Source organism: Pediococcus sp. AC40 (assembly GCF_030252485.1).
In the GTDB taxonomy this organism is placed as follows: Bacteria; Bacillota; Bacilli; order Lactobacillales; family Lactobacillaceae; genus Pediococcus; species Pediococcus acidilactici.
On record NZ_CP127012.1, the window covers coordinates 115,344 to 230,686 of the forward strand.

Annotated in this window: 100 protein-coding genes, 1 tRNA gene, 3 rRNA genes, 1 pseudogene and 1 other annotated feature (2 of these 106 cut by a window edge); of the genes and pseudogenes, 84 read left to right on the forward strand and 21 right to left on the reverse strand. The window is 42.5% G+C overall.

Annotated elements, in window-relative coordinates; translation table 11 throughout:
* Positions 1-788, forward strand: partial view of a collagen binding domain-containing protein gene (locus NL111_RS00510; RefSeq protein ID WP_285110305.1) — the 3' portion only. Its footprint begins 328 nt before the window's first position; the window shows 788 of its 1,116 coding nt (coding positions 329-1,116); the start codon falls outside the window, past its left edge; its stop codon occupies positions 786-788.
* A gap of 87 nt (positions 789-875) precedes the next feature.
* Here the strand turns inward: NL111_RS00510 and NL111_RS00515 are convergent, their stop codons facing one another.
* From NL111_RS00515 to NL111_RS00530, 4 genes are all read right to left on the reverse strand, one after another.
* Positions 876-1,061, reverse strand: coding sequence for a hypothetical protein (locus tag NL111_RS00515; protein ID WP_004166482.1), 186 nt, complete (start codon positions 1,059-1,061; stop codon positions 876-878).
* Positions 1,062-1,086: 25 nt separating this feature from the next.
* A complete protein-coding gene (locus NL111_RS00520) occupies positions 1,087-2,502 on the reverse strand; it encodes a PTS galactitol transporter subunit IIC (RefSeq protein ID WP_002830651.1) in 1,416 nt (471 codons plus the stop codon).
* A gap of 184 nt (positions 2,503-2,686) precedes the next feature.
* Positions 2,687-2,989 (reverse strand): PTS sugar transporter subunit IIB, encoded by a 303-nt coding sequence (locus NL111_RS00525; RefSeq protein ID WP_002830837.1) that lies wholly within the window; start codon positions 2,987-2,989, stop codon positions 2,687-2,689.
* A 28-nt stretch (positions 2,990-3,017) separates the two neighbouring features.
* Positions 3,018-3,515 carry a PTS sugar transporter subunit IIA gene (locus NL111_RS00530; protein WP_002830649.1) on the reverse strand — a complete coding sequence of 166 codons (498 nt, stop codon included), beginning with the start codon at positions 3,513-3,515 and terminating at the stop codon, positions 3,018-3,020.
* A gap of 231 nt (positions 3,516-3,746) precedes the next feature.
* On the opposite strand from NL111_RS00530, the gene NL111_RS00535 reads away from it, so the two are divergent.
* From NL111_RS00535 to NL111_RS00565, 7 genes are all read left to right on the forward strand, one after another.
* A complete protein-coding gene (locus NL111_RS00535) occupies positions 3,747-4,514 on the forward strand; it encodes a DeoR/GlpR family DNA-binding transcription regulator (RefSeq protein WP_002830839.1) in 768 nt (255 codons plus the stop codon).
* A gap of 17 nt (positions 4,515-4,531) precedes the next feature.
* On the forward strand, positions 4,532-4,960 hold the full coding sequence (gene lacA / locus NL111_RS00540; RefSeq protein ID WP_008842242.1) for a galactose-6-phosphate isomerase subunit LacA: 429 nt from the start codon (positions 4,532-4,534) through the stop codon (positions 4,958-4,960).
* Positions 4,961-4,978: 18 nt separating this feature from the next.
* Positions 4,979-5,497: a galactose-6-phosphate isomerase subunit LacB gene (gene lacB / locus NL111_RS00545; protein ID WP_285110306.1), complete on the forward strand. Its 519-nt coding sequence runs from the start codon at positions 4,979-4,981 to the stop codon at positions 5,495-5,497.
* Between the two features lie 104 nt (positions 5,498-5,601).
* Complete coding sequence (gene lacD / locus NL111_RS00550) at positions 5,602-6,597, forward strand: tagatose-bisphosphate aldolase (protein ID WP_002830645.1); 996 nt, start codon at positions 5,602-5,604, stop codon at positions 6,595-6,597.
* An 18-nt stretch (positions 6,598-6,615) separates the two neighbouring features.
* Entirely contained in the window at positions 6,616-7,287 is a 672-nt protein-coding gene (locus tag NL111_RS00555; RefSeq protein ID WP_285110307.1) for a DUF4867 family protein, read from the forward strand.
* Between the two features lie 14 nt (positions 7,288-7,301).
* Positions 7,302-7,430 (forward strand): hypothetical protein, encoded by a 129-nt coding sequence (locus NL111_RS00560; protein WP_002830842.1) that lies wholly within the window; start codon positions 7,302-7,304, stop codon positions 7,428-7,430.
* Between the two features lie 164 nt (positions 7,431-7,594).
* Complete coding sequence (locus tag NL111_RS00565) at positions 7,595-8,800, forward strand: MFS transporter (RefSeq protein WP_285110308.1); 1,206 nt, start codon at positions 7,595-7,597, stop codon at positions 8,798-8,800.
* Positions 8,801-8,866: 66 nt separating this feature from the next.
* On the opposite strand, the gene NL111_RS00570 is transcribed toward NL111_RS00565, so the two are convergent.
* Positions 8,867-9,610: a MurR/RpiR family transcriptional regulator gene (locus tag NL111_RS00570; protein WP_002830642.1), complete on the reverse strand. Its 744-nt coding sequence runs from the start codon at positions 9,608-9,610 to the stop codon at positions 8,867-8,869.
* Between the two features lie 119 nt (positions 9,611-9,729).
* Between NL111_RS00570 and pfkB the strand changes: the two genes are divergently transcribed.
* The 3 genes from pfkB to NL111_RS00585 all read left to right on the forward strand — a co-directional run bounded on the left by pfkB (position 9,730) and on the right by NL111_RS00585 (position 14,695).
* On the forward strand, positions 9,730-10,674 hold the full coding sequence (pfkB, locus tag NL111_RS00575) for a 1-phosphofructokinase (RefSeq protein ID WP_285110309.1): 945 nt from the start codon (positions 9,730-9,732) through the stop codon (positions 10,672-10,674).
* Positions 10,667-12,547, forward strand: coding sequence for a fructose-specific PTS transporter subunit EIIC (locus NL111_RS00580; protein ID WP_004166489.1), 1,881 nt, complete (start codon positions 10,667-10,669; stop codon positions 12,545-12,547). The genes pfkB and NL111_RS00580 overlap by 8 nt, the downstream gene beginning before the upstream one ends.
* Before the next feature lie 237 nt (positions 12,548-12,784).
* On the forward strand, positions 12,785-14,695 hold the full coding sequence (locus NL111_RS00585) for a fructose-1,6-bisphosphatase (RefSeq protein WP_285110310.1): 1,911 nt from the start codon (positions 12,785-12,787) through the stop codon (positions 14,693-14,695).
* Here the strand turns inward: NL111_RS00585 and NL111_RS00590 are convergent.
* Positions 14,692-15,597 carry a CorA family divalent cation transporter gene (locus tag NL111_RS00590; protein ID WP_285110311.1) on the reverse strand — a complete coding sequence of 302 codons (906 nt, stop codon included), beginning with the start codon at positions 15,595-15,597 and terminating at the stop codon, positions 14,692-14,694. The genes NL111_RS00585 and NL111_RS00590 overlap by 4 nt on opposite strands.
* A 108-nt stretch (positions 15,598-15,705) precedes the next feature.
* Here NL111_RS00590 and NL111_RS00595 point away from each other — a divergent pair, with 108 nt between their 5' ends.
* Together NL111_RS00595 and NL111_RS00600 are read left to right on the forward strand one after the other, a co-directional pair.
* A complete protein-coding gene (locus NL111_RS00595; RefSeq protein ID WP_002830636.1) occupies positions 15,706-16,599 on the forward strand; it encodes an SDR family oxidoreductase in 894 nt (297 codons plus the stop codon).
* Between the two features lie 12 nt (positions 16,600-16,611).
* A pseudogene (locus tag NL111_RS00600) lies at positions 16,612-16,773 on the forward strand (DUF2188 domain-containing protein); the annotation flags it as partial.
* Positions 16,774-17,108: 335 nt separating this feature from the next.
* Here NL111_RS00600 and NL111_RS00605 read toward each other — a convergent pair.
* The gene (locus tag NL111_RS00605; RefSeq protein ID WP_002830634.1) at positions 17,109-18,230 is read right to left on the reverse strand and encodes a hypothetical protein; all 1,122 of its coding nucleotides are present in this window, start codon (positions 18,228-18,230) and stop codon (positions 17,109-17,111) included.
* 112 nt (positions 18,231-18,342) lie between these two features.
* Positions 18,343-19,140: a hypothetical protein gene (locus tag NL111_RS00610; RefSeq protein WP_002830633.1), complete on the reverse strand. Its 798-nt coding sequence runs from the start codon at positions 19,138-19,140 to the stop codon at positions 18,343-18,345.
* A gap of 263 nt (positions 19,141-19,403) precedes the next feature.
* On the opposite strand from NL111_RS00610, the gene murQ reads away from it, so the two are divergent.
* The 10 genes from murQ (at position 19,404) to NL111_RS00660 (ending at position 29,523) form a co-directional block, all read left to right on the forward strand.
* The gene (gene murQ / locus NL111_RS00615; protein WP_285110312.1) at positions 19,404-20,297 is read left to right on the forward strand and encodes an N-acetylmuramic acid 6-phosphate etherase; all 894 of its coding nucleotides are present in this window, start codon (positions 19,404-19,406) and stop codon (positions 20,295-20,297) included.
* A 12-nt stretch (positions 20,298-20,309) separates the two neighbouring features.
* Positions 20,310-22,286, forward strand: a complete 1,977-nt coding sequence (locus NL111_RS00620) for a glucose PTS transporter subunit IIA (RefSeq protein WP_285110313.1) — start codon at positions 20,310-20,312, stop codon at positions 22,284-22,286.
* Between the two features lie 31 nt (positions 22,287-22,317).
* Positions 22,318-23,160, forward strand: a complete 843-nt coding sequence (locus NL111_RS00625) for a MurR/RpiR family transcriptional regulator (RefSeq protein WP_285110314.1) — start codon at positions 22,318-22,320, stop codon at positions 23,158-23,160.
* A 117-nt stretch (positions 23,161-23,277) separates the two neighbouring features.
* Positions 23,278-23,955 carry an MgtC/SapB family protein gene (locus NL111_RS00630; protein ID WP_004166496.1) on the forward strand — a complete coding sequence of 226 codons (678 nt, stop codon included), beginning with the start codon at positions 23,278-23,280 and terminating at the stop codon, positions 23,953-23,955.
* Between the two features lie 367 nt (positions 23,956-24,322).
* The gene (gene agaB, locus NL111_RS00635; protein WP_350355565.1) at positions 24,323-24,817 is read left to right on the forward strand and encodes a PTS galactosamine transporter subunit IIB; all 495 of its coding nucleotides are present in this window, start codon (positions 24,323-24,325) and stop codon (positions 24,815-24,817) included.
* Positions 24,818-24,975: 158 nt separating this feature from the next.
* Positions 24,976-25,782, forward strand: coding sequence for a PTS galactosamine transporter subunit IIC (gene agaC / locus NL111_RS00640; protein ID WP_004166498.1), 807 nt, complete (start codon positions 24,976-24,978; stop codon positions 25,780-25,782).
* On the forward strand, positions 25,772-26,572 hold the full coding sequence (gene agaD / locus NL111_RS00645) for a PTS galactosamine transporter subunit IID (RefSeq protein ID WP_004166500.1): 801 nt from the start codon (positions 25,772-25,774) through the stop codon (positions 26,570-26,572). Before agaC ends, agaD begins: the two co-directional genes overlap by 11 nt.
* Before the next feature lie 25 nt (positions 26,573-26,597).
* Complete coding sequence (locus NL111_RS00650) at positions 26,598-27,029, forward strand: PTS sugar transporter subunit IIA (RefSeq protein WP_285110316.1); 432 nt, start codon at positions 26,598-26,600, stop codon at positions 27,027-27,029.
* Between the two features lie 129 nt (positions 27,030-27,158).
* Positions 27,159-27,635, forward strand: coding sequence for a hypothetical protein (locus tag NL111_RS00655; RefSeq protein ID WP_002830628.1), 477 nt, complete (start codon positions 27,159-27,161; stop codon positions 27,633-27,635).
* Between the two features lie 214 nt (positions 27,636-27,849).
* A complete protein-coding gene (locus tag NL111_RS00660) occupies positions 27,850-29,523 on the forward strand; it encodes a DUF2075 domain-containing protein (protein ID WP_119178772.1) in 1,674 nt (557 codons plus the stop codon).
* Positions 29,524-29,615: 92 nt separating this feature from the next.
* Here NL111_RS00660 and NL111_RS00665 read toward each other — a convergent pair whose 3' ends face one another.
* Positions 29,616-30,638 carry a LacI family DNA-binding transcriptional regulator gene (locus NL111_RS00665; protein WP_002830626.1) on the reverse strand — a complete coding sequence of 341 codons (1,023 nt, stop codon included), beginning with the start codon at positions 30,636-30,638 and terminating at the stop codon, positions 29,616-29,618.
* A gap of 173 nt (positions 30,639-30,811) precedes the next feature.
* Between NL111_RS00665 and NL111_RS00670 the strand changes: the two genes are divergently transcribed.
* The 15 genes from NL111_RS00670 (at position 30,812) to NL111_RS00740 (ending at position 44,257) form a co-directional block, all read left to right on the forward strand.
* Positions 30,812-31,525, forward strand: a complete 714-nt coding sequence (locus NL111_RS00670; protein WP_002830625.1) for a transaldolase — start codon at positions 30,812-30,814, stop codon at positions 31,523-31,525.
* Positions 31,526-31,550: 25 nt separating this feature from the next.
* A complete protein-coding gene (locus NL111_RS00675; protein WP_285110317.1) occupies positions 31,551-33,227 on the forward strand; it encodes a PTS system mannose/fructose/sorbose family transporter subunit IID in 1,677 nt (558 codons plus the stop codon).
* A 7-nt stretch (positions 33,228-33,234) separates the two neighbouring features.
* Positions 33,235-33,678, forward strand: a complete 444-nt coding sequence (locus tag NL111_RS00680) for a PTS sugar transporter subunit IIA (protein ID WP_036672478.1) — start codon at positions 33,235-33,237, stop codon at positions 33,676-33,678.
* On the forward strand, positions 33,650-34,126 hold the full coding sequence (locus tag NL111_RS00685; protein WP_285110318.1) for a PTS sugar transporter subunit IIB: 477 nt from the start codon (positions 33,650-33,652) through the stop codon (positions 34,124-34,126). Before NL111_RS00680 ends, NL111_RS00685 begins: the two co-directional genes overlap by 29 nt.
* Positions 34,127-34,265: 139 nt before the next feature.
* Positions 34,266-35,780 (forward strand): BglG family transcription antiterminator, encoded by a 1,515-nt coding sequence (locus NL111_RS00690; protein ID WP_285110583.1) that lies wholly within the window; start codon positions 34,266-34,268, stop codon positions 35,778-35,780.
* Entirely contained in the window at positions 35,749-36,225 is a 477-nt protein-coding gene (locus NL111_RS00695; protein WP_002830621.1) for a PTS sugar transporter subunit IIA, read from the forward strand. The genes NL111_RS00690 and NL111_RS00695 overlap by 32 nt, the downstream gene beginning before the upstream one ends.
* Positions 36,226-36,228: 3 nt before the next feature.
* A complete protein-coding gene (locus NL111_RS00700) occupies positions 36,229-36,549 on the forward strand; it encodes a PTS fructose transporter subunit IIB (RefSeq protein WP_002830620.1) in 321 nt (106 codons plus the stop codon).
* Between the two features lie 4 nt (positions 36,550-36,553).
* Positions 36,554-37,642 carry a PTS fructose transporter subunit IIC gene (locus tag NL111_RS00705; RefSeq protein ID WP_002830619.1) on the forward strand — a complete coding sequence of 363 codons (1,089 nt, stop codon included), beginning with the start codon at positions 36,554-36,556 and terminating at the stop codon, positions 37,640-37,642.
* 13 nt (positions 37,643-37,655) lie between these two features.
* Positions 37,656-38,519 (forward strand): class II fructose-bisphosphate aldolase, encoded by an 864-nt coding sequence (locus NL111_RS00710; protein WP_285110319.1) that lies wholly within the window; start codon positions 37,656-37,658, stop codon positions 38,517-38,519.
* Positions 38,520-38,556: 37 nt separating this feature from the next.
* The gene (locus NL111_RS00715; RefSeq protein ID WP_285110320.1) at positions 38,557-39,450 is read left to right on the forward strand and encodes a ketose-bisphosphate aldolase; all 894 of its coding nucleotides are present in this window, start codon (positions 38,557-38,559) and stop codon (positions 39,448-39,450) included.
* Between the two features lie 263 nt (positions 39,451-39,713).
* Positions 39,714-40,616 (forward strand): endonuclease/exonuclease/phosphatase family protein, encoded by a 903-nt coding sequence (locus tag NL111_RS00720; RefSeq protein WP_285110321.1) that lies wholly within the window; start codon positions 39,714-39,716, stop codon positions 40,614-40,616.
* Between the two features lie 372 nt (positions 40,617-40,988).
* The gene (locus NL111_RS00725; RefSeq protein ID WP_229091709.1) at positions 40,989-41,156 is read left to right on the forward strand and encodes an antitoxin of toxin-antitoxin stability system; all 168 of its coding nucleotides are present in this window, start codon (positions 40,989-40,991) and stop codon (positions 41,154-41,156) included.
* The gene (locus NL111_RS00730; RefSeq protein WP_285110322.1) at positions 41,137-41,487 is read left to right on the forward strand and encodes a type II toxin-antitoxin system PemK/MazF family toxin; all 351 of its coding nucleotides are present in this window, start codon (positions 41,137-41,139) and stop codon (positions 41,485-41,487) included. The genes NL111_RS00725 and NL111_RS00730 overlap by 20 nt, the downstream gene beginning before the upstream one ends.
* 229 nt (positions 41,488-41,716) lie before the next feature.
* Positions 41,717-43,468 carry a pyruvate oxidase gene (gene spxB, locus NL111_RS00735; protein WP_285110323.1) on the forward strand — a complete coding sequence of 584 codons (1,752 nt, stop codon included), beginning with the start codon at positions 41,717-41,719 and terminating at the stop codon, positions 43,466-43,468.
* A 144-nt stretch (positions 43,469-43,612) separates the two neighbouring features.
* The gene (locus tag NL111_RS00740) at positions 43,613-44,257 is read left to right on the forward strand and encodes an NAD(P)H-binding protein (RefSeq protein WP_058121079.1); all 645 of its coding nucleotides are present in this window, start codon (positions 43,613-43,615) and stop codon (positions 44,255-44,257) included.
* A gap of 73 nt (positions 44,258-44,330) precedes the next feature.
* Here the strand turns inward: NL111_RS00740 and yicI are convergent, their stop codons facing one another.
* Positions 44,331-46,610 carry an alpha-xylosidase gene (gene yicI / locus NL111_RS00745; RefSeq protein ID WP_285110324.1) on the reverse strand — a complete coding sequence of 760 codons (2,280 nt, stop codon included), beginning with the start codon at positions 46,608-46,610 and terminating at the stop codon, positions 44,331-44,333.
* A 237-nt stretch (positions 46,611-46,847) separates the two neighbouring features.
* Between yicI and NL111_RS00750 the strand changes: the two genes are divergently transcribed.
* The 4 genes from NL111_RS00750 (at position 46,848) to xylB (ending at position 52,517) form a co-directional block, all read left to right on the forward strand.
* Positions 46,848-48,227, forward strand: a complete 1,380-nt coding sequence (locus tag NL111_RS00750) for an MFS transporter (protein ID WP_002830610.1) — start codon at positions 46,848-46,850, stop codon at positions 48,225-48,227.
* Between the two features lie 38 nt (positions 48,228-48,265).
* Entirely contained in the window at positions 48,266-49,423 is a 1,158-nt protein-coding gene (locus NL111_RS00755; protein ID WP_002830608.1) for an ROK family transcriptional regulator, read from the forward strand.
* Positions 49,424-49,428: 5 nt separating this feature from the next.
* Positions 49,429-50,772: a xylose isomerase gene (gene xylA / locus NL111_RS00760; protein ID WP_285110325.1), complete on the forward strand. Its 1,344-nt coding sequence runs from the start codon at positions 49,429-49,431 to the stop codon at positions 50,770-50,772.
* 248 nt (positions 50,773-51,020) lie between these two features.
* Positions 51,021-52,517, forward strand: a complete 1,497-nt coding sequence (gene xylB / locus NL111_RS00765; RefSeq protein ID WP_285110326.1) for a xylulokinase — start codon at positions 51,021-51,023, stop codon at positions 52,515-52,517.
* A gap of 42 nt (positions 52,518-52,559) precedes the next feature.
* On the opposite strand, the gene NL111_RS00770 is transcribed toward xylB, so the two are convergent.
* On the reverse strand, positions 52,560-53,726 hold the full coding sequence (locus NL111_RS00770; protein WP_002830894.1) for an AraC family transcriptional regulator: 1,167 nt from the start codon (positions 53,724-53,726) through the stop codon (positions 52,560-52,562).
* A 225-nt stretch (positions 53,727-53,951) separates the two neighbouring features.
* Between NL111_RS00770 and ptcA the strand changes: the two genes are divergently transcribed.
* From ptcA to NL111_RS00875, 21 genes are all read left to right on the forward strand, one after another.
* On the forward strand, positions 53,952-54,983 hold the full coding sequence (gene ptcA / locus NL111_RS00775; RefSeq protein ID WP_004166518.1) for a putrescine carbamoyltransferase: 1,032 nt from the start codon (positions 53,952-53,954) through the stop codon (positions 54,981-54,983).
* A 44-nt stretch (positions 54,984-55,027) separates the two neighbouring features.
* Positions 55,028-56,419 carry an APC family permease gene (locus NL111_RS00780; RefSeq protein ID WP_002830896.1) on the forward strand — a complete coding sequence of 464 codons (1,392 nt, stop codon included), beginning with the start codon at positions 55,028-55,030 and terminating at the stop codon, positions 56,417-56,419.
* A complete protein-coding gene (aguA, locus tag NL111_RS00785) occupies positions 56,416-57,510 on the forward strand; it encodes an agmatine deiminase (protein WP_002830601.1) in 1,095 nt (364 codons plus the stop codon). The genes NL111_RS00780 and aguA (NL111_RS00785) overlap by 4 nt, the downstream gene beginning before the upstream one ends.
* Positions 57,511-57,704: 194 nt before the next feature.
* Positions 57,705-58,796 (forward strand): agmatine deiminase, encoded by a 1,092-nt coding sequence (gene aguA, locus NL111_RS00790; protein WP_285110327.1) that lies wholly within the window; start codon positions 57,705-57,707, stop codon positions 58,794-58,796.
* A gap of 13 nt (positions 58,797-58,809) precedes the next feature.
* Entirely contained in the window at positions 58,810-59,613 is an 804-nt protein-coding gene (locus tag NL111_RS00795; protein WP_004166522.1) for a MurR/RpiR family transcriptional regulator, read from the forward strand.
* A gap of 188 nt (positions 59,614-59,801) precedes the next feature.
* Positions 59,802-60,644: an aldo/keto reductase gene (locus NL111_RS00800; protein WP_002830905.1), complete on the forward strand. Its 843-nt coding sequence runs from the start codon at positions 59,802-59,804 to the stop codon at positions 60,642-60,644.
* Positions 60,645-61,372: 728 nt separating this feature from the next.
* Positions 61,373-64,111 carry a sigma 54-interacting transcriptional regulator gene (locus tag NL111_RS00805; protein ID WP_285110328.1) on the forward strand — a complete coding sequence of 913 codons (2,739 nt, stop codon included), beginning with the start codon at positions 61,373-61,375 and terminating at the stop codon, positions 64,109-64,111.
* Between the two features lie 95 nt (positions 64,112-64,206).
* On the forward strand, positions 64,207-64,608 hold the full coding sequence (locus NL111_RS00810) for a PTS sugar transporter subunit IIA (RefSeq protein WP_002830907.1): 402 nt from the start codon (positions 64,207-64,209) through the stop codon (positions 64,606-64,608).
* A 2-nt stretch (positions 64,609-64,610) separates the two neighbouring features.
* Positions 64,611-65,081 carry a PTS sugar transporter subunit IIB gene (locus NL111_RS00815; RefSeq protein WP_002830908.1) on the forward strand — a complete coding sequence of 157 codons (471 nt, stop codon included), beginning with the start codon at positions 64,611-64,613 and terminating at the stop codon, positions 65,079-65,081.
* 12 nt (positions 65,082-65,093) lie between these two features.
* Positions 65,094-65,876 (forward strand): PTS mannose/fructose/sorbose/N-acetylgalactosamine transporter subunit IIC, encoded by a 783-nt coding sequence (locus NL111_RS00820; protein WP_002830594.1) that lies wholly within the window; start codon positions 65,094-65,096, stop codon positions 65,874-65,876.
* A gap of 11 nt (positions 65,877-65,887) precedes the next feature.
* Positions 65,888-66,721, forward strand: coding sequence for a PTS system mannose/fructose/sorbose family transporter subunit IID (locus NL111_RS00825; protein WP_002830593.1), 834 nt, complete (start codon positions 65,888-65,890; stop codon positions 66,719-66,721).
* A 59-nt stretch (positions 66,722-66,780) separates the two neighbouring features.
* Complete coding sequence (locus tag NL111_RS00830; protein WP_373192507.1) at positions 66,781-67,752, forward strand: SIS domain-containing protein; 972 nt, start codon at positions 66,781-66,783, stop codon at positions 67,750-67,752.
* A gap of 59 nt (positions 67,753-67,811) precedes the next feature.
* Entirely contained in the window at positions 67,812-68,426 is a 615-nt protein-coding gene (locus NL111_RS00835) for an HAD family hydrolase (RefSeq protein WP_119178758.1), read from the forward strand.
* A gap of 115 nt (positions 68,427-68,541) precedes the next feature.
* The gene (locus NL111_RS00840) at positions 68,542-69,129 is read left to right on the forward strand and encodes a peptidylprolyl isomerase (RefSeq protein WP_285110329.1); all 588 of its coding nucleotides are present in this window, start codon (positions 68,542-68,544) and stop codon (positions 69,127-69,129) included.
* 422 nt (positions 69,130-69,551) lie between these two features.
* Positions 69,552-70,199: a deoxyribose-phosphate aldolase gene (gene deoC, locus NL111_RS00845; RefSeq protein WP_285110330.1), complete on the forward strand. Its 648-nt coding sequence runs from the start codon at positions 69,552-69,554 to the stop codon at positions 70,197-70,199.
* Positions 70,200-70,237: 38 nt separating this feature from the next.
* The gene (locus tag NL111_RS00850; protein WP_285110331.1) at positions 70,238-71,428 is read left to right on the forward strand and encodes a phosphopentomutase; all 1,191 of its coding nucleotides are present in this window, start codon (positions 70,238-70,240) and stop codon (positions 71,426-71,428) included.
* Positions 71,429-71,440: 12 nt separating this feature from the next.
* Positions 71,441-72,145 (forward strand): purine-nucleoside phosphorylase, encoded by a 705-nt coding sequence (gene deoD / locus NL111_RS00855; RefSeq protein ID WP_204201411.1) that lies wholly within the window; start codon positions 71,441-71,443, stop codon positions 72,143-72,145.
* 13 nt (positions 72,146-72,158) lie between these two features.
* On the forward strand, positions 72,159-73,433 hold the full coding sequence (locus NL111_RS00860) for a NupC/NupG family nucleoside CNT transporter (RefSeq protein ID WP_005918766.1): 1,275 nt from the start codon (positions 72,159-72,161) through the stop codon (positions 73,431-73,433).
* A 34-nt stretch (positions 73,434-73,467) separates the two neighbouring features.
* The gene (locus NL111_RS00865) at positions 73,468-74,733 is read left to right on the forward strand and encodes an NCS2 family permease (protein ID WP_002830917.1); all 1,266 of its coding nucleotides are present in this window, start codon (positions 73,468-73,470) and stop codon (positions 74,731-74,733) included.
* A gap of 12 nt (positions 74,734-74,745) precedes the next feature.
* Entirely contained in the window at positions 74,746-75,696 is a 951-nt protein-coding gene (gene deoR, locus NL111_RS00870; protein ID WP_002830919.1) for a DNA-binding transcriptional repressor DeoR, read from the forward strand.
* A gap of 22 nt (positions 75,697-75,718) precedes the next feature.
* The gene (locus NL111_RS00875; protein ID WP_002830582.1) at positions 75,719-77,017 is read left to right on the forward strand and encodes a pyrimidine-nucleoside phosphorylase; all 1,299 of its coding nucleotides are present in this window, start codon (positions 75,719-75,721) and stop codon (positions 77,015-77,017) included.
* Between the two features lie 303 nt (positions 77,018-77,320).
* Here NL111_RS00875 and NL111_RS00880 read toward each other — a convergent pair whose 3' ends face one another.
* Together NL111_RS00880 and NL111_RS00885 are read right to left on the reverse strand one after the other, a co-directional pair.
* Positions 77,321-78,571 carry an oligosaccharide MFS transporter gene (locus tag NL111_RS00880; protein WP_036672466.1) on the reverse strand — a complete coding sequence of 417 codons (1,251 nt, stop codon included), beginning with the start codon at positions 78,569-78,571 and terminating at the stop codon, positions 77,321-77,323.
* 11 nt (positions 78,572-78,582) lie between these two features.
* On the reverse strand, positions 78,583-79,563 hold the full coding sequence (locus NL111_RS00885; protein WP_285110333.1) for a glycoside hydrolase family 43 protein: 981 nt from the start codon (positions 79,561-79,563) through the stop codon (positions 78,583-78,585).
* A gap of 259 nt (positions 79,564-79,822) precedes the next feature.
* Between NL111_RS00885 and NL111_RS00890 the strand changes: the two genes are divergently transcribed.
* The gene (locus NL111_RS00890; protein ID WP_002830578.1) at positions 79,823-80,713 is read left to right on the forward strand and encodes an ArsR/SmtB family transcription factor; all 891 of its coding nucleotides are present in this window, start codon (positions 79,823-79,825) and stop codon (positions 80,711-80,713) included.
* A gap of 48 nt (positions 80,714-80,761) precedes the next feature.
* Here the strand turns inward: NL111_RS00890 and NL111_RS00895 are convergent, their stop codons facing one another.
* The gene (locus tag NL111_RS00895) at positions 80,762-81,616 is read right to left on the reverse strand and encodes a patatin-like phospholipase family protein (RefSeq protein WP_002830577.1); all 855 of its coding nucleotides are present in this window, start codon (positions 81,614-81,616) and stop codon (positions 80,762-80,764) included.
* Positions 81,617-81,808: 192 nt separating this feature from the next.
* Here NL111_RS00895 and NL111_RS00900 point away from each other — a divergent pair, with 192 nt between their 5' ends.
* The gene (locus NL111_RS00900) at positions 81,809-81,973 is read left to right on the forward strand and encodes a hypothetical protein (RefSeq protein ID WP_002830928.1); all 165 of its coding nucleotides are present in this window, start codon (positions 81,809-81,811) and stop codon (positions 81,971-81,973) included.
* A 318-nt stretch (positions 81,974-82,291) separates the two neighbouring features.
* Here the strand turns inward: NL111_RS00900 and NL111_RS00905 are convergent, their stop codons facing one another.
* Positions 82,292-83,956, reverse strand: coding sequence for a glycosyltransferase family 8 protein (locus tag NL111_RS00905; RefSeq protein ID WP_285110334.1), 1,665 nt, complete (start codon positions 83,954-83,956; stop codon positions 82,292-82,294).
* Positions 83,957-84,130: 174 nt separating this feature from the next.
* Here NL111_RS00905 and NL111_RS00910 point away from each other — a divergent pair, with 174 nt between their 5' ends.
* The gene (locus tag NL111_RS00910; RefSeq protein ID WP_002830575.1) at positions 84,131-84,436 is read left to right on the forward strand and encodes a hypothetical protein; all 306 of its coding nucleotides are present in this window, start codon (positions 84,131-84,133) and stop codon (positions 84,434-84,436) included.
* Between the two features lie 194 nt (positions 84,437-84,630).
* Here the strand turns inward: NL111_RS00910 and NL111_RS00915 are convergent, their stop codons facing one another.
* Positions 84,631-85,551 (reverse strand): L-lactate dehydrogenase, encoded by a 921-nt coding sequence (locus tag NL111_RS00915; protein WP_002830932.1) that lies wholly within the window; start codon positions 85,549-85,551, stop codon positions 84,631-84,633.
* Between the two features lie 507 nt (positions 85,552-86,058).
* On the opposite strand from NL111_RS00915, the gene NL111_RS00920 reads away from it, so the two are divergent.
* The 5 genes from NL111_RS00920 (at position 86,059) to NL111_RS00940 (ending at position 92,584) form a co-directional block, all read left to right on the forward strand.
* The gene (locus NL111_RS00920; protein WP_285110335.1) at positions 86,059-87,216 is read left to right on the forward strand and encodes a glycerate kinase; all 1,158 of its coding nucleotides are present in this window, start codon (positions 86,059-86,061) and stop codon (positions 87,214-87,216) included.
* 166 nt (positions 87,217-87,382) lie between these two features.
* The gene (gene rpsN, locus NL111_RS00925; RefSeq protein ID WP_002830572.1) at positions 87,383-87,652 is read left to right on the forward strand and encodes a 30S ribosomal protein S14; all 270 of its coding nucleotides are present in this window, start codon (positions 87,383-87,385) and stop codon (positions 87,650-87,652) included.
* 165 nt (positions 87,653-87,817) lie between these two features.
* Positions 87,818-88,792 carry a DMT family transporter gene (locus NL111_RS00930; protein ID WP_002830936.1) on the forward strand — a complete coding sequence of 325 codons (975 nt, stop codon included), beginning with the start codon at positions 87,818-87,820 and terminating at the stop codon, positions 88,790-88,792.
* 697 nt (positions 88,793-89,489) lie between these two features.
* Positions 89,490-91,088, forward strand: coding sequence for a glycosyltransferase family 4 protein (locus NL111_RS00935; protein WP_285110336.1), 1,599 nt, complete (start codon positions 89,490-89,492; stop codon positions 91,086-91,088).
* Positions 91,088-92,584, forward strand: coding sequence for a glycosyltransferase (locus NL111_RS00940; protein WP_285110337.1), 1,497 nt, complete (start codon positions 91,088-91,090; stop codon positions 92,582-92,584). The genes NL111_RS00935 and NL111_RS00940 overlap by 1 nt, the downstream gene beginning before the upstream one ends.
* Positions 92,585-92,774: 190 nt before the next feature.
* Here the strand turns inward: NL111_RS00940 and NL111_RS00945 are convergent, their stop codons facing one another.
* A complete protein-coding gene (locus NL111_RS00945; protein WP_002830941.1) occupies positions 92,775-93,380 on the reverse strand; it encodes a nitroreductase family protein in 606 nt (201 codons plus the stop codon).
* Between the two features lie 164 nt (positions 93,381-93,544).
* On the opposite strand from NL111_RS00945, the gene NL111_RS00950 reads away from it, so the two are divergent.
* Entirely contained in the window at positions 93,545-94,366 is an 822-nt protein-coding gene (locus tag NL111_RS00950; RefSeq protein ID WP_053906446.1) for an LptM family lipoprotein, read from the forward strand.
* A 92-nt stretch (positions 94,367-94,458) separates the two neighbouring features.
* Here NL111_RS00950 and thiD read toward each other — a convergent pair whose 3' ends face one another.
* Both thiD and NL111_RS00960 read right to left on the reverse strand, forming a co-directional pair.
* Positions 94,459-95,268, reverse strand: coding sequence for a bifunctional hydroxymethylpyrimidine kinase/phosphomethylpyrimidine kinase (thiD, locus tag NL111_RS00955; protein WP_119178749.1), 810 nt, complete (start codon positions 95,266-95,268; stop codon positions 94,459-94,461).
* Between the two features lie 141 nt (positions 95,269-95,409).
* Complete coding sequence (locus tag NL111_RS00960) at positions 95,410-96,462, reverse strand: Mbeg1-like protein (RefSeq protein WP_063504610.1); 1,053 nt, start codon at positions 96,460-96,462, stop codon at positions 95,410-95,412.
* 154 nt (positions 96,463-96,616) lie between these two features.
* Between NL111_RS00960 and NL111_RS00965 the strand changes: the two genes are divergently transcribed.
* The 6 genes from NL111_RS00965 to tyrS all read left to right on the forward strand — a co-directional run bounded on the left by NL111_RS00965 (position 96,617) and on the right by tyrS (position 104,336).
* Positions 96,617-97,732, forward strand: coding sequence for a DUF871 domain-containing protein (locus NL111_RS00965; protein WP_285110338.1), 1,116 nt, complete (start codon positions 96,617-96,619; stop codon positions 97,730-97,732).
* A 512-nt stretch (positions 97,733-98,244) separates the two neighbouring features.
* On the forward strand, positions 98,245-99,552 hold the full coding sequence (gene celB, locus NL111_RS00970; protein WP_002830555.1) for a PTS cellobiose transporter subunit IIC: 1,308 nt from the start codon (positions 98,245-98,247) through the stop codon (positions 99,550-99,552).
* 234 nt (positions 99,553-99,786) lie between these two features.
* Positions 99,787-100,254, forward strand: a complete 468-nt coding sequence (locus tag NL111_RS00975) for a hypothetical protein (protein ID WP_002830554.1) — start codon at positions 99,787-99,789, stop codon at positions 100,252-100,254.
* Positions 100,255-100,363: 109 nt separating this feature from the next.
* Positions 100,364-101,002 (forward strand): SDR family oxidoreductase, encoded by a 639-nt coding sequence (locus tag NL111_RS00980; RefSeq protein ID WP_004166558.1) that lies wholly within the window; start codon positions 100,364-100,366, stop codon positions 101,000-101,002.
* 376 nt (positions 101,003-101,378) lie between these two features.
* Positions 101,379-102,779: a dipeptidase PepV gene (gene pepV, locus NL111_RS00985; protein ID WP_285110339.1), complete on the forward strand. Its 1,401-nt coding sequence runs from the start codon at positions 101,379-101,381 to the stop codon at positions 102,777-102,779.
* Between the two features lie 41 nt (positions 102,780-102,820).
* Positions 102,821-103,019: a binding site (T-box leader), on the forward strand.
* A gap of 63 nt (positions 103,020-103,082) precedes the next feature.
* On the forward strand, positions 103,083-104,336 hold the full coding sequence (gene tyrS, locus NL111_RS00995; protein ID WP_002830950.1) for a tyrosine--tRNA ligase: 1,254 nt from the start codon (positions 103,083-103,085) through the stop codon (positions 104,334-104,336).
* A 69-nt stretch (positions 104,337-104,405) separates the two neighbouring features.
* Here the strand turns inward: tyrS and NL111_RS01000 are convergent, their stop codons facing one another.
* Positions 104,406-105,740: an MFS transporter gene (locus tag NL111_RS01000; protein WP_285110340.1), complete on the reverse strand. Its 1,335-nt coding sequence runs from the start codon at positions 105,738-105,740 to the stop codon at positions 104,406-104,408.
* 466 nt (positions 105,741-106,206) lie between these two features.
* Here NL111_RS01000 and NL111_RS01005 point away from each other — a divergent pair.
* The 3 genes from NL111_RS01005 to rrf all read left to right on the forward strand — a co-directional run bounded on the left by NL111_RS01005 (position 106,207) and on the right by rrf (position 111,139).
* A 16S ribosomal RNA gene (locus NL111_RS01005) occupies positions 106,207-107,783 on the forward strand.
* Between the two features lie 221 nt (positions 107,784-108,004).
* A 23S ribosomal RNA gene (locus NL111_RS01010) occupies positions 108,005-110,927 on the forward strand.
* 95 nt (positions 110,928-111,022) lie between these two features.
* A 5S ribosomal RNA gene (rrf, locus tag NL111_RS01015) occupies positions 111,023-111,139 on the forward strand.
* The 16S, 23S and 5S rRNA genes sit together here, the layout of an rRNA operon.
* 267 nt (positions 111,140-111,406) lie before the next feature.
* Here rrf and NL111_RS01020 read toward each other — a convergent pair.
* Positions 111,407-112,678 (reverse strand): ISL3 family transposase, encoded by a 1,272-nt coding sequence (locus tag NL111_RS01020; protein ID WP_502929576.1) that lies wholly within the window; start codon positions 112,676-112,678, stop codon positions 111,407-111,409.
* A 262-nt stretch (positions 112,679-112,940) separates the two neighbouring features.
* Here NL111_RS01020 and NL111_RS01025 point away from each other — a divergent pair.
* The 3 genes from NL111_RS01025 to codA form a co-directional block, all read left to right on the forward strand.
* Positions 112,941-113,014 (forward strand) — tRNA-Thr (locus NL111_RS01025).
* A gap of 167 nt (positions 113,015-113,181) precedes the next feature.
* Positions 113,182-114,546, forward strand: a complete 1,365-nt coding sequence (locus tag NL111_RS01030; protein WP_002830224.1) for a cytosine permease — start codon at positions 113,182-113,184, stop codon at positions 114,544-114,546.
* Positions 114,536-115,343: the 5' portion of a cytosine deaminase gene (gene codA / locus NL111_RS01035; RefSeq protein ID WP_285110343.1), read on the forward strand. The gene runs 428 nt beyond the window's last position; 808 of the gene's 1,236 nt are visible here — the first part of the coding sequence; its start codon is at positions 114,536-114,538; its stop codon lies off the right edge, out of view. Before NL111_RS01030 ends, codA begins: the two co-directional genes overlap by 11 nt.

The following is a 115,343-nucleotide window of genomic DNA, read 5'->3' on the forward strand; positions in this document are numbered from 1 at the left end:
GTGGGAGCGGTAAAATCACGGTGCGGCTAGCGCGCTACGTTACGCAACATGACGGTGGCATCTACGGCAACTTTAAATTAGGGCTTTTATGGGACTACGACCGGGTCAAACCCGCTTCCACCGTGGCAGTCAGTTGGCCACGTTTACGAACCGAAAAATATAAAATTTTACCGCATCGGGGTCCTAATTCCCGAGAAACGGTGTATTCATGGGGGTGGTATGATACTAAGGACCCCCAATTAATTCATTGGCGAGTACGCCTTAATTATGCAAAGCAACCGCTCCGGCAAGTAACGTATACGGACTTGATCGGGGTAAACCAGCAGTTAGTCTCGGATTCGATCAAGGTTAAAAAGGTTAAATTTGATCGGAGCGGTCGCAAGTTTAAGGTGTTGGCAAGTCGATCGCCAAAACGAATTACTCAGTATAGCCAACTACGGTTTGCGGTGGCGCTAGGCGACTTGAATGGTGCCAACTTGATTGATTTTGAAACGCGGGCAACTAATTCAATGGCCCGGTGTTTTAAACACCAAGCGCAGTTAACCGGGGTCAACCTCAACGAAAAAAATACCGGTAAGACGCCCGTAAAGCGGGCTTCGGGGACTGGAAGCAGACTAGGAGGAATCCGTGGAGTGAGCTTGCGAGATGACGATGCCCGCCAGCCCCTTCCGCTGCGGTTAGACACGGTTTTAGCCGGGGATGATCACCAACTAGTAATTAAGTTTGGTTTAGTGACGCTGGGGTTGGTAGCTTGCGTAGGCTGGTTTGTCTACCGACGTCCACGATAATAGAAGTAGTTAGCAAAAACCCGCCAGGTTGGCCTTACCAACTTGACGGGTTTGCTAATCTAATTAAAAGGGAGGAATTCTATCCGGCTACTTTTTAGGAACAGCGGACTGTTTCTTTGAGATTTGGGTGAAGGCGACCACGCACATCAACGCTTGAAAACCAAAGGTCCAAACGTTACGACCGAAGAGGGCAGGAACCGTAGATGCGGCGACCACTACCATGGCCCAAGCAATGATTCTGGACATTTTAGTTTGATGCTCTGGTTTTATCATAATGCAGGTTCCTTTCGGTTAAAAATTATTTTGCGTTAGCAGCTTTTTCAGCAGCGTAAGCAGCGTTGCGTTTCTTCATTTGTTTTGCGTACCACCAGAAGAGGAGGACGTAAGCAGCGAGTGCTAACAACGCATAAATCATGAAGGTGATTTCACCAGTCGAAGCTTTACCAACTAAGTAAGCTAAGAATTGTTCGATTGGTCCTTCCTTGGTTGATTCAGCAATCTTAGTACCAGCGCTCAAGCCTGCTGGGAAAGCCCCAACTTGTTTAGCAACGTTAGTAATGAATGGAGCACTTAAAGTACCTGCCCAAAGGAAGATTGGCATTTCAATGGCCCCGATGACGATCATCCGAATAATCTTACCGCGGGTAACCACCAACAGTGCGGGAGTAACCCCCATTGCGATGATCCCACCGAGTGGAAGGATGTGGTTGCCAGGCAATACTAAGGCTTCAAGCAACATCACTGGCGCTAAAACGTTAGCAGCTGCCCAAATTTCAGCACGGCCTGCGATAAATGGCCAGTCCAAACCAATGTTCAACTTCCGTCCGTGAAGGTGCTTGTTAGCTAAGTCAGTAACCCCTTGGGAGAGTGGTTCAACAGCAGCGATGAACCAAGAGCCAATTTGGGAGAATAACTGCAAGCAGACCCCGCCGGTAAAGGCTAAAGTTAAAATTTCTTTTGGATCTTGCCGAGCAACTAAACCGATGAAGACCCCCAGATAGCAACCAATGGCAAAGTGGCTGCCCCAGAATCCAATCCGTTTGTTTAATTCAGCAGAGTCAAAGTCGTACTTATCTAACCATGGGAAAATTTTGTCAAAAATCTTGTCGAACAGCATGATTATCGGGTTCATCATGTAGTTTAAATGGGTGGTAGTCATTGGGTTATCATCTGGCGCGTTTAATAAATCGTTAAACGTGGGCTTCATTAAGTCGGAGTTGATAATCTTTAGAATACCGATAATTAAAATCAAAATAATTGCAATTAATAAATTGGCACCAAAGTACATCGCCATCAATGCCGTAAATGAAATGTGCCAGATGTCAAACACGTCGACGTCCAAAGTGTTGGTCCATTTCAAAGCTAACATAATCAAGTTCAAAATCACCATCAAAAGCAAGAAGAACAGGGTGTATGGCGAGCCCCAGGTGATGGTAGCCAATGGAGCCCAACCAACGTCGGTAACCGACAGATTAATCCCTGTCGACTTAACAAAAGCGGCCAAAGGAGCTTGGTAAGCGGTGGTTAAAATATTAATAATGGCACTAATCCCGGTTAAAGCAATCGCGAGCTTAATACCGCCTTCCAAGGCTTTGGAAAACTTAACGCCTAATGCCCAAGCCAACAAAGTTAAAACAATCAGCATGATTGGGGCAGCCCCCAAGTCAATGATTGGCTTGAAAATCAGGTTGGCAAAATGAATGATTCCATTCATATAATCTCACTCCTTTATTTAGTTGTAGTTATGATTTGTAAAATTGAAATCAGATTGATTAATGACCGCTTGAAATGAGCAGCCATGGGGATCGCCATCTAAATTAATGAAGGCGCTTACTTGGATGGCATGAAAGAAGGGGAATCCGAGCCAATTGGGGATTCCCCTTTGTTTAAGCAATTAATTAGCCTTGGATTTTCTTGATTTCTGCTTCGATTTGGTCGTAAACAGGTTTAGCCATTGCAGGCATCCGATAAAGAATTGCTCCAGCATCGATTTCAGGAATATCAATGTCAAAACCAAGGTCCGGATGGTTGATTGGTAAGAAAATTTGAACGCCTTCCATCTTTTCAGGAGTAACGTCTTTGATCATTTCTGCGTCAACAGAAACGTCGTAACCACGGTTTTTCATTTCTTCTTCGACCGCATCCTTAATTTGATGACTTGAATTAACACCAGCACCACAAGCAGTTAACATTTTAATCATAATAAATACCTCCACATAAGTAATTTAATTATTTTTCATCAAAGTTAGTTGACAAGAAATCAAAGATCTCTTCCGGGGAATCACTTGCAAACAGGTGTTGCAAGCTATCCCACGGGGTGTGAGTCAAAAACTCCATGATTTCAGCAAGTACGTTAGCTTGACCTTCCGGGTCGTTATTCAAAATCATGAATAAAAAGCGGACGGTCATGGTTTGCGTGGGATTGATCATGTTATGAAACTCGACGGGATGTGCAAGCTTTACGGGAACAATCCGGCGCTTATAAACAAAGTTGGCTTCCGTATGAGGAATGGCGACGTTTGGATATTGGGATCCCACCACCGATAAATCCATGCCCGTCGGATAAGCATCTTCTCTGCTATTCAGATTGTCGAGAAAGTTATCCTTAACGTACCCCTTTGCAACTAAGTCGTCGGCGACTTCCTTGAAAACGGCCTGTCTGGTTGTACCTGAACTAACATAGACAATCTTTGGATCAAATAGAGACTCGATTGCTGTTTCGCTCATATACAGATCACCTCTTTCAAACATTGGCAAGGTAAAGTTTATTTGTGTTTGCCTTTGTTTATTTTTGATTACAGCTTCATTCTAATTAAGCGCTTTCATATTGTCAACCAGTTTTTTTGGTTAGGCTTGGATTAATTAAGGCGTTGACATTCGGGAGTGCAAATATTATTCTTAGTTTGTAACACAAATGAACAAAAACAAACATTTAAAAAGCAAAAAGGAGGGGTGCGAGTGCTAAAAAATGAACGAATGATGGAAATTTTAAACGCAGTTAATAGTAAAGGAACGATCACGGTTAACGATTTGGTCGATAAGCTGTCAGTTTCGTCAATGACTATTCGGCGGGACCTCGACGAACTCGAGAAGCAGGAAAAAATTGTGCGAGTTTTTGGCGGGGCTCAAAGCGTTAACTTAGTGTCGCAAACCGAACCCTCATATATTCAAAAACGTAAAATTCATTTAGCTGAAAAAAATGAAATCGCTAAAGCAGTGGCAAGTATGATTAAACCTAACGAAACTGTTTTTCTTGGCCCGGGGTCGACGAATGAATTGGTTTCTAAGTATTTGGAAATCGATGATTTACGAATCGTGACCAACAGTTTACCAGTTTTTCAACGCTTTTCAGATGAGCACGACTTTGACCTTTGCTTAGTTGGCGGAACCTACCGACGTCGGAGCGGTGCGTTTGTGGGAAGTTTAGCGGAAGAATTTTTACGCAACATTAAAATGCATAAGGCATTTGTGGGGGTTAACGGAATCTCTAATACGAGCGTGATGAACGCAGATACTGATGAAGGCGCGTCGCAACGGGTTGCTTTGGAGCAATCGCAGAATAAGTATATCGTGGCTGACCACCATAAGTTAGATCACGACGATTTCTATAATTTCTATGATTTAAGTAATGTTAACGGTTTGATTACCGATGCGGGCGTTAAACCAGCAATCTTACGACGTTACCAGCAAATTACCACCGTCCACGTTGCTAAAAAGATTGAATAAGAAAAGGAGCAGTGAGCATGAAAGTTGTAGTAGGTGCAGATAAAGCAGGTTTTGACTTGAAGGAAAAGGTAAAAACTTACCTTAAAGAACATGATTACGAAGTGGTTGACGTTAGTGAAACTCCCCAAGCGGACTTCGTAGACTCTTCCTTAGCCGTTACGGATAAGGTTTTGAACGACAAAATTGAAAAGGCTATCATGTTTGACGAATACGGGGTTGGTTCAGCAATGGCAAGCAACAAGGTCAAGGGTATGGTCACGGCTAACGTAGTTGAAGAAAATACCGCCCACATGACCGCCATGCATAACGGTGCTAAGGCCATTGCCATCGGTGCCGGCGTCGTTGGTGAAAAATTGGCTTACAACATTGTGCAATATTACCTAGATACTGAGTATGCCGGGGGTCGTCACCAAATCCGCTTAGACATGCTTAACAAAATGATTTAATGAGGGAGGAAGCATAGAATGATTATTTCAATTGGAAACGACCATATCGTTACAGACGTAAAAATTCAATTATCAAATTTCTTGAAATCCTTAGGTCACGAAGTAATTGACGAAGGAACTTACGACACCACCCGGACCCACTACCCAATTTACGGAAAACGGGTTGCTGAAGACGTGGCGGATGACCGTGCAGACCTTGGTGTGGTCCTGTGTGGAACCGGAATCGGGATCAGCACCGCGGCAGATAAGAACGAAGGCGTCCGGGCTGCGCTAGTTTCTAACCTAGTTGCCGCACGTTACGCTAAGGAAGAACTTAACGCTAACGTAATTGGTTTTGGTGGTGCGACCGTTGGAGAACACCTCTGCGAAGACATTATTAAGGTGTTCTTGGATTCAGAATACAAGGAAACCGAAGAAAATAAGAAGTTGATCGACAAGATTGATCACATTGCTACACCAAACCCAGATCAAAAGGATAATCCACACTTCTTCGACGAAGAAAACGAAAAGTGGGCTGAAGGATTTTACCACGATTAATTAGGCCGATTATCAATTTGTGCAATTTTTTGTTAAAATTGTAAGCGGTACCTGAAAGGGCATTCAAAAATATTTTTTTAAACGAAAAGGGGAAGTTGGACACTATGAAAACATTGACAGAAGGAAAATTACGGGGATTGAAGGCTTTATCAGATGAAAACGGCGTAATCAGCGCTTTGGCAATCGACCAACGCGGTTCGTTGAAAAAGATGATTAGCGCGGCAAGCGGACACGAAGCTAGCCAAAAAGAAATTGAAGACTTTAAGGTAGCAATTTCTTCCGAATTGACTCCATACGCAAGCGGAATTTTGCTTGACCCAGAATACGGCATTCCCGCAGCACGGGTTCGTGACGAAAACGCTGGCCTATTAACGGCTTATGAAAAAACTGGTTATGACGCAACTGAACCGGGCCGTTTCCCAGACATCCTTGATCAATGGTCAGTACGTAAACTTAAGGAATTAGGTGCGGACGCCATCAAATTCTTGTTGTATTACGATGTTGACGAAGGTGAAGAAATCAATGAACGCAAGCACGCCTTCATTCAACGGCTCGGCGACGAATGTAAGGCTGAAGACATTCCGTTCTTCTTGGAACTAGTTTCGTACGATGCTAACAATGATGACGTAAAGGGTAAGGAATACGCTAAGGTTAAACCGCACAAGGTTATCGAAATGACTAAGGAATTTTCTAAACCCGAATACGGCGTCGACGTTTTGAAACTTGAAGTACCAGTTAACCAAGCTTACGTAGAAGGTTTTGCGGAAAACGACGCAGACGTAATTTACAGCAAGGAAGAAGCTGCGAAGTACTACAAGGATCAAAGCGACGCTACCGACTTACCATTCATCTTCTTGAGTGCTGGGGTTTCTGCAGAATTGTTCCAAGAAGAACTCCAATTTGCGCACGAAGCAGGTTCAAAATTCAATGGAGTACTTTGTGGCCGGGCAACTTGGCGCGGTGCAATTGAACCATTTGCTGGTGAAAGCGAAGAAGTTGGTCGCAAGTGGCTTCAAACCCAAGGTAAGAAGAACATTGAAGACTTGAACAAGGTTTTGGCAAAGAGTGCGACCCCTTGGTTTGAAAAGGTACAAAAATAATTTGAAAAGGCCCAGAAGATGACGAACTATGAAAAAATCCAAAAGGCGAACCCTCAGTTAACGATATATCAGGTGGGTGACGAACAATTTCGGGATTACGGTGTCGTATATAAACAATTTGATTTAACGGAAATTAACGATTACATGGTTAGGGTGGCAGTTACCGCTGCAAACCAATACGTACCGAAAAATCCTGCAATTGAACAAATGAGCGTGATCCATGAAATCAGCAGGGATGTATTTGGCGGAATGGCGCTTTCAGCAGGCCAGTGTGTGGGCCACTGTGATGCCTTTTCAGCCATTGAATTTCACCAAGGTAGCGAAGTGAATATCACCTTTAGCGACGTGATTATGGTGTTAGGGAAGCGACGTGATTTACGAAATTACGAATTCCACGCCGTTGACGACGCGCAAATTTTCTACATTCCGCAAGGGACCGTCTTTGAAATGTTTAGTGACACGTTGCATTATAGCCCCATTGAGGTTACGTTAGCGGGATTTAAAGCGGTGGTGGTTGTATTGAATGGTACGAATGAATCTCTCCCAAGTTCATTTAAAACCCATAACCCCATGCTAGTGAAGAAAAATAAATTCCAGTTGGCGCACGCGACGCGGACTGATAAGGTCAAAGCCGGAATCTTGCCGGGGGTTAAGGGGCCATTGGTTCAGGTTCGTCCGATTCAAGATTAGAGGAGGCCATTAAAATGGATTGCAATGTCGATGAAGAAAAATTAACTGCCGAACAAAAGGCGGAAATTGAACGTCAAGAAGAATTGCATCGGGCAATGATTAAACGTCAGTTAGAAGAATTTCCGGTTAAGGACCCCTTCTAAAATCAGCGTTAGTTAAAGCCAAAAACGAGATTCGGAAATTCCGGTCTCGTTTTTTTGTGAGCGCTTCCTCGGAGCTGATTAGATAAAACTAAAGGACTTCCGAAGAATCCCAAAATACTCTGGTACAATAAAACTATGATTATTTAAGGTGAGGAAGGATACGCATGAACTGGAGAAAAAGTAAAATAGGCATTTTTGCCATGGTTTTAGTGGTGATTTTGGTGGGATCGATGATGCGCACCCCAATTACTACGATTCCCTTGATTTTGGGCAATTTAGCGCAAAGTTTGCGGGTGGCCCAGGGAAGCCTAGGGATTTTAACCACTTTGCCATTGGTGATGTTCATGGTGTTTTCAAATTTTGCTTCACAAATTTTAAAACGGATGGGCTTTAAACGGTCACTATTGCTGGCGTTAGCCATTTTAGTGCTTGGATCAGCACTACGAATGGTTGTAACGATGCCCACGATGATTGGCGGAACGATTTTAATCGGGGTGGCAATTGCCTACCTAAACGTTTTTATGCCGTCATTTGTGGCGGCCTATTTTCCGCAACGGATTGGGTTATACACCACGCTCTACACTTTTTCAATGATGATGGGCAGCGCAATTTTTAACTTGATTACCGCGCCAATCGTTAAATTGTCCGGATGGTGGACGATGTTATTGATTCTAACGGTGGTGCCATTACTGGCCTTGCTAACGTGGGGGTTGATCGTGCCCCATTTGCCAGAAGAGATGGACGGACGGGTGCCAACGCCGACGGACAATAAAGCTCCAACTAAAACGGTGATTTGGCAAAATAAGCGGGCGTGGTGCTTTCTATTGGTGTTCGGCTGTCAATCGGTAATGATGTACACTTTCACGGCGTGGATGCCGTCGTTAATGGCCTACCATCACGTTGGCTCGGACGTCATTGGAGCAATTATGGCGTGCTTTTCGTTGATCGGCTTACCAGTCTCGGTATTTTTACCCCAAACCTTGACCCGGGTGAGTCGGCAAACTCAGGTTGGGTTGATTCTATCCGCAGGGATCGTGGGCCTCGGGGCAGCCGGAATGCTCTTCGTGCAAAATACCGCCGCCACCTGGTTTTGGTTAATTGAAGCCTTGTTAATTGGTTATTCGGTAAACCTCTTCTTTGTTTTCGTGATGACCATGTTTGCCATGAAGACGGCTTCGCCATACCAAACAGCACAACTATCCGGCATGTCTCAAGCTGGTGGTTATCTCATCGCAGCTTTGGGCCCCGTACTTTACGGGATGGCCTTTTCTGCTAACCCGGTCGGTAGTGCACAAAACGTGGTTTACCTCGCCATCGTTTTAGTTGCCACGGTAGCTGGCCTAGCAGTAGTAAAAATGGATCAGATTTAGTAAAGTTACGTAAAAATAATATAACCCCTTGCCGTCCGCAAACAATGAAGTTGCGGATGGGAGGGGTTATTTTTTAGTGCGAATTACGTATGAATCTAGCAGAACCCGGGTAATTACTTGTAAAGGCAAGCGGGAGTGCACTTCATACGCCGGAAAGTAAGTAGTTTCGGACTTAAAACCACATAAAATTAAAGAGGCGTATTTTCCAATGCTACTAGTACCGTTGGTGGTGATCAAAAGAATGGGGGCGCGGTTTTGTGATATACGGCGGGCAGCCTCTACTAATTCGGGAGTTTCTCCATTAAGTGAAATAATAATTACTAAATTGCCAGGACGAATATCGGTTGCTAGGGTTTGAATAATGTTGGGATCGTCGCTAAGCTGACAGTTTTTCTTTAATAACTGAAGTTTTACTAAAAGTTCTTCAGCGATTAGTTCAGAAAAGCCCCGGGCAAAAATGTAAATGATTTGGGCACGTCGAATTTGCTGCACCGCTTTTTCAACGTCAGCAATCTTGATCATTTTAATGGTATTAGTGACTTCGTGTTCATTTTTCATGATGGCGCTGCGAATATCAGAATCAGCGCGAGCAAGGTTGGTGTAGGAACCTTGGTTCTCTTCAACTAGATGGTGTTTAAAATCACTGTAACCCTTGAAGCCACGTTTGCGAAGGGTCCGAATGATAGTTGCTGTAGAGACGTTTGCCTGCTGACCAAGCGCAACGATGGAAAGTGCCGGGATACTTTCTAGGTGATCTTGGATAAATTGCCACGCGTATTTTTCCGAATTACTTAATTTTTGCTGTTTCAAATTAGCCGCCCCTAAATGTAAATTCTTTTTCAAGAATACCACAGAAAAAGATTTTTTTGAAAACATTTACAACGCGATGGCGCCTACAATTAAGGTAGCAGAAAGAAGAGGTGCCTTAAATGATTTACACATGTACTTTAAATCCAGCAATTGACTTATTTATTGAAACTGATGAATTAAAACCGAGCAAGGTTAACCGAACGAACAGCTATGATATTCTAGCCAACGGAAAGGGCGTAAACGTTTCTTTCATTTTAAAGATGTTGGGCATTGAAAATCAGGCGCTAGGCATTGGAGGAGGTTTTACCAACGCATTTATCGAAGAAACGTTGCGTGAGCGGGGCATTGAAAATCATTTTGTGCATACGGATCAACCAACGCGGATTAACGTCTTCACCCGGGTGTTAGCAGAAGGAACCGAGTACAAAGAAGTTAATGCGGGACCCCAAGTTACACCAACGCAGGTGACGGAATTCTTAGGATTGATTGGAAAGCTGACTGCAACAGACGCTTTGGTCATTTCAGGAAGCTTTTCCCGCGGAGTGGAACCACAAATTTTAGTAAAAATCGCGCAAAGGTCCCAAAAGCAAGGTTTTAAATTGGTAATCGATACTAATTATTCGGCAGTTTTGGAAACGCTACCATACCAACCGGAATTGCTAAAGCCAAATGATGAAGAACTAAGTAAGTGGTTTGGGTTAACTAAACGGCCAACCTTAACAGAGTTAATTGAATGTGGCCAACAATTAGTGGCACGGGGAGCCCAAAACGTATTGCTGTCGTTAGGTAGTCAAGGCGCGCTCTTAGTTAACGCAACCACCGTCCTGCTTGGAAATGCTCCTAAAGGAACGGTAGTCAATACGGCCTGTTCAGGGGACACCATGTTAGGCACTTTTTTAGCCGGAATGGAACAACAAAAACCATTAGATGAAAATTTGAAATATAGCATCGCGGCAGGAAGCTCAACGGCTTTTCGGCCAGGATTAACTGATTTTACGGACGTTGACGAATTAAGTAAACAGATTACGATTAAAGTGATTAAGGGAGGAATCGAGAATGGCTAAATACCAAATTATTGCGGCAACTGGTTGCCCAACGGGAATTGCCCATACCTACATGGCCCAGGAAGCTCTGGAGCAAGCTGCCAAAAAGCGGGGCGTTTCCATTAAGGTTGAAACTCACGGCCAAAGCGGCACTGATAACCCATTTACTGATGAAGAAATTCAAGGCGCTGATGGCGTGATTGTTGCAGCAGATAAAGACGTTCAAATTGAACGATTTGACGGCAAGCGGTTGATCAACGTGTCCGTCACCAAGGGAATGAAGGAACCTGACCAATTAATCGACAGTATTTTAAATGATGACGTCCCCGTTTACCACGCCAGTAACCCAGCTAGTGTTAAGTCCCAGGGTAGTGAGGCTAACGGGACCTTCTGGCACAATATTTACGTTGATTTGATGAACGGAGTTTCTCACATGTTGCCGCTTGTGGTAGCCGGCGGGGTATTGACTGCAATTTCCTTTTTCTGGGGAATTAACTCGGCCGACCCTAAGAGTGCGGACTTTAATAGTTTTGCGCAGTTACTGAATACCATCGGTGGTTTTGCAATGAATCTGATGGTCCCCGTACTGTGTGCTTACATTGCAGAGGCAATTGGGAAACGCTCCGGATTGGTAGTTGGTTTTGCTACGGGGATGATTGCCTATACTAACGGAACTGGATTTCTTGGCGGAATCGTCGGCGGTTTTTTAGCAGGTTACACGGTAGTCTTACTACAACGCTTATTTAAGGCATTACCTAAATCATTGGACGGTTTGAAACAAATTTTCCTTTTTCCAGTTATTGGGGTTTTTATTTCCGGCGCAATTATGTGGTATATGTCAATTCCGATGAAAGACATAAATACCGGGATGATGAGCTTCTTGAAAGGGATGGAAAATTCAAACCCGTTAATTTTGGGATTAATTATCGGGATGATGTGTGCGTTTGACATGGGCGGCCCAATTAATAAAGCAGCCTATTTGACGGGAACGGCCCTACTTGCCCAAGGAAACTACTTCTTCATGGCGGGAGTATCCGCAGCCTGCATTGCACCACCGCTGGCAACCGGTTTTGCCGTATTATTCAACCGCAATGCCTACTCCGACAATGAACGGAGTGCAGGATATGTAAACTTTCTACTAGGTTCCACGCACATTACGGAAGGGGCGATTCCATTTGCGGCGCGAAATCCGTTGGTTAACATTCCAATTTTTATGGTGGGATCGGCAGTTGCCGCAATTTTAACGTATATGACAAGAATTAGTGTTCCGGCTCCCCACGGTGGGTTTATCGTGCTGCCGTTAGTTAATAAACCATTTCTTTGGGTGGCCTTCATTGTTATTGGAGCGCTAATTTCAGGCTTTCTACTTTCGTTAGTTGCGGGCCGAACTAAGGCTACGGAACGTGATGTAACGAATCCAACAACCGCAGAGGCAACCACGGACAATCAAGAGCTAGCGCAAATTTTAACCGTTAAGAATGTTAAAACGGCCGTTGAAGTTAGCTCACGTGACGAATTGTTAAAATATTTAGCGAATTTAGCCGTAAAAAATGGGTATAGTACGGATGCCAAGGCGGTTTACCAGAAGTATTTAGCACGCGAAAAAGCCGGTTCTACTGGTATGGAACGTGGCATTGCGATCCCCCATGCACAAGATGCCAGCATCAAAAATTCGGCAATGCTAGTCGTTAAGCTACAAAAACCGATTACTTGGCAAACCTTTGATCAACAGCCCGTAGATACGATAATTTCGTTTTTAATTCCGGAGCAGGATCAAGGCAACCATTTAAAATATCTCTCAGCAACTTCTAAATTATTGATGCACGAGCAGTTTGTTACGCAGTTAAAGCAAACTAACGAACCTACGGCAATTTATCAGTTATTCAACCAATAATGAGCTTCTTTAAAAAAGGCTGGAAGACCTTCACTAACGGAATGGAGATTAAATTCTGCTATGGTTAGTAGGGGTCGCCGGCTTTTTATTTTTGAGAAGAAACCTAAGCCCCTAACTGCTGTTTACCAATTTTGCCATAACGGGGAGGGTGTTTAATAAATTGAACTTGTAAGCGCTTATTTTTGTGTTATCATCAAAGTATCAAATAAATAATTAAACGTAAAAGGGTATATACCAATGTATAAAGAAAAATACTTTGAAGAGCTGAAAAAAGAATTTAATAACGAAGATGAGATTGTAACCGAGATCGTCAACCTGGAGGCTATTTTAAATTTGCCGAAGGGGACCGAGTATTTTATCAGTGATATTCACGGCGAGTATGATGGGCTCAACCATATTTTAAAGACCGGGGCGGGGATCATTAGCGAAAAAATCAACCTCCGTTTCCCTGAAATGGCGGCGGCTGAGAAAAAGGAATTAAATTTCGTGGTGGCCTATCCTAAATTCATGATTGAAAAAGTGCAGCAGGGTAAAAGTGCCGACGAGTTGATTCAGTGGTATACCACCATCATTCCGCGGATGATTGAGGTTACCCAATATTGTGCAAGCAAATACTCGCGTTCAAAGGTCCGGAAGACGTTGCCTAAGAAGTACGCCTACATTATCGAAGAGCTATTGTACGTAGAAGGTAGCCCGAAAAACAAGCAAAAGTACTACGCACAGATTATTAATAAGGTCATTGAATTGAATCGGGCGCAAGATTTTGTTCAAAGTTTGGCTGCGACGATTCAAAAGCTGGTGATCGATCACATTCACATTGTGGGCGACGTTTTTGACCGAGGCCAAAAGTCTAACCAGGTTTTGGAATTGTTAGAAAATGCCCACTCCCTGGATTTTCAGTGGGGGAATCACGACGTCCTCTGGTTAGGCGGTTACGCCGGCTCACAGGCCTGCATCGCAACTCTTTTCCGGATTGCGACTCGGTACGGCTACATTTTTGATTTGGAACGGGAATACGGAATTAACTTACGGGCCTTGTTTACCTTTGCCGACCAACATTATGAAGCCGACCCGTTTTTCTATCCGAAAACTGGGGAATTTAACCAACCAAACGCAGATCTGTTGTCTAAAGTTCACCAGTCCCTGACCATTATCCAATTTAAATTAGAGGGCCAGATTATCGCCCGACAACCCGACTTTGAAATGGAAAACCGCCTGTTTTTGCAACAAGCGGTCACTGGCGCAGTTGAAATTGACGGTCGGACCTATCCTTTAAGCCACGGGTGTTTTCAAACGGTGGATCCGCAACACCCCTACGAACTGACTGCGGAAGAGCAGGAAGTTATCCAAAGTTTAGGGTATTCGTTCCGACATGCCCCGCAAATTAAGGCCCACATGGACTTTATTTTGCGAAAGGGGAGTATGTACCTAATTTACAATAATAACTTGTTGTATCACGGTTGCATTCCGTTAACCGAGGACGGCGACTTTGACGAGTTTGAATACCGTGGTCACCGTTATGCCGGTCGAAAATTACTTGATTTCTTTGAAGAACACATCCGGGCCGCCACCAGCAAAAATGATTTTACCGAAACCGATGATACTGACTTAATGTGGTACTGCTGGATCGGTAAAAAATCACCGCTTTTTGGGCGAACGGCCATGACCACGTTTGAACGCTACTTTATTGACGACAAAAAGACCCACCGCGAAGGCGATAACCCGTACTTCATGCTTCGCGACCGGCTTTCTACGGCGCACTATATTCTAGATAAATTCGGGTTGGACGAGCGCTCCAGCTACATTATTAACGGGCACACGCCGGTAAAGGTGGGCAACGGAGAGTCGCCAATCAAGGGCGGTGGTCAAATTTTAGTAATTGACGGCGGTTTATCAAAGGCCTATCAGAAGGCGACTGGAATTGCCGGTTATACGCTGATCAACAATTCATACGGGTTTCAAATCGTTACCCATACGCCGTTTTTGGGAGTGGCCGAGTTGTATAACTCGACAACTGGTTCAGCAACCTTGAAACGGGTGATCGATCGAGATCTTCCCCGGCGCAACATTGCCGACACGACTATCGGAATGGAGCTTAAACGTCAAATTGACGACTTGAAATTTCTGCTGCAAAACGACGACAACTAGTCGTTATACTTTTTGGAACGCAAAATTCGCCAAGTAACCAAGGCGAGCACCAAACTGACAATAATCATCATTAAAAAGCCGAATTTAGTGTGTTCACCAGGCAACCCGCCGGTGTTCATTCCCCATAGCCCGGCAATTAACGAGGGGACCGAAATGACCAAGGCGGCGGAATCTAGGTATTTCATCAAGTGGTTCAAATGGTTACTCATAATGTCGGTAAATAAACCGCTGATCGCTTCAATTAAGTCACGATAAATGACAATTAACTTCGTGATTTGGCGTTCAGCGGTTTTAATGTTGTAAATCATCGCTTCGTCTGCCAAATTATCGGTAAATTCCGCTAACTTAAAAAGCCGTTCTAACGCCTGATGTTGGGTATCAAGGGTGTGTTCTAAGATGACGGCCTCCTTTTTGATATTTTTGATTTCGATGAGATATTCATTTTTGGTAGTTTCCGTAGACTGTGCTTCAATTTCTTCGAGCTGCTCTTTAATGTGCGCGAGTTTTACGCGGTAGTTGGAGTAAATTTTTAAGAGGAAGCAGGCAATCAGACCTTCGTTGGAATTAAACAGGGTGGTTTCGTAAAGCTGTTGAATTTCAGTGGCGCTTGCCGATTCTTCATGGACCAAAAAGGTTAGTTGCTCCGGCTCTGAAACGATGATTAAAGGGTCTAACAATACCTGAGAGTCAAGAATGTTATCGGTAGGCGCGAGGTTACAGACTGCAATCAAATAGGCAATTTCATCTTCGCCATGCTTGAAACGCATGGTCCGGGGAAAGACCTCGGGAGTTTGCAGGCCTGCCGTAATGGTTGATGGCCACTGATGTTTTTGGATTAAATTGTTGAGAGAATCAACACTAGTGAAAGTTTCAATTTTGAGATGGACGTGGTGATTAGGCATGCCGGAACTCCTTTCTCGCTAAACGTTTACATAACGTGAGCCTTTTTCTTTTTAAAAATATTCTATTATATTAAAATGCTAATTACAAAAGAAAGGAGTTGTATGCACATGAATCAACCAGATTTAAAGGATCCCCGTACGCTGTACCACACGGATAAATTTCCGGCGCAACAACAGGACACCCCAGCGATCCAAGGGAAGATGACTCCCGTACCCGACTGTGGTGAAACTAGTTACGTAGGTCACGACCTGCTGTTAAACCGAAAGGTGCTTGTAACCGGCGGTGATTCCGGAATTGGTCGCGCGGTGGCCATCGCATTTGCCCGGGAAGGCGCCGACGTAGCCATCCAATTTTTACCAGGTGAAGAAGCCGATGCAAAAGAAGTGGAACACTACATCACTTCCGCAGGGCGTCAAGCGCTCTTACTCCCGGCTGATTTACGCGATTCAAATGCTCCCGAAGAAATTATCCAACGGGTGGTCGATGAATTTGGTGCACTCGACACGTTAATTTTAAACGCGTCCCAACAAATTGCGCACGAAAAAATCGACGACTTGCCGATCCAACAAATTAAGGATAGTTTTGACGTGAACGTGGTTGCCATGTTAGCCATGGTGAAGGCAGCCAAACCGCACCTTCCAGCTGGTGGCGCGATCGTTACCACTACCTCGATTCAAGCGTTTAACCCAAGCACCCAATTGTTAGATTACGCCGCAACTAAAGCAGCAATCGCGAACATGACGATTAACTTGGGGCAACAACTGATTGAACAAGGGGTGCGGGTTAACGGCGTGGCTCCAGGACCAATTTGGACTCCAATCCAATTGGATCATGGTCAACCAGAATCCTCGATCCCTGAATTTGGGCAAGATTCACCGATGGGCCGGGCTGGACAACCAGCTGAATTAGCCCCAGCATACGTTTTCCTAGCGTCCAACTTAGCTAGTTACGTAACTTCCCAAATTTACGGCGTAACTGGTGGCGAACCAATCAACCTTTAAGGAGGAATGGCGATGCCTTGGACAAAAAAAGATTATCCCAGCTCCATGAAAAATCTCAAGGAACGGGTGCGTAACAAAGCAATTGAAATTGCAAATGCTTTGTTACAAGAAGGTTATGATGAAGACCGAGCGATCCCGATTGCCATCAGCCAAGCAGAAAAATGGGATCAGGACCACCCTGAAGATTAGGTGAGCACTAAAAATTGTAAAAAACGAGTGCACTAAACAAAAAACGGTTCATGGGGTGAAAGCTTCCTCATGAACCGTTTTTATTTTGTTTTTTTGACTTCCATAGAGCCAAAACGTGTGCCAAAAGTTAGTTTGTTCTGCATAACCAAAAATTGACCATCATGCCCAATTCAGGCATCATGGTCAATTTTCAGTTAATGCTCGCAAACTACCCGATTTTTGTCACTCTCATTTTTGATTAAGCGGAATAAACTAATTTTTTCAGCTGCTTTTAATTTGCAAAAACCAGCCAGTTTTGTTTCCACTACGTGTTTTTGATATTAACTTTGGGTGGAACTACTGTTAGATCCGCTGCCCGTATAATTGTAATAAGCAGGGTTGGTATAACTATTTGATGAATAATTACCATCGTATGCAGGAGTGTAAGTCCCATCAGTATAACTACTATCATAGCTAGAACTTTCTTCTTCCGCTGAAGATGCGGCAGCTGCGCTTTCTTCGGCTGCCTTGGAACTGGACTCCGCCGCGGCCTTAGAACTAGCTTCCGCCGCCTTGGAAGCTGATTTAGAAGCTTCTTTAGAGGCAGACTCTTCGGCTGCTTTGCGTGCGGCTTCTTCTTCAGCTTCTTTTTGGGCTGCAATGGCGGCTTCTCGTGCCGCTTTTTCGGCCGCCTTATTTTCCTTATTAACGATTGAACGCAGACTAATTAACTTAGTTTGTTCGTCGACGGTCCGTTGAGACTGCTGATTCTTGCGCATGTCCTTAATTAACCCATCAATAGTGGAAACGCTAATTTTTTGGTTTTGTTGGTGAGCTTTAATAATGGTGTTGTAGCGGCGACTAAGTTTATCCGCCGTTTGAACAATTTGACGTACTTTTTGTAGATGCTCTCGATACTTTTTATCGAAAGCTTGCGGAACGCTGTTTGCCGACAAAGCCTTCATTTGGTGATTGACTTTTTTAGTAGTTACCTTCAAGTCCACCCGGTTTTGTCGGTTAAACAAATGTTGGTAATCCTGTCGAACTTGGTAAGCGTTGGCAGCTTGGTTTTGTGCCTTTTGCAACGCTGGTTTCTTCGGCCGGTCCTTTAACTGAGCGACGTCATGCTTAAGCGTGGCAATTTGTTGCTTGGTGACGTTCTTTTTTAGATCCGAATGTTGGGAATCAACGTACAACCGGTCGATCCGGGTCTGCAGCCGGTCAACTTTGCTAGCGTAGAGCGTTTTACTGATTCCCCATCCGCCACCAAAAAGCACGGCACACACTAAAATAATGCTACCAATTAAAATTGACCAACGACGCATCACTAAGCGCCGATGCCGTCGTTTAGCGGACCGCCGCCCCCGGTACAGATCGTCTTCGACAAATTCGTTTTGGTACGGATCGCGCGGATTGATCCAGTGCTTAAATTTCTTTATCCATCTATTTAGTGTTTCGTTCATAAAAACTAATCCCCCAAGGTGTCAGCCAACACGTTTAAATTTAGTTAAATTAAAGTACGAATTATAACTAATTTTATTATACTTTGTTTTAAGAAATTAGGGCAAAAAAACATTACATTAACTCTAAATTATTACTCATTTTTTTGAGTTTATGTGTGGCTTCTTCCATAGACATGAGCGATTCGTCGAAAAATGACTCACTAAGCGTAACAAATAAACGCGCGGACAATCCGATAAAGGTTTCGTCTAGGGGTTTAGCTGGTAAAACTGGCTTCGGAAGGCAATGATCCGTGCGCGCAAAAACTTCCTTTCGCGGTTTGATAACGGCCATCCCGAATGTTTCTGAAAGGCCTTTCATTATTAAGTAAGTTAATTCGGCCATCTGTTGGGCCATCAGTAATTTATTACGAATGAATGCTTCTTTAAGCGGTACTTGGAGCTGGAGACACTTGTCATGGCAATCAAAATTCAAGAACGAAGAGTTCGGGTGATGTTGATCCGTGTAAAAATCACTGAGGTGGTGGGCAAAAATCCAGTTCGCGGGCCGCCGGGTAGTTCCGTTTAGCGGCACTACCCGTTGGGTACCTAAAACCACCGGGCGAGCTTGTTTAATGCCTAAATAATCGGTTACCACGCGCAAAAAGATGTCGCAACACGGTTGGTTACGTAAAAAGTTACGGATAAGTTTTCGAGTTGATTGATTAGTAATATGGGGAGGTCGTTCGGTGTCAATAATCAAGGTAGAACCGGGGCAGCGCCAGTGGCTAATATCTTGCAAATAAAGGGTAGTATCGCTAAAAATTCGTGCATCTTTGATGAATGGTAAGTTAATATCCCGATTCTGATCCGAAAAAATTTGACTTGAGCTGAGCTGCTGAAATTCATCATAGTAGTTCAGTTTGACTTCCATATTAAAATAATCTCCTCCGAAATGATTACTAATCAATATTTTTTTGCATTTGAATATTATCAAAGCGCTATCACGCTAACAAGTATTTAAGGCGAAATAAGCCCATTTTGCCCATTAACCGGTAACTTAGCAGACACATTTGTTTTTAAATGAAATGTGGTTTCACATTTTTGAATAAATTTGCAAATTTTATTGAAATGGTATTTCAAAAGCGGTACAATTAAGCAACTCGAATGAAAGCGAATACATGGAGGTGCAGAATAATGTTAGATTTAAGTCGGTTAACGACGGAAACCCGCAATCCGCAGACGATGCGGTTGGATGAATTATCAACGGCGGAAGTCCTCGAAATTATGAACCACGAGGACCAAACTGTGGCGCAAAGCGTACAAAAAGCGCTCCCGCAGATTACTCAAGCGGTGGATCAAATTGTCAAAAACTTTAAGCAGGGTGGACGGCTCTTTTATATGGGCGCGGGAACCAGCGGCCGGTTAGGCGTGTTGGATGCTGCCGAATGCGTGCCCACGTTTGGGACTGATCCGGAAATGGTCCAGGGACTAATTGCTGGAGACGAAAAGGCGATGACCGTGGCGGTAGAAGGTGCGGAAGATTCCTTGACTTTAGGACCGGCAGATTTAAAGAAACGACACTTAACGGATAAAGACACGGTAGTGGCCATCGCCGCTAGCGGTCGGACACCGTACGTAATTGGCGGATTAGACTACGCGCGAGCAATGCACGCTGCCACGATTAGTTTGGCTTGCAACGCGGATGCAGAAATTAGTCAACATGCCGAAATTGCGATTGAAGTGCCGGTGGGTCCCGAAGTCTTGACCGGGTCCACCCGGTTAAAATCGGGGACCGCACAAAAATTAGTGTTAAACATGCTTTCAACGGTTTCGATGATCGGAATTGGAAAAGTTTATAAGAACTTGATGGTCGACGTTAAACCAACCAACGCTAAATTAGTGGAACGTTCTAAACGTATTATTATGCAAGCCACTGACGCAGATTACGAGACCGCAGCCACAGTATTTGAAAAGGCCCACCAAAACGTTAAGGTTGCCATCGTGATGATTTTGACGGGGGTTGACGAAACGGAAGCTCAAAAGCGGCTTCAAGAAGCCCATGGTTTTGTTAGAAAGACGATTGATTAGGAGGGAAAAGTAATGACGGATGCAAAAGTAAAGCAAATCGCGCAGGCAATTTACGCTAACGTGGGCGGTCCCGGCAACGTAGCCAAACTGATCCATTGTATGACGCGGGTGCGCATGACCATTAAGGATCCTAGCTTGGTTAACATGGCCGGGTTAAAACAAATTGACGGTGTGATGGGAGTCGTGGACGACGATACTTTACAAGTAATCGTGGGTCCCGGTACGGTTAACAAAGTTGCCGAAGAAATGGTCCGCGAAGTTGGAGTAAAACTAGGCGATCCTTTCCCTGAAACGGTGATGGACACAAGTAAGATGACCGACAAGGAGATTGTGGAAGCTAAGGCAGCTCAAGTAAAGGCGGCCCAAAAGGCTAAGCAAAAACAAACCCCCGTAAAGCGAATTTTGAAATCGATTTCAAATATTTTCATTCCGTTGATTCCGGCCTTTGTCGGAGCTGGTTTGATTGGGGGAATTGCCGCGGTGCTCTCCAACTTGCTCGTGGCTGGTGATATCAGCAAGAGCTGGACGGATTTAATTTTAGTACTGAACATCATTAAAAACGGGGTGTTTGCCTACCTTTCCGTTTACGTTGGTATTAATAGTGCAACCGAATTTGGCGCGACCCCTGGTTTAGGGGGTGTGATTGGGGCGGTAACCTTGTTAAACGGGATGACTCCCGAAGCTCCGTTACACAATATTTTTAACGGGCAACCCATGAGTGCCGGCCAAGGTGGAATCATTGGGGTGATTTTTGCCGTTTGGGTACTATCTTTAGTTGAAAAGCAACTTCATCGCTGGGTACCAGATTCAATTGATATTATTGTGACCCCAACGATTACGTTATTAGTTATTGGAATATTTACCATTTTCCTAGTGATGCCAGTTGCCGGCGTAATTTCAAGTTCCCTAGTTGGTGCAATTAACTGGATTCTAAACATTGGCGGCGCGTTTTCTGGATTTGCATTGGGAGCCTTATTCCTCCCAATGGTAATGTTTGGTTTGCACCAAATTTTAACCCCAATCCATATTGAAATGATTAACAAAACTGGCGCGACTCCGTTACTGCCAATCCTTGCCATGGCGGGTGCTGGACAAGTCGGTGCGGCCTTTGCTCTCTGGATTAAATGTCGGCGGAACCGCCAGTTGACTAACTTAATTAAAGGCGCCTTGCCAGTTGGAATTCTGGGAATTGGCGAACCCTTAATTTACGGGGTAACGTTACCACTAGGACGGCCGTTCATCACTGCATGTATTGGTGGTGGGATCGGTGGTGCCGTAGTTGGCGGACTTGGTCACGTGGGCGCGATTGCAATTGGTCCTTCCGGAGTGGCTTTAATTCCGTTAATCACTAACGGCCACATTTATGCCTACGTCCTCGGACTCTTAGCTGGATATGTCGGCGGATTCGTGGCAACCTACTTCTTTGGAATTCCTAAAGACGCCCTCGTTGGCGATGCTGAAGTTAACGCTGAAGTTCAAAATGAAGTTCAAGACGACGTGCCAAACAGCTCGACAGCTGTGCGCAGCGGTTCGGTGACCGTGACAACTCCCGTTAGCGGTAAAATAGTCGAGCTTGATCAAGTTCCTGATCCAATGATGGCCCAAGAAGTGATGGGAAAATCGGTAGCGGTAATGCCTGACGAAACTGATCCCCAAATTTACGCTCCGGTAGATGGAAAAGTTACTATGGTTGCAGACACTAAGCACGCGGTTGGTTTCCAAGATGAGATTGGTGAAGAAGTCCTCGTCCACATTGGGGTGGATACCGTGAAGTTAAATGGCAAAGGCTTTGAAATTAACGTTCAAGCTGGTGACCAAGTGCATCAAGGTGACGTAATTGGTAAGGTCGATTGGTCCGTAATCCGGGAAGCACAACTTGCACCAGTGACCTTGACAATTATCACCAATTCGAGTGATTATCAAGTTGATAAAAAAATTGGACAAACCGATGTCCAAGCTACATCAATTTTAATGGAAAATCAACGCTAGCCACTTATTCATTACGCCAGCGTGAGGAGGGGTGTCGTTGAAAAGTGTTGTATTTACCTTGAAAAATCAGTTGGGTGATTTTACCAAAAAGGAAAAGCAGGTTGCCCGCTTTATCATTAAATATCCGCAAGCGGTAATTGATTCCAATGCCAAACAGGTTGCTGATCAAGTGGGGACGAGCGCCGCAACGGTAATTCGCTTAGCCAAGCGGGTTTGCAAAAACGGGTTACCCGAGCTGAAAGAACGCCTGAAAAACGAAACGATGGTTAACGACAAGTTCTTTGAAGAAATTGATCCGGCAGATACGCTTGAAGTGATGAAACAAAAGATGGAGTACCGGATTAACCACACCATCGAGCAAACCAATCGAACGGTTAAGGGCGGCGCGGTCCGGAATGCAGCCAAACTGGTGGATCAAGCCGACGTGGTTTACACTTATGGAATAGGAGCTTCTCATTTAGTGGCAGATGATTTGCAACAAAAGTTTGGTCGGCTTGGTAAGCCGGTTGCTCAAACGCAAGATGTTCACCTGCTGGCGGCGGAAATGTCCAAAGGTCGTGGCGTGGTCGTGCTGATTTCTAACTCGGGAGAAACTAAGGAAACGTTACAATTACTAGGTGCCGCCCGGGCGTTAGATTTGCCGGTAGTGGCGATTACCCGGGTATTGAGTAGCCCCCTAGCCCGACAAAGCACGGTGGTCCTTGCCCATAGTGATAGCGGGGAAGGTAACCAATTGCGAAGCGCAGCGACGACCTCGCTGATGGCCCAACTGTACGTGGTTGATCTACTCTACTACTCCTTTTTAAAATTACATTTTGAAGATAACGTAGATCAATTGACGAAGTCTCGCAAGATTATTAAAAGTAATTTCTAAACGAACCAAACACGATTCTTGATGGCGAAAGGCTACTGGGAACCGTGTTTTTATTTAGAGTGGTAAAATTGAAGCGAGGAATCTGGACGATCTTAATTGCTATAAGGGGGTTAAGAAATGCAAGCCATGGATTTAGACTGGTGTTTTCGGCTCGTGGTGGCGGCAATTTGTGGTGGTTTTATTGGCTACGAGCGCTCGGCCCGGCTGAAAAATGCTGGAATTCGGACGCACATTATCGTAGCTTTAGGAGCTGCCTTAGCTATGTTAATCTCTAAATATGGTTTTTACGATTTGCTGCAACATCCCGGAATTGGGTTAGACCCTTCCCGGATAGCGGCGCAAATCATTAGTGGGATTAGTTTTATCGGTGCCGGAACCATCCTAGTGCGGGGCGCCGGTGTTAACGGCCTAACTACCGCCGCCGGGGTGTGGGCCACTGCCGCGGTCGGGATGGCAATCGGCTCGGGGTTGTACTTCATCGGAATCGCGGCCGCCCTCCTGATTGTGGCCTCGCAGTCCTTGTTCCGGGACAATTTAGTTTTAAAGTATTTATTACGACACAAACATTTTCACTGCCAGATTTTATTAAAAAATGACGCTACGACTTTATCAACGATTCACGCGATTTTTCATGACGTGGGGTTTACCCGGAACACATTTTCCATCAGCAACGTAACCACCGAGCGGATTACGGTGGAATTGGAAGGGGTTTTAACTGACAAGCAAGATATTGACGCAGTTTTAATGAAAATTGCGAAGAATCCGGCGGTCGTGGAAGTTCAGCGGGAAGATTAGGTGCAGGATTTGTACAAGTTTGCTGGCTGGTCAAGGCCGTAAAGATTAGTACTTTAAGCACTACCCGAAGGATGGAAAAAATATAAAATCATTTGGGTGTGCTGACTTTATTAGCATCAAAAGTGCTTCTTGAGAATTTTTAAGGGTTCTGAAGAAGCACTTTTTTAGTTGGCAAAACTTTCAAGTTCAAGAATTGGTATATACATCTTAAAGGTGATAAAAATTGTGTAGAGATAAGGTTGTTAGCGCAAACTATTTTTAATTAAAAAATGGCAATTTAACGATTGTCTTTGGTTAGATAAAGGTTATACTTTATTTGTAAACGTTTACACTTGTTGAAGTTAGATGGGATTTATCTGATGAGGAGATGGATGTAATGGCAGCGAATATTTTAATGACGCGAATTGATAATCGTTTGGTACATGGACAAGTCGGGGTGACCTGGACCAGGGCGGTAAAGGCCAACTTAATCGTGGTGGCTAATGACGACGCGGCCAATGACGAACTGCAACAAAAGTTGATGGCCACCACCGCGGATTCTTCCGGGGCGGACATTCGATTTTTTACGATTGAAAAGACGATTAACGTGATCAACAAGGCTGCGGATCGGCAACACATTTTTTTGGTGGTAAAAACGCCTGGTGACTTGCTTAAGTTAGTGGAGGGCGGCGTGCCCGTTAATAAAGTTAATGTGGGCAATATGCATTTCGCGCAAGGTAAACGAGAAATCACCAAAAAAGTTTACGTTGACGATCAAGACGTTCACGACCTCCTCGCAGTAGCTGACCGGGGAATTGAAATTTTTATTCAAGATTACCCGGGGGAAAAACAATATCCGATTACCGAACAATTATTGAAATAACAGCTAGTTAGTGTAAAGGAAGTGATTTTAGCCCCCAATTTTATGACAATGTCGCTAAACGTGCTCAGTAACTTGAGTATTCGGGCTTAGCCAATTAGTTTTAAACATACCTGACGATTCAGCTACTGCGCGCTGCTTATCAAGAGAGGTGAAAATAAATGTCGGTTACTCTCACACAAGGTATTTTAATTGCGATTTGGGCAATGATTTCCGGCCTTGATGCTTGGCTGCAAGCCTTATTCATTTTCCGGCCCATCATTGTCTGTACGATTACTGGTTTGATTTTAGGGGATTTACAATTGGGGGTTATTGCCGGCGGGCTGACTGAATTAGCCTTTGCTGGACTAACTCCGGCGGGAGGAACTCAACCGCCTAACACAGTTTTATGCGGGATCATGACCGTAGTAATTGCGGCCACGAATAATACTAACCCCACCACCGCGATTGGCTTATCGTTGCCATTTGCGATGCTCATGCAGTATATTTTGCTATTCTTCTATTCATCATTTTCCCTATTCATGTCTAAATTTGACCAATACGCAGCGGAAGGCAATGCCCGTGATTTCAAACGGCTTAATTTTATTCCGCTAACGATTGTCATCGTTTCGTTTGGCGTGGTAGCTTTCCTCAGTGCCTACGCTGCGCAAACTCCAATGCACGCTTTAGTAAATTCGATGCCGCATTGGTTGACTCACGGCTTTGAATTGGCTGGTGGGATCTTACCTGCGGTTGGTTTTGCAATGCTGCTTAAGGTAATGCTGAAACCTAAATATATGCCGTACTTAGTCTTGGGATTTGTAATCGCCAGCATGATTCCATTTTCAAACGTGTTACCGGTAGCGTTGATCGGGGGCGTTTTTGCCGCGATTGAATACTTCCGGACCCGGGAAAACATGGCTTTAAAGGCCCAAATCAAGGACCTTTCTGCCCGTTCGCAAGGAGGTGGCATGGACGATGGTATCTAAGAATAAAAAATCCATTTTCAGCAATCATGAAATTTCAATGCTCGGTATTCGTTCTAACCTAGTACAGGCTTCGTTTTCTTACGAACGGATGCATTCGCCAGGATGGACGTGGGCACAGCTGCCCTATTGGGAGAAAATTTATCGTGACGATCCCGAGGGGTTAAAGCGGGTAATGACCGACAACATGGAATTTATTAACAGCTCGCCACCGTTATACCCCATTCTCATGGGGCTGCTGTTAACCATGGAAGAAGAGCACGTTGATTCTACCACTATTAAGGGGTTGAAGAACGCGTTGTTCGGGCCGATGGCTGGAATCGGGGATGCAATTTTTTGGTTCACCATTATGCCGATTGTGGGCGGGATTAGCGCTTCAATTGCTAAAAACGGAAACGTCTTTGGTCCCATCCTCTTCTTCGTGGTTTACCTCTTCCTCTTCTGGTCCCGGGCGCCCCTGGCTCATCTTGGGTACAACCTAGGAACCAAAGCCATTGACGTAATCCAAGAAAATTCGACGGTCATTTCGCACGTTGCTTCTATTCTGGGATTGACCGTAATTGGTTCCCTAATTGCGTCGTACGTAAAGATGCAATTGACTATTAAAATTGGGGCCGGGAACACCGTTATTGACCTGCAAAAGCAACTTCTAGACAAGATTTTTCCCAACATTTTGCCATTTGCCTTTGTATTCTTACTGTTTTGGTTGCTGCGAAAGAACATTAGCCCGATTTGGTTGATCGTGGTGACCTTTGCCTTGTCAATTGTTATGGCGGCAATTGGTTGGATGTGATTAGCGAATAAAACGGAGATAATTGATGAACGAGATTAAAGTAATTGTTAGTGGCCACGGCGAATTTGCGTCTGGAATTCAAGCGGCCCTAAGTTTACTGATTAAGGTGCCGGAAAATTGGCGATTTATTGATTTTACGACCGGGATGAGCGACCAAGATTTACATCAAGAATTCATCCAAGCCTTAGGTGCTGCACCTTTTGAGGAAACCGTGTTCTTTACTGATTTAGCTGGTGGAACGCCGTACAACGTGGCGGCTACTTTGGCAGCAGACGCGGCGCAATTGCAAGTGGTCGCGGGATGTAATTTGGCTTCGTTGATGGAAACCATGTTCCAAACGTTTGGGAACGCGCACCAGTTGGCCAACGCCTTAATTAGCACCAGTCACGCAAGCATTAAAAGGTTTGACCCAAACGCTCCGATTAGCCGAAATGCGGACCTGGATGATGGGATTTAGCAGGGGGAACTCGGCAGATCGACGGAGCGGCATTTTCGAAATGGGTTGGTTTAAATTGCTCTGTGCACCAACGTTTAAAAACGAGACCGTGATGATTGAAAAAGTATTAAATTGGAGAGGTTGTTAAATATGGATACCATTGGAATAGCGGTGATCGTAATCGCGATGATCGCTGGAGGTATGGCAATTAAAATCTATCAAGAGCGACGATACTTTTACCTAAGCACCTTTTTTTATAAAGAACCACAAAGCAGCAACGTATTATTTTTAGGGAAAAGCGGGCGATATATTTTAAACCGGACTAAGGTTAGCGAGGCTAACCAACAACCAGCTAAATTTATTATTGATGAAGGAACTTTCACGGTCACTGCCGACCAACTGCTTTTGCAAAGTCATGACGGGCTAGTGATCACTTATGACAATGTGCGTAACCTAGTGATGAACAAGAATCCGCACGTGCGACGACAGAGTCCAGCGGTGTCAGATTTAAAAACCATTGAAATGAAAAACCATCGATTAATTGTTGCCCAACAACCGTTAAAAAGACTGGGCGACCACCGCGCTAAAAGCGTGGTTTCAGTACGAAAAATGCTGGGGCAGGCGTAGGTCGGTTAGCAGCCACGTCGGAATATTTCTGGGAATCTTCGCGGATTCTGTGAGTTTTATTATATTGGTTAGGAAGAATTGGGCTTTAGTTTAGCGTCTGCCTTGGGGTGGGCGCTTTTTTTGTGGGGAGAATTTGCGAATTTTAGATGTTAAGCCCACCTGTTTAAAAGAAAATGTATAATACAATTAGTAAAAATTAATTGCAGGTGTAAAAATGGCTAACGTAAATGATCCAGTTGTAGAAAAAATTTCATTTAATAAAAACGGGTTACGATTATTAGATGAAAGAAATGAACAGCTTTTATTAGACTACCCAACTGTTTACATTATTTATGCAGAAAACAAAGATAGTTATAGCGTTTATGTTGGAGAGACGAATAATATTAAGCAGCGAACAAGAGAACATTTTCAAGAGATGCGCTATGCTAAAAGATCCAAAATGTTTGTGGTTGGACATGAACATTTCAATAAATCATTAACACTAGATATAGAAAACAAGTTAATGCTCTACATGACTGGTAGTAAAGCCGTTAAAAATTTATCCAACAAGCGGGCTAACCCGCAGTATAAATATTTTCCTGTAGAAGAGATGAACGCTATTTTTTCAAAAATATGGCGTCAGCTACATAGAGAAAATAATCAATTATTTCCGGTTGAGAAGGTAATTGAAGAAAATGCGCTATTTAAAGCTTCCCCTTTTCACAAGTTGACAGAAGAGCAAATGAATGCTGAAATCACTATTCTAAATCATGTGAAGCAAGCGCTTAACGAAGAAAAAGAGAATCAGTTAGTTCTAGTGGAAGGGTCAGCAGGTTCAGGGAAAACAGTGTTACTAAGTTCATTATTTTACTTGCTTAGTGGGCAAGATGAAGAATTTAAAGGGAAAAGTGCCTACATGCTAGTGAATCATGATCAGCAAGTGAAGGTCTATAACAATATCGCTAAAAAATTAGGTATCCAAAAGAAGTTTGATGAAAAGGTAATGAAGCCTACAAAGTTTATCAATAATTTTACAGACAAGGCGGATATTGCTTTAATTGACGAAGCTCATCTTTTGTGGACGCAAGGAAAGCAGTCTTATCAAGGGAAAAACCAGCTTAACGATATTATGGATCGTGCTAAAATTACTATAGCAGTTTTAGATCCACATCAAATGCTTAGAACTCAACAATATATTGAAGGGCAAACGTTAAAAAAATTAGAGAACCGGGCTAAGAAGAATGGCCATTTAATTAAATTAAGAAATCAATTGAGAATGAACGCAGCAAAAGATACTGTGAAATGGATTAAAATGTTAGTCTATGGAAATAGAATAACTAATTTACCAAGGGATGATAAAGATTACGAACTGAAAATCTTTAAGAGCCCAGGTGAAATGTATAAGGCAATCAAAGAAAAAAATCGAGACCAAAGTAAGGGGCTTTCCCGAATGTTGGCTACGTTTGACTGGGAGTTTAAAGAAAAACGGGACAAAAATCACGATTTATATCAAGTAACGGTAGAAGATTTTAGCTTGCCGTGGAATCTACAAACCAAAAGCAATGATAAGAATTTATCCTGGGCTGAACGACCAGAAACAATTAATGAAGTAGGGTCTACCTACACAATCCAAGGGTTCGACTTGAATTACAGTGGTGTAATTATTGGTCCGTCAGTCAAATATCGTGATGGTAAAATCGTTTACGATCCTAATGCTAGTGCGAATAAAAATGCGGTATCAAATCGCACGTTAAGTGATGGAAGCAAAGTGAAGGTATATAATCAGCTATTACCCAACGAGCTAAATGTGTTGTTAACTAGGGGAGTTAACGGGCTTTATATTTATGCCGTTGATGATGAATTAAGAAAAGTATTGCTAGCAGCTCAAAATCAGGAAATACAAAATTAATGTAAAACATTACAAATTTATAGGTTGATAAATTACTAATTAATAAGAGGTTGAATTCTAATTTGAATTTCAACCTCTTATTTTGTTGGATTTTAATTTTTTAAAAAAGATTCACGATAAACCATCGCAATCGGGGCAATGATTTTTTGCGGCTCTGTGGGAGTACTTTGTCCTATGTTTTGTAATAGAATGTCAACAGCTTGTTCAGCTAGTAATGTTGTGTTTTGGTGGATAGTTGTTATGGTTGGCGTTGCAATATTGGCGATTGAAGCGTCATCGAAACCAATTACGCTAAGTTTTTGGGGGACTGCAATGTGTAATTTAGCAGCTGCTTTAACAACCATAAAAGCAATGTAATCATTAATTGCGAAGATTCCTAAGGGTTGTGGGTCAGAAGAATGTTCGATTAAGAATTCTTCCAACAATGTATTTTCTTCTAAATATTGATTTGAAGACACATTCAACCTAAAAACATGCTTTTCGGGATTTTTAATATTAGTTTTCTTTTTAAGGGTGTCGATAAAACCGTGAGTCCGCTCTCTAGTTGGTGAGTAATTTGTTTTTGACAAAATCAAATAGGGATCTCGGCCATCTGTGATGATTTCATTGGTGGCTTTTTGTGCTCCCGCATAGTGATCAGATTTAATGATGTTTTCGTTATCAGATTGAGGAGCTCGATCGATGTAGACAATGTTTTTATTTTGGCTGGCTAAATCAGCGTTAATGCTGTCAGTAGCTGAAATGATAATTATTCCCTCTACCATCAATTCTTTTAGAACTTTTAGATAATTTTCTTCCTGAAAATAATCCCGCTCGGTATTACAAATAATGGTTGTGTATCCTGCTTTAAATAAAAGTCCTTCACATTTTTTAACTATTTTTGAATAGAATTCATTTCTTATATCAGGTACTAAAATTCCGATTAATTTTGTGTGTCCGGTTTTTAACGTGGAAGCAAGCCGATTGGGCTGATAATCTAGCTCATCCATTATGGCATGAATTTTATTTCTGGTAGCAATGCTAATATTACCAGTATTATTAATGACCTTGGAAACGGTAGTTTTAGAAACCCCGGCTCGGTTAGCAATGTCTTGAATGGACACTTTATTTTTCATGGTTATAAAATACCTCCAAAAAAATATTGACAAACATTATAGATGGCTGTTACACTTATCCTGAAATTAAGGTTACCGGTAACCTTAATTAAACAATATTATACGTATAATAATATCACTTATTTAAAAATCTTTTTAGGGGGAACGGTATCCCCAAGTTGAGGAGTAAAATTATGGACTTATTTGATATTGATATTTACGCAGATGGTGCAGTTGTAGACGATATGGTAGAAGCTAAAGAACAATTAAACGTTAAGGGATTTACCACTAATCCTAGTTTGATGAAAAAAGCTGGAATAACTGATTACATGAAGTTTGCCAGAAAAGTTATGAGTACAGTTGGTGATCTTCCAATATCATTTGAAGTATTTTCTGATGATTTTAAAACCATGAAAATGGAAGCGCTTAAATTGGCAGAATTAGGAAAAAATGTTTTTGTGAAAATTCCGATTACCAATACCAAGGGTGAATCATCAGTTCCTCTAATTAAAGAGCTGTCAGAGCAGGGTGTTTCAATCAACGTTACCGCTATCTTAACAATAGATCAAGTTAAAGAAGTAGTTCCCGCATTTAGTGAAAATACTACAAACATTGTTTCAGTCTTCGCTGGGAGAGTCGCTGATACAGGCGTTGATCCAACAAATTTAATGAAAGAGTCTGTACAAGTGGTTAAAGAAAGCAAAGGAAACACTAAGCTATTGTGGGCTAGTTGTCGAGAAGTACTAAACATTAAACAAGCAGCTGATTTAGGAGTAGATATCATTACGGTGACAACTCCTGTATTAAAAAAATTAGGCATGGTAGGAAAAGACTTAAAGAAATTATCCTTAGAAACTGTTCAAGGTTTTAATAACGATGTAAAAGATTTGGGATTTTCAATTATTTAAGCTGGACTAAAGGAGGAAAACAAATATGATCTTGTCCGCTATTTTAGTTGCAATTCTTGCGACAATTTCGCAATGGTGGTTTTTTGCACCCATTACGCGATGCATGACGTATCCGCTAACTACTGGTATTTTAGTTGGAATATTTATGGGCCACCCTATGTTAGGGATGCTAGCAGGAGCAAATATTCAATTAGTATATCTAGGATGGATTAACGCCGGGGGTGTGATGCCTAGTAACACTATGGTAGCTGGTATATATGGGACGGCGCTAACAATTTTATCTAGTGCTAGCCCAAAGTTGGCAGTTACATTTGCGATTCCGTTTAGTTTACTAGGGTTACTAATGGTCCAAATTTATCAAACGCTAAACTCATTTTGGGTACATAGAGCAGATAAAGCACTGGCCGAAGGTAACGTAAATCAAATTCGATTTTTAAATTTTGTTCCATCATTTATTGTGTCTTTATTGGTATATGGATTGCCAGCATTTTGCTTGGTATTGTTTGGTAAAGGCTGGGCGACAGCACTAATCAATGCGATTCCTGAAAGCTTAACCACAGCTTTAGAAGTTGTTGGTGGTCTAATGCCGGCACTTGGAATCGCAATGCTATTAAGCTATTTAGGAAAGAAGAGTTTAAACGCATATTTCTTCATTGGATTTTTCCTAGCAGTTTATCTAAAACTTGATACAACGGCAGTAGCAATCTTTTCAGCAGCAATTGCCTTTTTGATTTTTGTTAGTCAAACAGCGAAAAAGAAAGAAGATAGCCCTAAAGAAAAGAAGATAAAACGCTTGACGTTGAATAATCGAAAAGGAGCTACTGAAGCAGTTCAACCAGCTGCTAACTCCACGGATAGCGCAAGTGTGATTACTACTGACGATTACAAAGTTCAATTGAATAAACGGGATTTGATCAAGACGTGGTTATGGCAACAATCAGATGAAGCTGCTTATAATTATGAACGTTTGCAAGCTTTAGGACTTACTAACATGATGTTGTATCCGATTCGGAAACTTTATAGTGATCCTCAAAAGCAAGCCGAAGAATTGAAAAAGTACATGGTGTTTTTTAATACAGAACCACACATGGTTGGCCCAATTATTCACGGAGTGGCTTTATCAATGGAAGAAGCTCGAGCAAATGGACAAAACGTTAGCGCAGAGGATATCAACGGTGTTAGAACTGGACTAATGGGACCAGCAGCAGGGATTGGTGATACAGTCCAACAAGGAATTATTTTTCCGATTTTAGCTAGTATTGGTGCAACAATGGCTTTGGATCATAACTTTATTGGCCCGGTCTTCTTTACGGTAGTTTTTGAAGCAATTATTTACACGATTGGTTACCTGATGTTTATGTTTGGCTATAAGAAAGGGAAGAGCTCTGTAATTACCATTTTGAAGAATGGAATCATCGATAAAGTTACAAATGCTTTCAGTATTGTAGGTTTAATGGTAGTGGGGACTATGGCAGCAACCCGGATAACGGTGGATACGCCGTTAGTTTGGTCAATCGGAAAAAGCACGATGAAGTTACAAGAGATTTTGAATACGCTGGCTCCGGGATTAATACCGTTAGCAATTACTTTAATCGTTTGGCGTTTGGTTGCCAAAAAGGTTAACCCAACGTGGATAATTCTTGGAATTTTTATAATTGGTATTGCTCTTTCATACCTAAATCTTTTAGGAGTAGTTAAGTGAGGAAATTATGGTAAAAATATTTTTAATTAGTCATGGACCATTTAGTAAAGGACTTTTAGAAAGCATTGAAATGATTGCTGGACCTCAAGAAGGCATTACCTCTCTATCTTTAGAGCGTGGAGAGAATCCTGAGGAGTTTCGGAATCGGTTACAAGAAAGCTTATCTGAAAATTACGATGCAATTAATGGAGTTTTAGTGCTCTGCGATTTAAAGGGTGGAACGCCATACAATTCAGCAGCATATTTAAGTCAAAAATTTAAAATGAAGTTGATTACCGGAATGAATGTACCAATGGTGATTACCTTAGTCACGACGAGAACTGCCGAAACATCATTGGATGAGTTAGCAACGTTAGCTACAAGTTCAGAGTCGACAAATATTGAAAATGTAAATTTGAATTTTAAACAAGGAGGAAGAAAACATGGAAAACTTAGTCTTAACAAGAATTGATGATCGGTTAATTCATGGGCAAGTAATGACTGCATGGATTAAGAACAAAGGTGCGGATCAAGTAGTAATTGTTGATGATGGAGTAGCCAAGGACGACTTTATGATTAATGTTTTAGAAAACACGGTACCTGATAATATTGCAATTGGAATCTTTTCTAAAGAAGACGCGGTAACTTTTTTCTCAGAACCATTAGAAGCACCCACCATTATTTTGGCTAAAACCCCCCAAACGCTAGAATATATGGTTGATAACGGCATTAGCATTGATGAAATTGATTTAGGTGGTATGGGAGCCAAGGAGGGGCGCGAACGGCTTTATCATACTATTTCAACTAATGCAGAAGAAAATGAATCCTTTAAGCGTTTAATTGAAAAAGGCGTGGACGCATTTATCCAAATTATGCCACAAAATGAAAAAGTGAACCTAAAAGATATTCTAAACAAATAATAGTGATGAACCCTTAGATTCAGAGACTTCAAGGCGGTGACGCTTTGAAGTCTTTTTTATATATCATAAATTGTCATCTACAGGTGACAGTTAGTAATAAGCACGGACATGTTCCAAATGAAATAATATGGTTGTGGCCATGAAGAAGAAGGTGAAACGGGTGGATAAAAAAGAAACACAAATAATTTATTCGCTAGCTAAAAGTGACGCATATGTGACATCAAACCAACTTGCTTCGTTACTTCATGTATCAAATCGATCGATAATTAGAATGATTAAAAGAATAAATTTAAATACGGGAGGAGAATTAGTACGTTCTAAGAAGGGACGCGGATACAAACTTAATTACGAAGCATTTTTAAGAAATGCGCATATATTGAAAAATTTTAAAGCGTATTCTCCTATAGAACGAAGAAAAGAAGTTTTATTAAAACTGCTGTTTAAATCGCCGGAAAAAATTGGAATTAACACATTATTTGAAAACTTTTATATTAGTGAATCTGTTGTTAGTACTGATATAGCGATATTAAAGCAACAGCTAAATAAAAAAGGAGTGCTGTTGATTAACAGAGACCGAACGCTAAGGGTACAGGGAAACGAATCGACAATCCGAAAATTAATAATTCGACTAGTTAATAAATGGGAGGTGGATGATTATAGTTCAATTGGAACAGAAATACCAAATTTAGCTAAACGAGATCGGGATTTCGTTGTTGGACAAATGGATTATATCGAACATAAACTGCGGTTTCCGATCTCTTTCCCGTATAACGTGAATCTTTTTTATCATTTATGTATTTTAATTAAACGATATAAAAGTAAAAATATAAAGTTTGAATTTGGAGAACCAATTAGCACCGTAGAAAAAGAAATGCTAGAAAACAACCAAAAGTTATCGGCAGTAGCTGGGCACATTGTTGATACTTTGGGAGATTATATTAGTTTAAAAATGCCTCCGATTGAAAAATATTACATTTTTCAATATTTGAATTCTGCAAGGTTAATCTCTGGATCTAAAGATAAAGAATTAAAGTTCATTAATTTAACTAGGCTACTTCTTAAAAACATTTCTGAAATTTTAAAGATAACCATTCAAGGAGATGGCATTGAGGAAGATTTATCGCTTCATGTGGAGCCAATGTTTAAGCGAATTATAAATGGTATAGAAATTAAAAATCCTATCTTAGAAGATATTAAATTGGAATATCCAAATATTTTTCAATCTACCGAAATAGCAATGAAAAAAATATTCCGAGAATACTATAGTAGCAACGTTTCTGATGATGAAATTGGTTTTGTTGCTATATACATTGCAAAATTTATTGAGCAACACGGACATAATATGAAGGCACTAATAATGTGTTCCAGCGGTATAGGCACTTCTGAGCTGTTGAAAGTAAAAATAGAAAAAGAGCTTCCTAATTTGGTTATTGAAGATGTGATTTCTTTTAGAATGTACGAGAAAAATAAAGAAAAGTGGAATCGTAAAGTGGATTTGATTTTAACTACAATTGCAACCAACGAAAAGGTTGTTGATAAACCAATCGTATTAGTGAATGCGATGTTTACGAAAATAGACAAAATAAGAGTTGAAAAGTTGATTGAAAGGTTAAGCCAGAAAAATGGAAAAGACAATTTTAAACCAAGTGATTGATGAAAAATTAATTGAAATGAATTTGAAATCAAATACGAAAGAGGGGGTAATAAGAGAATTATCGAAAAGATTATATGAACAGGGAAATATAAATGATTTAGAAGCATTTGTGGAAGACGTCTTATTACGTGAAAAGGAAGGAATTACTGGACTTGGACAAGGAGTAGCTATTCCCCATGGTAAGTCGAAGTCAGTTATTAATACTACGATTGCGATTGGTAAAAGTGAACATGATATCCCATGGGAAACGTTAGATGAAACGCCTATCCGAGTGGTAATCCTGTTTGCAGTTCGGGATACTGATGCAAGCACTGTTCATATTAAATTGCTCCAAAATGTCGCCAGATTCTTATCAGACGATAATTTTATTAATGATTTACACAATGCAAAAACTAAAGACGATCTTTTGAAATTACTAAAAAATTCAAAGGAAGGAGATGGATAGTTGATGAAAATTGTTGGTGTAGCAGCATGTACGTCGGGAATTGCCCACACTTACATTGCTAGAGAAAAAATAGTAAAGGCAGCTCAAAAATTAGGATATGAGATTCACATGGAAACTCAAGGAACAATCGGTACGGAAGATGAGCTAACAGCTACAGATATTAAGGAAGCAGACTTTGTTTTACTAGCCGTGGATATTAAGGTTAACGGAAAAGAACGGTTTACTGGTAAAAAAGTTGTTGAAGTACCTACAAATACAGCAATAAAAGCACCTACCAAATTATTGAAAACAATTGTTGAGAAGTTAGGCCTTAACGGAGGATAAAGCTATGAAAAAGTTGCAACTTAAAAAGCATGCAATGACTGCGATTTCATATATGCTTCCTCTTGTGGTGGCTTCGGGTTTATTAATCGCTATTGGAAATTTAACTGGAGGACATGAATTAACTAATTTTAATGGTAGTTATGGTATTCCATCTGCTTTAACAACGTTAGGCGTTTGGGGGATGGGATTGCTTGCACCAGTGATTTCGGCAGCAATTGCCTATTCAATTGCTGATCGTCCGGGGATTGCTCCAGGTTTATTAAGTGGAATGATTGCTTATAAAATCGGTGCAGGATTCTTAGGCGGAATGTTGGGCGGATTTATTACCGGATGGATTGTGTTGCTTCTGGTGAAATATATAAAAGTACCGAAATGGGCAGAAGGTTTAAAACCGATGATGGTGATACCACTAATTTCATCAGTAATTATGGCAATCCTAATGTTTTATATAGTAGGACAGCCCATTGTACTAGCAACGAATGCTTTAACGGAGTTCCTTAATAGTATGGAAGGTTCAGCACGCTTCATTTTTGGATTTATCTTAGGTGGAATGGCGGCCTTCGATTTTGGAGGGCCGGTTAATAAAGTTGCATCGCTATTTGCAGATGGGATGCTGTTACAAGGCGTTCAACAACCAGAAGCAGTAAAGGTAATGGCGTCAATGATTCCTCCTTTTGGAGTGACGCTATCATGGGTACTATCTAAGCTTATTCACAAAAATATTTATACAACCCAAGAAATTGACAATATCAAAATCGCTTTTCCAATGGGAATTGTCATGATTACAGAAGGAGTAATCCCCATTGCAGCAGTAGATCTTTTTCGAATGATACTAAGTTGTAGCTTTGGTGCTGCAGTTGGTGGAGGTTTATCAATGTCATGGGGTATTAAAAGTCCTGTTCCATCCGGTGGGATGTTCATTGTGCCGGCAATGAATAAACCTTTGCTATTTATACTGGCATTGTTAATCGGTTCAGTAGTTACTGCTAGCTTGCTAATTCTTCTCAAGAAGAATATAAAAACCCAGAAATCTGAGACAACTGTTGTAGAGGAAGAAGAAAATATTGACTTAGACGATATTAAAATTAATTGAATGGAGGAAAGCGATGCTCGTTTCGATGAAAGATATACTAAGTGCTGCTAATCGAGGAAAATATGCGGTACTAGCTATAAACTGCTTTAATTTGGAAAGCGCTTGTGCAACGGTCAAAGCAGCTGAAAAAAGACGATCGCCCATCATTATTGATTTACTGCAAGAACATATGGAAAAGCATATTGCGAAAGAAATATTATTACCTTCAGTGGTGAAGATGGCAAAACTGGCTACTGTAGACGTAGCGATTAATCTTGACCATGGTAAATCGGTAGATTACGTAAAAGAGTGCATAGTAGATGGATTTACAGGCGTTATGATTGACCAGTCAGAAGGAAATTTTAAAGATAATGTTCGAATTACAAAAGAGATTATGGACTGTGCCCTACCTAAAAATATTGGTGTGGAAGCTGAAGTCGGTAATATGGGAGCAGTGAAGAATGACCAATTTACAAAGCAGGAGATGTATACCGATCCAAAGGAAGCAATCAAATTTATTAGGCGAACAAATGTAACCGCTTTAGCGATATCGTTTGGCTCATCCCATGGTGTGATGCCTAAGGATTTTATTCCAAAGTTTAACTTTGATATCGTCAAAGAAATTAAGAAGGCAACGGGAATTCCGCTCGTTATGCATGGTGGATCAGGATGCGGAAAAGACAATATTGCAAAAGCCGTTACAGTGGGAATAAATAAAGTTAACGTAGGGTCAGATATTTTAAAAGCACAATCGGAAGCTGTCTATGTACAACAACAAGAGGATAGATATATGGATTATGTAGATTTACTGCAGATAACGATGACCGAAGCTGAAAAGGCTGTTGATGAATATATCGATGTTGTTGGCTCAACTAATAAGACATCAGTAACTTTATAAATTTAAAGTTTGTAATAAAAATTGGAGGGAAAATTTTATGTTAATTAATATGAATCAATTGTTATCAGTGGCTAAGAAAAACAATTTTGCTGTAGGAGCTTACAATGTGTCTAATGCGGAATTATTAAAATCTGCTGTTGAGCAGTGTGAAGAAGACAATGCTCCAGCAATTATAGCCGTACATCCAACAGAAATGGCCTATGCAAAAGATGACTTCTTTGCATACGTATTACAACGAATTAGAAATAGTAAAATACCATTTGTATTACATTTGGATCATGGTGATACTTTAGAAAATGTAGCAAGAGCGATTCACAATGGTTTTAGTTCAGTAATGATTGATGCTTCATTAGAAGAATGGCAAAATAATGTTGACATTACAAGAAAAACAGTTGATATGTGTCATTTAGTTGGAGTATCAGTAGAAGCAGAATTGGGTACAATCGGACAAACTGGAAATCATATTAAAGAACATTTGCAAAATGGAATCTATACTAAGCCAGAAGATGCAGAACGCTTCGTAGATGAAACAGGAGTAGATATCCTCGCGGTGGGTATCGGAACGGCACATGGAATTTATCCTACTGATGTTGAGCCTAAAATCAGAATTGATATTCTAAAGCAAATTACGGATGTTGTTGATATACCTTTAGTTTTGCATGGAGGATCTTCAAACCCAGATAGTCAAATTGCTGATGCCGTACACAATGGTATTTCAAAAGTTAACATTTCATCGGATTACAAATATGCATTCTTTAAAGAAGCGCGTAAAATTCTCAAAGAAGATGATGGCTGGGATCCAAATAATTTGTTCCCTAAGGCAATTGAAGCAGCTAAAGAAGTAGTACATCACAAAAATGAACTCTTTGACTCGCTTGATAAAGCTGATCTTTACCAAGGGATGGATCCTTGGAGGGGACAGTTGTTGTAAGGGAATGATACAAAATATTAAAGAGTAGCTATTAACACAAAATCGTTGCTTAATTTTAATGATTAGGCAATGATTTTTTGTGTGGCTTTAGTACTTTTAAATCACGCGAGAAACTTACTTCTGGAAAGTTTAGGGAGATAATTTTGCAATAAATAGCCAAATAAAAGCTCTGGTCATACCTTAATCGCTAATTGACTCTCCTTAACAATCTTGGTATATTCCTTTTAGATTAAAGAAAACGCTTTCTAAAAAGGAGAATCACAATGAAAAAAGCACGGTGGAAGTTGTTACTCGCGGGACTAGCATTATTAGGTGGAATTAGTTTAGATCAAAATATTATTTCAGCTAACACCACCATCCGGGTGGGAACGTATAATTTAAGGGCGCCTAAGAAAAACGACACTAATAAACAAAAAGACCTGTTGGAAAATGATCAAGTAGAAATCGCTGGAACTCAAGAGATTAATTATAAAAATCACCGTTTTTCAGGTAAAAGTAAATATAATACGTTAACTAACTTCAAGGATGATTACTTTAAGAACATTTTTTACAGCAACGCAATTGATTTCGCGGGAGGTGGGTATGGAATTGCAACGGTATCCGCTTTGCCACTGAAAGATTCAAAAACTGTAAAGCTATACAGTAGTGAGGCTGGGAAACATCCCCAAAAACTAAAAAAGGCCTATCGTGAATATAATCCAGATAAAAAATCAACGGTGAAAAATTTGGATAAGTTAACTGCCAAGTATGGTAAAAAATTAGTTGAGCCCCGGGTCTATCAGCGCTCGGTTATTGAAAAAGATGGCAAGAAAATTGCGTTTTATAACACTCACTTAAGCTACGAGTCGACGAAGATTCGGCAAAAGCAGTTTAAAGCGTTGGCAAAGGCGATGAGGAAGGATAACACTCCTTATAAGGTTTTGGTGGGAGATTTTAATGCTGATCAAAATACTACAGAGTGGAAAACTTTCAAGAAGAATTTCAACATTACCAACGGTAAAGATGGAATCTGGCGGGATACCTTTATTGGAGAAGATCCAACCATGAATGTTAATTCGATTGATAATATCATCACAAGTAAAAATATCAGTATTTCTAATATCCATACTATTAAATCGACAGCGTCAGATCACGTTCCGTTGGTTGCAGATTTGACGCTTAAATAAAAAAGTTAAAAATTCTTATTAGCATTTGCCTGATGTTGGTAAGAATTTTTTGAAATTCGGCCTTTAAAGAATAACCGCTTGCTGTGGTATAGAAAAAGCAGTTTCCCTAGGTGAGACTATTAAAAGCCGGATAAAAGTGTTCAATATAACGCTGTTTGTTAATGGCTTTGATAGGCTCACCTTTTAAGTAGAATACAGGAAAAGCTGCTGGTTTACGTATATAAAAATAGGCGATAAAGTAATTGTTTAAGGCGGCACGTATATACTGAAGATATACAAGACGAAGGGCTGAATACATTGGCAAATGATAGCGTAAAAATTATAAAATCTGGCAATTCCAGTATTTTAACCGTTCCAAAATCAATTACCCCAATGGCAACGTCATATCGAGTTTATCAAGGACGAGACGGAATGATTGTGTACGCTCCTGAAAAAGATAACCCATTTAAAAATGCAGATTTTATTGCTGAGCATGAAAATAGCATTCAAAAAGAAGCGGGTGAGGGGCAGCTTTTTAGCAATGAACTCGCAGAACGATGAGTACATTCCTGATAAGCAGGATTTAATTGAAATTGATTTTGATCCGGCAGTGGGAAAGGAAATTAAGAAACGTCGTCCAGCGCTAGTAATTAGTAATTGGGGATATAGTCAAGTTACGGGCTTAGTGATAATTGTCCCCATTACTCACGCTAATAATCATCAGCTAAAAGACTTTTTCGTACCAGTGGTGAGTGCGAAAGTTAGCGGGTACGTGAATCCGTTACAATTTTTTACGTACGATTTTAGAAAACGGCATGCACGTAAGCTTGATTTGCTTCCGACGCCCGCCTTTGTCGAAGTTCGGCAATGCATTTTAAACATCATGGATTAGTTAATTATGGTAAACAGGTTGTTATTTAAAAAGTGACAATCTGTTTTTTTGTTGCCTGAAAAACGACTCTTTTTAAAAAAGTGTCCGTTATTGGGGCTGCCAGAAAACCATGACCAATTGAAAAATAAAATATAACTATTTCTTGACAACCTGCTTTATTCGATATATCCTAATCACATGCTTACAAAAAGTAAGCGAAATTAAAGCTTACTGAACGGGGGGATTCAACATGGCAAAAATGAAGGCGGGCCAAGCATTGGCTCAAGTATTAAAAAGTTGGGACGTTGATCACATTTACGGGATTACAGCTGATTCCATTAATAATACGGTGGACGGACTTTACCAGGAACGGGATGGCTTGAAGTACATTCAAGTTCGTCACGAAGAGGTCGGATCTTTAGCAGCAACGGCGGATGCAAAATTAACTGGTAAAATCGGGGTTAGTTTTGGGTCGGCTGGTCCGGGTGCTACGCACATGTTTAATGGGCTATATGATGCAAAGATGGATCACGCTCCGGTGTTGGCACTAATCGGGCAATCTAGTACGGAAGTGATGAACACTAACTTCTTCCAAGAAATGAACCAAGATCCAATGTTTGTGGACGTGGCGGTTTTCCATAAGCAAGTGGTTAGCGCAGCGCAAATCCCATACGTGGTCGACGAAGCGATTCGGGCGGCCTACGCACAAAAGGGACCGGCTGTAGTAATTATTCCGGATAATTTATCAGGACAAGAAATCGACTACACGCCAATTAAGACGCCGAAGATTTACCAACAACCGGTTCATTCGGCAATTGATGATTCAGCGATTAATGACACCATTGCGGCGTTGAAGGCGGCTAAGCATCCGGTGCTTTGGATTGGACGTGGTGTTGCTGGAGCACGCCAACAAGTTATTCAATTCTCTGAAGACTTTCAAACACCGGTGGTTACAGCTGTTCCGGGAACGGGAATTATGCCGTCAGACCATCCTAGTTTTATGGGCTCCATGGGTCGCTTGGGAACTAAGCCAGCCTTTGAGGTTGCTCAAAAAGCAGATTTAATCTTGTTTGTGGGAACCAACTTCCCGTTTGCTCGCTTCTGGCCGGACAACGTTAAGGTTATCCAGGTTAACAACAATCCGGAAGATTTGGGTAAGCAACGTGATGCGGACATGGCTATTCTGGCTGATGCTAAGGAATTTTTGGATGCGGTATTGGCGCAAAACGTTAAGCTTCCGGCAAGTAAATGGCTCCAAGCCGCACAAAAGGATAAGGCAAACTGGGATGCATGGCTTGAAAAGTTATCCAATGATGACCACCAAGGACTGCGTGCTGAAAGCGTAATGGCAGCGATTAAGGAACACGCTGCAGATAACACAATCTTCGGGCTCGACGTTGGTAATAATACGGAATGGGCCATTCGCCAAATTCCGTTGAACCATGACCAGAAATTTACGTTGTCCGGTTGGTTTGCCACAATGGGTTACGGTTTGCCAGCTGGAATGGCTGCTAAATTAAGTTACCCTGATCGTCCGGTCGTTACCATTTCTGGTGACGGTGGCTTTGCAATGGTAATGCAAGACCTGCTTACGGAAGTTAAATACGAAATGCCAATTGTTAACGTAGTTTTGGAAAACAAGTCCTTTGGTTTTATTCAACACGAAAAGTTAGTTGCAAACCAAGCACCGTACGGGATTGATTTGCAAGGCGCAAACTGGGCTGGGGTAGCCGAAAATATGGGCGCAATTGGTTTGACGGCTACGGATTTGCCTTCGTTAGCGCAAGCCTTTGATAAAATTGACGAACTTCAAAAGGCAGGAAATACGAAGCCGATTGTTCTAGATGCCAAAATTGTAAATAACGACCCCGTGGACACCTCGTTCATGCCGTTGGATCCCCAAATTTTTGATGAAGCAACCATCAAAGCTTTCCGGGAACAATACGAATTGACGGATGGTCAACCAGCACTCAGTGAAATTTTAAATGAACTTGGGGAATAATTGCAGTAAAAAAACCGTTTGGCCATTTTGACCAGACGGTATTTTTATGCATAAAAGTTATTGATTATTATTAAATATAAGCATTAGACATCACTAAAGGGCGGGAATATTATAAGGTCATCAAATGAAAAGAAGGGATCTTTAATGGGAAAAATTTTGATTTTAGGTGCATACGGCAAAACTGCTCAAATTGTAACTGAACGTCTTTTGGCAGAAACCAATTTAAAACTGAAACTCTTTTTAAGAAATGCTAACCGACTTGCTGACTTGAAGGATAATCCACGAATTGAATTAATCGAAGGGGATACTACAGATGCTCTTCAACTTGAAGCAGCGATGCAAGATGTTGAAATCGTATATTCTAACGTTGGTGGAGTTGACTTAGCGCAAACAACCCAAGCAATTTTTACTGCGATGGAAGCGACGGGGGTTAAACGACTAATTTTCTATAGTGCATTAGGCGCCCGTCATGAGGTTAAGGGGAAATTTGGAGAATGGAACGAAAACGCAATTTCCAGTTACTTGCCTGGCTTCCGTAAATCAGCAACGTTAATTGACAAACATCAAGATATTGATACTACCGAACTTCGTCCCGCTTGGCTAACTGATCAAGACGAAGTAGACTATGAAATTACTAAAAAAGATGAAAACTTTAAGGGGACGGAAGTTTCACGTAAAAGCGTGGCTGACGTGGTGGTCAAAATTATTAAGGACCCCACACTCTATGCGCATGAAAGTATTGGAATAAATAAACCTGATACAGCGGGTGATCGTCCGGCTTGGATGTAAGATTAGCTAAAAAAACTAGGAAAAACGATATTTCGTTTTTCCTAGTTTTTTAATAAGCAATTTCTAAAGAATTTTAGTTAAGGGTGCTTTTAGCGTTCTCAAGTGTAAATTCCTTAACTTGGTCATCTTGGTGAACGTAGGCCTTTGGCAAAGCAGCTAAAGCTGATACGTCGAGGGTGATTTTACCGTCTGCCACGGTTACTTTAATGTCACCTAAAACCTTACCGAGATGATCCACCACGCGTTGCGTATGGGTTCCTTCAGTCATTTGATAGAGATGCAATTCAGGAGCTTTTGCGTAATCGTAGTCCGCATGTTCAGCGTCGGGGTTCATTAGCAAAATACTATTTTGCCGAGCCAACAGCGGTAAATTAAGATAGTCATACTTTTCAGTAATCCATTCACCGTTCTTTGCAACGTCGTAAACCTGGTTAGTTAGGATGTTTGTCCACTTGCCACCGGGGATGTAGTACTTAACGGTTCCCTGATCGTTAAAGATTGGGGCAACTAAGAGGTCGGCGCCCAGCATGTACTGCGTGTCTAGATGATAGGTGTTTTGATCTTCACCAAATTCTAGGAACATTGGCCGCATTAACGGAACCCCAGTTTCGTGAGTACGAACGGCTTCGTCGTAGAGGTACGGCATCAAGGCGAGTTTGTTCTTTACGAATTTACGGGTGACGTCAACGGCTTCTTCATCGTAGTTCCATGGTACTCGATATTCAATGTTGCCATGGTAACGACTATGCGAAGATAGTAAGCCAAATTGGGTCCAACGTTTGTAGATATCAGCAGAGGCGTTGTCTTCAAATCCACCGATGTCATGACTCCAGAAACCAAAGCCAGAAAGAAGGAAGGAGAGCCCGCCGCGTAGTGAATCGGCCATTGAAACGTAGCGGGATAAGTTGTCCCCGCCCCAGTGAACAGGGAACTTCTGGGATCCTACGGTAGCTGAGCGAGCAAATACAGCAGCTTGACCCTCGCCCTTCTTTTCTAACAAGACGTCAAACACGGCCTTGTTGTAAAGGTAAGTATAGTAATTATGCATCCGTTTAGGATCTGAACCATCGTAGTAAACGGCGTCTTCGACTGGGATTCGTTCACCGAAGTCGGTCTTAAAGGCGTCCACGCCCATATCCATTAATTCACGTAGGTAATCTTTATACCATTTGGTAGCTTCAGGATTAGTAAAGTCTACGACTCCTTGGCCAGCTTGCCAGAGGTCCCATTGCCAAACGTTGCCATCGCTATGTTTAATGAAGTAGCCCTTTTCTTTACCAACCTTAAAGAGTCGAGACTTTTGACTAATATACGGGTTTAACCAAACGCAGACTTTTAGACCTTTATCATGAATCCGTGAAATTAAGCCTTCAGGGTCTGGAAAAGCGTCTTTATCCCATTCGAAACTGGTCCATTCAAAGCCCTTCATCCAGAAACAGTCAAAATGAAAAACGTCTAATGGAATGTTACGTTCCTTCATTCCGTCGATAAACTTCATAACGGTTTTTTCGCTGTAATCGGTGGTAAAGGAGGTTGATAGCCAAAGTCCAAACGACCATGCCGGTGGCAAAGCCGGCTTTCCGGTTAACGAAGTGTAGTTAGATAAAATTTCTTTTGGTGTCGGACCGTAAATCACGTAGTACTCAAGTGATTCGCCTTCAATACTAAATTGAACGCGCGATGTATTTTCAGAAGCCACTTCAAACGAAACCGTTTCGGGCTGGTTAACGAAAACACCATAGCCTTTATTAGTGATATAGAAGGGGATGTTTTTATAAGCTTGTTCACTTCCAGTACCGCCATCCTTTTGGACAATATCGACGACTTGGCCGTTTTTAACGAAGGAAGTAAATCGTTCACCAAGTCCGTAGACTAATTCGTCAATTCCGATAGAAAGCTGTTCGCGCATATAGTGAGTTTGATCGTCAGTTTTAGTAATTTCACCTTCTGCGTTCGGTTCCGATTTAGTGATTACTTGGCCGTTTGCCTCGAAATTGATTTCAAAATCGCTGCCATCAATGGGGAAGTTTGCTGATAAATCTCCAGATTGGATGCGCAAAGTATTGTCATCAGTGGAGGTTGCTAGCTTTACGTGCTGGTCGTTTAAATCAAAGCTTGGATCCTTAGGTAATTGGTCAAAATGGGTCAACTTGATGCCAATTACGTTCTTTAGAGGGGAAGTGACCGAAACGGTGGTCATTCCAATATTAAGAGTGTCCCCGCGTTCGTTAATTTTTTTGTACGGAGCGTAAATTTGGACGTTATCATCATTGATTTTATAATCGTAAACTTGTTTGGGGTTGTTAACCGCGAAACCTTCCTTAGTTAACCAATAACCGTTTGTAAATTTCATGAGTTGGATTAACTTCCTTTCTAATTAAAAGCATAACAGTGACTGGAGTAAATAAATAAAACTAACAAACTCTTTTCGAATTGAATTGTAAGCGAATACAAATGGAGTGTCAAGGAGTAAAAATGTTTATTGAAAACGCTTTACAAAAAATATCCGGCATGTATAATGGGGTTCGTAAACAAAACTAACTAACTTTTTTCGCGAACCAAAATTTTAAAAGAAAAGGGTGTCTAATTTATGGAAGTACCACATCGACATACACATAGCTTAGTATCTTGGAAGGAACGAATTAGCTACGCAGTAAGTGATTTTGCGTGTAATTTATCCTTTCAGATGATTGGAACCTACTTAATGTTTTTCTATACGGACGTTTTCGGCATCACCGCAGCGGCTGTCGGAACTTTATTCTTAGTTGCGCGGATCGTTGATGCGATTGACGGACCAATTTGGGGATTATTGATTGACCATACTCACACACGGTGGGGCAAGAGTCGACCGTTCTTCTTATGGTTCTCAATCCCATTTGCAATTTTCTGTGTACTTTGTTTTACCACCCCAAATCTAAGTATGGGTGGTAAAATTGTATGGGCTTACATCACTTATATTGGGGTTGATATTTTATATTCGGCAGTTAACATCCCGATCACCTCAATTTTACCTAACCTCACGGATGATACGGACGAGCGGGTTACCCTAAGTACGATTCGCCAATTCTTCGGGACTGCCGGCGCAACCATCGTTACGGTAGCTGCGTTGCCAATGGTTAACTTCTTTGGCGGAGGCAACCAACAAAAGGGATTCTTTATCAGTGTTTTGATTTTAGCTATTATTTCGGCAGTGCTACTGTTGGTAACTTTTGCGAACACGCGGGAACGCATTCAGACGAAGAATTCAAGAAAGGCAATTCCAATTAAGCAATCTTTGAAAGCGCTTAAAAATAATTGGCCGTGGGCAATCGTAATTTTCATTAACTTTGTTTACTGGTTGGGTATGCAAACCAAGAGTCAGGTAACCGTGTACTTCTTCAAATACAACATGCATAACGCGGGATTAGCCTCGCTAGTATTAGGAATTCAAGTAGTTGCGTTAGTGGCTGTAATCCTCACACCTGCTTGCGCTAGAAAAATTGGTAAGCGTAACACGATGCTGTTAGGAATGCTTTTGGCAATTGTGGGTCAATTAGTTTTGAGTATTGGTGCTAGTCAACTAAGTGTTTCGATTATCATTATTGCAACGGTGATTGGCTATTTAGGAACTGGGTTTGTTTCTGGCTTAATTGCGGTAATGTTGGCGGATTCTGTTGACTACGGCGAATGGAAAAACGGCGTGCGGGCTGAAGGAATCGTTACCTCGTTTTCTAGTTTTTCAGCTAAGTTAGGAATGGGGATTGGTGGTGCCGTGACCGGGCTGATTTTAAGTGCAGGCGGCTACGTTGCTAACACAGCCCAAACCGCAACGGCCCTTCGCGCGATTGAACAAAATTACATCTGGGTACCAATTATTGGTTTTGGTTTATCCGCAATTGCTTTATTATTCTATAAAGTAGACGGTGTTGAAGATAAGATGCAAGCGGACTTATCGGCAAAACACGCAGCAGAAAATAAAAACGCTGATTAAGTAGGTTAATTCAGCGTAGTTTAAGGGAGCAAGAAAGAATGGTAATTCATAAAGAGACGATGCGAACCGCTAACGAGCGTTCAGTACTACAACGAATTTTTACGGAAAGTCCGATTTCGAAAAGTCAAATCGCACGAGACGTGAAGTTAAATAAGGTGACCGTTTCCCAAATTGTTAACCGCTTCATTGAGAGCGGATTGGTAGTGGAAGCAGGCGCAGGAGATAGTACGCAGCAAGGCGGGCGGAAGCCTAACTTATTGCAAATCAACGCCCGATACGGCTATGTGGTTTGCATTGACCTCGGATATCATGAATTATCAGCGCTGGCAATGACCATTAGTGGCCAAAAGTTAGAAATTCGGCGCATAAACTTTACTGATAACGATATTTCCAGTGCAATCAGCAAAATTAAAGGACTGATTGCGGAATTAAAGACCGAATATGGAGAAAAGAATTTAGGAATATTAATTTCAGTACATGGAATTGTTTATCAAAATCAAGTGATTTACTCGCCATTTTGGAACATGCATGATGTCGATATTGCCGCTGTATTAACCAAATCGCTAGGAATTACGGTTTTGTTGGAAAATGAAGCTAACCTCACGGCAATTTTTGAAAGAGATTTTAGTTCAGAAGGGATTCGGAATGCGGTAAGCATCAGTATGCATAAGGGAATTGGTGCTGGAATCATCATGGATGGTGAATTGTATCGCGGACGTAAAGGTGAAGCGGGCGAAATTGGACAAACCATCGCGTTTGAAACCAAAGATAAATCGTTAGCGGAAAGCCAAAAAATTGAAGACGTTGCCTCTCAAGAAGCCGTTTTAGACCAAATCAAACAGGCTAAAAATTTAGACTACATCAATTTGCCGTTGATTCGCCAAATGTATGATGACCACGATCCGGTGACTTTAGAAATTTTACAAAGGTTCGAAAATAACATTATCAAGTTAATTAACAACGTGATTGTGTCTTTTGATCCAGACGTATTGTTTATTAATGCGTATATTTTTAAAGAATTTCCCGAACTATTAGAACGGATTCGAACAAAGTTTGCCAAAATTTCCGTTCGGGACACCCCGATTGTATTGAGCAAAAATGTGGAAACTGCCAGCCTTTACGGAGGTTGTGCACAAATGATTCAAGAAATTTTAGGATTTTCGAAGTTGAAATTAGATTTTAAATCAAAGGAGTAACAATAATGAGTGAATATTGGGATTTTAAAAAAGTTGGTTACGTCGCTAACAAAACTTTAACGTCGGGTGATGGATTTCATTTTTATAACCCAGAAGAAGTGATTTTAGGCAAAAAAATGAAGGACTGGCTCCGCTTTTCCGTTGCCTACTGGCACACTTTTGATCAACGACTAGTGGATCCGTTTGGGGACGGGACCGCAATTCGTCCGTACGATAAGTACACTGATCCAATGGATAACGCGATGGCTAAGGTGGAAGCATCGTTTGAATTTTACGATAAATTAGGCGTGGACTACTTCTGTTTCCACGATCGGGACCTTGCCCCAGAAGGTGATACGTTACGGGAAACTAACCGAAACTTAGACAAGATTGTTGACAAAATCGTGGAATACCAAAAAACAACTGGTAAGAAAGTGCTTTGGAACACGGCAAACATGTTCACCAACCCCCGTTTCGTCGCCGGAGCAGCTACAACGCCGTTTGCCGATATTTACGCTTACTGTGCAGCTCAAATTAAGCATAGTTTAGAAATCGGCAAACGGGTTGGTGCAGAAAATTATGTTTTCTGGGGTGGTCGTGAAGGATACGAATCACTTTGGAATACTAACATGTTGAAGGAACAAGAACACGCAGCGCAATTCTTCCACATGGCAAAGGATTACGCGAATAAGATTGGTTTTGATGCCCAATTCTTGCTTGAACCTAAACCAAAGGAACCATCAACCCACCAATATGATTTTGATGCAGCAACTACAATTGCGTTCATGAAGACTTATGGTTTAGACAAAGATTTCAAATTGAATTTGGAAGGTAACCACGCTAACTTGGCCGGACACACTTACCAACACGAAATCCGGGTTGCCCGAGAAGCTGGAATGCTGGGTTCACTTGATGCTAACCAAGGGGACAAGTTGATTGGCTGGGACATTGATGAATACCCATCTGCACTATCAGAAACCATTGCAGCGATGTTTGAAGTTGTCGAAAATGGTTCCATTGGACCGAAGGGTGGTTTGAACTTTGATGCCAAACCACGACGGCAGTCATTTGCTGCTAAAGATTTATTAACGGGCCACATGGTCGGGATGGATAGCTTTGCGGCTGGTTTACGAGTAGCAGCTAAGATGAAGGAAGATGGCGTAATCGAAAACATTTTGAATGAGCGCTATGGTTCGTTTAATAGTGGCATCGGCAAGCAGATCGACAACGATAAGGCGACCATCGAAGAAATGGAAGATTACGTCATTGATAAACCCCAAAAGGATTTATTGGCCGCGACGCATTCAGGTCACTTAGAACAAATTAAGGATACGATCAATCACTATATGATTGAAGTACTGGCGAAGTAAATAAGGTACGGAGAAACCCGAATAAACAGCGAGGATTAACTGGTTCACGTAATTAATCGTGGTTTATGCGATTAGTTATGTAATTTGGTTAACCACAGAAGCTGTGGGATTCGGAACACATTTCAGTTATGCAGCCAGGGTACATTGTGAATACGAAATGCGCGTGTATCGAAAGCATTGAATGTTGGGGGGACTAAGAAAAAAGCTTTTTCTTGGTCCTCTTTTAATATAATAGGTGGGTGAAGGAAATGGCATATGTATTAGGAATTGATTTAGGAACCAGCGCGGTAAAGGTAACGGCCGTAAACCGTGCTGGACAGATTGTGGCGCAAAGTAGTCAAGAATACGCAATTAGCAATCCGCAAGCAGGATATAGTGAACAAAACCCGGAAGATTGGGTGCAAAAAACTACGCTAGCAATTCAAAATTTGGCGGCGGTGGAACATTTAGATTTGTCTAAAGTTGAAGGAATTAGCTATTCGGGGCAAATGCACGGTTTGGTATTGATGGACAAAAACTACCGGGTGTTACGACCGGCAATTTTATGGAACGACACCCGCACCACTGCCCAATGCGAAGAGATTACGGATAAATTAAGGGGAGACTTTTTAAAAATCACCCGCAATCGTCCGTTAGAAGGTTTTACCTTGCCTAAAATTTTATGGGTAAAGGAAAATGAACCAGAAATTTTTGCGCAAACTGAAGTCTTCTTACTGCCCAAAGATTACGTACGGTTCCGCATGACTGGCAAAATTGGGATGGAATATTCCGATGCCGCCGGGACGGTGTGGCTAGACGAAATTCATAAAACTTGGAGCAAGGAAATTGCGGATAAATTGGCGTTGCCGTTGGAAATCTGTCCACCATTGTTAGAATCCACTGCCGTTGTGGGAAATATAACCGTAGCTTACAGTGCAATTTCCGGTTTGCCTGCTGAAACTAAGGTGATTGCTGGCGCAGCGGACAATGCGGCTGGTGCGATTGGTGCGGGGATTATCAGTGAGGATAAAATTTTATCCAGTATTGGTACCTCAGGCGTAGTTTTGGCTTACGAAAAAGATCGTAAAACGGATTACGCCGGACGGTTGCATTTCTTTAATCACGCAATCCCGGATAGTTACTATTCCATGGGGGTGACGTTAGCGGCAGGTTACAGCTTAAGTTGGTTTAAACAAACTTTTGCAGGTCAGCAAAAGTTTACCGACCTAGTGGAAGATGCTAAAAAATCGCCGATTGGTGCTAAGGGGCTGCTATTTACCCCCTACATTGTGGGAGAGCGGACACCGTATGCAGACGCTCAGATTCGGGGAAGTTTTATTGGCATGGATAGTCGCCAACAACTTCACGATTTTACCCGAGCGGTAATTGAAGGAATTACCTTCTCTTTTCGTGACTTATTGTCGATTTACCGGTCTGAAGGCAAGCATTTTGTAACCGCGGTAGCTGCGGGTGGTGGCGCCAAGAGTGCGCTATGGATGCAAATTCAGGCGGACATTTTTAATATGAACGTAGTTAGTCTTGAAAACGAACAGGGTCCTGGGCTAGGTGCAGCAATGCTTGCGGCTGTCGGGGTTGGCTGGTTTAAAGATTTGGCAGAATGCTCGGAGACGTTTGTGAAGTATGGAAAAGTTTACCGTCCTAAAGCTAATAACGTTGCGAAATACGACCGAATTTACCGAATTTACCAACAAGCATACTCAGCAACCCGACCGATGACCGGTGATTTATTAAAACTTGATAATTAGGTTACTATTGACAAAGACTCAGAAATTTTCTGGGTCTTTTTATTATTCAAAATGATAAGTTAAATTTTCATTGCGAAATTCGCCAGGGGTGATTCCCATAAATTGCTTAAACGTGTGCACAAAGTGACTTTGACTAGAATAATGCAATAGGCCGCTGATTTCTTTTAACGAAAGTTCGGTAAATAGCAATAAATGCTTGGATTCCTGAATTTTCTTGTGGTTAATGTACACGTGAATCGGCTGGCCAACTTCTTTTTTAAACTGGGTAGATATTGAAGTTTTATGCCGGTTAGTGAAATCAGCCAAATCAGCGAGGGTAATCCGATCGTAAATATGCTCATCGATATAATTTAGTATTTTTTGCACCAATTGGTTTTTGGTTGCGTACTGGTAGGAATGAATCAGGTCCATAAATTTGTAGGAGGCCTCCTGGACGGAAACCAAACATTCCGCGTAAGTATAAATGCTTTGCAAACGTTGCAATAGGGCGTCAGAAAGGCTGAACGCTTGCTCGGCTGGGACGCCGTCTTCAATGCTGACCCGGGTTAAAATCGTGATTAATCCCGCATATTTATATTTCAAACCCTCCAAGTCACTGTCCGATAATTTGACTTTGTAGGTATCCGCCATCTTTTTGAACAACCACTTTATTTTATCCGGTTCGTTTCGCCGAATTGCTTCAATGTAACGCCGTTCAAATTCGTAGGAGTCAAGGGTGTTTTTCTGGTCGCGGCGGCTCGAAAGATTTTGGGCTAAGTGATAATTGGTGGATTTATAGACTCGATCATAATACCAGTGCTGCTTTTGGTTTTGCCCCAAAGTTCCACGGATGATTGCAAAAATTAAGTTAGTAAATTGTTCAAATCCTTCCCGAGAAGATTTACTGTAATGGATTCCAGCAAAATAAGTGTGTCCCTGAAAATGAATTGAATCTGATCCAGCTTCTAAAGCGCCACACGGCCCAATCATTACGGTTCCAGTTCCGTATTCGGGAAGTTCAAAAGCAAAGTTACTATAAAAGAAAGCGCCCTTCTTAAAATAACGGATCTCATTAGGATGGGTTTCTTCTAGGACTTGTTCTTTAAAGCTCCGCGAACTCCAGTTAGTTTTGGGAATCACGATTTCATATTGATCATTAACGAGGAATAAAGGAATTAAATATTCCTTGTATAACTGATCTAAAACATATTTTAAAGTTGCGTTATCCATGATCATCCCGTCCTTTGGCTTAGCTATTAACTTTATCCTAGCTGGTTGTAGGGGAAAAGCAATTGGAAAGAGATTTTTGAAAAGTGGGACATGTTTCATAAAATGACACGCGTTACAAGTCGTGAATGCGAGTTGCAAGTCTGTTGAAAACGCTTTAATAAATAAAAGCTGCCCACTATGATGTAAATGTAGACAAGCTAAGTTACATGAAAGGAAGTTTTGAAAATGGCAAAACGCGACTATATTGATACAAATACTTACACCCAGAGAGAAATTAAGTTCATGATTCACCTGGGGCTGAAATTAAAGGAAGCCATCAAAAACGGATATTATCCCCCATTATTGAAAAACAAGACGTTAGGAATGATTTTTGAGCAAAGTTCTACTAGAACCAGGACCTCTGCGGAAGCCGCAATGACGGAATTGGGCGGACATGCGCAATATTTAGCACCTGGGCAAATTCAACTTGGTGGACATGAAACCATTGAAGATACTTCCCAAGTGCTTGGACGAATTTTGGATATTATTGGCGCCCGAGTTGATCGGCACAAGACGGTTGCGGAAGTTGGTAAATACGCCAAAGTTCCAGTGGTTAATTTTATGAGTGATTATAACCATCCCACCCAAGAATTAGGAGACATTATTACCATGCAAGAACACCTTCCGGAAGGCAAACAATTGAGTGATTGCAAGATTGTGTTTGTGGGAGATGCCACACAAGTCTGCGTGTCCACAATGTTTATGGCAACTAAGATGGGAATGGACTTTGTACAATACGGACCAAAGGGGTTCCAAATGAAAGATGACGTGGTTAAAGTAGGCAAACAAAACGCTAAAAAATACGGCGGGAGTGTCACAATTACTGAAAATGCTGATGAAGCTTTACAAGATGCAGATTTTGTTTACACAGACGTTTGGTACGGTTTGTATGATGATGAAATGCCAAAAGAAGAACGAATGAAAATTTTCTACCCTAAGTACCAAGTGAACGCCGAATTGATGGCAAAGGCAAGCAGTCACGTTAAATTTATGCATTGTCTACCAGCTACTCGAGGAGAAGAAGTAACTGATGAAGTTTTGGATTCCGATTATTCGATTGTTTGGGATGAAGCGGAAAATCGGAAAACAGCGATGCGAGCAATTTTTGTTTACCTGCTAAATCCCACTTTAGAATATGCTTCACCGGCAGTAGCAGCGCATTATGATGCTGAATTAGAATTAATGTTACGAAATGCTCCTGAAAGACGGCAAGGCTAACCCCGTTTTAAGCGCATGGTGCGTGATAGATTGGAGATTATATTATGGAAACGGGAAAAAAGAAATTCAAACTATTTGATGCAGTATTGATGTCGGTAGTGGTAATTTTGGTAGTTGAATCAGCCGCTCCGGCTGCTGCAATTGGTACTTCACAATTCTTTTGGTGGATTTTTCTCTTAGGGTTATTTTTCTTGCCTTACGGTTTAATTTCCTCCGAATTAGGAACAACTTATACGGGAGACGGCGGTTTATACGACTGGGTGAAACAAGCCTTTGGTTCTCGATGGGGCGGCCGGCTAGCGTGGCTATATTGGATTAACTATCCGATTTGGATGGCAAGTTTGGCAGTGCTTTTCACCCAGGTGGCGGAAACCATTTTTAACTTAAAACTAGGAACGTGGCTTGCGGTTGGTATTCAATTAATTTTCGTGTGGTTCGTGGTAATCGTTGGTAACCAACCGGCCTCCGAAAGTAAATGGATTATGAATTTAGCTGCGTTCGCGAAAATTTTTACCATCTGTTCGTTAACGGGATTAGGAGTTTACGTAGCGGTAACTAGGGGAGTGGCAAATAGTTTTGCGCCGCGGGAATTTTTACCCCAAATGAACATCAATAGTTTAAGTAATTTATCGATTATTATTTTTAATTTCTTAGGTTTTGAAGTGGTTGCTACCATGGCGGATGATATGGACAATCCGCGCAAGCAAATCCCACAAGCAATTATTTATGGGGGAGTTTTAATTGCAGTTTTCTACTTGATGTCGGCCTTTGGGATGAGCGCAGCAATTCCTACCAACGAGTTGTCAGCATCGAGCGGGCTACTAGACAGTTTTATCCTCTTAATTGGTAAAATGAACTGGTTTGTCGTCGTTATCGGAGTTTTATTCTTGTACATTTTAGTTTCTGAAATGGTATCTTGGGCACTAGGAGTTAATTACGTAGCGGATTACGCAGCGAAAGATCACGTTTTACCAAATGTATTTGGAATTGAAAATAAGCAGCACATGCCGGTTGGAACAGGGTATTTAAACGGGGTTGTAGCTACCATCTTAATCGTGGTTGCTCCCCTGATTCCTAATCAAGACATTTTTTGGGCATTTTTCTCTTTAAACGTAATTGCTCTGTTGCTTTCGTATACGATGATGTTTCCAGCCTTTTTAAAGCTTCGTAAAATTGACCCTCAACGGGAACGCCCGTTTAAGGTTCCCGGTGGGAAGGGATTACTGTGGTGCATGACTTGGATTCCCGAATTTTTACTTTTACTGACGGTAATCTTTACTGCAGTACCCTTGAATACTACTGCTGCAGAATTATCTGCCAAGGTGCCAATTTTAATTGGGGTTATTGTTACCCTAGTAGTTGGTGAATTAGTTGTTAGAATTGCTGAACGTCGAGAAGTTAATCAACGTTTAAAAATAAAGGAGACGCAAAAATGAAGACTTTAGATAGTACCCCTAAAAAAGATGGATTTAGAATGCCAGGAGAATTTGAAGAGCATGCGGGTGCCTACATGTTATGGCCCCAACGCCCCGATAATTGGCGAAACGGCGGTAAGCCCGCCCAAAAAACTTTTGCGCAGGTAGCCGAGGCAATCGCCGAATTTGAACCAGTAACGGTGGGCGTGAATGACGATCAATACGAAAATGCCCGGAATATGTTACCTGACCAGGTGAAAGTAATCGAAATTTCCAATAACGATTCCTGGATTCGAGACTGTGGCGCGACCTTCGTTAAAAATGATCACGGAGAATTGCGTGCTGTAGATTGGACGTTTAATGCTTGGGGAGGTTTGGTAGACGGACTTTATTTCCCATGGGATAAGGACGATCGTGTTGCTCAGAAAATGGCGGAATTGGAACAAACAGATCGGTACCGGCTTGATGATTTTGTGTTAGAAGGTGGATCAATCCACGTAGATGGACAAGGTACCTTAATTACTACGGAAGAATGCCTATTATCGGAAGGTCGCAATCCACAACTCTCTAAGGACCAAATCGAGGAAGTGCTTAAAGAACACCTTAACTTGGAAAAAATCATCTGGTTGAAGAAGGGAATCTACCAAGACGAAACAAACGGACACGTGGATAATATTGCTAATTTTGTTAAACCTGGGGTAGTTGCCCTTGCTTGGACGGATGATCAAAATGATCCCCAATACGAAATTTCTAAAGAAAACTTGGCGATTTTGGAAAATGCAACGGATGCCCAAGGTCGCAAACTTAAGGTGGTTAAGTTAAGAGTTCCTAAACCAGTACTGATCACTAAAGCAGAAAGTGAAGGGGTGGACGCGGTTGATGGCACGCTACCAAGGACGGAAGGCGAGCGTCTAGCAGCTAGTTATATTAACTACTACACTGCAAATGGCGGGATTATTTTCCCACTATTTAACGACCCTATGGATAAGGAAGCTCAAAAAGTGTTGAGCGAATTATATCCAGATCGCAAAGTGGTAGGTGTTCCCGCACGCGAAATTTTACTTGGTGGAGGAAATATTCACTGTATTACTCAGCAGGTTCCTCAACGTTAAGATGAGGAACATAATTGAGGTGGGAAGAAAAGCATAATCCTACCTCAATTTTTATTTTCAAAATATGGAGAACTAATTGAATGAAATTAGCGTGTGTTCCAATTTTTGAGAGTAAAATTAATTATTCGTAATTCAGCGATTTCTCGGACAAAGGAAGAAAATTACGAAAAAAAGTCAGAAGGGATTAATTGGCAATGAAGTTAACAACATTTCCCCAACAGGATGGTTTTTGGATGCCAGCCGAATTCGAATCCAAGGGGCAAAGTTTAATGATGTGGCCGCAGCGCCCCGATAATTGGCGTAACGGTGGTAAACCAGCGCAAAAATCTTTTGTACAGTTAGCAACATTAATAGCAAATTATCAGCCAGTAACGGTGTTTGTAAACGAAAATCAATATAAAAATGCGCGAGCGATGTTACCAACCCAGATTCGGGTTTTAGAAATGAGTAATAATGACGTTTTTATTAAAGATACGGGACCGATTGAATTGGTTAATGCTGATGGAGTCGTGCGTTGTATGGACTTTGGGTTTAATGCCTGGGGTGGATTGCTCGATGGTCTTTATTTTCCTTGGGATAAGGACCAGGAGGTAACCGGAAAGTTAGCTGACTTATTTGGCTGGGACCGTTACCAGTCGGACTTTATTTTAGAAGGCTGTTCGGTAGTGACCGACGGGGAAGGGACCTTGATTACTACTGAAGAAGTGGTACTTTCGGAAGGGCGCAACAAGGGAATTACTAAGGCTCAAGCCGAAGCGGTTTTCCAAAATTATTTGGGTGCCCAAAAGGTAATTTGGCTTCCGGAAGGATTTTTCTTAGATGAAGCTGGGGGTGACGTGGATAACATGGTTAATTTTATTCGACCAGGCGAAATTGTTTTGTCGTGGACCGATAATCCGGGCGATCCGCAGCACCGGATTAGTCAGCGTGCTTACGACATTTTAAGTCAGACAACAGATGCTCGTGGACGAAATTTAATAATTCATAAAATGGATTTGCCGCAGCGTCCGGTAAAATTGACGGCACTGGAAGCAGAAGGGGTTGATCCAATTAACGGAATGTTACCCCGCACGGAAGGGCAACGGTTAACCGCTACTTATGTTAATTATATTACGCTTGACCAGGCGATTATTTTTCCGGAATTTAACGATCCTAACGATCAAAAAGCCCGCCAAGAGTTAGTTAATTATTATCCCGACCGGGAAATAATTGGTTTTCCCGCTACCGAAATATTAACGGGTGGGGGCGGATTACATACAGTCGTGCTTAACATGCCGGGACATTAATGGAGGGTGGCTTATGAATTTTTTTGACATTGTAGAGTCACATCTCAGTACGTTAACCAAAAATGAACAAGCACTATTTGACTACGTAGTCTCCAACATGGATAAAATTAAAAACCAAAGTATTCGCGAAGTTGCTAGTGAAACTTACGTATCAACGGCAACGTTCCTACGCTTCGTTAAGAAAATTGGGTTTGTGGGGTTTAGCGAATTCACCACGGTAATTAAATATACCGTCCTTAACGAAAAAAACGAGCAAGAAAAAGAGATGCCGTTTGAAGTTAGCCAGGTTGATTATCGAGAAGAATATCTAAAAAATATTACTGAATCGGTCCGGGTGATCCCATCTAAGAAATTACACGAGATTACTAAACAACTGGCTAACCATCCCACCATTTACCTGTTTGCTAAAGGAATTAGTAAGTATGCGGCAGATTATGTATATTACGTTTATACGATGGCGGGATTTACGGTGAAATACCCCCGGGATCGTGATTTTCGGCGAATGGCCATTAAACAAGTTAAGTCGGATGATTTAGTTTTCATGCTTACGTATAACGGCCGCAACCGCGAGTTTTTAGAAATGATTAAACAATTAAAAGGAGCGGCGAAAACACCTTTTTTAATTTCAATCACTGAGCCGGATAACAATACGATCCAGAATTTGAGTGATATTAATTTATATATCTTTGCTGACGTAATCGAAGTTAACGACGTTGAAATCAGTTCACGGGTTTCTACAATTGCGTTGATGGAACTGATTTTGTACCAATATATTGAAGATTATGGCGGTCAAGATTTCAACTTTATGAAAAAATAAATAGTGGAATTGGAATTCGTTGGAGAGAATTCTAATTCCACTATTTTTGTTATCCCTGGCAGACAATATCAAGGATGGCAAGCAGCCATCGTATTTCAAAGAAATTTAATGGTCAATTTACTACAAATTCATCCAGCAAGTGCTATGCTTAACGTAACAAGAAGGTTCATTGAAAGGAGCTCATTCAAATGGATATTCAAAATAATTTGATTACGTTGGCAGATGGCAATCAGATGCCACAAGAAGGCTTTGGATTATATAAAGTTCGTGGACAAGCAGCGGTCGACACGGCGGTGAAAGCAGCCTACGAAAACGGCTACCGGTTGTTTGATACGGCACAACTCTACGAAAATGAACAAGAAGTGGGAAATGCGTTTAAAAAGTTTGCGATTCCCCGGGAAAATATTTTTGTGACTACCAAAGTGACGGAGGCGCGGCAAGGTTATGACGAAGCGATTGCCTCGGTAAAAGAATCCCTGCAGAAGTTGCAAATGGACTACGTCGATTTGTTACTGATCCATTGGCCGGTTCGTCAACACTTTTTTGAAACGTGGCGCGCATTTGAGGATCTGAAGAAGGCGGGCTTGACCAAGTCAATCGGGGTCAGCAACTACCAAACTATTCATTTGGAATATTTGGCGACTAAGGCGAACGAAATGCCGGTGGTTGATCAGGTGGAAATGCATCCCTTCTTAACCCTTAAACCAGTGATTGAATTTAATAAGCAACACGACATCGTTACCCAAGCGTGGAGCCCATTAGGACGCGGAACGGTGCTTGACCAAGAAGTGCTTAAGGAGATTGCGGATAAGTACCAAAAATCACCTGCTCAAGTAGTTTTGCGGTGGCACTTGCAAAACGGGGTGGCGTTCATTCCGAAGTCGGTGCATGAAGAACGAATTGCCCAAAATGCCGACATCTACGATTTTGAACTGTCTGATGAAGAAATGAAGCAAGTCGACAAGTTAAATAAGTTCGCAAGAACGGGCCGCGAACCAGAATTGACGTATGAATATGGACGGATGTATTAAAAAGAGTGCGGAGAAACCCGGGTAGCTTCTGAGGACTAACAGAATTATGGGAGTAATCGCGGTTTTAGCGATTACTCCCATAATTTAGTTAGCCGGAAGAAGCTGGGTTTCGGAGCACGTTTCGACAAGGCAGCAATAGAATGCAGGATTAACTGGATTTTAGGTTTAATCGCGGTTTGAGCGATTAGACCTAAAATTTGGTTAACCGGAAAAAATTGGTGGCTGGAACGCGTTTCGGCAAAGCAACAGCAGGACGCCGGAGGTTTAAAATATGGGAGTAATCGCGGTTTTAGCGATTACTCCCATAATTTAGTTAGCCGGAAGGAGCTGGGTTTCGGAGCACGTTTCGACGAGGCAGCAGAGGGGCGCAAATCCAAGCCATTAAAAAATATGGGGGACTGTGACAAAAATCTCTAAACCAAAAACGGTTCATGAGAGGAAATTCCTCATGAATCGTTTTTTTTGGTGTTTTGACTTCAATAGAGCCAAAATGTGTGCCAAAAGTCAGTTTGTTCCGCTTAACCAAAAATTGACCATCATGCCAAATTCAGGCATCATGATCAATTTTCAGTTAATGCTCGCAAACTACCCGACTTTTGTCACACTCTCTATATTTTTTGCTAGATATAAAAAACTAGGGTTTTCCGCCCCGCCTTGCACACTTTTCTCCTCTGGGATACACTATCCGTAAATTGATAACGTTTTCATAGTGGTTAGGAGAGGTTTTTATGGTGAAGGATCAAGTAGCAGCAATGCTGCAATCGGTAACTGAAAGAGAAGATTGGCAAGAACACGGCGCCACCGCGGAGGACTTTAGCCAACGGTTAGGAGTGCGGCGGAATACAATTAGTGCGTACTTAAATGATCTTTGTAAAGAGAAGGTTGCAATTAAACTTAATTCACGTCCGGTTAAATTTTGGGATAGGGCAACCTTAGAACAGCGATACGGCATCGTTTTAGAAAATACAGAATTTGAAAGTCAGGCGGCGTTGGAAAACATTGCATCCCAACCTAAACGGACGGCCTTTGACGAAGTAATTGGCGGACACGGTTCGCTATACACCCCAATTGAAAGACTGAAAGCGGCCGCTGGCTACCCAGGAACCGGGTTACCCGTGTTAATTACCGGACCTACGGGAGCAGGGAAAACTTATTTAGCGCAAGTTTATTACCAATATTGCGTGGATAAGGGGTATTTAGCACCAGAATCCCGCTTTGTGCACCTAAATTGCGCAGAATATGCTGACAATCCGGAACTTTTAGCAAGTAATTTATTTGGTTATAAAAAGGGAGCCTATACGGGCGCGAACCAAGATAGTACGGGACTATTTGATGAAGCAGATGGCGGAATGCTATTTCTTGATGAAATTCACCGGCTTGATGCTAAGGGACAGGAAAAATTGTTTAATTACTTGGACAACGGGATAATCACGCCGTTGGGAGCAACTAAAGAAGGGCATCATGTACAAGTTCGGCTAGTTTTTGCGACTACCGAGGATATTCAAAGCCATTTCTTAGACACCTTTATTCGCCGAATCCCCATTCAAATTGAAATCCCAGAACTAAACGACCGCCCACGTCAGGAGCGCGAAAACTTGGTTAAGTTATTTTACCTCCGCCAATCCCAGAAAATTCAACGCAAAGTGTTAGTGAATACCTCGGTGCTGAATATTTTAAGTTCCAGCAGTTACCTTGGTAACGTAGGTCAATTAAAGAACACCATCTTAATTTCGGTGGCCAATAGTTTACAACGGGCGGCGCAAAGTTCGAATATTGAAATCTTATTAGCAGACGTTCCCAAAACGGTAATTGACCATAATATTCAAGACGCGAGTTTGCTATCGTTTAGCGATCAGTTCACCAGTGTATTGCCAACCATGAAAATTGATGATTTAATCTCCGAATCCCAGGCGTATACCGATGAAATTAAACGGGTTATGTTAAAAATTATTCAGCAATTTCAGCAAACAGACAAACGGGACACCTTCATTGATAATGCCATCGACGAAATTAACCAACTGTGTGACTACTTAATTTTTAAGAAGGATACGGAAAAAAGCGACATGTCGGTGGGGTTTTTGAAAAAGATGTTTGCCGATCGAATTGCTAACGTCGAAAACAATAGTGATACCCAGTTTATGGGCAACGTCGCGTTAGTTTTAGCATATTACTTTTACAACCGTAACCGTGCTAACTGGCATTTGGTACAACGCGACGAACAGTGCATTCAGCAAATTAACGCCACTTTTCATGGTGAGGATGCGGAAATCGATCAAATTGTTGGGGACCTACGTTTAATCACCGCAAAGACCATGAATTTGCACCTTGATGACGTGGATGAACTATTTATTCATCTGTACCTACGGAGCGTGAAGAAGGAAACCGATAGCCAAAACATTCGTTGCATTATCCTCTCCCACGGCTATTCGACCGCCAGCAGCATCGCCAGCGTGATCAATAATTTATTTAACGAACACGTAATGGACGCGATCGACATGCCGTTGGATATTGATGTGGCGGAGATTGGTGAAAAGGTCAGCAGTTACGTGAAAAATCGCCAAATTAACCGGGGACTAATTTTAATGGTTGATATGGGTTCCTTGGAGGGCATTCAAAAATTTATTAGCAGTGAAATTGATTTTCCGATTGCCATTGTTAACAACGTCTCAACCCAGTCGGCGTTGCTAGTGGCTGATGATATTCGGCACCATAAGGATATTGAGCAAATCATGCGAAACGTTCGGCAGGCGATGGTGCCTAAAACGCAAATTATCTATCCAAAAGAAATTAAGCGCAATCTAATTGTAACCTGCTGCTTTACCGGAATTGGCACGGCTAATAGTGTCAAAAAATTGCTGCTGGATAGTATGCCGGCAGAAGTGGACTGTCAAATTCAGGCCTACGAGGTTGACCGGTTAAAGGCTGAAGAACAAATTGCCATTTTCAATAAGTTGTACAACGTGGTGGCGGTAGTGGGGACGATTGACCCGGGGCTTCCCGACGCCCCATACATTTCCTTGGAAAGCATTATTTCCGGAAGCGAGATGGAGAAGTTGGATAAGGCTTTGCAAGTATGCATGACTACGGAGCAGCTCCAACAGTTTAAAGAACAACTGATTCACAGTTTTTCATTAGAGCGGGTAATTAATTCTATTACCATTCTGGATGCGCATTTGGTGATGGATAATATTGACCGCGCCATTAATAAATTTAACCAGTTAAGCGGGCACCAGTTAGGCAACATCACAAAAATGTCGTTATACGTGCATGTGAGCTGCCTAATTGAGCGATTAATCCGAAACGAACCGATTACCAGCTATGATTTAGAACAACTTTCCGACACTGAAGACCAACGGCTTTTTAAATGGATAAAAGAGTCTTTTAGTGTGATTGAAAAAATTTATAGTGTCGAAATCCCATCCTCCGAATACGGCTATATTTTCGACATTATCCAAGCAGATGCCTAAAAATCAGCGATTTGATTGAATAAAGGAAGGGCGTGCCAGAAGTTGGCACGCCTTTTGCTTTTATAAGGGTGTAAGGAAATGGTAGGTGATAAGGTTTGAAAATTATATTAGCAAGTCATGGCGCCCTCGCAAAAGGGATGAAAGATACGTTAGATATGATTGTGGGAAATCAGGTAAGTATTCAGGCATATTCTGCTTATGATGAGGAAAATGTCGATTTTGCTTCGGATATTAGCCAACAGATCACGCGAGAAGTAAATGAGCAATTCATTATCGTGACTGATGTGATGGGCGGTTCGGTTAATAATGCAATGACTGAATTAGTGCTACGTTATAAAAATGTTTTTTTGATAACTGGGATGAATTTGCCTCTAGTACTATCATTAGCAACTTATTCAGGAGACTTAGATTTAAAGGCACTTGATGAACTAGTTCAAGAAGGAAAGCGAGGATTGATTAACGTAAATAAAATGGTTGAATCTGCAAAGGAGGAATAAAAATGATTAAAGTAATCAGAATTGATCATCGTTTATTACATGGACAGGTGATTTTTGCTTGGACTAAGTCGCAGGGAATTGAACGAATTGTGGTAATTGATAACGTTGCGGCTGGTGATGATTTCAAGAAAATGTCATTGAAATTATCCAAGCCAGCAGACATTAAATTGAGTGTGTTTAGTGTTGATCAAGCTAAGGAACGAATCGCCAAAATAAATAATTTGAAGAGTAATACCATGATTATTTTTGGAGATGTTTTACAAGCTGGACAGATTGTCCCACTTTTGGAAGGAGTTAAAGAAATTAACTATGGAGGTGTTAAAAATCGGCCAGACACGAAGCGATTCAGTAATGCAGTTTTTCTAACGGAAGAAGAAGTTAAGTGTAGTCAGGAATTAAAGAATCTAGGTTTTGATTTGTATATGCAACAGGTACCAACCTCTAAGAGAGAAAGTTTAAATGAACTAATTTAGGAGGTTAGATATATGCTTTTAAATGCCATTTTACTTGGAATCATTGCCGTATTTGGGACGATGGATTCCAGAATGCTGGGGCGGACTAACTTTGAGCAACCACTAGTAATGGCGGCCCTAGTAGGAGTTGCTTTGGGCGATTTAACAAAGGGGTTAATTGTTGGGGCATCTCTAGAATTAATATTCATGGGGATAGTAAATATTGGGGCAGCAGCTCCGCCGGATCTAGTTTTGGGCTCGGTGATGGCAACTGCTTTTGCAATCTTATCGGATACAAATGCTCAAACTGCTTTAACTATCGCCCTTCCGGTTGCAATCCTAGGACAAATGGTGGGAATTCTTTTACGGATGTTTATGTCTACTTTTGTTCACAAAGCGGAAAGCGACATAGAAAAAGGCGAGTTTGCCAAAGCTAGAAGGTTTCACATTCTATGGGGTCCCATTTTATATTCATTGATGTATTTCGTACCCGTATTTGTTGCCATTTATTTTGGAGCTGATGTAGTTAAAGAAATTGTTCAATCGATTCCTGCTTGGCTTACTAATGGATTGAATTTAGCAAGTAAAATCTTGCCCGCGTATGGGTTTGCACTACTAATGCAAACGATGCTGTCGAAAAAGACGGTTGCATACTTGTTATTAGGATTTTTTATCACCGCTTACGCAGGTTTGTCAGTTACCGGTGTAGCAATCTTTGCGGCATTACTTGTAATTATTTTAAACGAAATATTGCCTAAAAATAGCGTTGATCAGGGGTTAACTAGTGATGAAGACGATGATTTAGAGGAACTTTAGGAGGTGAGATGATGGCTGAAAATACACAAATAGATTCAAAAAAGTTAAGAAAAAAGTATTGGTCCTTCTTCTGGCGTTCTTATGCAATCCAGGCCTCTTGGAACTATGAAGGACAAATGAATTTAGGCTTTCTGTACGGAATCGCACCAACTATTGATAGTTTATATAGCTCTAAAAATGAAGAAGATTTGCAACGTAAGAAAGCGGCTTACAAGCGGCACTTAGCTTTTTACAATTGCACCCCTCAAACGAGCGCATTTGTTCTAGGGTTGGCTTCTTCGATGGAAGAAGAGTATGCTCGTGAACCCACTTCGTTCAACCCGGATTCGATTAACGCGGTTAAAGCATCGTTGATGGGACCACTATCTGGAGTTGGTGATTCATTTTTCCAAGGAACTATTAAAGTTTTAGCGTTTGGTTTAGGAGTTAACTTTGCTAGACAAGGCAGTATTTTGGGACCAATTTTAGCAATCTTAATTTCATTTGTTCCGGCAGCGTTAGTTACATACTACGGTGGAAAGTTAGGCTACACAGCTGGAAATAGCTTTTTGAAGAAACTTACTAGTCAAGGAATTATGGACCGAGCAATGTATTTGGTAACAATCGTTGGACTAATGGTAATCGGATCAATGATTGCAAGTATGATTGGAATTACCACGCCAATTCACATGGGTAAGACGTTTAATCTCCAAAAGACATTGGACACCATCTTCCCTCAGATGATTCCGTTATTGGTTACTTTCTTTATGTATTGGTTGTTGCATAAAAAAGTTAAAACGGGATGGATCCTTACAATTTGTATTTTAAGTGGTTTATTATTCAGCGTTTTAGGGATTTTAGCTTAAACATAGTAATCAGTTAATAAAATATTTTAATTATATTAGGAGGAATTTTTATTATGAACATGTCACCTAAATCAATTATTGCGGATATCAAGAAGAAAAATAGCAAAATTAACCGAGTGATCTTTACCGGCTGTGGGGCGTCGATGGCGGACCTATATCCAGGATACTACTTTATTTCGCACGAAAGTAAGCGCTTCTTATCGGCTTTTATGCAAGCAAATGAATTCAATTATGACACTCCACAGGATGTTGGTGAAAACACAATTGTCATTACAGCCTCACTTGGAGGAACTACTCCAGAATCGATTGAAGCTACCAAACATGCCCGTGAATTAGGTGCTCACGTTATTACACTATCGCACATGCCAAATTCACCAATCATTAATGCAGCTGAATATGGTTTAGTACATGGTTTTGAAGAAGACTACGCACATAAGACAGAAAAAATGACCCTAGCACTTAAGTTAGCAATAGAAATTGTAAATCAGTTTGAAGGTTATGAATTTTATGAAGACGCACAAAAAGCATTTGATGGATTATTCGATTTAATTAACCAAGAAGCTGCGATGGTCGATCCTGCTGCAGAAGAATTTGCTGCACGCTATAAAGATGAGAAGAATATCTACGTGATTGGTAGTGGTGCAAGTGCGGATGTAGCCTACTCTACTGCTTCATTCTTATTTATGGAAATGCAATGGATTAGTGCTCCAACCATTCATTCAGGCGAACTTTTCCATGGCCCATTTGAAATGGCTTTGAAAGACACACCATACTTACTATTTATGAATGACGGTAAGACGCGCCACCTAGACGCACGGGCAATGGCATTCCTACAACGCTTTGACACTAAATTAACAATTATTGACGCTAAAGACCATGGACTAGCATCAATTGCTTCTAAGAATGTAATTGATTACTTTAATCCAATGTTACTTACAGGAGTTATGCGCGTTTACGCAGAAAAACTTGCGGCTGCACGGCAACATCCGCTAACTAAACGGCGCTACATGTGGAAATTAGAAAACTACTAAAAATTTTAAAAGTGGGACTGCGTTTGTTGGCGGTCCCATTTTTTTAAAGAGGTGATTACGTGAAAAAAGCTTTTATTTTTGATATGGATGGCGTTTTAATTAGGTCTGAAGAATTTTATTTTGAAAGGCGGATGCGTTTCTTTAAAGAAAATAATTTGACCCCTGGTTCTTCAGATATAGATGATTATATTGGAGTGTCAAATGAAAAGGTCTGGGAAAATTTAGTACCAGAACCAAGTGAGCGCGAGCGAATTAGAACAAAGTATCAGCCCTTTTTGGAAAAAAATAAAATTAATTATCAAGAATACTTGGACAAACAAGTCCCCAAAGTTCTTGCAACGTTGCAAAAGCAAGGAAAAATGCTGGCATTAGCATCAGCTGGAGAAGAAAAGGAAATAAATCGGATGCTACGTGAATGTGATTTGGCACAATATTTTAACGTAGTGATTAGTGGTGAAAAGGTAAAGAAAAATAAACCAGCACCAGACGTCTATCTAGAAACAATCAAAGCTTTGCATGTTTCTAAAGATGATTGTGTGGTGGTAGAAGATAGTCCTACAGGAATTTTAGCAGCTAAGCGAGCAGGATTGGAAGTGTGGGCGGTCCCAGCGCCAGTAGATCAAAAGTTGGCTGACGTGGTTTTAGAGGATTTTGGGAGTATTATTGAAAAATAAAATTGGCGTTGATAGTTGGATAAAAAAGTCTTCAATAAATTAAAATTTGATTTTACTTCTCCATTTTTCCAGTATAATAGAACGGTCCAAGCAATCAAAAGAGAAGTAGGAGAAAATGATGACATACCCACAATTAGATTTAGCAAACGTAAAAGGAACTAAGATAACGATTCAAACTAACCATGGTGACATCAAGGTGCAGCTTTTTGACGAGTTGGTACCCAAGACGGTTAAAAATTTCGTTGAATTGGCTAAGCAAGGTTACTATGACGGGGTGATTTTTCACCGCGTGATTCCGGATTTCATGATTCAAGGTGGCGACCCGACTGGTACTGGAATGGGTGGCGAAAGCATTTATGGTAAAACCTTTGAAGACGAGTTTTCCAACCAGCTTTACAATTTAAATGGCGCACTATCGATGGCTAACGCGGGTCCTAACACGAACGGCAGCCAATTTTTCATCGTTACTAATACCAACGTGCCTAAGAAAATGATCCGGCAACTAAAGGCGGCTGAGTTTCCAGAGGAAATTGTAGATGCTTACCGAAAGGGCGGTACGCCATGGTTGGATGGCCATCATACGGTATTTGGTCAGGTGATTGAAGGAATGGACGTGGCCGAAGCAATTAGTAAAGTGGATCGTAATTACGAAGACCGTCCTACAGAAGATGTCGTGATGGAAAAAGTATCGGTGGAAGAATAAGCGCTCAAATAATTTTTTGAACAGTTTTAAGGATTTAACGAAAATGGAAAGTTGAACCTGGCATTCGCAATTGGAGTGGAAGTTTAGCTGATAAGGCATCCGGTTTCTGTAACCAAGTGAAATTCGAGAGCTCAGGACATCCAAACTTTCCGATAAATCCCCAATTGGTATCTAAGTAAAAATTCGTTGTTAATAATCGCAGCCCGATTATTGATGACGAATTTTTTTGTGGTTGGCGTATTTAAATAAGAGTCGTATAAAAAATTTTGTGGGATAAACCTTAATCTATAAAGCAAAATGCCCCGTTTTCACTAAGGTAAAACGTTTTAACTTAACATATTTTCAATGATTAAGTTTACAAATGATAAAAATGGCGCTATTATGTAAGCGTTAACAAAAGCAAATAATAAGGAGATTTTATTATGAATTTAGCAAAATACATTGATCACACAATTTTGGCACCAGAAGCCACCCAATCACAGGTAGATCAAATCATTAAGGAAGCTAAGGAATACGATTTTGCTTCCGTAGTAGTTAATCCATACTGGGTTTCGTACGTGGCAGATAAGTTGAAAGGTACTGACGTCAACACGGTTACCGTAATTGGTTTTCCTCTTGGAGCAAATACCACGGCATCCAAAGTGTTTGAAGCAAAGGATGCGTTGCAAAATGGCGCTACGGAATTAGACATGGTAATTAATATCGGTGAACTTAAAGCTGGCCATGACGATGCGGTTCTCAATGATATTAAAGCCGTAGTCGAAGCTGGGCATGCTGAAAACCGGCACGTTAAGGTTATTATTGAAACCGCTTTATTGACTGACGAAGAAAAGGTTCGGGCTTGTGAACTTTCCGAAAAAGCGGGGGCCGATTTCGTAAAAACTTCGACAGGTTTTTCAACGGCTGGTGCGAAGGTAGCGGACGTGAAACTAATGAAGCAAACGGTTGGTGACCGGTTAGGCGTTAAGGCATCCGGTGGAATTCACACTAAGTCAGAAGCCGAAGCCATGATCGAAGCCGGGGCAACTCGTTTAGGAGCAAGTTCCGGCGTCAAGATTATGAATAGCTAAAAATAAAGTGAGGCAGTTTAGTTTTAGGAGGGTTTTAAATGAAGTTCAAACGAGTTTTTACAATTGTCACGGATTCGGTCGGCATCGGTGAAGCTAGTGATGCCGCTGATTTTGACGATGTTGGCGCAGATACTTTAGGACACATCGGTGAGTTTTGGAAGGGCAACTTCCAGGTTCCTAATTTACAAAAATTAGGTCTAAGCAATATTCGGCCTGATCACCCAATTGAAGGAGTTCCGGTGGCGGACCATCCGCAAGGGTTCTTCGGTAAAATGCACGAAGTTTCCGTTGGAAAAGATAGTATGGACGGCCATTGGGAAATGATGGGGGTGCCGGTTAAAGAACCTCTAGGCTTTTTCCCTAACGGCTTTCCGCAGGAATTAATTGATAAAATCGCTAAGTTTAGCGGTCGCTCGGTAATTGTAAACAAACCGTACTCGGGGACCGAAGTTATTCATGATTATGGAGAAGAACAGCTGAAGACGGGAGCGCTAATCGTCTATACCTCTGGTGATTCAGTTTTGCAAATTGCGGCTAATACTGCGGTAATTCCGCTAGAAGAGTTGTACAAAATTTGTGAATACGCACGCTCGATTACCATTGATAAACCTTACCGGATTGGCCGCATCATTGCCCGCCCGTACGTTGGAACGAATAAGGACAATTTCAAACGAACTTCGGATCGCCACGATTATACTTTAGCGCCAACTAGTGAAACGGACATGGATCGACTCAAAGCGGCCGGGTTCTCCGTTTTAGCGGTTGGTAAAATTAACGACATTTTTTCAGGCCAAGGGATTACGGATGGGGTTCACACGGAAAGTAACCACGACGGAATGGTACGGACGATTGAAAACGCGCAAAAGGACTTTACCGGATTTAGTTTTACTAACCTAGTTGATTTTGATGCCATGTATGGTCATCGGCGGAATCCTGAAGGCTACGGAAAGGCCTTGATGGAATTTGATCAACAACTGGGTGAACTATTGCCACTCCTAAAGGATGACGGCCTGTTGGTTATTACAGCGGATCACGGAAATGATCCTGGATTTAAGGGAACGGATCACACCCGGGAATACGTCCCGTTGTTGGCTTACACTCCTAGGGTTGCTGAAGGTAAATCACTGGGCGTGCGGGATACTTACGCTGATTTAGGGGCAACTATTTTGGACAATTTTAACGTTGCCGGTAACGAAGTTGGAACTAGTTTCTTAAGCGAATTGCAATAAGGAGGAAATACCATGAGTACACACATTGCGGCACAAAAAGGCGAAATTGCGGACACCGTTTTACTACCAGGGGACCCACTTCGGGCAAAATACATTGCCGAAACTTTCTTAGAGAATGCGGAATGTTATAATACCATTCGAAACGCTTTTGGATATACCGGTACGTATAAAGGCAAACGGGTATCCGTTCAAGCAACTGGCATGGGCATTCCATCAATCTCCATTTATACAAATGAATTAATTAACGAATACGGGGTTAGAACCTTGATTCGTGTGGGAACCTGTGGTGGAATGAGCCCTGATATCCACGTCCGGGACGTTCTCATTGCCCAAGGAGCAAGTACGGATTCTTCCATTATTAGAAATACGTTTGGTCGGGATATTTATTACGCTCCGTTAGCAGACTTTGCAATGGTTGAAAAGGCGCATCAAGTTGCGCAAGCTAACCAAATTCCAGTGCAAGTAGGCAACGTTTTGTCTGAAGACCGTTTTTACAATGACGAAATTGACCGTCAAAAACTAGTTCAATACGGCGTCAAGGGTGCAGAAATGGAAGCAGCCGCGTTGTACTTATTAGCAGCGAAGTATGGCGTACGTGCGCTTGCAGTATTGACCATCAGTAACCATATCATCACTGGCGAAGAAACTACCGCGGAAGAACGGGAAAAATCGTTTGATGACATGATCAAAGTTGCGTTAGAAACGGCAATTAGCTAAGGAGCGAAATTTAATGTATTTAATCGTTAACATTATTGGATTAGTGGTTTTCCTGAGTTTAGGGGTGCTTTTTTCCAAAAACCGGCAGCAAATCAAGTGGAAATCGGTCGGTATCATGGTGGTATTTAACCTCGTTTTAGCGTGGTTTTTAACCAGTTTCCCGATTGGCCGCAGCATTGTTGCGGGAGCTTCGGCAGGATTTAACCAATTAGTCCAAGTTGCTTATCAAGGGATCGCCTTTGCGCTTGCCGATTGGGTGGACGTGAAGTCAATGAACTTCGTGACCAGTTCGTTATTACCAATTTTGATGATCATTCCGTTGTTCGATATTTTAACGTACGTGGGAATTTTACCGTGGATTATCAAGTGGATTGGTCGCGGATTGTCTAAATTAACCGGACAGCCGAAATTCGAGTCGTTCTTTGCGGTGGAGATGATGTTTCTGGGAAATACGGAAGCACTCGCGGTTTCTTCCCTACAACTCCAACAAATGAAGGCGGAACGCAACCTAACCTTGGCAATGATGTCAATGAGTTGCGTAACGGCTTCGATTATCGGTGCCTATACGAGTTTAATGCCCGGGCAGTTCATCCTCACGGCGATTCCGATTAACGTGATTAACGCAATTATCATCACGAACATGTTGAATCCGGTCACGGTAACGCCTGAAGAGGATACGATTGCTACAATGGCGGGGTCCGGAAGTTCAGCAAGCGCACAAGACGTGGGTTCGGGCTCGGAAACGCTGGCCGAAGCGACGGTAGCTGAAGACGAAGTGCCAACGCGGGAACCATTTTTCTCGTTTCTGGGTGATTCAATCTTGAACGCGGGCAAACTGGTGTTAATCATTACCGCCAACGTAATCGCGTTCGTTGCCTTAGCAGCGTTAGTGGATAAACTACTAGGAATCATTAATCCTTGGCTTACCCTAGAGCACATTTTGGGAATCGTGATGTTCCCGTTTGCGTGGTTAACCGGGCTAAACGTCCACGATGCCTTCGAATTTGCGCAATACATGGGAACTAAGTTAGTTACCAACGAGTTTGTCGTAATGGGCAAGGTGACGGGCACGATTAATCAATTTGCGCCCCATTATAAAGCAGTGTTAACGGTATTTTTGACCTCGTTTGCTAATTTTTCAACCGTGGGGATGATTATCGGATGTTTCAAAGGCTTAGTTAACCGGCAGAAAAACGACGTGGTTGCTAAAAACGTGGGTTACCTGCTCCTATCGGGAATTTTGGTATCCTTAGTTTCGGCAGCAACGGTCGGACTCTTTGTCTGGTAAAAAAATATTGTTGGTAAAGGAAAATCAAATTTTGATGGGAATAAGTAAAACAAGATTAAAAACCGAAATTTTAGCAGGAATTACTAGTTTTTTTGCAATCTCCTACATCATCATTGTTAATCCAATGATTTTAAGCGATGCGGGAATTCCAGCAGGACTTAGTGTATTTGCCACCGTTTTTTCTTCGGCAATTGGCTGTTTAATTATGGCGTTGTGGGCGAAAGCACCGGTAATTCTTACTCCGGGGATGGGAGTAAATGCATTTTTCACCTACACGGTGGTAGTTGGAATGCATCTATCCTGGCAACAAGCCGTCGCCATTTCGATTTTTAGTAGTTTGATTTACATGGTAATTGCATTTACCAGGGCGAGTGAGTTCCTGGCTAACGCGATTCCCGCCGTGCTGAAAAAAGGGATTACGGTAGGAATTGGGTTATTTTTGGTGACCTTAGGGTTGGAAAAGGCGGAATTGATCCAATCTGGCGGAAAACGAGCACTATTGGCAGCCGGTTCTTTAAGCAATCCGGCGACGTTATTAGCGCTGTTCGGTCTCTTACTCTCCCTAATCCTCTTTTTGCGCCGGGTTCCCGGTGGCTTTGTAATTGGGATTATCGTAACTAGTCTAGTGGGCGTTCTTTTCCACATCGGTGGTACGCAGGCAACTTCCATTAGTTTAAGTCAACTGCCGAAATATTCAGAAATTCTTTTTAAGGGCGATTTCAGCCAAATGTTTTCCATCAAATTTTTATTGGCCGTATTTTCGATGACGATGATCTTAGTCTTTGAATCGATGGGGATTCTGGAAGGAATTTTACAGGACCCATCGCAATTTCGGAAGGCATTTCAAGCGAGCTCGGTGACGACCTTTATTTCAGGTTTCTTGGGTACGAGTCCAACGGTTGCGGCGGCTGAAAGTGCTTCGGGAATTGAAAGTGGCGGACGGACTGGAATTGTATCCCTTGTTTCGGGGATTCTATTCTTGCTTTCGTTGTTTTTCATTCCGTTGTTAAGCTACGTGCCCCAAGCGGCAATCGCGCCAGTAATCATCATTACGGGAGCGGTAATGATGGAACAGTTGGCCACCATTAACTTTGCGGACTTTACCGACTGGTTCCCGGCGTTTTTGATTATCGTGCTGATCCCCTTGACTGGCTCAATTTCGACAGGGTTAGCGTTCGGATTTGTGGCCTACCCAATTTTGAAATTAGCGATGGGCAAGCAGAGTGAAGTTCACCCAATTATGTACGTGTTGGGATTGTTATTCTTAGCCCAACTAGGGTTTAACTCAATTTTGGTTTAGGAGAAGGTTGCCATGAGCAGGATGACTGATAAAACAAAAATTAAAAAAAGCTTGGAAGTTGCCCGGATGCATTACGAAGCCGGGATGGGCCAAGTAGAAATTGCCAAACAGCTGGGACTTTCTCGGCCGACAGTTTCCCGACTGCTTCAGTTTGCTCAAGACAACGGCATTGTGCAGATTAAAATTGTCGATCCCTTTTCCAGTACCCAAGAGTTAGAAAAAATGTTGTGCGAAAAGTATCAGCTAAACGAGGCTCACGTGGTATACGCTGAATATGAAAATTATCAAAACGTGACCCAACAGCTCGGAATGTATACGGCTAAGTACTTAGCCAAAGTGGTTAAGGATGGCGACTTAATCGGGGTTAGTTGGGGAAAGACTTTAAATGAAGTGGCGAAGGCGTTGACGCCTCAGCCCGTCGAAGACGTTCAAGTGGTGGAGCTGAAGGGTAGCGTTACCTATTCACCTACGCCAGTTTTTGACGAGGAAGTCTTGATGAAATTTGGCAATGCCTTTCACACCACCCCACACGAATTTCCTTTACCAGTCGTTTTTGAAAATCAAACCACCCATGACGTGGTGATGCAGGACCGCTACATCAAGCGATTAATTGATTTAGGCAAAAAGGCAAATATTGCAATTTTTACCGCTGGGACCATCCGGGACGATGCGTTGCTATTTCAAACGGGCTATTTTGACCAAGGCGACATCGCGCGTATCCAAAAAACGGCGGTAGGCGATATCTGCTCCCGGTTTTATGACCAGGATGGTCAAATCGCGGTTCCTGAAGTGAATAATCGCACCGTTGGAATTGACCTAGCCGAATTGCGTAACAAAGAACGTGCGGTGCTAGTAGCCGGCGGAAAATGGAAGTATGAAGCAATCAAGGGCGCGTTAGCTGGCCAATACGCAAACTGTTTAATTACCGACGTAGCAACCGCCCAACGATTGGTTGACGAATAATTAATTTGAAGGAGGGATTGTGATGAGAATGGTTGACGTGATCGACCACAAGCGAAATGGAAGCGCTTTAACTAAAGAGGAAATCAGTGCTTTCGTAGAAGGTTATACAAATGGAGAAATTCCAGACTACCAAGCAAGTGCACTATTGATGGCCATTTACTTTAACGGAATGACTGATGAAGAACAAGCTAATTTAACTATGCAAATGTTGAATTCGGGTGACCGGTTGGACCTCTCCGACATTCCGGGAATTAAGGTGGATAAGCATTCCACCGGTGGCGTGGGAGATAAAACTAGCATCCCGTTAGCTCCGATGGTTGCCGCGTTAGGAATTCCGGTACCGATGATTTCAGGTCGCGGACTTGGCCATACTGGTGGAACTTTAGATAAATTGGAAGCGATTCCAGGTTTTGAGGTGGAACGCTCGGAAGCAGAGTTTAAAAAACAGGTTCGTGACATTAAAGTCGCCATCGTTGGGGCGACCGGCAACGTTGCTCCAGCAGATAAAAAAATTTATGCGTTGCGCGACGTTACCGACACGGTCGATTCAATCCCGCTAATTGCCGGCTCGATTATGAGTAAGAAGATCGCTTCAGGGACGGATGCCTTAGTTTTAGACGTAAAAACTGGGACTGGCGCCTTCATGAAGGAAGAGGCGGACGCCGTCAAACTAGCGAATGCCTTAGTGAAAATTGGTAAGAGTGTTGGCATGAACTGCATGGCGCTAATTTCAGATATGAATCAACCCCTTGGTAACATGGTGGGAAATGCCCTAGAAATTCAAGAGTCGATTGCAATCCTTAAAGGTGAAGGTCCCGAAGACATCACGGAATTAGTAATGACGTTAGGTAGTCAAATGGTGGTACTTGCCAAAAAGGCGGCCACGTTGGCAGAAGCCCGGGCTAAGCTTGAAGAAGTTGTTGCAAACGGGAGCGCTTTAGAAGTATTCCGGCAGATGATCGTTGCCCAAGGAGGCGATCCGCGGGTTATCGAAGATCCGACGTTAATGCCCCAGGCAAAATACCATTTTGAACTTCCCGCACCCCAAGCAGGTTATGTAACGAAAATGACGGCTGACGAAATTGGGATTGCGGCCATGTTACTTGGTGGTGGTCGTCAGGCCAAAACTGACGTGATTGATTACGCGGTGGGAATTGAATTACACAAAAAAGTTGGCGACGCCGTTGCGGAAGGTGAAAGCTTGTTGACCATTCATAGCAATACGGCGGACGTAGCCAACATTAAGGAACTACTATATAACAACATTGAAATCGGCACGGATGCTCAACCGATTCAATTAGTGCATAAAATTATTAAGTAGTTGTGTTTGAATTTATTTAATAACAAATAGCTAACAAAAAGAGGATGGAGCAAAAGTCGGGTAGTTTGCGAGCATTAACTGAAAATTGACCATCATGCCTGAATTGGGCATGATGGTTAATTTTAGGTTACGCGGAACGAACTGACTTTGGCGCTATTGGAGTCAAAACACCAAAACAACTTTTTAAGGACCTTTTTATCCTGGAAAAGTATTTTTTCCAGCCCCTTTTTACGCATAAAACCGTAATTAACTAGCTTGAAAAGCAGGTTAATTACGGTTTTTTAATTAAATTTTATATGCGGGTCAATCGGGATTCTTAGCGTCTACTTCACCAGCTTGAACCGGGTCTTCCTTTTTAAGGGTGAAGGTAGCAAACAGGGTGATGGCAAAAACGAATAATCCCATGATTAGGTAAGTGTGTTGGTAGCCAATCACGTCGTACATTTTTCCTGCAACCGAAGAGAAAATGAAGACGGAAACTTGCTTGGCAAAGTTAGAAGCAAGCGCGTAAACGGTTGCATAAAGGCGAATGTCAAACGCTCCAGCGATGTACTTCATGATTGAAGTTAGTAACAATGGCATTTCCAAACCGGCTAATAGGCGGAATCCAACCAGCCAAATCCAGTTTGGCGCAAGTGCAGAACCTAAAATCCGAAGGGCGGTAATAAACCCGTAAATAATTAAGCCGTTCCGAGAGCCAATTTTATTAATGATCCAAGGCATCGGGAACATCAGGCAAAATTCAATCGCAATTTGAGCTGAGGTCATATAGCTATAAACTAAAGTTCCTTGAGCAGCAGTATGGAAGAACATTTTGAAGAAGATGATGAATTGTTGATCAAAAACGTCATAAAGTGCTGAAGCGCCCATGTAAAAAATCGCGAGGATCCATAAATTTTTCAATTTAAAGACCGACATAACGGTTTTTAAATTCAATGAGTTGGATGTGTCGCCAGCAGCTTGGGCATTTTCAAGATCGATTTTATCACTGAAGAGTAGCAATCCGGTTAGAATAATTGCGGCTACCGTACAAGCCCAAAAGATGGAGTTTGGGGACCAGAGAAAGATGGGACCGGCAATTAGTGAAGCAGCAACTCCCGCAACGGAGCCTCCAACCCGGGAGTGGGCGTATTCAAAGCCGTTTGCCAAACTTGCCCGTTGGACGTACTGTTCGATTACAGAAACTCCGCCGTTAAGTACGAAGCTGAGAAAAGTCCCGGTTACAAAGGCCACGAGGAAGGCGTTAATGTGTAAAATCGGCATAAAAACCCACTGGAAATAAGGGCCAATAAAAATCGCGACGATCGAGATGGTTAAAATTAAGGTCTTTTTAAATAATAGCTTATCCGAAACCACCCCGAAAATTGGTTGGAAAATTAACGAAATTCCAGCCATCATGGAGAAAACGGCTCCTGATTCGGTACCGTTTAAATGAGCGACTTGTTCCATCCAGAGGGTGAGATATCCGTTAATGATTGCCCAGATGAAGAAGTAACTAAAATGCGTGAGGGGAAACCCCCAGAAATGTTTAGATTGTGGTTTAGTATTGTTCATGTTGTACACCCCTATTCATAGTTATAAGGTACGGGTTTGCCAAAATCAGGGCGACCGTCCGCCGTCCAGCCAAATGGTTGAACCATGGTGTGACGGTTGGGATCATAAAGCGGATCGCCCTTGATGTCGGTATAGTTACGGCAATGGTAAACTAATAAATCAGTCTTACCGTCTTCGGCCACGGTGAAGGAATTGTGCCCCGGACCGTATTGTTGAATGGCCAAATTGCTTTGGAAAACTGGAGTAGGCGACTTAGCCCAATTACGGGCGTCTAATAAATCGGCGTCTTCGTCGATAGTTAGCATTCCCATGGCATAATTTTCGTCAGTAGCACTTGCCGAGTAGGTTAAGAAGTACTTACCGTTACGGTGCAAGATCGCGGGACCTTCGTTAACCCAGAAAATTTTAGTTTCCCAATCGTATTCAGGTTTGGTTAACATTACTGGTTCACTCTTCAGGGACCACGGATTTTCCATTTCAGCGATGTAAATGTTGGAATTTCCCTTGATGGCCGGATCCTTTTGCGCCCAAACGTAGTAAAGACGGTCGTGCGCCTTAAAAACGGTGGCGTCGAGGGCGAAGGTATCTAGCGGCGTTTTTACCTGACCGCGTTCAACCCAATCACTTTCGTCGCGCATGGGGTTAGGATTATCGCATTCTAAGCAATACATCCGGTGTTGAAACATGCCGTTGTGGTCGAATTCTTTAGTGTGGGCAGCGGCAAAGTAAATGAACCATTTTCCATCGATGTAATGTAATTCGGGAGCCCATATGAGCTGGCTCATTGGACCGCTACCATCGGGATGTTTACGCCAAATCGTACGGGGAGCCGCATGGGCTAGTCCATTCAAGGTTTTTGCGCGCCGAATTTCAATCAGATTATAGGCTGGAACCGAAGCGGTAAAGTAGTAATAACCGTCGGTGTGCTTATAAATATAGGGATCCGCCCGTTGTACAATGAGTGGATTAACGTAATCAGTTGCGGATATCATAGTGAGATACTCCTTTTATGAAAATGAATTGTAAAAAAATGGTGTGGAAACTTTCGAAAGGTTCGTGAAGCATTTATTACACGAGCAATATATGACCGCTTGAAAGCGTTGTCAACCCTTTTTGTTAATCTTTGGAAGGAATCTGTAAAAAAATCTCTTTGCGTTAACTTTATTATTAAATTAAGCGCTTGTAACCGGTTTTTTATTGGCATATAATTAATTGAAAAGGAAATGTAAACGGTTTGATAATGGAGGGCATATGCAATTAGATATCTCGGATGCATCGTTAAAAGTTTATGAAGCACTGGCAAGTTCGGTACGACTTCAAATTATTCGTTTGCTGTCGGATCAACCGATGAGTGTTCAAGAATTAGCCGAAGCGTTAAATTTGAGTAGCCCAATCGTCACTAAGCACTTGAATAAACTGGCGGAAGCAGAAATTATTCATAGTAAACGGCAGGGGCACCAAAAGGTTTCTTCCTTGCGAGTGGATACGATTGATATTAAGTTTCCGCGGCAAATTTATCCGACGTTTAGCGTCCACAAAACTGGAATTCCGATTGGACACTATACCGAATTTAGTGTAAAACCATCCTGCGGGTTGGCGGGGCCAGACGGATATATTGGCAACGTTGATAACCCTAAATACTTTATGCTGCCCGAGCGGATGAACGCCGGAATGATTTGGTTTAACGACGGTTATGTAGAATACCAGACTCCCAACTTTATCAATATTGATGAACACTTGGAAATGCTCGATTTGTCTATGGAACTGGGATCGGAATTTCCGTTTTCCAACAATACTTGGCCATCAGATATCACCTTTTCCATTAATGGCAAGGAAATTGGAACTTGGCGTTCACCAGGCGACTTTTCTGATGTTCGTGGAAAGTACACTCCGGATTGGGTCCCGGATAACGTTAACCAATATGGAATTCTAAAGACGTTGCGAATTACTGACCACGGCACTTATCTAGATGGGCAACCGTTCACGGAAGTCTGCTTAGCGGATTTGCCCGTTAATAAAGACGTTTGGACGATTCGTTTTGAAATTAAGCCCGATGCCAAGAAGTCAGGAGGCTGTACTATTTTTGGGGAAGGCTTTGGTAATTACGACCAAAATATCGAGTTATCCGCTTTTTATAGCTAAAAAGACCGCCAGCCCTCGGGGTTAGCGATCTTTTTTAATTTAAGTGGTTTAATTTTTCAAGAATGCGCGTAGATCAGCCATTTGACTTTCGATTACTGCCGTTCCTTGATGGTATAGATCCATGAGCTTATTATTGTCCCGTTCTACGCGGGAAACGGTGACCGGTTGTTGGGGCCGAATTACAAAGGCTTTTCCTTCCCGTTCTAAGCGTTCAATCTCCTCAAGGCTTTCGTTGTAACGCCGCGGACGGCTTTCAAAAGCAGAAACAAATTGAGGAAAGTCCCGATACTTCATCCGTACTAGCCGGTTCATTGCTCGGCTATTCTCGGCTTTTCGATAGGTGATGTCGCGCGTTAAAACGATGACTAGTTTTTCGTAGCCCAGTTCTTGAGCACGTTTGAAAGGAATTGAATCCGCAATTCCGCCATCTAGGTATGGTTGGTGATTAACAACCCGGATGCTGGATAGCAGCGGCATGCTAGCGGAAGCTTTGATGGCTTCCTCCTGGCCCTCGGTATCGGTTTTTCGGAAAACGTCAGCCTTCCCAGTCAATAGGTTAGTTGCGGTAATTTCAAAAATTTGCTGGCTATCTTTGTAAGCCATGTAATCAAACGGACTGTAAGCATAACATTCTGGAGAAAATAGGAAGTCCAGGTTGAAAATACCACCATTACGGACTAAATTATTGAAACCAATGTAACGTTTGTCATGTAAGAAATGTAAATTAACATCTTTAGAGCGTCCCTTTTGCTTGGAAATATAATTCATTGCACACATCGTGCCGGCTGAAACGCCGTGAATATACTCGAATTCCATCTCTTGATCAATGAAATAATCTAATACCGCACTGGTGAAAAATGACCGCAGTGCGCCGCCTTCTAAAATTAAAGCTGCTTTTTCCAATGGAATCCCTTCTTCCTGTAGAATCTACAGACGCTATTTTAGCGCTTTTAATGGGTCACTGGCAAACGAGTTTTGGGGAAGGTAAGTGATTTTTAACGGAAGTTTTTAAAAGACGACTTTCTTAAGGAAAAATAGTAAGATGGTGGATAATCAAAGTAAATAAAATACGTGGCAAAGCAGGGAGTGAATTTGATGATAAGAATTATAATTATCGCTTTGATAATCTACGGGATTATTCAAATTCCCTTTATTATTAAAGCGTATTGGGGTAGGCGTAAATACCAGCAAAAAATTAAAGACGGTGAACGACAGAACCAAAAAATAATGGAAGAACAAAAGAAACGGGATCATCGTTAACGTAAAAGAAGTGGAATTAATATTACTATAGGTATGTATGAGCAATCGGTAGCGCGATTAACGCACCAAATAGGGACCGGAGAAATTTTTCTCTAGTCCCTATTTTTGGTTGAGCGGAACAAACTGACTTTTGGCACACGTTTTGGCTCTATTGAAGTCAAAACACCAAAACAACTTTTTGAGGACCTTTTCATCCTTGAAAAGTATTTTTCTAGTTTTTTCCAGCTTCATTTTTCTAAGCGAGTTTAGCGGATTAGCAACTAGCTAATTTTTGAAAAATGAGGGGATTCTTCGATTAGTTTAGTGGTTGATTTAGAGCTAACCGCTAACTCTAACACCTTGGTTGCTAGCCATTTCGTGGTACTTCAGGTACACATCGGCATACGGATGCTCGCAACCTTCGTGCCATGGTTTTACGTGACCGCAGAAGTGAATTAGCTTAGGATCCTCACGAGTTTCCGCGTAGGGCTCCAGCAGCTCGGTCCGCGGTGGGAAAATGGTTTCCATTATGATGTTAGATTGGGCATTCCATTGCGGATGCAAGTGGAGCCAGTCATCATAAAGGTTGGCGTTTAAGGCGTCTTGGTCGTGGAAACGCAACTTTTCCGGATTTTGGTTAATGTAATCCAAAACTTTTTGGGTTGTCGACCGCGCCCGCCAACGCACAAGGTCAATTAGCATCATTCCCGAGTTAAAGTACTTTTCGTTTTCTTTAGTGATTCCCATCTTTTCTAACCGGTCGTGGAATCCAGCATCCTCTACGGCAGCAATTACGTTGCCTTCTAGGTTAGTTTGCCATAATTCATGCAAGCTCGTGTTAGCGATGATGTCGCAGTCGAGATAGATTGCCCGGTTGATGGATGGCAACAGTGCCGGAGCTAAGATGCGGTAGTAAGCCGTTTTAACAATCCGGTCACTTTCTACTGCGTTTGCCAACAATTCTTCGTTAACTTCCACAACTTTAATTGTGGCGTTGTCATAGCGGGCAATGATGCTGCCTAATAACATCATATCGCGATCCGTGAGATGATCAGGTAACAAGAAGAAATTGTATTGGTGATCCGGATCATTTTCTAAAATTGAAACGTAAGAAGTGGCGAGCGCTTGAGTAAAGGCCGAGTTGGCTGCCGAGATAACGTTAATCACTCCGCGGTGCATTTCTAACTCGCCAAGTTCTTCATGATATTCATCTAAATATGGATGAACGGTGAGGTCCTTCCAAGGCTTCTCGTGAGTAGTGAAGTGGACAATGCTAGGTTCCTTAATGGCTTCGTCGATTAGTTCAGCATACCCCTGGTTAATTGGCCGGTGTTTTCTGAAAATAATCGAGTTTTGTAAATTCCATTTTGGATGAAGGAATTGTACTTCACCAGCTAACACGGCGTTAAGCGCATCCTGGTCGTGGAAAATAATTCGGTCGGCATGATTTCTGATGAATGCCAAGGTTTTTTCCGTAATTCGATGAGCGTTCCACTGGGCTACGTCAATTACCATAATGCCAGAATTAAAGTAGAGGTTACTTGCGGCAACTACGGGATCGACGCCTAAACGATGCAACGCGAATGCTTGTCCTGTATCAATTACCGCACCTACTGTGTTTTGGTTTAAATTGCTTTCGGCAAGTTCAGTTAGGTCTTTTCGAATTAAAACGTCGACGTCTAAGTAAATTAGTCTGTCAATCTGCCGCGAAGCTAATAGCTTAGGGGCGATGATTCGAAAATATGCAGTTTTATTGATGTGTTGGTTTGTTGGACAAAAATCGAAACGTTCGTCATCGAGATTTAAATACTCAATCGTATGAAAGTTATGCATCAATTTGTCTAGCAGTGCCCGGGTTTGGTCACCAAGGTTGTTGGTTAAAACGATGAAATGGGCCCGGGTTGCTGAATTTAAAGTTTCTAAAGCAGTTTTAATGGTAATGCATAGCTGGTCAGCGTAATTGTGATCCGCTGCCAATAAGATATTAATTTTTTTCAAATTCATCCACCCCTTTTTTGATTTGTGTGCCCATTATATAAATTTATTCGAAATTAAGTAAAGTAATATGCAATAGTTTTGATAAGGAAATCAAAATATTTGCAAACGTAATTTCCCGTATGTATAATTCAGGGCAAGTAACGAGATTGTTAGTTGTTTGAATGATAGGAGGTCACGCAAATGAGTGTAATAGTGCCGATTGAAAGAATTAGGTTGGGAAACAGTGAAGTGGAAACTCCCGGTTTGACATTGAAGGTCACCAACGTGTTACGGGGAGAAAACGCCGTGCTTGGCTTCTTAGATGGCGGGGATGATCTGATCATTTCCGTATTAAAGGCGCAAAATGGTAAAGCTAACATTGGCGACCAATGGATTAAGTTTGAAATCCGCGATCTAGGAAACCAAGTTGAAGTACGGTGTGACGAAACGATTAAAATTACAGATATTTTCGCGCTACTGCAAAACATGTCTCGCAGTTACGTTTAAACGTGTTAATTATTAATAGAAAATCTTTAAAAAGTGTATAACGTTAAACTAATCGTTTCATTAAAAATAAAAAGCCTGAAAACATTTCCAGCCTTTTCAATAATGGATATTTATTCGTTACGATAAAACGAATAAAAAATGAGACCAGCCGCTTATGGGCTTGGTCTCAAATTTTTGTGTTTTTAAGTTAAAATTTAATCTGCTTCGGCGATTTTTTGCATAATGAAATGTGCTGATTTGCGTAACTTATAAAGTTCTTCGTCAGTTAATTGCAACTGAAGCTGTTCAACAATCCCGTCACGACCAATTACGGCTGGGTAAGATAAGTAGGTACCGTATTCTTCCCGGAAGTTAGAAACTGGTAAAACTTCTCGCGCGTCGTTTAGCACTACGTTAGCTAAGCGAACGGCCGCGGCAGCCACTCCATAGTTGGTGTAGTGTTTGCCCTTCATTACGTCACCGGCGCCAATCCGAGCTTCTTCATTGATTTCGTGTAAGTCTAAGCCCCGATCATTAGCAATCTCTTTGATGGGCCGATCGAGAACGCGAACCGTTGACCATGCGGTGAATTGAGAGTTGCCGTGTTCACCAAGGTTATATCCGGATACGGAGCGGGGGTCGATGTTGAGTCCCTTAGCAACCGCGCGTTGCATCCGAGCCGAATCTAATAGAGTACCGGTGCCAATCACGTGTTCCTTTGGCAGTCCGGTAACTTCTTGATAGAGCGAAGTAATTACGTCTACCGGATTAGTAATGGCAATAATAATCCCGTCAAAACCGCTTTCCTTAATTTTTTCAGCAACTTCCCGTACTTGTTTGCGATTATGTGGTAATTCCGCAAAACGATCAACGTTAGGGTTGTCACTGAGTGAAATTTTTCCGAGTGCTGAAATGATAATATCCGCATCTTTAAGAGCGGCGTAATCGTTAACAACAATATTGGTATGGTAAGTCAAGTTAGCCATGGCATCTTCAAAATCTAAAGCGTCTGCACCAACTTTGGCTTCATTTTGGTCAATCAATACTAAATCGTCTGTATAACCGTTAGTAATTATTTGTTGGGCAACGGCTTGGCCAACGTGCCCCATTCCGATAATTCCAATTTTTCTTGTCACTGCTACCACCTCCACTGTCATTTTAAGCTACGATGTTAAAAAAAGCTACCAGCCGGGTTTGATAAATTGGTATCGTTTTCAAAAAGGGGGATCGAATTAACTCGAAATTACGTGATCGCCATCTTTAGGAGATGTTTTTTAATAAAAGGGCATAATGTGAATAAATTCCAAATTTTTTCACATTTTATAGTTAATTGATACGCAGATGGTAAAGTACATGTTAGAATGACCAGTAGAAAGCCGTTTCAATACTGAATAGATGAGATTATAATCATTTTCTGGTGTGATTGGTTTTTAATGAATAGTTTAAGAAAACTAATGTGGTTTGATTTCATTTTAAATAGGTTCCAAAATATGGTTTAAAGCGTCATTAGCTAGTGGATGAAACAGCACCCCACATTTCCTTTTAAAAGTAATATAAAGTAGCTGTTTTTCAGATAATAAGATGATAAGATTATGAATGTTATAAATTGTACATACTGAGCATTTGATTCGAGAGGTGAAAAAATGAAAGTTGTAATTGCAGCGGATGCTTTCAAAGATTGCTTAAGTAGCGATGAAGTTAACGAAGCAGTTCGTGAAAGTATCTTTAAAATCGATCCAGAAGTTGAAGTAGTAACTGCTGGAATTTCCGATGGTGCATTAGACGGTTTAGATGTTTTAAAACGGTGGGGACGAGAAATCGAGGAAATCCCTTTTAAAACTACCGATTTAATGGGTCGACCAGTAGACGCACCGTATTTAACTACTAACTATAAAAAAGCTCCATTGGCCATTATTGCAACCGCTAGCACGGCTGGAAAACACCGGATTTTGCCATCACCAGGATCATTCATCCGAGCAACCAGTTTCGGGTTAGGAACTCAAATCCGGGATGCGTTAGGACGCGGTGCAAAACGAATCCTCATTCTTACCGGAGAAACGGGAGTTAGTGATGGAGGATTAGGTTTACTTCAAGCTTTGGGCGTTAACTTTTATGATGAAGAGGGGCATTTAATTGGGCGCGACAAAAACTTATTAGCAACCAATTTTAAAGAAGTACGCAATTTAGAAAGCGTAGTTCAACAATTTAATCACGTTGAAATTATGATTGCCACTAATACTGACCGGCCTTATGCAGGCTATCGCGGCGCACAGCGGACCTGGGGAATGGATAAGGGCGGTACCAAAAAGCAAATCGAAGTTTTTGATAAGCGAATGGACGGCTTTTTCATGACGGTTATTAGGGAACTAAACTTGGACTTGCGAGACGTTGCTGGTTTAGGTGTAGATGGTGGAATCGGGGGAGCGTTGGCAGTTATAGGCGGACAAATCGTTCCAACCGGTGACATAATGGCTAACTTAGTCGGTTTACCACAAAAGTTAGAAGATGCGGACTTGTTTATTACCGGAACCGGGAAAATTTCCCACCATCCGCAAACTCCGCACGTAATTAATCAAGTACTAGATTTAGCGACGAAGATGTCTGTGCCAGCCGTAGCCATCTGTGGACAAGTAGACAATTCAATGCGCCATTATCCGAACGAAAAGGTAGCGGTTTTCTCTATTCAAAGAAGGCCAAGCTCGTTAAGACGTTCGATGGAAACGCGGTACGCTATCGTAAATATTAAGATTGTCACTCGTAATATAATTCGATTGATGAACATGGCCCGCGCTGAAAAATAATTTTTGAAAATGACACAATCCAAGCTGGAAATTGTTGAAAAACAGGCTGGCTTAGTTAAAGATAAAATGTAAGCGATTCCGGTAAAGTGGAAAGTAAAATAATTTACTTTTAGTAAGTGAAGCAGTATACTGTTTGCACAATTATTTTTAGTAAGGGAGTGTTCATTTGGCAAAAAAGTCTAAAATTGCAAAGGAAAAGAAAATAGAAGAAACGGTAATGCGCTATGCCGCATTGCGCGAAAAGTTGAAGGCACAAAAGGATTACCAAGGGCTTAGTAAGTTGCCGCGGAATGCTTCACCAACTAGAATTCACCGACGCGACGCGCTAGATGGTCGACCGCATGCTTACATGCGCAAATTTCAGCTGTCTCGGTTGAATTTTAGAAAATTGGCGCACGAAGGTCAAATTCCAGGAGTTAAAAAGGCTTCTTGGTAGGGATGAGAGCTGAAAAGTTCCATAAATTAGCGAAGACAATTAGGTCTGCGCTTTTTTTGTACCATTTTTTAGAAAAATAAATAGTAGAAGACTGAGCATTAAATTTACAAAGAAGTACGACTTTTTATTTGAAAATCCCCTGAAAATAAAGTGGTAAGATGGTATATGTACATAATTATATTAGAGAAAGAAGTTTTTTTAGTGAAGTTAAGGACCTTGCTTTATGTCGTCATTTCTACTTTTTTGTTTAGTTCAATGGAGATTGCGCTGAAGGTTGCTGGAGGGACGTTTAACCCGATTCAGTTGAATTTTATCCGCTTCTTATTCGGGGGATTGCTATTATTACCCTTCACAATGAAAACGTTGAAAAAACAAGGACGCAGATTGAAAGGACGGGACATTGCGGCATTTTCAATGACTGGATTTTCGTGCGTGTTAGTCAGCATGACGTTGTATCAACTAGCTATTCAGTTATCACTGCCCGCCACAATTGCAATTTTACTAAGTGCTAACCCTGCATTTGGGATGTTGATTGGCCTAGTTTTACTGAAGGAAAAGATGTCGCGAACCAATACACTGGCCGTAATTCTAACGCTAGCGGGATTGTTGGTAATTATTAATCCGTTTAACTTGACCAATCCCTTAGGAATTACGTTGGGCTTGCTAAGTTCCATCACTTTTGCAATTTATGGGATTTTAACCCGACTTAGCTCGAATAAGCTGGGATTTGGCGGAATGACCATGACGTGTTTTTCGTTTATTGCTGGAGCAATCGAGTTAGCGATTTTTATGGCAATTACTCATATTCCGGTAGTCAGCAGGGCTTTTAGTGGGCTAGAAGGATTTAGCGATATTCCGTTCTTCCAAGGGATTACCCTTTCAAATATTCTGTTATTAGCATACATAAGTTTCTTGGTTACGGGGGTCGGTTTTGGTTTGTACTTCGTAGTAATGGGTGAAGCTGGAGTACCGATTGCTTCGTTGATTTTCTTTATTAAACCGGCGCTAGCACCAATTTTGTCGTTGTTGATTTTAGGGGATCCGATTCACTTGAATACCATTGTGGGAATTATAATTATCCTGATTGGATCAGTAGTTACGCTAGTAGGCGAAAAGATTGCGATGAGGATGAGCAAATAAATAAGAGTGCTTTGGCACCCGGGTAAACCGTGAGGACTAACAGAATTACGGGGCTAATCGTGTTTTTTGCGATTGGCCCCGTAATTTAGTTAGCCGGAAGGGTTTGGGTGACAAAGCACGTTTCGACACAGTTGCAGAGTAGGCAGAGATTAACAAGGTTTCGAAATTAATCGCGGTTTAACGATTGATTTCGAAATCAGGTTAACCGGAGAAAATTGGTGGCTGGAGCTTATTTTGACTCAGTAGCCAAGGTGACGTGAGGACTAACAGAATTACGGGGCTAATCGTGTTTTTTGCGATTGGCCCCGTAATTTAGTTAGCCGGAAGGGTTTGGGTGGCAAAGCACGTTTCGACACAGTTGCAGAGTAGGCAGAGATTAACAAGGTTTCGAAATTAATCGCGGTTTAACGATTGATTTCGAAATCAGGTTAACCGGAGAAAATTGGTGGCTGGAGCTTATTTTGACTCAGCAGCCAAGGTGACGTGAGGACTAACAGAATTACGGGGCTAATCGTGTTTTTTGCGATTGGCCCCGTAATTTAGTTAGCCGGAAGGGCTGGGGAGGCAAAGCATGGTTTGCCAAACCCGTTAACGAATTTATAAGAAACTTTATAGGTCGTTCACACTTTAATTTAGCGTATGTACTATAATACATAAATAAGTAATCGCGATTAAAGGAAGGAAAAGCGTAATATCAATGATCTTTTTTATTAATGCACAAATGCCGGAGCAGAAATCAGGGATTGAACATGCGGAGTTAAAACGACTGGAGCTTTTTAACAAGATGAAGGTAGATTGTCGGCTGATTTTGCGGGATTGGAGCGCGGACACCCACCGCCTCACGCAGGCCGCTGGGATTGACGATCAGCAATTGATCAACATGTTTGACTACTACCAGCAAGCTTTACAAGTGCAACGTCACATAGTTCACCCCGATGATTTAGATTTTGGGGTCGCGGACGTTGAACTCCAATATGAACCGGAAAATCAGCGGTATTTAGTGGTAACGCCTGCTCAGGAACTGGTCGCTCGGATTAATGTCGAGGGTGACGAGGAGCGGGTGGTCTCTACCGAACTTTTTGACGGCTTTGGAAATCTTTATCGAGTTGACAACTACGATTACCGAGGCTTTGTCTCCCTTTCACAATGGTACACTCCCGATAATCAGATTGAAAATGAAGAATGGAAAACTCCGGAAGGTAAAACAGTTATCGAAGCTTTTACCAAGCAGAACCGGGCTGGTGAACTTAAACCATCAGGATGGAAATTAACGGACCGTCACGGAAAAGTTTATCAATTTGACACGATTGAAACCTTTACGAAGCATTTTCTAGACGAGCTGAATGACGACTTTTGGTCGACCAAGCAACCTAATATTTTTGTGTTGGATCGTAATCATTTAGCTGACTGGGCCTTTTTAAACATGGAAAAACCAGCTTATCGAGTGATTCATTTGCACAATTCACACGCTAGTGATGCACAAGCGCCCATGGATTCTACGTTGAACCAGCATTATGAATTTGCGTTACGGTCGATGGATCGCTACGACGCTTTTATCAGTGCAACCCAAAAGCAAACTGCAGATGTTCAAGAGCGTTTTCACCCCCATACCCGGTTATTTACCATTCCGGTAGGCATTGTGCCCGAGCAGTTACGACAAGCACCCCAAGTTCCAGTTGCTAAGCGGCAGTTTGGAAAAATGGTGGCTTTTGCCCGGATTGCGTGGGAGAAGCACCTTGACGACCTAGTGCGGGCGATTGCCATCGTCCACCAGACGATTCCGGAGATAACGCTTGATCTTTATGGCTATGCGGATCCTGCGAATAACTACGAAGCTAAACGGAAAGTGGAAGAGGCTATCCAGGAAAACCATTTAGAAAAGGTGGTTAGTTTTAAGGGATATACCACTGCGGTAGATGAAGTTGAAAATCAGGCGATGATGTTTGGGTTGACTTCGCGAATGGAAGGCTTCAACTTAGCCGTAATGGAAGGGATTGCCCACGGATTAATCTCCTTTACTTACGACGTTAATTACGGGCCCAATGAGATTGTGGAAAATGACGTGAATGGTAATGTGGTACCTTACGGTGATTATGAAGCGATGGCGCAAGCAATCATCAAGGTTTTACAAGATCAGCAATTAGCGCAGCGTTATTCCACCGGAGCGTACACTTCGGCCGAACGTTATTCGGAAAAACAAGTTTGGCAAGCTTGGCAGGTGCTACTAGATGACGCACAAGCAAGCTGGCCAGCAAAGCTTCGGGCAATGCCAGAATTTCGGGAGGATGTTGAATAATGAAGTATTTTGTTAGCCGAGGAATTTACACCTTTAATTCGGGAACTGAGCATGCTCAAGCCCAACGGACCCGTCTTTTTAACCAACAAAATGATCCCGCACGGTACGTAACGATGGATTATAACCGCTTTTGGTTGCGAGATGCCCAGCGTGTTGGATTGGCCGGCGATCAAGTATTAAACATGTACGATTATTTTCAAGGAACTACGCAAACGCCAACCGTGGCGGTACCGGTACGGGAATTTAAGCAGTTGCCGTTTGATAAATACCAACTGGTTGATCATGGCCCCGATTATTATACGGTCGATCACGCGGGCCGACAGCTTGCACGGATCAATATTTTACCAGGGACGGTCGGCTTGGTGGGGGACGTGGAATATTACGACCGCTTTGATAACCTAGTTTCCCGGGATAATTACGATTGGCGCGGTTTCAAATCGTCAATTGATTACTTCCACCCCGATGGCAGCTTAGGAGTGCGCCGCTTTTTAAATTTAGCAGGAGAAGTAGTTTTAGAAAATGTTTATATGAACGTTGCGGATCAATTACAGCCCACCATGTGGAAACTGATTGGTTATCACGGGCAGGATTACCGGTTTGACTCGCAAGAGGACTTGTTTTTATTCTTCTTAAACGAAATTGCTGAACAAGACGACAAAGCGGTCATGGTTGCCGACCACCGCGACGTGGATTTGATGGTTATGCAAGTTGAAAAGGCCCAATCCCGGTGGTTAGCCTTTCATGGAGCGCACGCGGACCATCACGGCAATGTTTATGCAGCCTATACACCCGCATTTCAAGCAGAACCGGGAGAAATTGATGGAATCATCGTGCCTACTGTCCAACAGCAGACGGCTATTCAAGGGCAATTTCCCGAGACACCAGTTTACGTGGCGGCTGATACGGTAGTTGATGCTAAGATTTTGGCTAATACCGTTTCTAAAAAGAAGCGTACTCCCGACCACGTTATTTTCAGTGGACGTTTAGAAAGTGATCGGCGCCCCGACGAAGCTTTGGCAGCTTTTTTGCGGTTGTTTGATCAGCTTCCCGACGCGACGTTGGAATACCGGGGCTACACAAATGATCACCAACTATTAGGTCGTTTGAAACAGATGGCCCAACACATGGGAATTGCCGAGCACGTTATTTTTGGTGATTACTTGCCGGATGCAGCAATGGACAATTTCTATAATCAGGCACAGGTACTCATTAATACGGCTTACGACGAAGCTGGCGGGCTTAGCGTCATTGAAGCCATGGCGCATGGGGTTCCGGTGGTTGCTTACTATACCGACTACGGCATTGAAAATTTAGTGGAAAATAATGTCAACGGGTTTGTCGTCACAAATGGTGATCAGGCGCAGATGGCCCGACGAGTAAAACAAATTCTACAGGACCCAGATTTGTGGCAAGAATTAAGCCGGGGAGCTCAACAAACGGCCCAGGCTTATCAAGCAAGAACGGTTTATCAACAGTGGAAAAATATTCTAGGATGAGTAAATAAAAACAGCGCGGAACAGCAATTGAATAATTGATGAACATTAACTAAAAATGACCATTATGCCTGAATTTGGCGTAATGGTCATTTTGGGATTAAGCGGAATAAACTGACTTTTGACGCTGTTGGAGGCAACGCACCAAAAATTTTTAGTTTTACTCAGCTGCTATTTGTTTTAAATGAAAAAATTATTTAATAACGCGAAAGCGTTCGTCATCTGGCATAAATTCCTTATCGCCAGCTGGTTGTTCAATTGAACCGAATGGCATTTGTGCCTTCAAAGTCCAGTTAGCTGGAATATCGAATTTTTCTGCGATGAATTTGTCAGCAATGGGGTTGTAGTGTTGAAGAGAAGCGCCAATGCCTTCGTTAGCTAATGCAGTCCAAACGTCCACGTTAGCAATTCCCATTCCGTGTTCACCAAACATGTCAAATGCATCTTTGTATAGTGGGAAATTCTTCTTCAAGTCAGCGATGACGTCTTCATCGGTGTAGAAGAGGACGGTACCGAGTCCGGCCTTAAATGCGCCTTCGACCTTTGCCTTGGTAGCTTTAAAGGCTTCTTCGTTAGGAACTTCGCCGTGTAAAATATCTAAAATTCCATCCCAAAGTTCATCGTGAGCCTTACCGTAAAGGATAACCGCGCGGATTGATTGGCTATTAAATGCGCTTGGTGATTGGCGAATTGCTTCTTCGATGATTTCGGTAATTTCGTCTTCGCTAAGCTTTACGTTTTTACCTAGTGCGTAGATTGAACGACGTTTTTTTAAGTTTTCTAAAAATGAATTTGACATATTGAACATCCCTTCTGTAACTATAATTGTCTGGCTTACTTTTAGTAAGTAGCTTTAGTATATAAAAAAGTTGAGGGGATTGCAAGTTTTTTAGAAAATAAATTGACCGATTGCCAATCAATTGTAATAATATGGTTAATAAACGATGTGGCGGAGGATGGAAGATGAAGAAAATTATCACGGTGATGGCAGCTTTAACGATGGCAGTCACCTTGGGAGCTTGCGGTAAGAAAGCGGCGTCGAGCGGGACGGTTTCCTCAGAAAAAACGACCCAGTCGCCAACCAAGTTGCAAGTGGTTACTAAGAAAAAGAAGACTAATAATTTGGGAAACGTTTTGATCACGATCAAGACTAACTCAAAAGCTAAAGTTAAGATAACCAACACTAAAACTAAGAAGGTAGCAAATTTAACGGCGGATGCGGATGGAAAGTTAATCTTTAACGCGCATTTAGGCGAACACACCAAGGAAGCCGAATTTATGATCACCGCTACTGCTAAACATCATCAAGCTAGTGGAACGCAAAAGTTTAAAGTATATAACGATTCGGCTGCTTACCACGAGTGGGAACAAAATCAAAGCAGCGCGGCGGAATCCTCTTCTTCTGCTGAAGAATCTTCATCGGTGGACGAACAATCTTCGTCTGCAGATGACAGCAGTGCAGAAGTAGATATTACGGCTGGCGATGATGTATCCAGCGCGGCTAGTTCCAGCGATTCGAATACTGGAACGAATACTACGGGAACCGCGGGCGGTGGTTACGTGGCTCCAAGCTATAGTGCGCCAAGTTACAGCTATCCAACCTACCAAGGCGGAGGCAACCATTATCATTCAAGCACCAGCGGCGGGAGTGCTAGTTCAGCGCCAAGTTCTAACGATACGGTAAGCGATCAAGCTGACGAATCGGACACGGATGCCACGGTAAATAACGCCGTTACTGATAAAGTTGAAGCAACTACGGAAGAAGCAACGGAAAGTGCGGATTAAAATAAAAAAGTTGGGGTTAGAATTAAAATTCTTACCTCAACTTTTTTAATTTCATCAATATTATTTTTATTTTTTACATTTACCGGCTTAACTTAGTCCTCAAACGGTGCTAAGTGATTTACCGGACCATATTTGTGGCCTACAGCAATGGAGTTGCTAATTGCGGCGGTAACGAAGCGTTTGCCGATTCGAATAGCAGTGGCAATGTCAGTCCCCTTAGCAATTTCAGCAGTGATGCAAGCTGAAAGTACGTCACCTGTACCGTTAACCCGGTCCGTTTCGATGTATGGGGCGCTCATCCAGAAGCTTTCACCATTTTCTAGAAGAACGAAATCGCGTACTTCGCTTTGAGCACCTGGTTTATGCGAACCCTTAAGGACCACATTTTTAGCGCCCATTTCCTGCAACATCTTTGCAGCGCGTTCCATGTCATCGTCATTTTGAATGTCAATGCCGGTTAACTTGATTGCCTCATAAAAATTAGGGGTAATCACGGTAGCTAACGGAATCAACTTCGCCTTCAAAGTTTCAAACGCGTCTTCCTCCAATAGTAAGGCACCGTGTTTGGTAATGATGACCGGATCCAAAACTAAAGGACCAAAGTCGAATTTTTGATAATTTTTGACAACGGTTTCAATCATTGGTGCATCAGCTAACATTCCGGTTTTGCTAGCCCGGATTTTGAAATCGTCGGCTAGGGATTGAAATTCTTGGTCAACGAAATCAGTAGGAAGCGGGTGACTAGCTTGAATACCGTAAGAGTTTCCGGCAACGCAAGCGGTCATCACGCACATTCCGTGGACATCGCGACGTTGGAAGGTGTTTAAATCAGCCTCCATTCCTGCGCTACCATCGGAATCAGAACCGGCGATTGTTAAAGCTTGTGGAAATTCATTTGACATTAAACTCACTCCTTATTCTTTATTGGTTTAAGGATAACATATTTAAAAATTGGTAGATCAGCAAGTTGGGAAAAGAAAAAGGGAGTTTCCCCTCAGCCTAGTGTTGAGCGGGAAAACCTCCCCCCAAAAAAATTAAAAAAGTTATCGACGAAGCGCCGCTTGTAAATTAGTGGCGGCATTTTGGAAAATAATTTGCTGAATCCGATTAACTGAAAGTTGAACTACCGAGTTTTCATTGCGAACTTGTTGGTGGATTAGACCGGTAAATTGGTTCCAATGCTTAATTAGTTCTGGAATCGACGGGTAGTTAGCTTCTCGAAATACTGCGAATAAAACGGCAACAATTCGATTAGCGTCTTCTTCGGTAATGCTAGGAGACAGCTGTTTGAAGAAGGGGGATTGATCAAAACCTGCTGGGGCCGCGATTCCCACGGCATTTGCAAAACTCCCCGTCCGGTCCGCGGTCCATGAAGTAAGGTCATGCTGCCAAATCCCCGCGTTTAAACTATTAACGGTTCGTTGAGGGAAGGGATGCATCCCCACTAAGGAAAATACCGAAAGCGGCGCCATTAATTCTAAGACAGGTACGTCAAAATGGTATTTTCCTACGGGTAAGCCCGGACTTTCAAACAGTAAAACCTGTTGAATGCGTTGAGCTGCCGGGGTTGTCAGATGATCACAAGCTAAGGCGGCAATTGCAGCGCCGCGAGAAAAGCCCACGCAAATGATTTGGCGATCGTCAGTTTGTAAACTGCGTTGTAAATATGCTTGGGCAGCGCTTTGCAAAGCCTCGGGATCCGTTAGTGCAAAGTGCAGGTCCTTTCGCCAACTAAGCAGCGTTCCGTTAGGTCCCCGAAAGGCGATCACTTTTAGTGTTTTGGTTATTCCTAAAGTGATTGCTAAAAAATGCTCGTTATCCGGACTGAGTTTTTCTAAAGTAACCTTCTGGTAACGATTGCTGTGGGCAATCTGTTCTAATAGTTGCCGATCGGCCGGAAGGGTTAAATAATCCTTGGCCTGGATCTGGGCAAGAAGCGTAGCACAAAAATCCGGCAGTAACGCCGGCAACGCTAATTCACTATTGGCCATGGTTAATGGCAATTCAACCAACCGGCTAAATAAGGCTAGGTCTAGTTCTAGCGGATCGTGGATTGGTCGCTGGTACTCGCTTAGAAAATTGGTTAATTTAGTCATTTAAATTTGCCCCGATCTCTTTATCTATATGAAAAAGGGTAGCACGCGACTAGTTTTTCAGTCAAACGATGCTTTCACGTCAATTAACTATCTATGATATACTGAAAGCGAATACAATATTGGTTTAGACCAGTGTGAATAAGGAGGAAAAATAATGGGTAGACTAGGTATTTCGATTTATCCCGACCGAATGGGGATTGAGGAAACCAAAGAATATATTAAATTGGCAAGTAAATATGGTTTTCAACGGATCTTCACGTCGTTCTTGCAAATTAAGGGGGATCAAGATCAGGTGGTGGCCCGTTTCAAAGACTTAATTGAATACGGCAAGTCGTTAGGAATGGACACCATGGTGGACATGAACCCGAAGTTGTTTAAACAATTGGGCGTGTCGTATGATAACCTTAAATTTTTCCACGACATTGGTGCGTGGGCAGTACGGTTAGACGAAGGTTTCACGGGAATGGAAGAAGCGCGGATGACGCATAATCCATACGGATTGAAGGTCGAGGTCAACATGAGTCGCGGTACCCATTATATTGACCAAATTATGGATTATGCTCCCGACCGGCAAAATCTAATCGGGTCGCATAACTTTTATCCGCAACGCTACACCGGATTAGGTTTGGACTACTTTAAGCAAACTTCCCAACAATACCGGCGGCATAATATTAATACGGCGGCCTTTGTGAACGCGCCGTCTGGTTCAGTGGGACCTTGGCCGTTACAAGAGGGAATGGTCTCGTTAGAAATGCATCGCGGCCAATCATTGTTTACTCAAATCATGCATTTGAAAATGTTGGGCTTAATTGACGATATTCTAATTTCAAATGCTGGAGTGAGTGAGGCGGATCTTAAAGAAGCGGCAGCGGCCTTCAACGCTTCGCAACCAATCGTGCGGGTGATTGCGGATGCCGGCTTGACCGATACTGAACGGAAAATTATTTTCGATAGCCAACACACGTACCGGGGTGATCACTCCGATTACGTACTACGGAGTACCATGACGCGGGTTTGGTATAAGGATGAAGATGTTCCGGCGCGCCATACGGTCCCAATTCATAAGGGCGACGTGTTAGTAATGAATAACGAATACGCACAATATAAGGCGGAAACCCAAATTGCGTTGCAAAATTTAGAAAACAACGGCCGAGTGAACGTGGTGGGCCACGTGGCACCAACTGATATGATGCTGTTGGAAACGTTGCAGCCGTGGAGTGATTTTAGGATGATAGAGGGCTCTGGAACCCGGGCAGCTCTTGAGGATTAACGAAAAATAGGCCTAGTCGCTTAAACCGCGACTAGGCCTATTTTTGGTTAACCGGAGAGAGTTGGGTTCCAGAGCCCGTTTCAACCAGGCAGCAGAGGAACGCACAGGCATTAATCGCAGGTTGTGCGATTGATGCCTTAATTTAGCTAACCGGAAGCAAATGGGGCTAAGTGCCCGTTTCGACTGAGTAGCAGAGAAGCGCGACCATGCTTTTTAATCCGGCACGAAAAGCTAAGTTAATGCCCTGTACTACTTCTAAAATGGTCATTCAAGCAAAAAGTGGGGTTCCTACCGTAGTTAACTAATTTTGACAAATTATTTGACTCAAAAGGGTTACTAAAAAAACAAATTACATATTTATGCGTATTGGTTTTAATTTGTAGGTACAAATGTTAATATGAACTTGTGAAAGCGATTTCAACGCTTTGGCCGGTATTACAAGGGTATATCACTTATTTTGCACGTTTGATTATTGGGATGCCGGCAAATTTATTTATAAGGAGGTTGTTGTAATGGGTGACAACAATAAAACCAATGGATTTGCTGAAAAGCTAATGCCTTTGGCAAGTAAAGTAGCATCTTCTCGTCACTTGGTAGCATTGCGGGATGGATTTGCCTTAGTTATGCCACTGATCATTATTGGTTCAGTGTTTATGATTATTAGTCAATTTCCAATTCCAGCTTATTTAAACATGATGACGAGTTTGTTTGGTGCCGGTTGGCAAGATACGGTCGGCTGGGCTACCAACGCAACGTTTAGTATTATCGGGATGGTAGCGGTAATCGGGATTTCGTTTGAATTAGCGAAGTCTTACGATGGAATCGACGCCATTTCGGCAAGTATGGTTTCCTTAGCGGCATTTATGTTAACGATTCCATTAAATGTCGATAAAGCGGGAGCGGTTTGGGTTCCGTTAACTCAATTAGGTTCAATGGGCTTGTTTGAAGCTTTGCTGATTGGCCTATTCGTAACCGACGCCTTCGTTTGGATGATTCATAAGGATTGGCAATTTAAGATGCCAGACACGGTTCCGCCTGCTGTAGGTCACGCCTTTTCATCATTGATTCCTGGATTTGTAATTATTTTAGGAATGTGGCTATTACGGCTTTTGGTTAGCTTTACCGACTTTAAGACGATTCCAAACGTAATCACGGTAATCGTTTCGCAACCATTGAACGCGGTTGGCGGATCAATCTTCGGAATGTTAGTTGCTGAATTCTTCGTTGTCTTCCTATGGCTATTCGGTATTCATGGTTCTAACGTAGTTGGTGGGATCATGGCGCCGGTTTGGTTAGGTAAGATGGCGGAAAACGCTGACGCTGCGAAGGCACACAAGGCGTTACCAAACATCGTTACCCAACAATTCGTGGATAACTTCATTCACTTTGGTGGTGCTGGTGAAACCTTAGCATTGGCCTTTATGCTAATGTTCTTGGCGAAGTCAGAAAACTTCCGGGCCATTGGTAAATTAACCGCGATCCCTGGTTTATTTAACATCAATGAACCGATCATCTTCGGGGTTCCAATGGTATTGAATCCGGTAATGGCAATTCCGTTCGTTATTGTTCCATTAATTTCGGTAGTAACCACTTACTACGCAATGAAGTTCGGTTTGGTTGCTAAGCCACTTGGAATTGCGGTTCCATGGACCACTCCGCCACTAATTTCTGGTTACTTGGCAACTGGTAAGATTTCGGGTGCGGTAATTCAATTAGTTAACCTAGCAATTGGTGGACTAGTTTACTACCCATTCTTCAAGATTGCTGACCGTCAAGCTCTTCAACAAGAAGAAGCAAAACGCGCAGAAATGAACGCTTAGAAAATAAAAATGTGGCTAAACGAGTAAAGTTTAGTCGCATTTTTTTGATAAAAAATGGCAATTGTCAAAGGTTGGTTAAACAACGTTATTACGAATAACCAAACCAACTAACTAATGTAATGAGAGTGCTGGTTAGTGCGCAAATTAGAAACCGCCTGCATGAAATTATGTAATGGTTTATGATGGTGAAGAAGGCGATAAAGCGCCTCATTTAGGGATGGGAGATTGATTTTAATGAGTAAACATAAGCAAAAATTGACTTCTGAGCAACGAACGCAACGCGCCCAAAATGCTCAGAAAGTGATTGCCAACGCGCGTAAGCCCCGGCTAATGATTAAAGACTTGCCCGGATGGATGCAAAATGCGGCGTTAAACCGGTTTAACTGGTTGCGCTGGTTGCCCTTTATTCCGTTACTGATTGTGCTCCTCACGGCACCGATGTTACAAAACGAGGTGCCAGCTACGTTGAAGGCCACTGGTGGGATGATTAATAAAAATGCGTTATTTTTGGTGCCGTTTGCTTGCCTACTGGGCGCATACGGTTGTTGGATTGCGATTAAATCCCGGCGGCGTGCTGATCACGTAGATGGAGACGTAAACCGGTTTGCATTGATGGAAATGGAAACCATCATCGGGGACCTGTTGGTAATACTGATTTGTACTGTCATCTCCATTTGGCAAGTCTTTGTGGCCTTTCACTAGAACACTATAAAATGTATATAATGCTGAAGGTTTTCACCCTATACCGAAAAGTGCTAATACTTGCTGATTTTTTGTAAGCGGTTAAAATCGATAGTGGAGGTTGATAAAAATGACAAAAAAAGTATTAGTTTTAGGCGCACACGGGCAAATTGCTCAATTAGCAGAAAAGGAATTTATGGAAGAAACCGACGATGAGCTGAAGCTTTTCTTACGGAATGCTAAGCGACTCACTCCATCTAATCCTGACCGGGAAACGGTAATTGACGGGGATGCGGCTAACGTTGACCAATTGAAAGATGCTATGCAAGGAGTTGATGCGGTTTACGCTAACCTTGCAGGTAATAACATCGCCGATCAAGCAAAAGCGGTCGTTGAAGCGATGGACGCAACCGGCGTTAAGCGCCTCGTTTGGATTTCTACGTTAGGAATTTATGACGAAGTACCGGGCAAATTTGGCGAATGGAATAATTCTACGCTAGGTAGCTACCTCACGCGGTATCGGTCAGCAGCGGACGTTATCGAAGCTAGTGACCTAGATTATACGGTGGTTCGGCCAGCATGGTTAACTAACCACGATGAAATTGAATACGAATTTACTCAAAAGGGCGAAGACTTCAAGGGAACGGAAGTTTCACGAAAGAGTATCGCACACGTAGTAGTTGATTTAATTCAAAACAATACGGAAATTAAGCATTCCATCGGGGTCAATAAACCTAATACCGATGGTGACAAACCAAGCTGGTATTAGTAGTTTAAGTTTGTTAACCTGACCGATCTGAAGTACTTGAAATGAAGCGAGGAGAATAAGGATCGGATAGTTGGTGAATGTTAATGAAAATCGGCAATTATGCCTCAATTGGCATAGTTGCCGATTTTTGGTTAAGCAGCGAGTAGCTATTGGGATTCTTAAACAAAGGCCAACCTCCCTAAACGTTGTTCAACAATTTTTCCAAGAGCTGATTTTATTAATTAAAGGCTATCCAAACGGCCTCCTTAGATGGCCAGCTGGATTTGGTTAGTTGGTAAGTTTCGCGGAATTCTTGCCTCGGATGAACGTTATTCTGTATAATTCATACTATAGTTACGACAAGTTTTAATGAAAAATATAAAGGTGGTATTAGCCCATGAATATTGATTGGAAAGCAGAAGTTGAGCAACGTAAAGATCAAATGTTAGAACGTCTAATGGAATTGTTGAAAATTGACAGTTCCCGCGATGTAGAACATGCCGAAAAGGATGCCCCGCTTGGTCCGGGACCTAAGGCAGCCCTTTTGAAGATGTTAGAATTCGCCGAAGCAGACGGATTTACAACCAAAAACGTTGAAAATGTGGCAGGTCACGTCGAATATGGCGATGGCAAAGAAATTTTAGGTATTTTAGGACACCTTGACGAAGTTCCCGCTGGTGAAGGTTGGGATACCGACCCATTTGCGCCAGTGGTCAAAGATGGCCGAATTTATGCTCGGGGAGTTAGCGATGATAAAGGTCCCGTTTTGGCTGCTTACCTAGGGTTACAAATCATTAAGGACCTTAAGTTGCCAGTTTCTAAGAAGGTGCGTTTGATTTTAGGAACTGACGAAGAGTCCGACTGGTACGGAATGGACCGTTATTTGGCAACTGAGCAAACACCCGACTTCGGTTTTTCGCCAGATGCTGAATTCCCAATTATTAACGGGGAAAAGGGGATTGCTTCTTTCGAAGTTGAAGTGCCCGCACAATCAGCAACTGGGGATTTTGAATTACAATCTTTCAAGGGCGGAATCAAGGACAACATGATTCCTCGCGAAGCTAAGGCGGTTGTCTTAGCAAAAGCAGACGTGGACGAAGCTGCTTGGCAAGCTGAATACCAAGAATACCTAAGTGAAAACGGCCTTACCGGGGCAATGAACGTTGCCGGACAGCAAATCACCTTTGACTTAGTAGGTAAGTCCGCACACGCCTTGGAACCCAAGGCAGGCTTGAACGCGGCCACTTTCTTAGCCGACTTCTTGAACCGTAAAGTGGCTAACGATTACCTTAAATTAATTGCAGAAAAAATGCACCTAGATTCACGGGGACACCAATTGAAGATTAATACCGTGGACCCGCAAATGGGCGATTTGACGGTTTCACCAGACTTGTTTGACTACCAAGCAGGACAAGCTGGTACGGTAATTATCAATATTCGTTACCCACAATCCATCTCTACGGATGAAATCATTAAGAGCGCGACGGCAGCGTTGGCTGATTTCGAGGCTAAAGTTGCTTTACATGGTCACGCACAAGAACCACATTACGTTCCTGCTGACGATCCGTTGGTAAAGACTTTGCTTCAAATTTACACGGAACACACCGGAGAAGCAGGACAAGAAATGGTAATCGGCGGGGGAACCTATGGCCGGATTTTAGAACGCGGAGTTGCCTTTGGAGCGCAGTTCCCTGGCCGGGAAAACGTTATGCACCAAGCTAACGAATACATGGCAATTGAAGACATTGTCAACGCAGCTGCAATCTACGCTCACGCAATTTATGAATTAGCTAAATAAGGTTGACACTAGTTTGAATTATCCGTAAAATTAACAGCGATATTGAAGCAATGAAGTAGCCTAGTAGCGGGATGGGTTCAGCAATTAGAAATCTGGTGGGAGCTGCAAACCAGACTGACTCATTCGGTGAATTACACTATGGAGCTTTCTGCTTAAAAGAACGGATCATCTCGTTATCGATGTTGAGCGGAGTGTAATAACTCAATTCAAGGTGGTAACGCGGAATTTTTCGTCCCTGATCAGTTGATTGGGGGCGTTTTTTATTCCATTGATGATTAATAACAGAATGGAGGGTACTAACTGATGAACATTATTGACGAATTAGATTGGCGGGGCGCAATCAACCAGCAAACCGACGAAGAAGGTCTTAAGAAATTAACCGAAGAAAAATCAATCGGTTTATATGCGGGAATTGACCCAACTGGGGACAGTATGCACATTGGGCACTTGATCCCGTTCATGGTTTTGAAACGATTCCAACAAGCCGGACACAAACCGGTAATCTTAATCGGTGGCGGAACGGGTTCAATTGGGGATCCGTCAGGTAAAAAATCCGAACGGGTTCTCCAATCCATGGAACAAGTTCACCACAATGAAGAAGCCTTGAAGAAACAATTGGTTAAATTCTTTGGGACAGATAATTTCCGAATTGTGAACAATTACGACTGGCTTTCAAAAATGTCCTTGCTGGATTTCTTGCGCGACTACGGAAAATTATTCAACGTTAATACAATGTTAGCTAAGGATATCGTAGCTAGTCGCCTAGAAGTCGGAATTTCCTTTACCGAATTCACGTACCAAATTTTGCAATCGGTCGATTTCTTGCATTTATACAAACACGAAGACGTGCAATTGCAAATTGGTGGTGGTGACCAATGGGGAAATATCACAGCTGGTACTGATTTAATCCACCGGATGGAAGGCCAGGACGCCAAGGTTTATGGTTTGACAATTCCGCTATTGCTAAAGGCGGATGGAACGAAATTTGGTAAATCAGAAGGCGGCAACGTTTGGCTTGATCCTGAAAAGACGACCCCTTACGAATTCTACCAATTCTGGTTAAACCAAGACGACCGTGACGTGGTGAAGTTCTTGAAGTACTTTACTTTCCTTAGCCACGAAGAAATTGAACGGTTAGCAGAAACGGTTAAAACAGCTCCTGAAAAACGCGAAGCACAACGGCGTTTGGCAGAAGAAGTTACGGAATTCGTCCACGGCAAGGCTGCGGTAGAGGAAGCACAACATATTTCAGCAGCCCTTTTCTCTGGGGATGTGAAGGACCTCACCGCAAGCGAAATCGAACAAGGTTTCAAGAACATGCCAAGTGTGGAAGTCGAAAACAAGAAGGAAAACATTGTTTTGTGGTTGGTCGACACCACGAAAATTGAACCATCTCGGCGTCAAGCCCGGGAAGACATTAAGAACGGTGCCATCCGAATTAATGGAGAAAAGATTACGGATGTGGACGCTGAAATTGATCCAACTAGTCATTTTGATGGCAAATTCGTGATCGTTCGGCGCGGTAAGAAGAAGTATTTCTTAGCACGGGTAAAATAATTAACGATAAAAAGGGTTCGCAACAAACCAAGTTAGGTTGTTGCGAACCTTTTTTTGTTAAGTATGACATTACTTGTGAACGTCTTTGATTTTAAAGGCTAAGAAGAGGGCGCAGATTTCTAATAGTAGAAAACAACTAAAAACGCCCAAGAAATTGTCGGTACCTAAAATGACGGTGGCAATTACCACGGCCGTTGAACCCAGGACCTGGCGAACGGTGGCAATGATGGACGAACCGTGCGGAATTAAATGGTCAGGCAACGAATTGGCGCCGAGCGTGGTGGCAGGCATCATTACAAAGGCGTTTCCGGCCTCCACCACCATCGTAGCCAAAATAGCAATTACCAGACTTTCTAAAAAGACGTTGAGGATCATTAACGACCAGCCCGCGATGAAGATGGCGATTCCGATGATCATAACGGGTTTAAAACCGATCCGGTCAGCTAATTTACCACTTTGCCGGTTGAGCCAGGATAAAAGGGCCGCGGCGGGAACTAGTGCGAGTCCCGACCAAAACGGCGAAAGGTGTAAAACTTGTTGGAAATAAAGTGGCATGACGATGGTGACGGTAATCAACGACATGTACGCAAACGCCGTTAGTAAAACCCCAAGGTCAAAATTTTTAATGCGCATAATTTCTAGGTGAAGCAGCGGGTTAGTTAAGTGGAACTGACGAATAACGAACCAGGCTAACATTCCTAACGAGATTGCTAAAATGATGGCGAGTGAAAGGTTCCAACCCTGTTGGTTAATCTCATTGATAAAATATAGCAAGCCGATAATTCCTAAAGAAAGCAGCACCGAAACAAAATCTAACTCGGAATGACTTTGCTGTACGGGGCTAACGATGGTTTTGAACGCTAGCAGGGTGACCAGGATTAATAGACAGTTAAAGAAGATGAAGATTGACTGCCAATTAAAGATTTGTAGAATTACTCCGGAAAGAATCGGTCCCACTGCAAGGGCCGAACCCATAACTAGGCCAACGGTTCCCATGGTGGCTCCCCGTCGTCCTTCAGGAGTGATCTGCAAAATTACCGACTGGTATGTGGGAAATAGTACCCCAACGGAGAAACCTTCCATTAAACGACCGACCATCATCATTGCGAAATTTGGCGCAAAAATAATGATGAAGGTTCCGATAATGAAAATTAGCAATAAGCTAATGTACATCCGTTTGAAATTAAGGTTATTTAGCATCCACGGTGAAAGAGGCATCACTACCGACATGATTAACATAAAGCCGGTAGTGAGCCAGGCGACCGTGCTAGCCGGTAAGTTAAAGTAATGCATGAAGGTGGGATAAGCGGTTGACAGGGATGATTGACTTATCGACATGGTAAACGTACCAAGCAGTAGCGTGGCGACGAACCAACGGTAAGCTTTTTTAGATAATGGAGTCATAAAATAAGTCGCTTCCTTTGCTTTTGTTTATAACAGTTCTAAAGTACAACACGAATGACGGACTGTAAAGGTGGATTACCAACGGTTAAGGAAGCATATTCGGGGGTTGGTGCAGCTTTATCCAACTTTTTGTACAAAAATTAAAATAAATGTCACAAAAGTGTTGACGGGTGGCGGAGATGAGTGTATAGTATATTTCTGTTGTCGCGAGGGACAACGTCATTGATTCTTCAAATTAATTGAAATTAATCCTTGACATAAATTGCTCCTCACGATATACTTAAAAAGTTGTGTTAAACGACATAAACGTTGATAACACAACGCTGATAGACCTTTGAAAACTGAACAAAATTTTGACAAACGATCGTGTGAGGACTCGCAAATCAAATTGATTTAGTGAGAACAAACATGCGAAGTCAATTCGCAAAAACAAACAATTAATGAGCTTGAAAAAGACTCATCATTTTAATATGAGAGTTTGATCTTGGCTCAGGATGAACGCTGGCGGCGTGCCTAATACATGCAAGTCGAACGAACTTCCGTTAATTGATTATGAGGTGCTTGCACTGAATGAGATTTTAACACGAAGTGAGTGGCGGACGGGTGAGTAACACGTGGGTAACCTGCCCAGAAGCAGGGGATAACACCTGGAAACAGATGCTAATACCGTATAACAGAGAAAACCGCCTGGTTTTCTTTTAAAAGATGGCTCTGCTATCACTTCTGGATGGACCCGCGGCGCATTAGCTAGTTGGTGAGGTAACGGCTCACCAAGGCGATGATGCGTAGCCGACCTGAGAGGGTAATCGGCCACATTGGGACTGAGACACGGCCCAGACTCCTACGGGAGGCAGCAGTAGGGAATCTTCCACAATGGACGCAAGTCTGATGGAGCAACGCCGCGTGAGTGAAGAAGGGTTTCGGCTCGTAAAGCTCTGTTGTTAAAGAAGAACGTGGGTGAGAGTAACTGTTCACCCAGTGACGGTATTTAACCAGAAAGCCACGGCTAACTACGTGCCAGCAGCCGCGGTAATACGTAGGTGGCAAGCGTTATCCGGATTTATTGGGCGTAAAGCGAGCGCAGGCGGTCTTTTAAGTCTAATGTGAAAGCCTTCGGCTCAACCGAAGAAGTGCATTGGAAACTGGGAGACTTGAGTGCAGAAGAGGACAGTGGAACTCCATGTGTAGCGGTGAAATGCGTAGATATATGGAAGAACACCAGTGGCGAAGGCGGCTGTCTGGTCTGTAACTGACGCTGAGGCTCGAAAGCATGGGTAGCGAACAGGATTAGATACCCTGGTAGTCCATGCCGTAAACGATGATTACTAAGTGTTGGAGGGTTTCCGCCCTTCAGTGCTGCAGCTAACGCATTAAGTAATCCGCCTGGGGAGTACGACCGCAAGGTTGAAACTCAAAAGAATTGACGGGGGCCCGCACAAGCGGTGGAGCATGTGGTTTAATTCGAAGCTACGCGAAGAACCTTACCAGGTCTTGACATCTTCTGCCAACCTAAGAGATTAGGCGTTCCCTTCGGGGACAGAATGACAGGTGGTGCATGGTTGTCGTCAGCTCGTGTCGTGAGATGTTGGGTTAAGTCCCGCAACGAGCGCAACCCTTATTACTAGTTGCCAGCATTTAGTTGGGCACTCTAGTGAGACTGCCGGTGACAAACCGGAGGAAGGTGGGGACGACGTCAAATCATCATGCCCCTTATGACCTGGGCTACACACGTGCTACAATGGATGGTACAACGAGTCGCGAAACCGCGAGGTTTAGCTAATCTCTTAAAACCATTCTCAGTTCGGACTGTAGGCTGCAACTCGCCTACACGAAGTCGGAATCGCTAGTAATCGCGGATCAGCATGCCGCGGTGAATACGTTCCCGGGCCTTGTACACACCGCCCGTCACACCATGAGAGTTTGTAACACCCAAAGCCGGTGGGGTAACCTTTTAGGAGCTAGCCGTCTAAGGTGGGACAGATGATTAGGGTGAAGTCGTAACAAGGTAGCCGTAGGAGAACCTGCGGCTGGATCACCTCCTTTCTAAGGAATAATACGGAACCGCACACGAGTCAAAGTTTTGTTTAGTTTTGAGAGGTCTACTCTCACTTTTGTTCTTTGAAAACTGAATAATATCTATAATTTTCTAATTTTAATTAATCATAATTAAACCGAGAGAAAACCGCGTAATTTTAAAGAGTTAAACAAGATTAGTTCAAAATAATCGCAATACTCAATTAATCGCTTTACCGTAGGTAAAGTTAGGTTAAGTTAGGAAGGGCGCATGGTGGATGCCTTGGTACTAGGAGCCGATGAAGGACGGGACTAACACCGATATGCCTCGGGGAGCTGTAAGTAAGCTTTGATCCGGGGATTTCCGAATGGGGCAACCCAATAGTTTTAATCGACTATTATCCGCATCTGAATTCATAGGATGTGTGAAGGTAAACGTGGGGAACTGAAACATCTCAGTACCCACAGGAACAGAAAGAAAATTCGATTCCCTGAGTAGCGGCGAGCGAAACGGGAACAGCCCAAACCAAGAAGCTTGCTTCTTGGGGTTGTAGGACTGAACATTTGAGTTACCAAAGAGCTTGATAGCTGAAGGGCCTGGGAAGGCCAGCCAGAGAGGGTGACAGCCCCGTAAGCTAAATCAAACTCCCTCAGTTCAGGATCCTGAGTACGGCGGAGCACGTGAAATTCCGTCGGAATCCGGGAGGACCATCTCCCAAGGCTAAATACTACCTAGTGACCGATAGTGAACCAGTACCGTGAGGGAAAGGTGAAAAGCACCCCGGAAGGGGAGTGAAATAGTTCTTGAAACCATGTGCCTACAAGAAGTCAGAGCCCGTTAATGGGTGATGGCGTGCCTTTTGTAGAATGAACCGGCGAGTTACGTTCGTATGCCAGGTTAAGTTGAAGAGACGGAGCCGAAGCGAAAGCGAGTCTGAAGAGGGCGAATTAGTATGCGGATGTAGACCCGAAACCAAGTGACCTACCCATGTCCAGGTTGAAGGTGCGGTAAAACGCACTGGAGGACCGAACTCGTGTACGTTGAAAAGTGCTGAGATGAGGTGTGGGTAGCGGTGAAATTCCAAACGAACTTGGAGATAGCTGGTTCTCTCCGAAATAGCTTTAGGGCTAGCCTCGGAATTAGGATCGTGGAGGTAGAGCCACTGTTTGGACTAGGGGCCCGTCATGGGTTACCGAATTCAGATAAACTCCGAATGCCATCGATTTATGTCCGGGAGTCAGACGGTGAGTGATAAGATCCATCGTCGAAAGGGGAACAGCCCAGACCACCAGTTAAGGTCCCTAAATATATGTTAAGTGGAAAAGGATGTGGAGTTGCATAGACAACTAGGATGTTGGCTCAGAAGCAGCCACCATTTAAAGAGTGCGTAATAGCTCACTAGTCGAGTGATCCTGCGCCGAAAATGTACCGGGGCTTAAACATATTACCGAGACTGTGGATGCCACCATTAGGTGGCGTGATAGGAGAGCGTTCTAAGGGCGATGAAGGCAGACCGTGAGGACTGTTGGAGCGCTTAGAAGTGAGAATGCCGGTATGAGTAGCGAAAGATAGGTGAGAATCCTATCCACCGTATGACTAAGGTTTCCTGGGGAAGGCTCGTCCTCCCAGGGTTAGTCGGGACCTAAGCCGAGGCCGAGAGGCGTAGGCGATGGATAACAGGTTGAGATTCCTGTACTAGTTAAACTTGTTTGAACAATGGAGGGACGCAGGAGGCTAAGGAATGCACCCGATTGGAAGTGGGTGTCCAAGCCGTAAGTCTGAAGTCGAGTCAAATGCTTGATTTCTTAAGGACAAGCGGTGATGGGGAGTGAAATTTAAGTAACGAAGTTCCTGACGTCACGCTGCCGAGAAAAGCTTCTAGTTAGAGTTTAACTACCCGTACCGCAAACCGACACAGGTAGTCGAGGAGAGTATCCTAAGGTGAGCGAGAGAACTCTCGTTAAGGAACTCGGCAAAATGACCCCGTAACTTCGGGAGAAGGGGTGCTGATCGCAAGATCAGCCGCAGTGAAAAGGCCCAGGCGACTGTTTATCAAAAACACAGGTTTCTGCAAAATCGTAAGATGACGTATAGGGGCTGACGCCTGCCCGGTGCTGGAAGGTTAAGGGGATGAGTTAGCGTAAGCGAAGCTTTGAACTGAAGCCCCAGTAAACGGCGGCCGTAACTATAACGGTCCTAAGGTAGCGAAATTCCTTGTCGGGTAAGTTCCGACCCGCACGAAAGGCGTAACGATCTGGGCACTGTCTCAACGAGAGACTCGGTGAAATTATAATACCCGTGAAGATGCGGGTTACCCGCGACAGGACGGAAAGACCCCATGGAGCTTTACTGTAACTTGATATTGAGTGTTTGTACAGCTTGTACAGGATAGGTAGGAGCCGTAGAATCCGGAACGCTAGTTTCGGAGGAGGCGCAAGTGGGATACTACCCTCGTTGTATGAACCCTCTAACCCGCGCCACTAATCGTGGCGGGAGACAGTGTCTGGTGGGCAGTTTGACTGGGGCGGTCGCCTCCTAAAAGGTAACGGAGGCGCCCAAAGGTTCCCTCAGAATGGTTGGAAATCATTCGCAGAGTGTAAAGGCAGAAGGGAGCTTGACTGCGAGACAGACAGGTCGAGCAGGGACGAAAGTCGGGCTTAGTGATCCGGTGGTTCCGTATGGAAGGGCCATCGCTCAACGGATAAAAGCTACCCTGGGGATAACAGGCTTATCTCCCCCAAGAGTTCACATCGACGGGGAGGTTTGGCACCTCGATGTCGGCTCATCGCATCCTGGGGCTGTAGTCGGTCCCAAGGGTTGGGCTGTTCGCCCATTAAAGCGGTACGCGAGCTGGGTTCAGAACGTCGTGAGACAGTTCGGTCCCTATCCGTCGCGGGCGTAGGAAATTTGAGAGGAGCTGTCCTTAGTACGAGAGGACCGGGATGGACACACCGCTGGTGTACCAGTTGTTCCGCCAGGAGCATCGCTGGGTAGCTATGTGTGGATGAGATAAACGCTGAAAGCATCTAAGTGTGAAACTCGCCTCAAGATGAGATTTCCCATTGCCTTCGGGCAAGTAAGACCCCTGAGAGATGATCAGGTAGATAGGCTAGAAGTGGAAGTGTAGCGATACATGGAGCGGACTAGTACTAATCGGTCGAGGACTTAACCAAGTAGAACGTGGCAAGTAACTCGAAAGAAATGTAGATATTATTCAGTTTTGAGAGGACAAAAGTTTTCTCAAGTGATAACGTAATTTAGCACAGAGTGTGGTGACGATAGTGAGAAGGATATACCTGTTCCCATGTCGAACACAGAAGTCAAGCTTCTTAACGCCAAGAGTAGTTGGGGGATCGCCCCCTGCGAGGGTAGGACGTTGCCATGCAAACTCAAGGGTCTTCCGAAAGGAAGGCTCTTTTTTTGTGTTCTCAAATTAGAAAATTGCAAGTCTAGGAGTAACGGAAGTTATCCAATAAAAGGAATCCTCAGTTCATTAAGCTTTAAACAGTGGTAAATAACTAAAACTAGGTTTCTGTTCTCGGGTCAATTACGATTAACTAAATCATTTCTAACAGGTGATTAGGGCTCATTGATTAGCAAAAAAAGGCTCTTCGTCAACTGTTGTTGGTAAACTAAATTTTGAAAGTTCTAATCACTTGGTGATTAGGGCTTTTTTAGTATGTATGCGGAAAACGTAAAGTACTCTAATCCTAAACTTAAAAAAACTTCGGTAGCCAAAGCCAGCTCTTTTAATAGCTTTGATTTTATTATTTAATCCTTCTAAAGGTCCATTTGAGTGTTGTGTAATGAAGGTATTATGGATTTCATCATGATGAGTTTGAAGCATTTTAAGCGTACTAAGCATTTCTTCAGAACAACCTTCGGTGTTCCAAAAGGCGGCATTGTAATTGTTCCAATCTTTGTGTTTAAGTGCAGCTTGAAGTTTATTTAAGACGTTGTAAGTTTGATTGAGAGCGGGATCAAGATTTAACAGCCGATCTACAATATCTTTGGCGGTGACCCAGTAAGGGAAATAAGTCCATTTATGAAATTGTTCAAAATCTAACTGTTCATGAGGCACTAGCAATAATTTCCAATAGCGTTTAAGTGCTTTAAATTCACGGGAAGATGGGGCAAATTTTTTCATTATGCGAACTCTAGTCTTATTAAACGCCCGATTAAGGGCGTTGACGATATGGAACTTATCTACGACGACAATCGCATTTGGAAAGATAGTTCTAGTCAACTTTGGGTATGTATAGTTCATATCTGTGACAATGATTCTGACATTTTCCCTGGCCGCTAGATCATAACGTTTAAAGTGTTTTTCTAGTCGTTGGATAGTCCGAAAAGGAAGAATATCAATTAATTTATGAGTTTTGGCGTCCATGAATTCAAAGCTCATGGCATCAGTAGCGGTTTTAGTACTTTTGATTTCATCCATCAAGATTACTTCTGGAAGCCAGTGAAAATTTGGCTTAAAATCGCGTTCAGCTCGTAATAGTTGACGTCCAACAAAGGAGTCGGATGTCGAAAGTTCATTAGCAATATGTTTTAAAGACACTGGTTCAGCAAGTTTTTCTAGGCAAGCTTTACGGGTTGGATTAGAAATTGTGCAGTGCTTGGGAACTAGACTGGTTTGTGCTAGAAAATTAGTTTGGCATTCTTTACAGCGAAAGTATCTGCGCTTTAACTTCAAGACGGTATCATTTCCAAGAGCTTTAGCAAAGCGAACGGTGGTCAACCGCCACCCATACCTAATAATCTGTCCATTATTCATAATGCCACATTTGGGACAAGCCATCGGCTTGTAATCTAAAGTGCCTTCCAAGCGAATAACTCCATCACATTTTCGAGCACCATTTTTAATTTTTATATGATTATCATCTATACCTAACAAAAGCTTAGTAGTATCATTACACATAAGGACATTCACTTCTTTCTGAAAATCTTCGTCGTGGTTGATTTTTTCTGAACGGACAGTGAGTGTCCGTTTTTTTATATACCTAAGCATACAAAAAATCTGTCATCAGCAATAGATAATTCTATTACCAACAACAGATATTGTAGAACCCAAAAAAATTAATCATCACTAAGCCACTTTTTTTACGATAATTTTTAGCTATTTGTTGTGAATAAACGTTTTACAGCAAGAATAAATATGGTATACTATTCTAGTAAAAGTTGCCACTATAGCTCAGCTAGGTAGAGCACTTCCATGGTAAGGAAGGGGTCGTCGGTTCAAACCCGACTAGTGGCTTAATAGTTATCTTCTTCATGAGGACTTACCTGATTATCGGGTAAGTCTTTTTTTTTACGTCCGGAATGAAAAATTGGGGTCCGTCACCAAGATTCCTTTTGCTTGTCTTTATGAGATTTAGTATAATTTTAAAAATGTGTCAAATTTCGACAAGGGGGAATTGATGGATGGATTCGAAATATCGGGTTGAAAGTATCAAAAAGCAGTATCGGCATATGACCTATTGGGATATGTTTGCGACTTGGATTGGGGCTAACGCCAATAACGGGACCTGGTTTATTGGAGGGATTATTGCGGCGTGTGGTTTCTGGGGCGGAATCAAGGCGCTCCTGATTGCCTCCAGTATTTCGTACATATTCTTGATGATGGTTGGCTATATGGGAACTAAAACAGGTGTTTCCACGATGGCACTTTCGCGGGCTTCGTTTGGGATCCGGGGAAGCATCATTCCATCCTTAGTAAATTTAACCCAGTTTGTGGGTTGGACGGCGGTGAACACCTTCATTGCGGCCACTTCCGTATCTTATATCTTACATAGTTTTTGGGGCTGGCCCATTTACGGACAACCTGGTGGTAACTTAGGTTTAATTGTCGGAATTGTGGTAATGAGCATTCTCCATTTACTTAGCATCGTTGCTGGTCAGCGCTCAATTCAAATTATCGAACGGATTGGGATTATCTTGGTGATTATCTTTGTGATTTGGGAATCGGTGGTGGTATTCCACGACGTCTCCTTTAGTCAGATTGCCCACTGGCAGGTACCACATCACTTAAAAATGGATCAAGGGACCGCGATGGATACGCTAGCAGCGTTTAACCTTGCGTGGGTTACGGCCGGTGCGGACTTTACTCGGTTCACTAAAAAGGTAAATACCGCCACTACCGCTCCGTTCCTGGGTGCCAATTTAGGAGTCTTTGGGTTTGCGTTTATTGGATTAAGTGCCACGATTAGTATCGCGGTTAGCTCGGGCGTTTACGACCCTAACAACTCGGATCCTAGTACGATTGCTAACCGGCTGGGACTAGGCGTAATTGCCATGATCGTCATTATGCTAACTAGTATGACGGCAAACGCGGTTAATATTCAGGCTGCGGGCTCGGCCTTAAATAACATGTTTAGCAAATTATCTTTAAAACAATCGTTACTGATTACGACCATAATTGCTACGGTGGTCACGTTTATTCCCGTTTTCTACGGTAGTTTCTTAACCACCTTTACAGCCTTCCTGGACTACGTTGGCATGGTCCTCGGCCCGATTATCAGCATCATGGTGGTGGACTACTTCTTGATTGCCAAACAACGTTACGCGGCGAAAGATTTAGGTGATCCCCACGGACCGTATTGGTACCATAAGGGAATTCACTGGACGGCCTTTGGACTGTGGATTTTTGGTGTATTAATTTATAGCGCTTTACAAAGGGTAAGTTTTGTTCAAAAATATACGGGAGCAACCTTTTTGGTGATGATTTTGATTGGTTGTCTATATTGGGGAATTATGCAACTAGAAAAGGGGAAGCACAATGCTAATTAAAGGTGTGTATATTGAAAACGCAAAGGAACCAAAGGACGTCCGGGTTGAAGGAGGAGTTTTTCAAGAAATTGCGCCTAATTTAACCCCTCATGAAAGTGAGGAAGTGATTGAGGCACAGGGCAAACTGTTGTTGCCGCCGTTTGTTGATTCACACGTTCATTTAGATGCAACACTGACGGCGGGTGAACCCGAATGGAACGAGTCGGGCACCCTGTTTGATGGGATTCGGATTTGGGCGGAACGCAAAAAGAGCCTTACAAAAAAGGACGTTAAAACTCGGGCCCTGCAAACGTTGAAACGGCAAGCGCAACATGGAATCCAATACGTACGGAGCCACGTCGATACTACCGATCCTAACTTTACGGCATTAGAAGCCCTACTAGAAGTTAAGGACGAAGTAAAAGATTTTATGGAATTGCAGTTAGTTGCCTTTCCACAAGAAGGAATTTGGTCGTTTCCTAATGGCAAGCAGTTACTGAAACAAGCGGTTGCGATGGGAGTTGACGTAATTGGTGGCATTCCGCATTTTGAATTTAACCGGGACTATGGAGTTGCCTCTTTGAAGTACATCGTTGAACTGGCGGAAAAGTACGATAAATTAGTGGACGTCCACTGTGATGAAATTGACGATCCAAATTCACGATACTTGGAAGTGTTAGCGACCTTGGCTTACGAAAGCGGCCTGAAAAAACGGGTCACGGCTAGCCACACTACTGCAATGGGGTCGTACAACGACGCCTACGTCTACAAGTTGATGCGACTCTTGGAAATGTCGGAAATTAACATGGTTTCCAACC

Excerpts from the sequence above, each read along its gene's own strand:
- NL111_RS00655 (WP_002830628.1), top strand. The coding sequence starts at position 27,159 with ATGGATACCATTGGAATAGCGGTGATCGTAATCGCGATGATCGCTGGA.
- NL111_RS00595 (WP_002830636.1), top strand. The coding sequence starts at position 15,706 with ATGAATCAACCAGATTTAAAGGATCCCCGTACGCTGTACCACACGGAT.
- NL111_RS00880 (WP_036672466.1), bottom strand. The coding sequence starts at position 78,571 with ATGAACAATACTAAACCACAATCTAAACATTTCTGGGGGTTTCCCCTC.
- NL111_RS00910 (WP_002830575.1), top strand. The coding sequence starts at position 84,131 with ATGAGTGTAATAGTGCCGATTGAAAGAATTAGGTTGGGAAACAGTGAA.
- NL111_RS00930 (WP_002830936.1), top strand. The coding sequence starts at position 87,818 with ATGTACATAATTATATTAGAGAAAGAAGTTTTTTTAGTGAAGTTAAGG.
- NL111_RS00610 (WP_002830633.1), bottom strand. The coding sequence starts at position 19,140 with ATGGAAGTCAAACTGAACTACTATGATGAATTTCAGCAGCTCAGCTCA.
- agaC (WP_004166498.1), top strand. The coding sequence starts at position 24,976 with ATGTCGGTTACTCTCACACAAGGTATTTTAATTGCGATTTGGGCAATG.
- NL111_RS00680 (WP_036672478.1), top strand. The coding sequence starts at position 33,235 with ATGGTAAAAATATTTTTAATTAGTCATGGACCATTTAGTAAAGGACTT.
- NL111_RS00670 (WP_002830625.1), top strand. The coding sequence starts at position 30,812 with ATGGACTTATTTGATATTGATATTTACGCAGATGGTGCAGTTGTAGAC.
- NL111_RS00690 (WP_285110583.1), top strand. The coding sequence starts at position 34,266 with ATGAAGAAGAAGGTGAAACGGGTGGATAAAAAAGAAACACAAATAATT.
- xylB (WP_285110326.1), top strand. The coding sequence starts at position 51,021 with ATGGCATATGTATTAGGAATTGATTTAGGAACCAGCGCGGTAAAGGTA.
- pfkB (WP_285110309.1), top strand. The coding sequence starts at position 9,730 with ATGATTTACACATGTACTTTAAATCCAGCAATTGACTTATTTATTGAA.
- NL111_RS00860 (WP_005918766.1), top strand. The coding sequence starts at position 72,159 with ATGTATTTAATCGTTAACATTATTGGATTAGTGGTTTTCCTGAGTTTA.
- NL111_RS00960 (WP_063504610.1), bottom strand. The coding sequence starts at position 96,462 with ATGACTAAATTAACCAATTTTCTAAGCGAGTACCAGCGACCAATCCAC.
- NL111_RS00890 (WP_002830578.1), top strand. The coding sequence starts at position 79,823 with ATGCAATTAGATATCTCGGATGCATCGTTAAAAGTTTATGAAGCACTG.
- deoD (WP_204201411.1), top strand. The coding sequence starts at position 71,441 with ATGAGTACACACATTGCGGCACAAAAAGGCGAAATTGCGGACACCGTT.
- NL111_RS00820 (WP_002830594.1), top strand. The coding sequence starts at position 65,094 with ATGCTTTTAAATGCCATTTTACTTGGAATCATTGCCGTATTTGGGACG.
- spxB (WP_285110323.1), top strand. The coding sequence starts at position 41,717 with ATGGCAAAAATGAAGGCGGGCCAAGCATTGGCTCAAGTATTAAAAAGT.
- NL111_RS00515 (WP_004166482.1), bottom strand. The coding sequence starts at position 1,061 with ATGATAAAACCAGAGCATCAAACTAAAATGTCCAGAATCATTGCTTGG.
- NL111_RS00605 (WP_002830634.1), bottom strand. The coding sequence starts at position 18,230 with ATGAACGAAACACTAAATAGATGGATAAAGAAATTTAAGCACTGGATC.
- NL111_RS00725 (WP_229091709.1), top strand. The coding sequence starts at position 40,989 with ATGGCAACGTCATATCGAGTTTATCAAGGACGAGACGGAATGATTGTG.
- NL111_RS00920 (WP_285110335.1), top strand. The coding sequence starts at position 86,059 with ATGAAAGTTGTAATTGCAGCGGATGCTTTCAAAGATTGCTTAAGTAGC.
- aguA (WP_002830601.1), top strand. The coding sequence starts at position 56,416 with ATGAAGACTTTAGATAGTACCCCTAAAAAAGATGGATTTAGAATGCCA.
- aguA (WP_285110327.1), top strand. The coding sequence starts at position 57,705 with ATGAAGTTAACAACATTTCCCCAACAGGATGGTTTTTGGATGCCAGCC.
- NL111_RS00740 (WP_058121079.1), top strand. The coding sequence starts at position 43,613 with ATGGGAAAAATTTTGATTTTAGGTGCATACGGCAAAACTGCTCAAATT.
- NL111_RS00590 (WP_285110311.1), bottom strand. The coding sequence starts at position 15,597 with ATGCCTAATCACCACGTCCATCTCAAAATTGAAACTTTCACTAGTGTT.
- NL111_RS00525 (WP_002830837.1), bottom strand. The coding sequence starts at position 2,989 with ATGATTAAAATGTTAACTGCTTGTGGTGCTGGTGTTAATTCAAGTCAT.
- NL111_RS00750 (WP_002830610.1), top strand. The coding sequence starts at position 46,848 with ATGGAAGTACCACATCGACATACACATAGCTTAGTATCTTGGAAGGAA.
- lacD (WP_002830645.1), top strand. The coding sequence starts at position 5,602 with ATGAAAACATTGACAGAAGGAAAATTACGGGGATTGAAGGCTTTATCA.
- NL111_RS00710 (WP_285110319.1), top strand. The coding sequence starts at position 37,656 with ATGCTCGTTTCGATGAAAGATATACTAAGTGCTGCTAATCGAGGAAAA.
- NL111_RS00695 (WP_002830621.1), top strand. The coding sequence starts at position 35,749 with ATGGAAAAGACAATTTTAAACCAAGTGATTGATGAAAAATTAATTGAA.
- NL111_RS00965 (WP_285110338.1), top strand. The coding sequence starts at position 96,617 with ATGGGTAGACTAGGTATTTCGATTTATCCCGACCGAATGGGGATTGAG.
- NL111_RS00730 (WP_285110322.1), top strand. The coding sequence starts at position 41,137 with ATGAACTCGCAGAACGATGAGTACATTCCTGATAAGCAGGATTTAATT.
- NL111_RS00665 (WP_002830626.1), bottom strand. The coding sequence starts at position 30,638 with ATGAAAAATAAAGTGTCCATTCAAGACATTGCTAACCGAGCCGGGGTT.
- xylA (WP_285110325.1), top strand. The coding sequence starts at position 49,429 with ATGAGTGAATATTGGGATTTTAAAAAAGTTGGTTACGTCGCTAACAAA.
- NL111_RS00580 (WP_004166489.1), top strand. The coding sequence starts at position 10,667 with ATGGCTAAATACCAAATTATTGCGGCAACTGGTTGCCCAACGGGAATT.
- NL111_RS00530 (WP_002830649.1), bottom strand. The coding sequence starts at position 3,515 with ATGAGCGAAACAGCAATCGAGTCTCTATTTGATCCAAAGATTGTCTAT.
- NL111_RS00865 (WP_002830917.1), top strand. The coding sequence starts at position 73,468 with ATGGGAATAAGTAAAACAAGATTAAAAACCGAAATTTTAGCAGGAATT.
- NL111_RS00675 (WP_285110317.1), top strand. The coding sequence starts at position 31,551 with ATGATCTTGTCCGCTATTTTAGTTGCAATTCTTGCGACAATTTCGCAA.
- NL111_RS00780 (WP_002830896.1), top strand. The coding sequence starts at position 55,028 with ATGGAAACGGGAAAAAAGAAATTCAAACTATTTGATGCAGTATTGATG.
- NL111_RS00805 (WP_285110328.1), top strand. The coding sequence starts at position 61,373 with ATGGTGAAGGATCAAGTAGCAGCAATGCTGCAATCGGTAACTGAAAGA.
- lacB (WP_285110306.1), top strand. The coding sequence starts at position 4,979 with ATGATTATTTCAATTGGAAACGACCATATCGTTACAGACGTAAAAATT.
- deoR (WP_002830919.1), top strand. The coding sequence starts at position 74,746 with ATGAGCAGGATGACTGATAAAACAAAAATTAAAAAAAGCTTGGAAGTT.
- NL111_RS00705 (WP_002830619.1), top strand. The coding sequence starts at position 36,554 with ATGAAAAAGTTGCAACTTAAAAAGCATGCAATGACTGCGATTTCATAT.
- NL111_RS00885 (WP_285110333.1), bottom strand. The coding sequence starts at position 79,563 with ATGATATCCGCAACTGATTACGTTAATCCACTCATTGTACAACGGGCG.
- yicI (WP_285110324.1), bottom strand. The coding sequence starts at position 46,610 with ATGAAATTTACAAACGGTTATTGGTTAACTAAGGAAGGTTTCGCGGTT.
- NL111_RS00560 (WP_002830842.1), top strand. The coding sequence starts at position 7,302 with ATGGATTGCAATGTCGATGAAGAAAAATTAACTGCCGAACAAAAGGCG.
- thiD (WP_119178749.1), bottom strand. The coding sequence starts at position 95,268 with ATGTCAAATGAATTTCCACAAGCTTTAACAATCGCCGGTTCTGATTCC.
- celB (WP_002830555.1), top strand. The coding sequence starts at position 98,245 with ATGGGTGACAACAATAAAACCAATGGATTTGCTGAAAAGCTAATGCCT.
- NL111_RS00840 (WP_285110329.1), top strand. The coding sequence starts at position 68,542 with ATGATGACATACCCACAATTAGATTTAGCAAACGTAAAAGGAACTAAG.
- NL111_RS00945 (WP_002830941.1), bottom strand. The coding sequence starts at position 93,380 with ATGTCAAATTCATTTTTAGAAAACTTAAAAAAACGTCGTTCAATCTAC.
- NL111_RS00935 (WP_285110336.1), top strand. The coding sequence starts at position 89,490 with ATGATCTTTTTTATTAATGCACAAATGCCGGAGCAGAAATCAGGGATT.
- murQ (WP_285110312.1), top strand. The coding sequence starts at position 19,404 with ATGTTAGATTTAAGTCGGTTAACGACGGAAACCCGCAATCCGCAGACG.
- lacA (WP_008842242.1), top strand. The coding sequence starts at position 4,532 with ATGAAAGTTGTAGTAGGTGCAGATAAAGCAGGTTTTGACTTGAAGGAA.
- pepV (WP_285110339.1), top strand. The coding sequence starts at position 101,379 with ATGAATATTGATTGGAAAGCAGAAGTTGAGCAACGTAAAGATCAAATG.
- NL111_RS00830 (WP_373192507.1), top strand. The coding sequence starts at position 66,781 with ATGTCACCTAAATCAATTATTGCGGATATCAAGAAGAAAAATAGCAAA.
- NL111_RS00755 (WP_002830608.1), top strand. The coding sequence starts at position 48,266 with ATGGTAATTCATAAAGAGACGATGCGAACCGCTAACGAGCGTTCAGTA.
- NL111_RS00555 (WP_285110307.1), top strand. The coding sequence starts at position 6,616 with ATGACGAACTATGAAAAAATCCAAAAGGCGAACCCTCAGTTAACGATA.
- deoC (WP_285110330.1), top strand. The coding sequence starts at position 69,552 with ATGAATTTAGCAAAATACATTGATCACACAATTTTGGCACCAGAAGCC.
- NL111_RS00975 (WP_002830554.1), top strand. The coding sequence starts at position 99,787 with ATGAGTAAACATAAGCAAAAATTGACTTCTGAGCAACGAACGCAACGC.
- NL111_RS00650 (WP_285110316.1), top strand. The coding sequence starts at position 26,598 with ATGAACGAGATTAAAGTAATTGTTAGTGGCCACGGCGAATTTGCGTCT.
- NL111_RS00700 (WP_002830620.1), top strand. The coding sequence starts at position 36,229 with ATGAAAATTGTTGGTGTAGCAGCATGTACGTCGGGAATTGCCCACACT.
- NL111_RS00850 (WP_285110331.1), top strand. The coding sequence starts at position 70,238 with ATGAAGTTCAAACGAGTTTTTACAATTGTCACGGATTCGGTCGGCATC.
- NL111_RS00825 (WP_002830593.1), top strand. The coding sequence starts at position 65,888 with ATGGCTGAAAATACACAAATAGATTCAAAAAAGTTAAGAAAAAAGTAT.
- NL111_RS00900 (WP_002830928.1), top strand. The coding sequence starts at position 81,809 with ATGATAAGAATTATAATTATCGCTTTGATAATCTACGGGATTATTCAA.
- NL111_RS01020 (WP_502929576.1), bottom strand. The coding sequence starts at position 112,678 with ATGTGTAATGATACTACTAAGCTTTTGTTAGGTATAGATGATAATCAT.
- NL111_RS00685 (WP_285110318.1), top strand. The coding sequence starts at position 33,650 with ATGGAAAACTTAGTCTTAACAAGAATTGATGATCGGTTAATTCATGGG.
- NL111_RS00795 (WP_004166522.1), top strand. The coding sequence starts at position 58,810 with ATGAATTTTTTTGACATTGTAGAGTCACATCTCAGTACGTTAACCAAA.
- agaD (WP_004166500.1), top strand. The coding sequence starts at position 25,772 with ATGGTATCTAAGAATAAAAAATCCATTTTCAGCAATCATGAAATTTCA.
- NL111_RS00950 (WP_053906446.1), top strand. The coding sequence starts at position 93,545 with ATGAAGAAAATTATCACGGTGATGGCAGCTTTAACGATGGCAGTCACC.
- NL111_RS00905 (WP_285110334.1), bottom strand. The coding sequence starts at position 83,956 with ATGAATTTGAAAAAAATTAATATCTTATTGGCAGCGGATCACAATTAC.
- NL111_RS00630 (WP_004166496.1), top strand. The coding sequence starts at position 23,278 with ATGCAAGCCATGGATTTAGACTGGTGTTTTCGGCTCGTGGTGGCGGCA.
- NL111_RS00980 (WP_004166558.1), top strand. The coding sequence starts at position 100,364 with ATGACAAAAAAAGTATTAGTTTTAGGCGCACACGGGCAAATTGCTCAA.
- NL111_RS00770 (WP_002830894.1), bottom strand. The coding sequence starts at position 53,726 with ATGGATAACGCAACTTTAAAATATGTTTTAGATCAGTTATACAAGGAA.
- NL111_RS00875 (WP_002830582.1), top strand. The coding sequence starts at position 75,719 with ATGAGAATGGTTGACGTGATCGACCACAAGCGAAATGGAAGCGCTTTA.
- NL111_RS00800 (WP_002830905.1), top strand. The coding sequence starts at position 59,802 with ATGGATATTCAAAATAATTTGATTACGTTGGCAGATGGCAATCAGATG.
- NL111_RS00660 (WP_119178772.1), top strand. The coding sequence starts at position 27,850 with ATGGCTAACGTAAATGATCCAGTTGTAGAAAAAATTTCATTTAATAAA.
- NL111_RS00520 (WP_002830651.1), bottom strand. The coding sequence starts at position 2,502 with ATGAATGGAATCATTCATTTTGCCAACCTGATTTTCAAGCCAATCATT.
- ptcA (WP_004166518.1), top strand. The coding sequence starts at position 53,952 with ATGGCAAAACGCGACTATATTGATACAAATACTTACACCCAGAGAGAA.
- NL111_RS00940 (WP_285110337.1), top strand. The coding sequence starts at position 91,088 with ATGAAGTATTTTGTTAGCCGAGGAATTTACACCTTTAATTCGGGAACT.
- NL111_RS00585 (WP_285110310.1), top strand. The coding sequence starts at position 12,785 with ATGTATAAAGAAAAATACTTTGAAGAGCTGAAAAAAGAATTTAATAAC.
- agaB (WP_350355565.1), top strand. The coding sequence starts at position 24,323 with ATGGATGTAATGGCAGCGAATATTTTAATGACGCGAATTGATAATCGT.
- NL111_RS00715 (WP_285110320.1), top strand. The coding sequence starts at position 38,557 with ATGTTAATTAATATGAATCAATTGTTATCAGTGGCTAAGAAAAACAAT.
- tyrS (WP_002830950.1), top strand. The coding sequence starts at position 103,083 with ATGAACATTATTGACGAATTAGATTGGCGGGGCGCAATCAACCAGCAA.
- NL111_RS01030 (WP_002830224.1), top strand. The coding sequence starts at position 113,182 with ATGGATTCGAAATATCGGGTTGAAAGTATCAAAAAGCAGTATCGGCAT.
- NL111_RS00565 (WP_285110308.1), top strand. The coding sequence starts at position 7,595 with ATGAACTGGAGAAAAAGTAAAATAGGCATTTTTGCCATGGTTTTAGTG.
- NL111_RS00720 (WP_285110321.1), top strand. The coding sequence starts at position 39,714 with ATGAAAAAAGCACGGTGGAAGTTGTTACTCGCGGGACTAGCATTATTA.
- NL111_RS00620 (WP_285110313.1), top strand. The coding sequence starts at position 20,310 with ATGACGGATGCAAAAGTAAAGCAAATCGCGCAGGCAATTTACGCTAAC.
- NL111_RS01000 (WP_285110340.1), bottom strand. The coding sequence starts at position 105,740 with ATGACTCCATTATCTAAAAAAGCTTACCGTTGGTTCGTCGCCACGCTA.
- NL111_RS00815 (WP_002830908.1), top strand. The coding sequence starts at position 64,611 with ATGATTAAAGTAATCAGAATTGATCATCGTTTATTACATGGACAGGTG.